Here is a 114,267-nt window from a genome sequence, read left to right on the forward strand (position 1 = left end):
AACATTTGCATACAAATGAAATTGGGCGAATTGGCGGCCTTCGTAAGGCGGCTTATTCCCGGCTGCGCCTGGCGGCATGGCCTTCGCGCGAACGCCGGCGCGGGGCGGCGTCGCCGGCGACGCCATCCTCGCTGACGGTCTTGCGTGGCGGCAATTTCACCGCCGCCGACAGTTTCGGGAACGGATCGACCTTGTTGGGAAGCGCCATGGCGTAGACGAAATGCTCCTGGAATTTCGGCTCCAGTGCGGTCTCGATCTTCTCGATGTGGCTGACCGTGTCCTCGATCTCACGGCGATAGCCGCGGTTGAGCAGCGCCATCCGCGCGCCGGCACCGGCGGCGTTGCCGACGGCCGAGACCTTGTCGAGGTCGCAGTCCGGGATCAGCCCAAGCACCATGGCGTATTTCGGATCGATGAACGAGCCGAAGGCGCCGGCGAAATGGATGCGGTCGACGTATTCGGTGTTCTGCTTTTCCATCAGAAGCTTGGTGCCGGCATAGAGCGCCGCCTTGGCAAGCTGGATGGCGCGCACGTCGGTCTGCGTGATGGTGATCTTGGGTTCGCCTTCCTTCAAGACATAAGAGAAGGTGCGGCCGTTGACCGTGACGCGCGGCGACCGCTCGGCCAGCGACCCGTCGATGACGCCATCCTCGGAGATGATGCCGGCGAGGTACATTTCGGCCACGATCTCGATGATGCCGGAGCCGCAAATGCCGGTGACGCCGGTCGCCTGCACGCTATCCAGGAAGCCGGGGTCGTCGGACCAGAGTTCAGAGCCGATGACGCGGTATTTCGGCTCCAGCGTATCGGGGTCGATGCGCACGCGCTCGATTGCGCCGGGGGCAGCGCGCTGGCCGCCGGAGATTTCCGCGCCCTCGAAGGCGGGACCGGTGGGCGAGGAGGCTGCGACCACCCGCTTGCGGTTGCCAAGCACGATCTCGGCATTGGTGCCGACGTCGACGATCAGCATCATCTCGTCCTGGCGATGCGGGCCTTCCGACAGCGTCACGGCTGCGGCGTCGGCGCCGACATGGCCGGCAATGCAAGGCAGCATATAGAGGCGGGCGCCCTGGTTGAGCTTCAGGCCGATATCGGAGGCCTTGATGCGCACCGCGCCCGAGACGGCGAGTGCGAAGGGCGCGCCGCCGAGTTCGGTCGGATCGATGCCGAGGAACAGATGGTGCATGATCGGATTGCCGACAAAGACGGAATCCAGGATGTCGTTGCGCTGGACATTGCCTTCCGCGCAGACCTTGTCGACCAGGCCCGAGATCGCCTCGCGCACGGCGACCGTCATGCCTTCGCGGCCGTCCGGGTTCATCATCACATAGGAGACGCGGCTCATCAGATCCTCGCCGAAGCGGATCTGCGGGTTGGAGGTGCCCGACGAAGCGGCGACGCGGCCCGACAGCAACGACACCAGATGCATGGCGATGGTGGTCGAGCCGATGTCGCAGGCCAGTCCATAGGCCTCGTTCTTGAGGCCGGGCCAGAGTGCTATGACGCGGGCGATGTCGCTTTCGGCATCCTTGTGGATGGCCGCGGTCGCGGTCCAGTTACCCTTGCGCAGTATGCCTTGCACCTGCGGCATCAGGTAGAAGTCGAATTCGAGGTTTTTAAAGCCCCAATCCTTCATCAAGGCGATCTTGAGGCGGTCGAGATCGCCCAGCGGCTTGTGCATGTCGGGCTCTTCGATCTCGACATAGCACATGCGGATCGCCGCATCGCGGGCGATGACGCGCGTGTCGGCATCCTTGCGGATGGTCTGGGCGTTGATGACCGTGTCCTGCGGCACGTCGATGACGAGGTCGCCGAGAATCTGCGCCGAGCAGGACAGGCGGCGCCGCTCGGGCAGGCCGCGGACGCGCTCATAGCGCTCTTCCTTGGCGCCCTTGGGCGAGATGTGGTCGTTGGACGAGACGATCTTGTGCTTGGCGAAATTGCCTTCCTGCACCTCGATCTGGCAGCGCCCACAGGTGGCGCGGCCGCCGCAGACGCTTTCGACATAGACACCGAGCTGGCGCGCGGCGTCGAGCACCGGCGTGCCGACAGGAAACCGCCCGCGCTTGCCTGACGGCATGAACAGCACGAGCGGATCGGTAATGTTTGCAGGCGAGTTCATATTTTCATTACTCGACTAAGCCGGCACTGGGAAAAGATTTCACATATGCGAGGCTTGCCAGATAGGAAGCGATGAGCGGCAGCGGATACCATCGCAGCCAAAACATGGAGAAATTGTCCAGTCTTTGCCGGTCCAATGTCCTTGCGGGAATTGCCCCGAGCAGAAGTGGAAATGCGATCAGGACAAACATTAGAAAGGCAGTGGCGTAGATACACAGAACAAAATACCGGAGGTATTCATGACTCAGATAGCCGAAGGCATAGGACCCGGCCAAAAGCATAAATACGCTGCAAAAAGCCACTCGCAGAATTACCTGCCAGTTCGGCATTTCAGGCCTTGTGCGGTCTTGATCTGTCAAGAAAACCGTGTCCTGTCTCGCTCTATCCCCTGGCCATGCGGGCTTCACGGCCGCCGCGACGGCGACCGCCATTGCCATTGCCGCCGCCTTCGCCCGGAGCGTTAACCGCGGTGGGCGCTGCGACCGCCTGACCGCCTTCGGCCGGCTTGTAGTCCTTGTAGGTCCTGATCCAGTTGGTGCAGTTCTCGTCGGTGCCGTTGAGCACATTGGCGCCGCGCACGGCTTCCATTTCCTGCGGGCGCACCGGGTTCATGATCGCCGAGGTCATGCCGGCGCCGATCACCATCGGGATGAAGGCGGCGTTGATGCCGTGGCGGTGCGGCAGGCCGAACGAGATGTTGGACAGGCCGCAGGTGGTGTTGACCTTGAGCTCTTCACGCAGGCGGCGCAACAGCGCGAAGACCTGGCGGCCGGCATCGCCGAGCGCGCCGATCGGCATCACCAGCGGGTCAACGACGACGTCATGCGCCGGAATGCCGAAATCGGCGCAGCGCTGCACGATCTTCTTGGCGACGGCGAAGCGCACATCCGGATCCATCGAAATGCCGGTCTCGTCGTTGGAGATGGCGACGACTGGAACATTGTACTTCTTGACCAGCGGCAGGATGGCTTCGAGCTTTTCCTCTTCGCCAGTCACGGAGTTGACCAGCGGCCGGCCCTTGGCGACCTTGAGCGCTGCCTCGATGGCGGCGGTCACCGACGAGTCGATCGACAGCGGCAGGTCGACCAGGCCCTGGACGATCTCCAGCGTCTGCACGAGCAGGCCGGGTTCGGTTTCGTTCGGATTAACGGAGGTGACGCCGGCATTGACGTCGAGCATGGTGGCGCCGCAGGCGGCCTGTTCCAGCGCATCCTTGATGACGGTCTCGAAATTGCCGGCGATCATCTCGGCGGCCAGCTTCTTGCGGCCGGTCGGGTTGATGCGCTCGCCGATGACGCAGAAAGGCTGGTCGAAGCCGATGATGATCTCTCGTGTCGCCGAGGCGACGATGGTCCGGGTCATGAAGTTTCTCCGCCTGATATAAAGATTTCTTTATATCGTTGTCTGGTTTCATTCAAGCGAATGGCTGGCCGTCCGCGCTGTCAGTGCGCGGTCTTCACCATATCCACCTGCGTTTCGGTAATGTCGTCGTGCAGTATGCTCTCGAGCCGGTCGGCGACCATCTGATCGTCGTGGCGGATCTCACGTTTCCATGGCTGGCGGCCTTTCAGCACACCCGATTCATCGACGATCTCGGCGACATATTCCTCCTGGCGGTAGGCCATCACATGGATGCCGGAGACACCAGGAATTTCCTTCACCTCGTTGATGATGTCGGTGCAGAGCTGCTTGCCTTCCTTCTTCTGGTCCTGCGCGCCTTCCAGCCGCTTGATGATGGTATCGGGAATATGAATGCCCGGCACGTTGGAGCGGATCCATTTGGCCGTCTTGGCCGAAGCCAGCGGGCCGACGCCGCACAGGATGAAAACTTTTTCCGTATGCCCCAAGTCCCGCGCCCTCTGCATGAAGGTTCTGAACATCGGCACGTCGAAGCAATACTGCGTCTGCACGAACTGCGCGCCGGCGGCGATCTTCTTGCCGAGATGGATCGGGCGGAAATCGAAGGGTGGCGCGAAGGGGTTGACGGCGGCGCCGAGGAAAATTTGCGGCGGCGTCGTCAACTTGCGGCCGGATAGGAACTTGCCGTTGTCGCGCATGATGCGGCAGGTTTCCAGCAATGACATGGAATCGAGGTCGAAGACAGGCTTGGCGCCGGGCTGGTCGCCGGCCTGGACGCCGTCGCCGGTGAGGCACAGCATGTTGGCGACGCCCATCGCCGCACCGCCCAGCACGTCGCCCTGGATGGCGATCCGGTTCCTGTCACGGCAGGCAATCTGCATGATCGGGGCATAGCCCATGCGGGTCAAAAGCGCGCAGATGCCGACCGACGACATGTGGCAGTTGGCGCCGGAGGCATCGACGGCATTGATGGCGTCGACCCAGCCGTCGAAGATTTTCGCCCTGTTGTAGACGTCTTCGGGATCGGCGCTGTCGGGCGGGTTGAGCTCGGTGGTGACGGCGAATTCGCCGCGTCGCAGCACGCGCTCCAGTCGGCCACGCGAGGAGTGGCCGGGCAGGGGATCTAGCGGCAGATGGATGCCGGCCGGGTTTTCATCGCGCTGACGGCCGATCACGCGCCCGCTCCGGTATTGGCTTTGGCAGCGGCTTCACGGGCCGCTGCCGACTGCGCCGTCACCCGCAGCCAGGCCGAGGTTTCGCGCAGCGACTGGTCGACCGGCTTCTGAACGGTCAGGATCCTGTCGCCATGCTCCATGTTCCGCGAACCTTCCCAGGCCTTGACCCAGACGCAAGGCATGTCGGGCTCGACCTCGCAATTGCCGTTGGCGCGCACGCCGCCACACGGGCCGTTGCGCAGCTGCTTGGGGCAGTTCATCGGGCACGACATGCCGGTCGAGGACAATATGCACTGACCGCACATGCGGCAGTCGAACATGAAGCCTTTTACGCGTTTTTCAACGAACTTGATCGGCGCTTCGACGCGGCCGTAGCCAAGGCCTTTCCATAGCGGATGGAGCAGCAGGAACATGTCTGCGAATCTGGAGTAGAACCATTCGAGCAATCGCGAATGGCGGATCGACCACAGCCTGATCGCAAACGAGCGCTGCACGCGCCGCTGCGGCGATACGTCGGCCGGCTTGTAGTCGGATTTCGGCGCTGCCTTCTTGACCTGCGTGGCCTGGGTCACCGCCGGGCCCCCTTTGCCGGGAGTCGTGTCAGACATTTTCTTTCCCGCCCGCCTTGACCAGAGCGACCAGCCGCTCGCGGTCGTATTTCGCGTCGATGTCGCTGAATGCCTTCTCGACCTCGGCTTCGAGGTCGTCGCCGACCGGGATCGGATCGGCCTTGCGCCATTCGGCGAGGTAATCGTCGGTGCCGCCGGCGCCGGTGCGCATGGCGCACATATCGATCGCCTCGGTGAAGCGCAGCGGCAGTTCGCGCTTGGCGTTCTGCCGGCCCTTCTTGACGATGACCTGGGCGGGGATGTCGCGCCAATAGACGACGATCAGATCGGCCATGAATTCTCTCACTCCCTGTAGAGCGCCGTGCGTCCATGAGGGAAACGACGCTCCACCACTTTGTCCAGCAGGTGCGAGCATTGCCGGATGCGCAGTGGGGCTGCTTGTTATGGGACGACGCGCGCGCATTCAAAAGCGACGCTATTGGACGTCGCAAAAAGAAAGGCGAGATTCCGAGGGAAGGCTGGCTACCAAACCCGCTTGGTCAGGCCGGTCCAGAGATAGAACCAGATCGTCGGATGGTACCATTGTTTCGACGGCAGGCCGGGGTCGATCGTGACAAGCTTGCCGTCCAAGGCACCGCGGACCGCCTCGACGCAGATGTCACGCGAGAACGCCGCCTGGCGCAACGCATAGCTCGAAATAGTGTCGCCGGGCTCCGGCTTGCCGCGCGCCTGTTTCAACACGCCGCCGGTGTCGACGCCGGCGTCGACCAGATGCACGGTGGTGCCGAAATTCTGGAGATCGCCGCAGGCCAGCGCCCAGTAGCCGCCATTCATGCCGCGGTATTTCGGCGCGATGCCGGCGTGGTAGTTGAGCACCGGGCAGGGCATTTGCGCCAGCGTCTGCCGGGACAAGAGCCGGCAGCCGGCGAGCAGCACCACGCCCGGGCGGATGTCGGCGATCGCCTGCAGGCAATCGGCTGCGTTGGCGGAGGAGACGTGGATGATCTTTTGTCCCGGCTTCGGCTCTGTCTGCAGTTTTTGCGCTGCGATCAGCCGCTCCGCGTGCCCGGCGAAGAAGCGCTTGCCGAGCCTCGTCAACACCATCGTGCCGAGTTGACCGATGGCCGAAAACCAGCCCTGGCGGCGCGCGCGGCCGAGCAGCAAATGCTTTTTGGATTCAGGGCTTTCGAGGATGACGCTGACAGGGTCGAGCTGGTCGGCGATGGCGTTGACGATGGCCCAGATGTGCGGCCCGCCTTCGGTGACGATGACGATCGCAGCACTTTTTTCAACCGCTGATGCCATGGCGCGCTTTCTTGCCGGCGCGCAACCATTTGCCGTGCGCTGCCCGGCTCAATTCTGTGCCGGGCGAGGTTAAATCTTGATGACCGACCGGCCAGCGAGAGACCAACGGATCAGCGCTTGAACTCGATGATGTCGAGTTTCGATTCGTAGTAGGGCGCCGGGAATTCGATGCGCCATTCATTGGCGCTGGTGCGGAAGGCATAGCCGACCTGGTCGCTTTCCGGGCCGCTGCCATAGGGTTTTGGCTTGTTGTCATTGACATAGCCGGAGCCGAGATAGATCGCGCGTTTTTCGCTATCGTCGAAGAAACGGCCCTTGGTGCGTTGCGAGCCGCTGACCTTTTCCAGCTGCCAGCCGGAGCCATCGTCCGTGACCTTGCACTTGAACCAGCCATAGATGACCAGCGGGCCGGTCAGGCCCACCTTGATGGTTCGGCATTGCCAGTTGCCGCTCAGGTCCTTGTCGGAAAAGGCCACTATCGGCTTTGCCAGCAGCGCGTCGAGTTGGCTGACCTCAGCCGGGTCTCCCGCTTTTGCCTCGGCCAGCGCCGCCTTGCGGGTCTCGCCATAGTTGTGGAGCCGCACCTTGTCGGCAGGCGTGATGATCTTCTGCACCTCGCCGTCGGCGCGAGCGGGCAAGACGAGGCAGAGGAGGCCAAGGGCGGAGAGCAGGACGCGAGGGGTCATCGGTGGTATCCATGTTGGCGCGGCTGGAGCAGCCGATTCTATCTTCCAGTGCACACTTACCCATTCGCGGCGGCCTGTCATCCGTGCTTAAACAGCGGTATGTTCCGCGGGAGGTGCGCGTGGGGGTTACAATCCATTTTGAGGGACAACTGCGCGGAGAGGAACAATATGTTGCGCTGTTGCAGGAAGTTGAAGCGCTTGCCATCGCTCGAGACTGGCGATTTCGGCCGATAGACGAGGCCGAAATGGTTCTCAACCGGGTCATCGACGAACGCAGCGTTGACTATATCGGCCCGGTCTTGGGGATAGAATGCCAGCCGCATCCCAAGTCGGATCGCCTAAGGTTCGAGTTCGACAGGGACCTCTTCATGCAGCAATATTGCAAGACCCAGTTTGCGGGGTCGGAGGCGCATATCGAGATCATCGAGTTGCTTCGCAAAGTTGCTCCTTTTTTCGACAAGTTCGACGTCTTCGATGAAGGCGAGTACTGGGAACTGGGCGACCGCACAATTCTGCAGGTCAATCTCGACACAGTCGACGCTCTGCTTGCAGAGGCTTTGCGCAAGGATCCAACTGCAAGAGGGCCGATCCGGTTAGACAACGGCCGCGTTGTCGATTTCGTGTCGGATCCGCAACCGGAGAGCAAATAATCCGAAGTCGGGCGCCTAACGCAATTCTTCTGGATGTGCCGCCACCCGCGCCAATTCAGCCGTCAGGTCGCCATAGCCGGTCGAGCGGCGCTCATAGGCGAGGCCAAGCATCTTCGCGGCCTTCTCGGCGACCTTGTCGAGTTCCGGATCGTCGGTCTGGGCGATGTAGATCAGCTTCTGGTAGTTGCCGAAATAGTCCTTGATCAGCTCCGGGTGCTTGTCGAGGCCGAGCGGCTTCATGAAGAAGGCGTCGAACTGGCGGCACAGGAAATCGGTCATGTAGAACGACATCATGTCGTCGTCGGCGACCTTCGCATAGGCGTCCATGCCCTGGTAGAAGGCAAAGCAGTGCGGCCCGGCCATGCGCTCGACGCCGTGCTTCTCCAGGACCCGGTCGAGCATGCCGCCGGTACCGCAATCGGCATAGCCGACGAAGATGTTGCTATAGCCTTCCGCCTTGGCCTTTTCGATCGCCTTGTCCATCGCCGGTGCGATGCGGTCGGGGTAGAAATGGAACTCCGCCGGCAGGCAGGTCAGGTCGAGATGGTCGAGCTTGAGCTGCTCCTTGACGGCCAAAACTTCGCGCGCAATCATTCCGCAGGCGATGACCAGCAGCCTGTCGTCCTGATTCGGTTTCGTTTTTTGCATTCTGGCCATGGAACCTGGTCGAATCGGCCTTCGTTGCTGTGGGGCGAATCTATCGAGAGAGGGATAAACCGTCCATGAAACTGTTACGCGTTGCGCCGATTGCAATCCTTGCCTGCATCCTGGCGCTTACGGCCTGTGCCAACACCGTCCGTGGTGTCGGCCGGGATATCAAATCGACTGCGAAAGCCGTCGACGACACCGTCACCAAACCCTGACGCAGCCATCCGTTCCAATAGCTGGAACAAAAAAGCCGCGCTGCAAGGCGCGGCTTTCGATTGTGGCCCAGACGCCTTGCGTAACAGATCAGGCTGAAGCGCGCACGTTATGCTTGCGCTTCATGAAGTCCTTGGCGGTCTCGACCGCCACAGCCGCGTCGCGGCAATAGGCATCGGCGCCGACGGCCTTGCCGAATTCCTCGTTTAGCGGCGCGCCGCCGACCAGGACGACATAGTCGTCGCGGATGCCCTTTTCCTTCATCGTGTCGATGACGACCTTCATGTAAGGCATGGTCGTGGTCAAAAGCGCCGACATGCCGATAATGTCGGGCTGGTGCTGCTCGATGGCGTCGAGGTATTTTTCCACCGCATTGTTGATGCCGAGATCGATGACGTCGAAGCCGGCACCTTCCATCATCATGCCGACGAGGTTCTTGCCGATGTCGTGGATGTCGCCCTTGACGGTGCCGATCACCATCTTGCCCTGCTTCGGCGCGCCGGTGGCGGCCAGCAGCGGGCGCAGGATGAACATGCCGGCTTTCATCGCGTTGGCCGACAGCAGCACCTCGGGAACGAACAGGATGCCGTCGCGAAAGTCCTCGCCGACGATGCGCATGCCTTCGACCAGAGCTTCGGTCAGCACCTTGTAGGGCACCCAGCCGCGCTCGAGCAGGATGTTGGTGCCTTCCTCGATCTCTTCCTTCAGTCCGTCATAGAGATCGTCGTGCATCTGCTGCACCAACTCGTCGTCGGAAAGCTCGGAGAGGATGATCTCGTCGTCGGCCATTTTTCTCGGGCTCCTTGCCGCGCGGATGCGATCACGGCGGCTTAAAATAATCGCGTCAATACCTAACCCGGCGGGGGCAGGTATCCATAGCTGATTTGCGACTTCCCGCAAAAGGAAAGCGACCGCAAATCTATTGGAATTCTTGTCGATTTTGCGACAGGCGTTGGCGCTGGCGGGCCGTTTCGAATAGGGTGCATGACTACGATCCGGGCGAGAAGCCGCCTACGCGGCCGCAAACGGTTTTTAGGGAAAAACGATCATGAGTGAAAACGCGTCAGTCGACCAGGAAGCGTCCAATGCGCGACGTGGACGTGCTGCCAGCGGCGGCGCGGCTGCAAGGCGGGCGGCGCGCTCGGGCGGCGGACCGGGCACCCAGCTCACCTATATCAAGCGCAAGATCAACATCTATGAGGTCCTCAACGAGGAAGGCCTGGCGATTATCGAAAACAACACCGATACGGTGCTGGAAGAGATCGGCATCATCTTTCGCGACGACGCCGAGGCGCTGCAGCTTTGGAAAGAGGCGGGCGCCGACGTCAAGGGCGAGCGCGTGCATTTTCCCAAGGGCCTCTGCCGCTCGCTGCTGAAGACCGCGCCGCCCATCTACACCCAGCATGCGCGCAACGCCGAACGTTCGGTGCAGATCGGCGGCAACGCCACGGTCTTCGCGCCGGTCTATGGTCCGCCCTTCGTGCGCGATCTCGACGGTGTCAGGCGCTACGCGACGATCGAGGATTTCCGGAATTTCGTGAAGCTCGCCTATATGGCGCCGTCGATTCACCATTCGGGCGGCACGGTTTGCGAGCCGGTCGACGTGCCGGTCAACAAACGCCATCTCGACATGATCTACAGCCACATCAAATATTCGGACAAACCGTTCATGGGTTCGGTGACGGCGCCAGAGCGGGCCGAAGACACCGTCGCCATGGCCAAGATCGTGTTCGGCGACGATTTCGTCGAAAACAACACCGTGCTGACCAGCCTGATCAACGCCAATTCGCCGATGGTGTTCGACGAAACCATGCTGGGCGCGCTGAAGGTTTATTCGCGTCACAACCAGGCTTGCATCGTCACGCCGTTCATCCTTGCCGGCGCGATGAGCCCGGTCACGGTGGCCGGCACGCTGACGCAGGTTCTGGCAGAGGTGCTGGCCGGCGCCTCTTTCACGCAGTTGATCCGTCCCGGCGCGCCGGTGCTGTTCGGCACCTTCGCCTCGTCGATCTCCATGCAGTCTGGTGCGCCGACCTTCGGCACGCCGGAGCCGTCGCTGGTTTCCTACGGCGCCGCACAGCTTGCCCGCCGGCTCGGTCTGCCGTTCCGCACCGGCGGCTCGCTCTGCGCCTCCAAGGTTCCGGACGCGCAGGCCGCCTATGAGAGCGCCAACACGCTCAACTCGACCATTCTTGCCGGCACCAATTTCGTCCTGCATTCGGCCGGCTGGCTCGAGGGCGGACTGGCCTCCTGCTACGAAAAATTCATGATGGACATCGACCAGCTCGGCATGACGCAAAAGTTTTCCGAAGGCGTCGACCTCTCGGAAAACGGCCAGGCGATGGACGCCATTCGCCAGGTCGGCCCGGGCAGCCACTATCTCGGCTGCGACCACACCCAAGCCAATTTCCAGACCGCCTTCTACCGCTCCAGCATCGCCGACAACAATTCCTACGAGCAGTGGCTGGCCGAGGGCGAGAAGACAGCGCCGCAGCGCGCCAACGAACTCGCCCGCCGCTGGCTGGAGACCTACGAGGCGCCTTATCTCGATCCGGGCATCGACGACGGCCTGAAGGACTACATTGCGACGAAGAAGGCGTCGATGGCTGACGCCTTCACCTGAAAGGAGCCCGAGTCAGGCGGGGCTAAAGTCGCCAACATCATCCACAAGGAAGTCTGGCGGAGCGCTTTCTCCGACCCGGACAAGAAGGGATGATTGCGTGGCGCCGGGCTGACGAGATAGCGGCCGCGCTTTCCGCCGACGGCCTCATCCTGCGCGGTGGCTTCAATTTCGCAACAAGCGAAACGCCGCCGCATGGCCCTTCAGTTGCCCCCGCCAAATCCGTGCTGTTGGTGGGGCAGGCGGGAGCGGCACCCTGGCCGCATTTCCTGCGCTGGCGCGACCGGCAACCGCAAACCATTGCTAATCCGCTCGACACATGGTCGCGCGCAGTGATCGGTGCGGTGGCGGAGAAATTCGGCGCGCGCGCCGTTTCGCCTTCGGACAGACCTTATCTGCCGTTCCAGCAATGGGCGATGCGAGCGGAGGGGCTGAGACCGTCGCCGCTGGGCATCCTGATGCATCCGCAGTACGGGCTCTGGCATGCCTATCGCGGCGCGTTGCTGTTCGAGGATGAGATCGCGCTTCCTGAACGTCGCGAAGCGATTCACCTTTGCGACGCCTGTGTCGCAAAACCTTGCCTGAAATCCTGTCCGGTTGACGCCTATTCCGCGGATGGTTTCGCTCATCAGGCTTGCCTGGCGCATGTGCGGGGATCGAAGGGCGAACCATGCCGCGGCGGCGGCTGCCTCGACCGCAACGCCTGTCCGTATGGCACGGCCCATCGCTATCCGCCTGAGGTTCAGGCCTTTCACATGACGGCGTTTGCCGGCCTGTAGCCGGGTCGAAAGCCCGCACAAAGTGTTGAACGGGATTGTCAGGGAACGGCTTGCCCTGACGGTGCCTGCTTATATGTATCGCACGACATTTAACGGAGCGGGCCATGGCGAAGCAGGACATTGAGATCAAGACCGGGGACGGCGTGGCGAAAGCCGGGCTGTTCCGCTCGGCGACCGCTTCCTCGTCCAGGGCCGGCATCATTCTCTATATGGACGCTTTCGGTCCGCGACCGGCGCTCGACGCAATGGCGGAACGGCTGGCAGGCGAGGGCTATGCCGTGCTGGTGCCGGATCTTTTCTATCGCAAAGCACCCTACGGGCCGTTCGAGCCCAAGACCGCTTTCGTCGTCGAGGAGACCAAGGTCGCGCTGACGGCGTTGGTCCACGGCACGACACAGGACATGACCATCCGCGACAGCAGGGCGTTCCTCGACACGCTTACCGCTGAAGGTGTCACCGGACCGGTCGGTGTCGTCGGTTACTGCATGGGCGGGGCGCGGGCTTTGAATGCGGCTGCAACCTATCCCGATCGCATCGTGGCGGCGGCGAGCTTCCATGGCGGCAATCTGGCCAGCGATGCCGCCGACAGCCCGCACCGCAAGGCCGCAATGATCAAGGCGCGCGTCTATGTCGGGACATCGGGCGTCGACCGCAGCTTTCCGCCGGAGCAGTCGGCGCGGCTGGTCGAGGCGCTGCGCGTGGCGGAGGTCGACCACGCCATCGAAAACTATACCGGCATGGCGCATGGCTGGTGCGTGTCGGACCACAGCGTCTTCAACGCGGCCGGCGCCGAACGTCATTGGAAGCGACTGACGACGCTGTTCGCCGAGACGCTGATCTAACGAGGCGTTGCCTGAAGTCGCAACGAACGGGTAGAGACTGCACGATTGGCGCGGCCTGTTAAAACAGCGCCAGTCGAGCGGGAACGAACAGCCTGATGCAATCCTATGATGTCGTGGTGATCGGCGCCGGTGCGGCCGGAATGATGTGCGCCATCGAGGCGGGCAAGCGCGGCCGCTCGGTCCTGGTGCTCGATCACGCGGCAAAGCCCGGCGAGAAGATCCGCATCTCCGGCGGTGGCCGCTGCAATTTCACCAACATCCACACCAGCCCGAAGAATTTCATCTCCGGCAATCCGCATTTCTGCATTTCGGCGCTCAGCCGCTACACGCAAGGCGACTTCATCGCGCTCGTCGAACGCCATGGCATTGCCTATCACGAGAAGACGCTGGGACAGCTGTTTTGCGACGGCTCGGCGCGCCAGGTCATCGACATGCTGGTTTCCGACATGCAGGATTGGGGTGTGGAACTGGCGTTGTCGACCGAGGTGAGGAACGTCAGCAAGACCGCGGACGGGTTTGTGCTGACGCTCTCCGCTGGCAGCGTCGCTTGCAGCTCGTTAGTCGTGGCTTGCGGGGGCAAGTCGATCCCCAAAATGGGCGCGTCCGGTTTCGGCTACGAGCTTGCGGCGCAATTCGGCCTTGCGGTGGTGGAAACACGGCCGGCGCTGGTGCCGCTTACCTTCGACGCAAGAACGCTGGAGCGGCTGGCGCCTTTGGCCGGCAATGCCGTCGATGCCGAAGTCGCCTGCGGCAAGACGCGGTTTTCAGAAGCGATGCTGTTTACGCATCGCGGCTTGAGCGGGCCTTCCATCCTGCAAATATCGTCCTATTGGCGCGAGGGCGACGAGATCCGCATCGCCATGCTGCCGGGGAGGGATGTGGCGGAACTGCTTCGCGCCGCCCGGCGCGTCAACGGCAGGCAAGCGGTGCAGACGGTGCTTGCAAACCATTTGCCGAAGCGCCTTGCGCAAGCAGTCGCCGAGCGCAGTGGGATCGATGGCAATCTCGCTGATTTGACAGACCTGCAAATGAAAACCGTCGAAGCCGCCGTCAACGACTGGCGCATCAAGCCGGCCGGCTCCGAGGGTTACCGCACGGCGGAAGTGACGCTTGGCGGTGTCGATACCAACGGGCTCGATCAGAAGACGATGCAGGCGAAATCCGTGCCGGGGCTGTTTTTCATCGGCGAAGTCGTCGATGTCACGGGCTGGCTGGGCGGCTATAATTTTCAGTGGGCTTGGTCGTCCGGCTGGGCCTCGGGCCAGGTGTGCTGATATTCAGGTGAGGCCGGCCTGCAAACGACGGCTTTCAGTGCTTCCGGTGCTCGCGTACCAAAAGTACGCTCCACTCCGGTTCTCGAAATCCATCGTTTTCGGCTCGGCCTCACCTGAATCTCAGCGCACCTGTTGCGCGTGCATCCGTCGCCTCGGAAAAAAATCTTTCCATAACCCCAAGGATTGGCCATTAGCCTTCGTCCAACAGGCAAATGATGGCGATGATGCTGGATGAAAGCGAAGCCTCCGACGCCGAATTGATCGGGCGGGCGAAAGGCGGAGACAGGGGTGCCTTCGGCAAATTGCTGGAGCGGCACTACGACTTCGTCTATCGCGCCGCCTATCGCTGGTGCGGAAAGAAGGCCGATGCCGAAGACATCGCCCAGGAGGTCTGTGTCCGTCTCGGCAAGGCGATCCGCGACTATCGCGGCGGCGGCGCGTTTACGACATGGCTCTATTCCGTGACGCTGAACGCGGCGCGCGACATGATGCGCAAGACGACGCGCGAAAACGTCAAGACCGAGGCTTTCGGCGCCTACAGCATGATTTCGGGAGAGGCATCCGCCGAGCCTGAAGATCCCACTGAGGCGCTCTGGGCAGCGGTGCGGCAATTGCCGGACAAGCAGCGCGACGCAGTACTTCTTGTCTATGGCGAAGGTTTGAGCCATGCGGCCGCCGCCGAGGCGATGGCAATCTCGGAGACGACGGTTTCCTGGCACATCCATGAAGCGAAGAAACGGCTGAAGACGTTCATGCGTTCAGCCGGGGAAGTGTGACCATGGTCGACGACAACGAACTCAACAGGCTGCGCGACGCAGCAGTACCGGCGCCCGGCGAGAGCGCGAAGGCACGCGCCTTCGAAGCCGCCATGCGCGCCTATGATCAGGAAAATATTTCGGCCGTCACCCAAGGATCGGTCGGCGGGCTTCGTCTCACAGAGCGAGCACAAAAGCTCTGGAGCGAGATCATGCAAAAGAAACTCATCGCCACGCCAGCCATTGCCGGGCTCGTCGCCCTGCCGATCGCCGGATACGCCACCTTCCACATGCTGAGGGAACAGCCGTTGCCGTTCGGTAGCGACGAGAAGATCACTGAGACGCTGGCCGACAAGCCGGCAACCAATGGGCCGGCGATCAACGCGCCGGTAAAAGAAAAGCAGGCGCCTGAAGGCGACAAGAAGGCCGACGCCGATGTGCGAAGCCGCGACACCACTACGCCGCTTACGCCACCCGCGCCGCCGAAGCCCGAATCGACCGTTGCTGTTGCCCCGGCGCAGCAGGATGCGCTGGGACGCGGCGTGTTGGCCGAGCCTGCGCCAGTTGAGAGCCGCGAGTTTTCGCTTGACGGCACCGCTGCTCCGGCCGGCGGCGCGCGGGTCGACCGCATGGCCGGCGCGACCGAATCCAAGTACCTGGCACAGCCTTCGACGATGCCGGCCGACCAGATAGCGCCTCAGGAGCCAAACCGCGACCGCGTCGAGGATTTCAAGACAAATCCGGTGCATGCAGCGCTTCAGGATCCGGTCTCGACCTTCTCGATCGACGTCGACACCGCTTCCTATTCATTCGTCCGCGGCTCGCTGAAGCAGGGCTACCTGCCGCAGGCCGACACGGTGCGCGTCGAGGAGATGGTCAATTACTTCCCCTATGACTGGAAGGGTCCGGACTCGGCTTCGACGCCGTTCAACTCGACCGTCAGCGTCATGCCGACGCCGTGGAACGGGCACACCAAGCTGATGCACGTCGCCATCAAGGGCTTCGACATCAAGCCGGTCGAGCAGCCCAAGGCCAATCTGGTGTTCCTGATCGACGTCTCGGGTTCGATGGATGAGCCGGACAAGCTGCCGCTGCTCAAGTCGGCTTTCCGGCTGCTGGTCAGCAAGCTCAAGGCGGACGACACCATCTCGATCGTCACCTATGCCGGTGACGCCGGCACCGTGTTGATGCCGACCAAGGTCACCGAGAAGGACAAGATCCTCAACGCCATCGACAATCTGCAGCCGGGCGGCTCGACGGCCGGCGAGGCGGGTATCAAGGAAGCCTACAAGCTTGCCCAGCAGTCCTTCGTCAAGGACGGCATCAACCGTGTGATGCTGGCCACGGACGGCGACTTCAATGTCGGCCAGACCGATGACGACGATCTGAAGCGACTGATCGAGCAGGAGCGCAAGACCGGCGTCTTCCTGTCGGTATTCGGCTTTGGACGCGGCAATCTGAACGACCAGATGATGCAGACCATCGCCCAGAACGGCAACGGCACCGCCGCCTATATCGACACGCTGGCCGAGGCCGAGAAGGTTCTGGTCGAGGATGCCTCCTCGACGCTGTTCACCATCGCCAAGGACGTCAAGATCCAGGTCGAGTTCAATCCGGACAAGGTCTCGGAGTACCGGCTGATCGGCTATGAAACCCGCGCCTTGAACCGCGAGGACTTCAACAATGACCGCGTCGATGCCGGCGATATCGGCTCCGGTCATTCGGTGACCGCCATCTACGAGATCACGCCGAAGGGCAGTGGCGGCGAGCAGATGGATCCGCTGCGCTACGGCCAGGCCGCGGTCGACAATGGCGGCGTCGCCAACGCCGACGAATATGCCTTCGTGAAAATCCGCTACAAGCTGCCGAACGAAGACGTCTCGAAGCTGATCACCACGCCGGTGACGTCGGCCAACGAGGTCGCGTCCTTCGACCAGGCCAGCACCGACCAGCGTTTCTCCGTCGCTGTCGCCGCCTTCGGCCAGAAGCTGCGCGACGAGGATGCGACCGCGAAGTTCGGCTACGACAAGATCATGGAGATTGCCACCGCCGCCCGAGGAGCCGACCCGTTTGGGTACAGGTCCGAGTTCCTTTCGCTTGTGCGCCTTGCCTCGGCGCTCGGCGGTAACCGGTAGTGGCAATAACGCCGGTTCCTTTCAGACGGGGGTCGTTCTGATACGGGGAACCGGCTACGGGCGGGGTGAGGCAGGCCGGCGGGGGAAACCCTGCCGGCCTTTTTTCGGATCGATTGATCCGAAGTGCACAGATGATCCGCCTGATCGTTAAATTGCGCGGCTTTTCCGGAACGTCATCGCAATGCCCTGCTATTATTGCATGGGGTCGGGACTGGGCTTGGGGAGCCGGGAATTGCAGATCATGAACATTGGAAACACGACGCCGGCGGTGAGACACACGCAGGCGTCGGGAACGCTGTCGCCAGAATCCAGGCGCATCATGGATGACGTCGACGCAGCCCGGAATACCGCAAAGTCGGCGCTGACCAATGACCGCTTTCGCGTCATGCTGGAGCAGATCGGCAATCCGCAGTCGTCGGGTGACCTGGTGACGATGAGTGGCAACGCCAACGGCACCGCCCTGGATTTCAAGACGGCGCTATCGCGTTACGCTGAAAACAGCGAATAAGTTCGATATCAGGCGCGGCTGCGGCGGCGTTCGCGGCGGGCTTCGCTGGTCTCGGCGGTGTTTTCCGTCGCCACCTTGTTGCGCATCGGACCGATGCGCTCGACGATCGCCGCGACGGTCGGGCGTTCGGATTTGGTGTGCGCGTCGAGCGCCTTGCGCATGGCGGCAAGGTGCTGGAACGACGTGCCGCAGCAGCCGCCGATGATCTTCGCGCCGCCATCCACCGCCAGCCGGACATAGTCGGCCATCAGCTCCGGCGTGCCGGAATAATGGATCTCGGTGCCACGAAATTCGGGAATGCCGCAATTGCCCTTGACGATCACCGTCGCTTCCGGCTTCGCCTCGGTCATGTCGAGCAGCGAGGCCAGGATGTCGGAGGCGCCGACACCGCAATTGGCGCCGACACCGAGCGGTGTCTCTGAAAGTCCGTCGACGACGCCGTGGATATCCCTGGGCAGCAGGCCCATCATGGTGCGGCCGGCAGTGTCGAACGAACCGGTATAGGTGTAGGGCAGGCCGACGCGGATGGCGGCCTCCGCCGCGGCGCGGATTTCGTCCGGCGCAGACATGGTCTCGATCCAGGCGACTTCGGCGCCGCCTTCCTTGAGACCCTCGATCTGCTCGGCAAAAGCCTCGACTGCTTCGTCATAGGTCATTGCGCCGAGCGGCACCAGCAACTCGCCGGTCGGACCGACCGAGCCGGCGACGATGACTTTCCTGCCGGCCTTGTCGGCGACCGCGCGGGCAATCTCGGCGGCGCGCTTGTTCAGCGCATGCACGCGGTCCTGCGCATGGTGCAGCTTCAGCCGGTGGCGCGTGCCGCCGAACGAGTTGGTGAGAATGATATCGGCGCCAGCGTCGACGAAATTCTGGTGCAGGCTGGTGATGGTGTCGGGCGCTGCCTCGTTCAGCAACTCCGGCGCTTCGCCGGCCTCCAGACCCATGGCGAACAGATTGGTGCCGGTGGCGCCATCGGCGAGCAGCACGCCCTTTTCGGCCAGCAGAGCATCGATGGGATTGTTCGCGGTCATCGGATCGACTTTCAGATATTTGAATGGAATAAGGATATAAAGAAGTCTTTATGTCCAGTCAATGTGTTTGCGACCGGCAATTGCCGCGCGGCGCACCTTTCCGGGGCGTTGGGGATCAGGCAGAACCCGATGGAAATGACGCGCCGGCCAGATTGCGCGCGTAGGCGGCGGCCTCATGCGGGTTGATGTCGGCGGCCCGGATCAGATTGTCGAAATGCTGGGTCAGCGCTTGGACCGGCTGGGTGGCGTTCAGCACGACATACATGTCGCCGACATAGATGGCGGCGCGATAAGGGCCGAAGATGGTCAGCGGGATGGAATAGCGCATGCGGCCGTCATAGAGGAACAGGCGGAAGGTGGGGTAGAGATCGTCAAGCAGCGTCGCCATATGGGCAAGCTGCTGCCGGCGGTCAGCCTCGGGAAAGCGGTCCCAGACGCCCAGGCCGCGGGCAAAGATCTCAAGCGTATGGCGCGGCATGCAGACCTCCATGTCGGTCTCAGGGCGCCGGTTGTACTCGATGCGGTACTGCGTCTCGCTGGCCTGCGCCAGACGGCTGCGGTTGGTGATGTTGGCTTCGTAGTCGACCAGCTGGCGTGTGCGCAGGAGATCGGGAATGCCGGCCGGCACATAGCGGATCTTGGTGCCTGCGGCCTCGGCGAACCATTTGGCGAGCAGCGTGCGGTCGAAGCCGTCGGGCGCCTCTTCGATCTCCAGGCTTTCGCGGATTTCGCCGGTGACGCCTTCATCCTGGGAGAGGCCGAGCAGCCAGTCCAGCGAGATCTTGAATTCGGCGGCGATGTTAAGCAGCGTTTCGGCACGTGGCAGGCGCGTCGAGGCGCCGGACATCAGTTGCGACAGCGCCGACCGGTCGATGCCGACTGCTGACGCGAAAGCTGACTGGTTGAGATCGGACCGTGTCAGGAGCAGCTTCAGGCGCTCCCGGAAGATTGCCGAAAGGTCCCGTTTGTCCACTGTTCGTTCTCCGCACTCTCTTAGGAAAAATTTGCGCCCGAGCCGTCGAATCAGCACTTCCAGCGTAAATGAATCCGTAGGGTTGTTTACAATGCATAACATCTGCGGTCAAAAATGCGCAATCGCAACATTTTGTACACTTTGTCTCGTTGAGCGGAATCGCTTCTCCTGACACTATGCTGTCAGGAACAATTCCGGCGACTGAGGGACAGTGGTCGATAGCATGACAGGCAAGCGCATCAAGCGACGCGACGCAGCGGCCATCGAGTGGCCGACCGTGGTCCTCGCTTTCTTCTGTTACGGAATGTGGCTCGCTGCCGGGCTCCTGCTCTGGCCCTCTTATCCGACCCCGGCACTTCTTCTCCTCGGCTTCATCCTGGCCTTGCAGTCGTCGATCATGCACGAAGTGCTGCATGGCCATCCGACGCGCAGCGCGCTCATCAACGAAGCCTTCGTCTTCCTGCCGATCGGCCTGGTCTGGCCGTTCCGTCGCTTCAAGACGCTCCATTTGCGCCACCACGCCGACGAGCGCCTGACCGATCCGCTCGACGATCCCGAGAGCTATTACCAGGCGTTGTGGATGCATGACGATCTGCCGCCGACGATGAAATTCCTGCTCAAGATCAACAACACCATGGCCGGCCGTTTCTTTCTCGGCCCCTGGCTGTCCTGCATCGGTTTCTTCGTCGACGACGCCAGGCATGTGATTGCCGGCGACAAGGTGATCGGCAAGGCATGGCTGCTGCATGCGATCGGCCTCGCCATCGTGGTGCCGATCGTGCAGTTCGGCTTCGGCATTCCGGTATGGCTCTACATTCTGGTGCCGGTCTGGCTCGGCCAGTCGCTGATCGCGGTCCGGACTTTCGCCGAACATCAGTGGTCCGAGCACCCTGAAGGACGCACGGTGATCATCGAGCGCTCGCCGCTGTCGTTCCTGTTCCTCAACAACAATCTGCACTTCGTTCACCACAAGACCCCGACCGTTGCCTGGTACAGGCTGCCAAAACTGTTTGCCGACCGCCGCGACGAGTGGCTGCGGATGAACAATGGCTACGCCTATCCGAACTATTTCGCACTGATCAAAGCCTACGCCTTCAAGGCCAAGGAGCCGATCGTGCACCCGGTGCTGCGCCGCCAGCCCGAGCCGGGCAGGGCGTTCAAGCCGCGCATCAGGGCGCGCAGCATCAGCGGGCTTGGCAGCGCGCCGGTTCCGGCCGAGCCGCCGAAGGAATAATCCCCGGACTTCCCGAACCCGTGTCGGCCAATTCTGATTGGACGCCGCGTTTTTGCGATCCTTTCCCGAGCCATGATGATTGAGTGTCGGCATGAGTGATTTGGTTGCGGCATTGCCGATGTATGACTGGCCCGAAGTGCGCGGCGAGGTCGACGCGCAATGGGCAGCGTTGCGCGATGCTTTTCGGCACAAGGGCGTCGATGGGCCGCAGACAATCGTGCGCCGCAATGGCGACCTGCCGCCGGTGCCGGGCGGTATCCACGACGCCGAGGGCAGACTGATCGCGCCCGATCCGGCGATACTGCCGCCGGACGAACTCGACCATCACCAGCTTTGGCTGCATCCGGCGCTGCTGTTCGCGCAGACCTGCTGGGGGCCGATGGAACTCGGCCTGAGCAAGCATGTGCAGGTGGTCGGCCAGCCGAGCTACGACGCTTACGAGGGCGGCGAAGGCGAACTCTATTCGAGCGCGCTGGTGATGCGGACGGGCGAGGGACCGGAGGTTCGCTCGCCCGCGGATGGCAAAGCCTTGCTGCCGCTCGATCTGATGCGTGACAAGTGTTTTACCTACAACAGCCTCGATTCGATGTCGGGCATCATCGCGCTGACTCGCGACCTGCAGGCCGCCGGCGAGAGCATGGATATGTTTCCCTCGCGCAGCGAGAGCGGTGGCCATCGCGGCTCGATCGTCGCGGTCGCCGAGGGCAAGGCGGATATAGCTGCCATCGACTGTGAGAGCTGGGCGCTGGCGCAGCGTTTCGAGCCTGCGGCAAACGCCGTGAAGGTCGTCGGCTGGACGGCAAGGCGCAAAGGCCTGCCCTACATCACCGCCAGGACGACGCCGGAAAAGACGCTCAAGGCTCTGCGCGAGGCGCTTGCCGGATCAGCCGAGCAGCCTCGCATCCAACGGGTAGGTTGAAAGCTGCTCGTTACCGGTCTCGGTGATCAGGATCTGTTCCTCGATCTTGACGCCCTCATGGTCGCCGAGACGGCCGATATAGCTTTCCACGCACAGGACCATTCCCGGCTCCAGCACGCCATCGGGCGTGTCCGGCGTCCAGTCGCTGGCATGTGGCAGGGTTGGATACTCGTCGGCGAGGCCGACGCCGTGATAGAGCACGCCGTAGCGCGCCGGGAAGCAATCTCCCGGCGGCACCACGGAGCGTTCGACCAGGTCGCGAAAGGACATGCCGGGCTGCATCAATTGCGTGTTGTGGGCGATCTGGTCGGCGGCAATGCGGAACAGGTCGCGCTGCTCGTTCGACGGCCTGGCGTCACCGCAGAGCCAGGTGCGCGAGAGATCGGCGCAGAAGCCGTAGGGGCCGATCAGGTCGGTGTCGAAGGCGACGAGGTCGCCTTCCTCGATCACGCGCGACGAGCATTCCTGGAACCACGGATTGGTGCGCGGCCCCGAGGCCAGCAGCCGGGTCTCGATCCATTCGCCGCCGCGCGCAATGTTGCCGCGGTGGAGTTCGGCCCACAATTCGTTTTCGGAAATGCCCGGCGTCAGCGCCTTCTCCATTTCACCCATCGCCGCTTCGCAAGCGACGATTGCGCGGCGCATGGCGAGGATCTCGTCCGGCGATTTGATCAGCCGCGCATTTTCCATCACCGCTTCGCCATTGCCGATCGAAATGCCGAGCCGGGCGAGTTCCTCGACGCCTTCCGGGTTGATGTGGTCGACCGCAATGCGGCTGTTGCCGCCGCCATGCTCCTTGACCAGATCGGCGATGCCGGCCGCCCAGCGGCGGACTTTGTGCTCGGTCAGCTCGCCGCCATAGAGATACATCCACGACACTGCCGGCCGCACCTCGTCGACGACGCCGGAATGATCGGACAGATGCTCGCAGGAGAAATAGTCGAACAGCACCACGGGTCCCTCAGTGGCGACGAAGCAGTGGCGGGTCGGATTGTGCGCGACCCACAGCTGCATGTTGGTCGAATCGGTGGCGTAGCGGATGTTGACGGGGTCGTAGAGCAGCGCGCCGGCGTAGTTTCGGCGCCTCAGTTCGGCGCGGAGGCGCTCGAGCCGGTATTTGCGCATCGCGGCAAGATCGGGCGCGGCGATGCCTGCCGCTTGCCATTCGGCTTCAGCCAGCGCGCCATAGCCCAGCACATGCTGGTTCAGCGACGCCGCCTTCTGGCGCGATGTTTCGCGCAAGGCTTCGACGGAGCCGGGCTCGAACGGCATGATCTTGCGATGACGACCGAACCCTTGTTTCTCCACCCGACGCCTCCCTGCCGACTTACTGTGGCGCTGCGCCCGCGGCCGCTTTCTTCAGCCGCGTGACCGTCAGCGTGCGGGTGGGCGGCTCGCTGTCGAACAGCATCGGAACGACCAACTGCTGCGGCGAGCCGTCAGCGACATAGCCGGCCTCGCTCAAGGCCCGCAGGATGCCCTCGGGAGGTTCCTTGTCATTGGCCATCACGAGCACCGCCGGCTCGATCAGCAAATGGCCGAAGTCCGGCATCTCGTCGTCGAGCACGACCAGATCGGGATCGACAAGACGCAGATTTCCCACCCAGTGCCAGCTCGATATCGCCGTGCGAACCGGACCGTTTGCCGTCAGCTGGCCATAGAGCGACTGGTAGTCGACACGCACGATGCTGCCGCGGCTGTCGCCGCCATTGAGGTGCGTGTACCAGGTCACCGGCAGCACGAGGATGGCAAGCGTTGCGCCGACAAAGACGACGACGTCCTGCACCTTCCTTCCCTTGTCGCCTCTGGCATCCATCCGCAAGGCCAGCGCGACCGGCAGCAACACAAGAATGGGAAGCATCCAGCGATCGCGAAATTGCGTCGTCCCGCTCGCCAGGACGAGCACGATGGTCATCGCCAGGGCAAAAGCGATGGTGCGCCACACCAGTTTCTCGGTCCATGGCGCCGGTTGCAGAGCCGGCGCCGGCTTTTTCCATGCGATGAGCAAAGCCGCGACGAATATGCCGGCCGGCAACACGGCGAAATACAGGATAGCCTTGCCCAGTCCGCGCATTCCGTAGAATGCGGTTTGTATGGCGCTTTCTCCTCTGCCCATGCCGAAGCCGCCGCTGTGCGACAGCAGCTGGTCGGTGTAGGTCAGGTTCCAGTAGAGCGTCGGCAGGCAAAGCAGCACCGCCACGACAAGGCTGATCGAAAACCGGCGGTTGAGGATGACGCCGCGCGTTTCGCGCAGCGACAGGGTGGACAGGATCAGCGCGCCGAGAAAGATCGCGTTGTTGTATTTCGACAGGATGGCGGCGGCCATCGCCACGCCAAACAGCACATAGGTGGCCAGGGAACGCCGCTGCACCAGTTCAACGAGCGCAAGAAACAGCACCACTGAAAAACAGAAAGCGGCGATCGAGTGGGTGAGGGCGTGCTGCATCTCCCACACCATCTGCGGAAACAACAGCAGGCCGAACAATGCGGCGGCGCCAGCGCGGCTGGAATAGCCCAGGCGGCGGACAGCGATGAAAACCGACGCCAGCGCCGCTCCGATCAGTAGGTACTTCACGATCTTGAGCGCGAGGATGTTCGTTCCGACCACGGCGGCGACGAGGCGGGCGAGCCAGGTGTAGAGCGGCGGCTGCGAGCCGCCATAGCCAGCCCAGAGGTAGCGCATGTACATCAGCTGTTCGGAATCGTCGACGCCGACACCGGTTCCCACGACATGGGACAGCAGCGCCATCACCACGATCTGGACGACGCAATAGACCGCGACGCAGACCAGTGCGGCGTTGAAGGGACCGACCTTGCCTTCGCCGAGCCAGTCCGTCCATTTCTCTAGATACTGCAAGGGGATCGTCTTCTCATCGAGGGAAATGCCTGCGGCCAACTGCCGAAGGCCCCTTACACGATCTCACGCTCCCTGTCGCCTTTTCAGGTCCGCATCTTCTCGCCGCTGGGGTCGAAGGGCGCCTCGACATTGATACGCGCCGGACGCCGGTGGCCGAGGATCTCGATCTCGAACAGTCCGGCACTTTCGTCCTCGGCGAGTGCCGCCGGCACATAGCCCTGCGCCATCGACTTCTGCACATAGTGCGCATAACCGCCCGAGGTGACCCAGCCGACCACGCGCCAGTCGCCGTCGACGATGCCGCGCACGGCGGAAGCGCCTTCGGCAGCCTTTGAGCCACGCACTTCCTTGCCTGCCGTATCGAAGCGCGGCGCGCCATAGCCATGCGGCTTTTCCACCGTGCCATAGTCCTTGCCGACCTTGGCCCAGATCGGCTCGTCGCCCATGACATCGGCGTCGGCCGCATCGACAATGAAGGAGACACGGCGCAGTTTCGGCCCTTCCGCCTGTTCTTTGGCGGCGGCTTCGCGGCCGATGAAGTCGTTCTTCTCCAGCTTGATGAAACGGTCCATCGCGCCTTCGAACGGGCCGTAGATCGGGCGCAGCTCGCGGTACCACGTCGGGAAGTTCTTCTCCAGGCGCATGGAGAGCAAAGCGCGCATGCCGAAATCGACGAGGCCAAACTCCTCGCCGGCGTCCTTGATGGCCTTGTAGACCAGGCGCTCATAGGCCGGCGCCATCCAGATCTCGTAGCCGAGATCGCCGGTATAGGTGATGCGGTTGACCATGCAGGGCGCGCCGCCGACCGCCATTTCGCGGAAATCCATGAAGCGAAACGCCTTGGTCGAGATGTCGACATCGACCAGCTTCTGCAAGAGGTCGCGCGATTTCGGACCGGCGATCGACAGGCCGACGAGCGTCTGATCGAAGCGGTGGATGCGCACCGAACCATCCTTCGGCAGATGCTTCTCGAACCAGCGCATGTGGTACTTCTGCGCGGCGGACGAACCCCAGATCATAAATCTGTCTTCGCCTGCCTTGGCGATGGTGAAGTCGCCGATCAGCTTGCCGAACTCGTTGATCATCGGCGTCAGCACGATGCGGCCGATCTTCGGCATGCGGTTGGTCATCAGCCGGTTGAGGAAATCCTCAGCCGCAGGTCCCGACACTTCGTATTTGGCGAAGTTGGCGATTTCGGTGACGCCGACGCGTTCGCGCGTGGCGCTCACTTCCTCGCCGATAGGACCGAAATCGTTTGAGCGGTGGAAGGAGACGACGTCCTTCGGCTCCTTGCCCTTCGGCGCGAACCACAGCGGGGTCTCCAGGCCCCAGCTATCGCCCATGACGGCGTTGTTGGCGAGCATCGTGTCATAGAGCGGCGTCGTCTGCGCCGGACGCGCAGCCGGCAGCTCTTCATTGGGGAAGCGGATGGAGAAGCGGCGCGAATAGTTTTCGCGCACCTTTGCGTTGGTGTAGCGCAGGCCGGCCCACTCGCCGAAGCGGGCGACATCCATGCCCCAGACGTCGAAGCCGGGATCGCCATGCACCATCCAGTTGGACAGCGCGAGGCCGACGCCGCCGCCCTGGCTGAAGCCGGCCATGACGGCGCAGGCGCACCAGAAATTGGTCAGGCCCTGCACCGGCCCGACCAGCGGGTTGCCGTCAAGCGCGAAGGTGAAGGGGCCGTTGATGATCTGCTTGATGCCGGCTTTCTCGATGCCGGGGAAATGCTTGAAGCCGATCTCCAGCGACGGCGCGATGCGGTCGAGGTCGGGCGGCAGCAGTTCATGGCCGAAATCCCACGGCGTGTTGACCGGCGACCATGGCTTGCAGGCCTTTTCATAGGTGCCGAGCAGGATGCCGTTGCGCTCTTGTCGGGTGTAGATCTCGCCCTTGAAGTCGAGCACGCCGATCATCTCGCGGCCGGTCGATTTGTTGAACTCTTCGACCTCGGGCATCGGCTCGGTGAGCAGGTACATGTGCTCCATGGCCAGCACCGGCAGTTCGACCCCGACCATGCGGCCGATCTCGCGCGCCCACAGGCCGCCGCAGTTGACGACATGCTCGGCGTGGACGGTGCCCTGTTCAGTGACGACGTTCCAGGTGCCGTCAACTTCCTGCGTCAGTTCGACGACGCGGTTGCGCAGCACGATCTCGGCGCCCAGCTTCTTGGCCGCTTTGGAGTAGGCGATCGTCGTGCCGGAGGGATCGAGATGGCCTTCGACCGGATCCCACATGGCGCCGACGAAATTGGTCTCGTCCATCAGCGGGAACATCGCCTTGGCTTCGGAGGGCGTGATCAGCTCGGTGTCCATGCCGAGATAGCGGCCCTTGGCGTGGGCCAGGCGCAGAAAATCCATGCGCTCGGGCGTATCGGCCATCATCACGCCGCCGGTCAGATGCAGCGAGCAGGACTGGCCGGAGATTTCCTCGATCTCCTTGTAGAGCTGCACCGTATAGGCCTGCAGCTTGGCGACGTTGGGATCGCCGTTCAGCGTGTGGAAGCCGCCGGCTGCGTGCCAGGACGAGCCGGAGGTGAGCTCGGACCGCTCGATCAGCATGATGTCGGTCCAGCCGGCCTTGGCCAGGTGATAGAGCACCGAGCAGCCAACGACGCCGCCGCCAATGACAACCGCTTTTACATGAGATTTCATGAGAGATAGGTCCGTTTTTTAAGAGATTGAATCGAATGGGCGGGGCGTGAAAACAAAGCGGAGATCGGCCGCAGCGACGTTCTCGGCCAACCTGCCATCAAGCGCGGCAAGGATGGTTTCGCAGACGGAAGTGCGATGGTTCAGGACGTCATGGTTCCAAACACGCAGGATCGAATAGCCTTGCGCGCGCATGAAATCGTCACGGCGACAGTCATAGGAGCTGCCGGCGTGTTGATGGCCGTCGATTTCCACGACAAGCCATTTTTCGCGGCAGGCGAAGTCTGCAAAGTATGGTCGGATAGAGAACTGTCGCGTGAATTTGTAGCCGCCAAGTTTGCGGGCTTTCAACTCAGGCCAAAGCAGAGCTTCGGCCTGATTGTCACCTTGTCTAAGTTTTCTGGCTCGCAGGGTAGTGCCATTCTTGCGGCGACTGCGGGTTTGACCAGCGCCTTCCCCCACTCCGTCGCCGCTTCCCGGCGCCACCTCTCCCCCCTCCGGAGGGAGAGGAAGGGAGCCAGCCCGCATAACTTCGCGCCTTTCCTCTCCCCCGTCGATCGGGGGAGAGGTGTCGAGCGCAGCTCGACGGAGTGGGGGTCGACTGTTCATCAGATCCATACGAATGATCAGTTCATCAACAACATTGATCAAAAATCGGTCGGCGCGCCGCCTTCGGACGTGCGCTTTTCGACGAAGTCGTTGAGCTCTTCGCGGATCGCCGGGTCCATATAAGGTTCCTCGTAGGATGCCAGCCGCTCCTTCCAGACCTTGTTGGCCTTTTCCAGCGCGGTCGGCGATCCGGCTTCGGCCCAGGTCTCGAAATTGCGCCAGTCGGAGAGGATGGGCGAGTAGAAGGCTGTCTTGTAGCGGTCCTGCGTGTGCTGGGTGCCGAAGAAATGGCCGCCGGGGCCGACCGACTGGATGGCGTCGAAGCCGAGCGCTTCGTCGGACAGGTCGAGCGGGGTGAGGAACTCGGCCACCATCTGCAACAGGTCGATGTCCAGGATGGTCTTCTCGTAGGAACAGCGCAGGCCGCCTTCGAGCCAGCCGGCGCCGTGCATCATCAGATTGCCGCCGCCCTGGATGGCGCCCCACAGCGAGAACACGCTTTCATAGGCTGCCTGCGCGTCGACGGTGTTGGCGGCGCAGGTATTGGAGGTGCGGTAGGGGATCTTGTAACGGCGGGCAAGCTGGCCGCCGACAAGCTGCGCCTTCATATATTCAGGCGTGCCGAAGGCCGGCGAGCCTGACTTCATGTCGACATTCGAGGTGAAGCCGCCATAGCCAACCGGCGCGCCCTTTCTCACCATCTGGGCAAAGGCGATGCCGGACAGCGCCTCGGCATTTTGCTGCACTAGCGCACCGGCGATGGTCACCGGCGCCATCGCGCCGGACAGGGTGAAGGGCGTGATGACGACGACCTGACCCTTGCTCGACATCTGGATGATGCCTTCCATCATCGGCACATCCAGTTTCAGCGGCGAATTGGTGTTGATGATGGTGAAGACGGACGGCTCTTCGAGCATCTGCTCATGGCTGATGCCGCGGGCGATCCTGGCGATCTCGATGCCGTCGACATTGCGCTCCTTGCCGAGCGAATAGATGTGGAACACCTTGTCGGTCAGCGTGGCGAGGTCGCGGATGCATTCGAGGTGGCGCACCGACGGGTGGATGTCGGTCGGCTCGACCGGGTAGCCGCCGGTGCAGTTCAGGATGTTGTGCATCTGCGCCAGGCGCAGGAAGTTGCGGTAGTCCTGCTGGTTGCCCGGACGGCGGCCGCGATCGAGGTCGGAGCAGTTCGGTGCCGACGCCATCATCGACAGGATCACATTGTTGCCGCCGAAGCGCACATTGTGTGCCGGGTTGCGGGCATGGAGCGTGAATTCCGACGGGCAGTTGGAGATGAGATCGAGGATCATGTCGCTGTCGAAGCGCACGCGCTCGCTGCCCTCGCGGACATCAGCGCCATTTTCCTTCATGATGCGGCGCGCTTCGTCATGCAGTACGTCGACGCCTATTTCCCTCAAGACGCGCAGCGAGGCGAGGTGGATCGATTCCAGCTCGTCGTCAGAGACCAGCTTGGTCGGCGTTAGCGGATTTCTCAGTTGCCGAAAAGCCGGCTGTTCGAAGGCGGCCGAGCCGCCGGCGCGCTTGCTCGCACGGCCACCGCGACGGGCACGGTCGGTTGCCAAAGTCGGTTCGGCTGGATGCAGGGCGGCGGTCATGATGGTCCTCGTACGATGCTGGTAGCGGGCGGCATAATGGACCGGCGGCTGTCCGACCATTGCGGAGGCGGCGACCACTAGGACGAGGGAAGCGACATGCCCGAACGGCAGTCCGATAGTTGACAACCTTGCCGGGGATTGGCGGACAGGACGCGCCCACTGCGGCTCTTGGCGCAAGGGGATTTCAGGCGCGGCCCTTCCTTTCCCTAAATCGAACCGCTAGCTCAGTGGTTTGCCGCTGGATGGGCCGGCAATTCATGTGGAAGGCATCATGGCTGCGACCGGTTCGAGCGATGGCGAAGCGGGGACGCAATGGGCGGCGCTTGCCGGCGTAACTGCCGCCCTCGCGATGTTCGGTGCGGCGCAAGGGCTGAGCTCGCCGCTGTTTACGCTGCTGATGCAGAAGCAAGGCATGTCGCCGGCGCTGATCGGCTTGTCGGCAGCGATGATGCCGCTTGGCCTGATCCTTTCGGCCTCGTTCGTGCCGGCAGCCATTCGGCTGGTCGGCGCGCGCAACCTGGCTGTGGGTTGCTCATTGATTGGGGCGCTGTGCTTCCTCGGCATCGGCTACCTGCAGGACTGGGTGGGCTGGTTCGTCATCCGCTTCATCATCGGTATCGTCATCAACCCGCTCTATATACTGGGCGAAGTATGGGCGCTGTCGCTGGCGCCGCCGTCGCGCCGCGGCAGGGTGATGGGGGCATTCAACACCGTGCTGGGCGCTGGCTATGCTGCGGGGCCTTTGGTCCTGACCGCGGTAGGGATATCGGGCTGGGTTCCTTTCCTGGTCGGCATGGCCGGCTTCATCCTGTGCGCCGCGATCCTTCGTGCTGTTTCCTCAAGCCTCGCCGGCTTCGAGGATGACGGCCAATTGCCCGGCGGCTTTTTCGGTTTCGCCAGGCTGGCGCCGGCGCTGTTATTTGCCGTGCTGGTTTCGGCGGCGGTCCAGCAGGGCACCTACGCTTTGATGCCGGTCTTCGGTGCTGCCTATGGCTTGGCCGAAAGGACGCTGGCGGCCCTGGTGATGGCACTGTCGCTGGGAAACATCTTCCTGCAAATCCCGCTCGGCCTGCTGGCCGAGCGTTTCGGCGGGCGGGCGATGATCATCTTCTGTGCGTTGGCGACAACGACCTGCGCGGTTTTGCTGCCGTTGCTGATCACGACGCCGGCGATCTGGCTCGTCCTTCTCGTCATGGGCGCGGTCGGCTATGGCGTCTACACCATGGCGCTGGTGGAGCTCGGCAGCCGCTTCAGGGGAACCGTGCTGGTCGCCGGCAACGCCGCCTTCGCATTGATGTGGGGCGCCGGCGGCATTGTCGGCCCGCCTGGCGCCGGTGCCTTGATGCAGACCATCGGTCCGCTCGGTCTGCCGGTGGTGATCGCCGGCCTCGACGCGCTGCTGGTGAGCTTCGCGCTCTATCGATCGTTCAAGCGCCAAAACTCCTGACGGCCCAAAAACTCCTGACAGGCCCAAACTCATGACAGGCCTTGTCTGGAGCAAACGGTTTTTACCGGGGCGGGGCTTACCCGCGTCGGACAGAAAAGCTAGTCCTGAGCCTGGTTTAGGTGCCAATGATGAACCTGGCGGAAGCTGACAACGAGAAGATGCAGTGGGCGGCGATCAGCGGCGTGATCGCGACCGTCTCGGTGTTCGCCATCGCGCAAGGCCTGTCCTATCCGCTGCTGAGCTTCATCCTGCAACGCCAAGGCGTTTCGCCGGCCATCATCGGGCTCTCGGCGGCAATGACGCCGATCGGCTTCATTGTCTCGTCGCCGCTGATCCCGGCACTGGCGCGCCGGTTCGGGGCAGGGCGCACCGCGCTTACCTGCGCGGCGCTTTCGGCTATTGTGCTTGCGCTGATCGGCTGGACCCAGAATGTCTATCTGTGGTTTCCGCTGCGCTTCTTGATCGGGGTGGTGACCAACCCGCTCTATGTCTTGAGCGAAATCTGGGTCATTGCACTGGCGCCGCCATCGCGCCGCGGTCGCGTCATGGGTGTCTATTCAACCATCATCTCGGCCGGCTTCGCTGCCGGGCCGCTCTGCCTGCTCGTTGTCGGCACCGTGGGATGGCCGCCATTCCTGGTGGGGATCGCCGCCTTCATCTTCTGCGGCGCCTGCCTGGCGCTGGTGCTGCCGCAACTGCCGAAGGTCGACGAAGCCGGGCGCAGGGTTTCGGTCATGGGCTTCATGCCACTGGCATGGCTATTGCTGTCGGCGGTGGTCGTTGCCGCCGGTTTCGAACAGGGCGTGCTGGCGCTGCTGCCGGTCTACGGCACGCACTATGGCATCGCGGAAGCGCGCATGTCGGCGCTGCTGTCGGTGATGATCGCAGGCAACATCGCCATGCAGGTGCCGCTCGGCTTGCTGGCGGAACGGCTGACGGCGCGTCTGGTGCGATTCATCTGCGTCGTGGTGACGGTGCTGGGCTGCGCCCTGTTGCCGCTGCTCATCGAGACGCTGCTGATCTGGCCTTGCGTCTTTATCTGGGGCGCGGTCTCCTATGGCATCTACACCATGTCGATCATCGAGCTCGGCGAGCGCTTTACCGGCTCGGCGCTGGTCGCCGGCAATGCCGCCTTCTCCCTGATGTGGGGCATCGGCGGCATCGTGGTGCCGCCGCTGGCGGGTGGCGTCATGGATGTGATCGGCGCCTCCGGTCTGCCGATCACGCTGGGCGCGATTTGTCTGGCACTGGCTGTGGCCACGGTCCTGCGCCGGCGGATGGTTTGAGGCCGCATTCCCCCGATGACCTGACGTACCATCTTGAATAAAACCGCTTGCAACGCGATGTAGGCAGGGCTGCCCGCCACTAGCCTGGAGACCATGCGTGACCCAATCGACGACAAAACGCCAGACGGATGCCACCGCGGAGGACAAGTTCCTCTGGCTGGAGGACCGGACCAGCAACGAATCGCTCGACTGGGTGCATCGCCAGAACCAGATCACCGTGGCCGAACTACAGGGCGATCCGTCCTACCAGGCGGCCTTCGAGACGGCGCTCGACCTGATGACGGCCGAGGACAACATTGCGGTCGGTGCCGCGCTCAACGGCCAAGTCTATAATTTCTGGCAGGACAAGACCAATGTGCTCGGCCTCTGGCGCCGCACGACGGTTGCTTCCTACAAGACCGAGAAGCCTGTGTGGGAGACGATCATCGACTTCGACGTGCTGTCGGCCAAGGAGGGGGTGAAGTGGGTGTTCAGCGGCGCCAGCCGCCTTTACCCCGATTTCAACCTTTGCCTGGTGGCGATGTCGCCGGATGGCGGCGATGCGAGCGAGATGCGCGAATTCGACATCGAGACCAAATCATTCATCGAGGGCGGCTTCCGCGCTCCCGCCTCGAAATCCGGCTTTTCCTGGCTGGACAGGGACACGGTCATTGTCTCGGCTGCCTTCGATGAAGACGACAAGACCCAGTCCGGTTATCCGCGCGTCGTCAAGCTGTGGAAGCGCGGCACCCGGTTGGAGGAGGCGACGCCGATCTTCGAGGCCGAGAAGCAGGATCTCGCGGCCGGCGCGGGGGTCGAGCATGATGGCGACAGGCAGTATTTGTTTCTGGCCCGCACGATCGCCTTCTTCTCCTCGCACAGTTTTCTGCGCCTGCCGTCGGGCGAAAACCGGCGCATCCCGCTGCCGGACGATGTCACCGACACCGCGCTGTTCAAGGGCCGGTTCGTGTTCGGGGTGCGCAGCCCATGGACGGCGCCGGGCGGCACTGAGTGCTTGCCGGACGGCCTCTATTCCTTCGATTTCGAACACTGGATGGACACCGGCGACCTGGGCCCTGTTGAAACCATGCTCGCGCCAGCGCACCGTGTTTCGGTCGCCGGCATTGCCCGCACTCAGGACCGGCTGTTCATCAATCTGATGGACAATGTGCGCGGCAAGGTCGTTGTCGCCGAGCGCAGCGGCGACCGCTGGTCGCTGAAGCCGGTGGCGCTGCCCGAGAACGGCAATGTCGGCATCGCGCATGCCGAGCATTTCGGTTCCAGCGTCTCCTTCTCCTTCACCGATTTCCTGACGCCGAGTTCGATCATCTGGTCGGACGATGACGGGGTGACGCTGGCCACCGTGAAATCGCAGCCGGCGCGGTTCGACGCCGCGCCGCTGGTCTCGGAACAGTTCGAGGCGCGCTCGAAGGACGGCACCATGATCCCGTATTTCGTCGTCAGGCGGCGCGACCAGAAGGGTCCGGTACCGACGCTTCTCTATGGTTATGGCGGCTTCGAAATACCGCTGCTGCCCGGCTATGCCGGCGTGCGCGGCAGGCTGTGGCTGGAGAAGGGCAATGCCTATGTGCAGGCCTGCATCCGCGGTGGCGGTGAGTTTGGGCCGGCCTGGCACCAGGCGGCGCTGAAGGGCAATCGCCAGACTGCCTTCGACGATTTCGCCGCGGTGGCGCAGGACGTCGTCAGGCGCGGCATCGCCACGGCTGCTTCCCTCGGCATCCAGGGCGGCTCGAATGGCGGCCTGCTTACCGGCGTTTCCCTGACGCAGCATCCCGAACTGTTCGGCGCCGTCATCATCGAGGTGCCGCTGCTCGACATGCTGCGCTACACCGAACTGCCGCCAGGCGCCTCGTGGATCGGCGAATATGGCGATCCGGCAAAACCGGAAGAAGCCAAGTGGCTCGCCGCCTATTCGCCGTACCATCATGTCTCGGCCGATGCCGTCTATCCCCCGGTGCTGCTCACGACATCGACCGCCGACGACCGCGTCCATCCCGGCCATGCCCGCAAGATGGCGGCGAAGCTGCAGGAAGCAGGTCACGGCAAGACGTTGTTCTTCGAGGAGACGGAAGGCGGCCATGGCGGGCGCGGCGACCGCCGGCCGCAAGCGGCGCAAACCGCCATGAAATACGTGTTCCTGCAAAGGGTATTGAGCGGCACCGCTTGAATTTCGGGCCTCGGGCGGCATAGACTGCCGCCATGGTCTACATGAGCACATCCGGCGCCTTCGGGGTCGCGGTGACACCGTCGCCGCGCACGCTGCGCGCCGAACTGCTCAGGCTGTGCGCTCGCATCGGCTATTCGCCGCCCGCCGTCCTCTGACGAAGTCGCCCCGGCAGCTTGCCGGTTTGATTCCAGAGGAAAGAGCAAACCCATGACTTACCAGAACTATTCGCTGAAGCAGCTTCAGCAGATTGACGCCGCGCATCATCTGCATCCCTTCACCGACCACAAGGAATTGCGCGAGACCGGCTCGCGCATCATCACCCACGCCAACGGCCCGTTCATCTACGATGCCGACGGCACCGAAATACTCGACGGCATGGCCGGGCTGTGGTGCGTCAATGTCGGCTATGGCCGCGACGAGCTGGCCGACGCCGCTTACGCGCAGATGAAGGAATTGCCCTACTACAATTCCTTCTTCAAATGCTCGACGCCGACCCCCGTGCTGCTGTCGAAGAAGCTGGCCGAGCTGGCGCCCAAGGGCATCAGCCAGGTTTTCTACGGCTCCTCCGGCTCGGAGGCCAACGACACGGCGCTGCGGCTCGTGCGCCACTATTGGGTGCTGGAAGGCAAGCCGGAGAAGAACCGCATCATCTCGCGCAAGTCGGCCTATCACGGCTCGACCGTCGCCGGGACGTCGCTGGGCGGGATGGATTTGATGCACAAGCAGCTCGGCGGGGCGGTTCCCAACATCGTCCATGTCATGATGCCCTATGCTTATGAGTTGGCGCTGCCTGGCGAAAGCGACCATGATTTCGGCCTGCGCGCGGCCAAGGCCGTCGAGGACGCCATCCTCGAAGCCGGTGCCGACAAGGTGGCGGCCTTCATCGGCGAGCCGGTGATGGGCGCGGGCGGGGTGAAAATACCGCCGATGAGCTATTGGCCGGAAGTGCAGCGCATCTGCCGCAAATACGATGTGCTTTTGATGCTGGACGAGGTCATCACCGGCTATGGCCGCACCGGCGAATGGTTTGCGGCGCAGACCTTCGGCGTCGAGGCCGACACCATCACCACGGCCAAGGCACTGACCTCGGGCTATCAGCCGCTGTCGGCGCTGCTGGTCGGCGACCGTATCGCGGCGACGCTGGTCGAAAAGGGCGGCGAATTCTACCACGGCTATACCTATTCGGGTCACCCGGTGGCCTGCGCGGTGGCGCTGAAGAATCTCGAGATCATGGAGCGAGAAGGCCTAGTCGACAGGGTCAGGAACGACACTGGACCTTACTTCGCCCAGGCGCTGCAGGAGCGCATTGCCGGCCACGAACTGGTCGGCGAGGTGCGATCGATCGGGCTGATGGGCGCGGTCGAGATCGTCAAGGACAAGGCGACCAAGGAGCGCTTCCTGCCGGCGGGCAGTGCCGCCGTCACCGTCCGCGACCACGCCATCGCGCAAGGCCTGATGCTGCGCGCCACCGCCGACACGATGATCCTGTCGCCGCCGCTGATCTGGACCCGCGCGACGATCGACATGGCTTGCGATCGCATCGCCAAAGCGCTGGATCTGGCGCAAGCGGATTTGCGCAAGAAGTAGATGGAACGACAGCCGGACGCCTTGCAATCAGGGCGCCCGGACTGTGCGCCTGCTTATCGTCAGGGTCGAAGGGGTCAGCGCACCGATCGTGCTGGTCAATGAAGACCATCAGGCAATTCCGAACGCTGCAATCGGAATATAATTCAGACCGAACAGTATAGGACTGCAAAACGCAAAAACCGCGCTCCATGGGAACGCGGCTTTGCCAGATACGCATGGCATTTCGCCAACAATACACTTGCGAAACTTACGGGCTCCGGTACGCGAGACCTGATCCGGAGCGCCGGGCGGATGCGATATGTCCGCCTCGCCATCCGTTATATAGGCACATCGTTACCGCCGGGTTATCGAGAGCTTAAGCAAATCTAAATTTGCAATTTTTCCGCGCAATAAAAAATCGAGAAAAGCGCTGCCAAATTCGAAACTTATAGAGAACTGCCGCGAAGGAAATTTATGATGCCGGAAAAATCGTCGCCGCCATTTCCCTGGGCGTTGAACAGCGCATAAAGCTGGGCCGCTTCGGCCCCCATCGGCGTCACCGCGCCGGCGCTTTGGGCGGCTTCCTGCGCCAGTTTCAGGTCCTTCAGCATGAGTGCCGCGGCAAAGCCCGGTTTGTAGTCGCGGTTGGCGGGTGAGGCCGGCACGGGACCCGGCACCGGGCAGTAGGTGGTCAGCGACCAGCACTGGCCCGACGAGGTCGAGGCAACGTCGAACAGGGCCTGATGCGAGAGGCCGAGCTTTTCGGCCAGCACGAAGGCCTCTGCGACGCCGATCATCGAAATGCCGAGCATCATGTTGTTGCAGATTTTGGCTGCCTGACCGGCGCCGTCGTCACCGCAATGGACGATGCGGCCTGCCATCGGCTTCAGGACCGGTTCGGCCTTGGCGAAGGCATCCTTGGCGCCGCCGGCCATGAAGGTCAGCGTTCCCGCAGCAGCACCGCCGGTGCCGCCGGAGACGGGGGCGTCGATCGAATGCAGCCCGTGCTTCCTTGCTACGGCATGCGCCTTGCGGGCCGACTCGACATCGATGGTCGAGGAATCAATGAACAGGGCGCCTGGTTTGGCCTTGGGTGCGATGTCCTCGTAGACCGAGAGCACGTGCTTGCCGGCGGGAAGCATGGTGATCACGACATCGGCGTCCTTCACCGCCGCCACGGCATTCGCCATGACAATGACGCCATGCTCGCGGGCGACGGTGAGGTTTTCCGGCATCAGGTCAAAGCCGTGCACCGCGTGCCCCGCCTTGACGAGATTGGCAGCCATCGGATTGCCCATATTACCCAAGCCGATGAAGGCGACAGTGGTCATAGCGGTGCTCCATGATGAGTAGGCAGTAGGCAGTAGGCAGTAGGCAGTAGGCAGTAGGCAGTAGGGCGACCTATTCGGGTGCGAGTTTGAGAATAAGTTGGCGAAGCATCTTTCCGATGGCCTCGGCCGCCAGAAGCAGGTGCTCAGCTTGCCCATGCGTGGCAACGCCAATGCGTTGAGCGATTTGGAGGTGTGTCTCGAACTCCTTCAGCGAGCCTTGGGCTATCCTGAGAAATTGCTGATAGGAGCCTCGGTTGTCTCGGCCATAGCCTTCCGCGATGTTTGCAGGGATAGAGGTTGCTGAACGGCGGATTTGGCTGGTCAGCCCATACAATTCCTCTTTGGGCCATGTCTTGGTCAATGAGTAGGTGCTGACAGCCAGATCCATCGCCTGCTGCCATACGATAAGATCCTTGTACGAGTTGATCTTGGCGGTCATCCTTTGCCTACTGCCTACTGCCTACTGCCTACTGCCTACTGCCTACTGCCGACTGCCTACTGCCGTCCGATCAACGCCCGCGCGATGATCACGCGCATGATCTCGTTGGTGCCTTCGAGGATCTGGTGGACGCGCAGGTCGCGCACCAGTTTTTCGATGCCGTAATCATGGAGATAGCCGTAGCCGCCATGCAGTTGCAGCGCCTCGTTGGCGACGTTGAAGCCGATGTCGGTGACGAAGCGCTTGGCCATGGCCGACCATTTGCCGGCGTCCGGCGCCTTGCGGTCTAGCTTCGAGGCGGCAGCATAGAGGAAAATGCGTGCCGCCTGCAGTTCGGTTTCCATGTCGGCCAGCCGGAACTGCAGCGCCTGGAACTGGTTGATCTTCGAGCCGAAGGCTTTGCGTTCGCCCGTATAGGCCAAAGCCTTGTCGAGCGCCGATTGCGCGCCGCCGAGCGAGCATGCCGCAATGTTGAGGCGGCCGCCGTCAAGGCCGGCCATGGCGATGCCGAAACCTGCGCCTTCCCCCGACAGCAGGTTTGCAGCCGGCACCTTGCAGTCCTCGAAGATCACCTGGCGGGTCGACTGCATGTGCCAGCCCATCTTGTGCTCGTTGGCGCCGAAGGACAGGCCGGGCGCATCCTTCGGCACGACGAAGGTGGAAATGCCCTTCGGCCCGTCGGCGCCGGTGCGCGCCATGACGACATAGAGGTCGCTGTCGCCGGCCCCGGAGATGAACTGCTTGGCGCCGTTAAGCACATAGTCGTCGCCGCTCTTCACCGCGCGCGTCTTCAGCGCCGCGGCATCCGAGCCTGAACCCGGCTCGGTCAGGCAGTAGCTCGCCAGCCATTCCATCGAGGTCAGCTTCGGCAGGAAGCGTTGGCGCTGCTCGTCGTCGCCGAAGCGGTCGATCATCGACGCCGCCATATTGTGGATAGAGATGAAGGAGGAAAACGCCGGATCGGCGTGCGACAGTGCCTCGAAGATCAGCACGGCGTCGAGCCGGCCGAGGGCCGAGCCGCCGACATCGTCCCTGACATAGATGCCGCCAAGGCCAAGCGGGCCGGTCTCGCGGATTACATCGGCGGGAAAGTGTCTTGCCCGGTCCCATTCGAGCGCATTGGGCGCAACGCGATCGGCGGCGAAGGCCTGTGCCATCTCCTGGATGGCGCGCTGCTCCTCATTGAGTTCGAACTGGCTGGTGCTCGCATCGACCGCGGCGTCCATGGCGTGCTCCCTGTGTTCCCCAGCTGGGGTTGGCTTGCTGGCCTGTTGTTTTTGGCTTTGCGCGCCGCTCAATCTAGACCAATGATGCCGCCGCGCAACCCGGCTCGCCGCGCAGCCGCTGTGCATGAATGGATCAACGGAGCATTGCGTGCCGACATATTTCGACGAATTGCTCGACCGCTTCCATGCCTATCTCCGGGGCGTGGACAACGCGCTGGTGCGGGACGCCGTGACCCGGATCGGCTGGAATATGACGGCGCGCGTGCTCGAAGCGCATCCGCTGCCTTGCCTTGGTCTGCTCGACCGCATTGTCGAACTGGCGCCGCCGGACCCGCAGCCTCTGGTGCAACTGCTGGCGGAGCGTCGTGACGATCTGTGCTGGGGGCAGACCTACAACGCGAGCGATTTTGGTGAAGCGTTCTTGCAGAAATACGGCTGGCTGGAGGTGTTTGGCACGCGCGGCCATTTCGCCAATGAAGAGGTCGCGGCCGGATTGCTGATCCTGGGGCCCGGCATCACCTATCCCGACCATCATCACATTGCCGAGGAGATCTACATTCCGCTGACCGGCGGCACCGAGTGGCGCATGGGCGAAGGCGGCTTTCACACCCGCCAGGCGGGCGAAATTATCCATCACGCCTCCAATGTCAGCCATGCCATGCGCACCGGCAGCGAACCGTTGCTGGCGCTCTACATCTGGCGCGGCGGGCCGCTGTCGCAGAAGTCGACCGTTTCCGGCGCGCAGGGCAGGGGCTGAGCATGGCCAAGGCNAGGCGATCATGCTGCAAGGCACGGGTTCGGATGTCGGCAAGACGGTGCTGGTGGCGGGGCTCTGCCGCGCGGCCAGGAATCGCGGGCTGAAAGTCAGGCCGTTCAAGCCGCAGAACATGTCGAACAATGCCGCCGTCGCCGACATTCCGGGCGACGACCGCCCCGGCGGCGGCGAGATTGGCCGTGGGCAATGGCTGCAAGCGCTGGCGTGTGGTGTTCAGCCGACCGTGCATATGAATCCGGTGCTGCTCAAACCCCAGAGCGACATCGGTTCGCAGGTGATCGTGCAGGGCAAGGTGTTCGGCGAGGCGCGAGCGCGCGACTACCAGACAATGAAAGCGGGGCTGATGGACGCCGTGCTGGAGTCCTGGACGAAGGTCGGTGAGGGCGCCGATCTGGTCATCGTCGAAGGCGCCGGATCGCCGGCCGAAATCAACCTGCGCAGCCGCGACATCGCCAATATGGGCTTTGCCACACGCGCCGACGTGCCGGTGATTCTGGTCGGCGACATCGACCGCGGTGGCGTCATCGCTTCGGTCGCCGGCACGCATCTGATCCTGCCGGAGGAAGACAGGCGCATGATCGTCGGCTACCTCATCAATAAGTTCCGCGGCGATGTCTCGCTGTTCGACGACGGCATCCGGTCGATCGAAAGCTTCACCGGCTGGCGCTGCTTTGGCGTCGTGCCGTGGCTGAAGGCGGCGGCGCGATTGCCGTCCGAGGATTCGGTCGTGCTCGAACGCCTGACGTCGGGCGAGAAGCGGGCGTTGAAGGTCGCCGTGCCGATGCTGTCGCGCATCGCCAATTTCGACGATCTCGATCCGCTCAAGGCCGAACCGCAGGTCGAAGTGGTGTTCGTGCCGCCGGGGCAGCGCTTGCCGGAGAATGCCGGCCTGGTGGTCATTCCCGGTTCCAAATCGACGATCGGCGATCTCATGAAGTTCCGCGAGAATGGCTGGGATCGCGATCTCCTCGCGCACCGCAAACGCGGCGGCCATGTCGTCGGTATCTGCGGCGGTTTCCAGATGCTCGGCCGCCTGGTGCGCGATCCCGATGGCATCGAGGGCAGTGTCACCGAGGCCGAGGGACTCGGCCTGCTCGACATCGAGACGGTAATGGAACCGGAAAAGACGGTGCGCAATGTCAGCGCCCGCTCAGTGCCGTTCGGCCTGGCGCTCGAGGGCTACGAAATTCATCTCGGCCGCACCACCGGGCCGGACATGGCGCGGCCGTCGGCTGTGATCAACGGCATCGACGACGGTGCCATTTCCGCCGATGGCAAGGTTTTTGGCACCTATCTGCACGGCCTGTTTTCCGCCGACGCTTTCCGGGCGAGATTCTTGGAGAGCCTCGGCGTCAAAGGCGGCGGTGTCGACTATCGAGCGGAGGTGGAAAACGCTCTGGACGAGATCGCAACCGAACTGGAGCGCCATCTCGATTGCGATGCGATTTTTGGGTTAGCGAGGTAGGGCCGCCCATCGTTTCGTCATCCTCGGGTCTGCGCGTCCGCTTTGCTTCATGGTCATCCTTCCGCGCGGAAGAGCCTAACAGACCATGCATCCAAAGCAAAAGCGCCCGGCTTTGACCGGGCGCTTCGAATGCAGAAGTCGCGGGTGCCTAGGCGCCGCGCATCAGGCAGGCGGCGGCAAGCACGATGTATGCGATGAGGACAATCCACACCGCAGCCAGAGGAATGAACGCAAGAACGCCAAGCGCAGCGAGCACGCCGATGATGGCGATAACTAGGGATATGATGAAAACAAGCTGAGTGGGTGCACTAAGATTCATGTGTGGTCCCTCCAACATGATTCGTACAACGGCACTCTATCAGGCGTGAGGCTTATACACCAATCAGCTGGCGCAATGGGTTCGCCGGGTCGGCCAGCAGCTTCACCGCCAGCGACAGGCAGATGATCACCAGCAGCGGCTTGATCAGCCGGGCGCCGATGCGGATGGCAAGGCTGGCGCCGAGCCGGGCGCCGAGGAACTGGGCGACGCCCATCATCAGCCCGATCTTCCAGTAGACGACGCCGGCGACGGCAAAGACGATGAAGCCGCCAATGTTGGAGGCGAAATTGAGCAGCTTGGTGTGTGCCGTCGCCTTGAGCACGCCGAAGCCGGCAAGGCTGACGAAGGCCAGCATATAGAAGGAGCCGGCTCCCGGCCCGAACAGCCCGTCATAGAAGCCGACCAAAGGGGCGATGACCAGCCCGAACAGGAAGGGCGACAGGCGCTCGGCGCGGTCGACATCGTTCATGTTGGGTTTCACGGCGAAGTAGATCGCGATGGCGATCAAAAGCAGCGGCAGCAGCGCTCGCAGGAGATCACCCGGCACGAATGCCGCCAGCAAGGCGCCGACGGCACTGCCGGCAAGGGCCAGAAGCGCCGATGGCAGCTGTCGGCGCAGATCGACATGGCCCTTCATGGCGTAGTGGATGGTCGCCGAAGCGGTGCCGAAAATGCCCTGCAGCTTGTTGGTTCCAAGTGCTGCGACCGGCGGGAAGCCGGCAAGCAGCAGGGCCGGGATGGTGATCAGCCCGCCGCCGCCGGCTATCGAATCGACAAAGCCGGCTGCAAAAGCGGCCAAGGCAAGCATGATGACGGTCTGGGTGGCGAGGTCGAGCATCGGGATTTTCTGAACATTCCGGCGGGAAAGGTGGTGCCGCGCCTTCTCATGGCCATCCGGTTTGCGCAAGGCCGATTCCGCGCTACGTCCATCCAAGCGCGTTGCGCTTGGATTTCCTGTGGTGCATGTCATTATCCCAATACCGCTGGGCAGTTTTGGGTTTGCACTGGGCGGGCTCGGAAAAAAGGGACACTGTTGGCGATGGCATTGCTCGACCAGATACGCTCGATCTTCGATGGTGACCCCGGCGTGCGCAAGGTTGCCGACGACCCCGTGCTGTCGGCGGAACTCTTGATGCTGTTTCGCATGATCCTGGCCGACGGCTCGGTTTCGGAGAGCGAAATGGTCGCCTTCCGGCGTATCTGCAAGGACGCCTTCGGCATCCCGGAAACCAGCATCGACGCGGTCATCGAATATCTCAATGATTTCGGCTACGAGACCAACGGTTCGCAAGCCATTGCGCTGTTCCGCGATCTCGATGTCGAACGGCGCAAGTTGCTGGCGCTCCACATGGCGGAGATCGCCAAAGCCGATTCCAAGCTGGCCGAGAGCGAAGTGCGGCTGCTGCGCCGCACGCTCGATTTGCTCGACATCAGCCCGGTCGATGTGGTGAAGCCGGAGGAGTGAGGCAGACCAGGGGCAACGGCCGCCCAGCCGGGTCCCCGCTGCTTCGCAGCGTCCCAGCGTTCGTGACCTTTCATCGTGCCACTGGCACGATAAATTCGCTCCGCGAACCGGTCACTCAGCCCTGTTCCTGCATACGGCGAGCGATCGCCCGATGCAGATCGGGCGCAGCCGCGACCAGCGCCCTGGCCGCCTCCGACTGCGGATGATCGAGCACGTCGCCGGTCTTGCCGCGCTCGACGATCCTGCCGTCATGCATGACCAGCACCTCATCGGTGATGGCGCGGGCGACGGTCAAATCGTGAGTGATGAAGAGATAGCCGATGCCGAGCTTCTGGTTGAGCTCTGCGAACAGATCGAGGATCTGGGCGCGGATCGACACGTCGAGCGCCGAGACCGGCTCGTCGGCGACGACCAGCTTCGGCCTTGTGATGATGGCGCGGGCGATCGACAGGCGCTGGCGCTGGCCGCCGGAAAACTCATGCGGATATTTGTCCATGTCGCTGACGCCGAGGCCGACCTCGTGCAGCGCATGCGCCACCATCTCGCGCCGCTCGGCCGGTGTCGGCTTCGTCTCCAGTACATGCAGCGGCTCGGCGACCAGTTTCTCGACCTTCTGGCGCGGGTCGAAAGAGCCGTAGGGATCCTGGAACACCACCTGCATGTCGCGCCGCGCGGCTTTGAGCTCCGCCTCGCTTTTGCCGGTGATGGTCTCGCCGCGAAAGCGGATCGTTCCCGATGTCGATTTGTCGAGCGCCAGGATCATGCGGGCAAGCGTTGACTTGCCGCAGCCGGAGCGGCCGACCAGCGCCACCGATTGGCCCGGCGCCAGCGACAAGGACACGTCGTCGACGGCGCGGATTGGAGCCGCTGACTTGAACAGGGAGGTGCGCCGGCCCGGATAGTCCCGTGTCACGCCTTCGACCTCAAGCAGCGGTTTGCCCTGGCCGGTGGCGTGAACCTTGGCGCGCGCGGGCACGTGCATGGAGGCCAGCGCCAGCTGGCGCGTGTAGGGATGCAGCTGTTCCGATAGCGTGCGTGCGGTGTCGCCGGCTTCCATCACCTCGCCATGACGCAGGATGGTGATGCGGTCGGCCATTTCGGTGACGACGGCGAGATCGTGCGAGATCAGAAGCAGGCCCATGCGGTTTTCGCTGACAAAGCCGCGCAAGAGGTCGAGGATCTGCGCCTGCAGCACCACGTCGAGCGCCGTGGTCGGCTCGTCGGCGATGAGCAGCTTGGGTTTCAATGCGCAGGCAATGGCGATGACGACGCGCTGGCGCTGGCCGCCCGACAGTTCGTGCGGATAGCGCGACAGCGGGAATTTGGCCTCCGGCAGGCCAACGCGGTCGAGCATTTTGCGCGCGCGGTCTTCGGCGTCGGCACGGCTTGCCCTGGTGTGCCAGCGTATGCCTTCGGCGACCTGCTCGCCGATGGTCTTGACGGGGTTGAGCGCCGTCATCGGCTCCTGGAACACCATGCCGATGTCGTCCCCACGCAGCGCGCACATCTGGTCCTCGGTTGCGGCCAGAATATCGATGCCGTCGAAGGTCACGCGGCCGGTGGCGCGCGCCGCATGCGGCAGAAGCTGCGTGATGGTCAGCGCCGTCATCGATTTGCCGGAACCGGATTCACCGACCAGGCCCATCACCTCGCCGGGCGCGACGGAGAGCTCGACCCCTTTCAGGATCGGCGTGTCGCCGACGGCCAGCGACAGGTTCTCGATCTGCAGCAGGCTCATCGCTGCCGCCGCGATTTCGGGTCGAGTATGTCGGCGATGCCGTCACCGAGCAGATTGAGCCCAAGCACGGTGATGACGATGGCCATGCCGGGGAAGATCGCCATCCAAGGCGCCACCACCATGCGCGTCTGCGCGTCGAACAGCGTGCGGCCCCAGCTCGGCATTGGCGGCTGGGCGCCGAGGCCGACATAGGAGAGACCGGCTTCGGCCAAAATGCCGAGCGCGAACTGGATGGTGCCTTGCACCAGAAGCAGCGTGGCGATGTTGGGCAGCACGTGCTCGATTGTAATCTGCGTCTTGCTCTTGCCGGCGGCGCGCGCGGCGAGAATGAACTCGCGTGGCCAGATCGCCAGCGCGCCGGCGCGGGCGACGCGCGCAAACACCGGGATGTTGAAGATGCCGATGGCGATGATGGCGTTGATGGCGCCCGGTCCGAAGATGGCGGTGATCATGATCGCCGACAAAAGCGCCGGGAAGGCGAAGACAAGGTCGTTCAGCCGCATCAGCGCCTCGTCGACAAACCCGCCGCGCGCCGCGGCGAAGGCGCCGAGCGGCACGCCGACGCCCATGCCGATGCCGACCGCGACCAGCGCCACGGCAATCGAGTTGCGGGCGCCGACCATGATCATCGACAGGATGTCGCGGCCGAAATGATCGGTGCCGAACCAGTGCGCCGCAGAGGGCGCCAGCGTCTTGTCCGAGATCACCAGCTTGGTCACGTCGTAGGGCGTCCAGACGTAGGAGATGACCGCTATTGCAGCCACCAGCACCGTGATGGCGAAGCCGATGAGGAAGGAGCGGTTGCGGAAGGCCTTGGCCAGAATGCTGCCCAACGTCTCCTGCGGGATGTCGATGTGCAGCGTCATTGCCGGCCTCGAAGGCGCGGATCGACGATGGCGTAGGAGACGTCGACGACGAGGTTAACGGCAATGACGGCGACGACCAGCAGCATGACGATGCTTTCCACCACGATCAGGTCGCGCTGAGTGATCGCCTGGAACACCAGCCGTCCGAGGCCGGGGAGATAAAAGACGTTCTCGATGATGATGGTGCCGGCGAGCAGGAAGGCGAATTGCAGCCCCAGAATGGTCAGAACCGGGATCATCGCGTTGCGCAGCGCGTGCCGCCATAGTACGGCACGATAGGGCAGGCCCTTGGCGCGGGCGGTGCGGATATAATCCTCGTTCAGCACCTCGAGCAGCGCGGAGCGGGCAACGCGCGCCAGGATCGCGGCCTGCGGCAGCGCAAGTGCTACGGCCGGCAGCAGCAGCGATTTCAGGGCCGGCCACGCGCCGGCGCTCCAGCCGGGAAAGCCGCCGGCCGGCACCAGCCGCAGCCACACGGCAAATAGGTAGATCAGCATCAGCGCGAACCAGAAGTTCGGGATGGCGACGCCGAGTTGGGCGGCGCCCATGGCGATCGTGTCACCGGCCCGGCCGCGCCGGCTGGCGGAATAGAGCCCGACCGGGATGGCAATGATGGTGGACAGCGCCAGCGCGATCAGCGCCAGCGGCAGGGAAACCGCCATGCGCTCGCGGACAAGGTCGATGACCGGCACCGAATAAGTGTAGGAGCGGCCGAAATCGAGGCTGAGCAGACCGCCGACCCAGTGGAGGTAGCGCAGGAGAAGCGGCGCGTTGAGGCCCATCTGGTTGCGCAGGAGTTCGACCTGCTCGGCGCTGGCGTTGAGGCCAAGCATCAGCCGCGCCGGATCGCCGGGCAGGATTTCGAGCATGGCGAAGACGACCATCGAGGCCAGGATCAAGGTTGCGATGGCGATGGCGAGGCGTTTGAGGAGGTAGGCGGTCATGGTGGCGGGAATGGTGCGTTGCCAAGTGCGATGACTGAGCAAAGGCAGCGTTCTGTCACACCCCCCTCTGTCCTGCCGGACCCGGCCCTTCGCTGTCGCTTCGGGCGTTCGTTGTTCGGAAAGCCAAGCAGTTGGCTTTCCGTCCGCTGCGCGGACCACTCCTCACCCCCCGCAAGGGGGGAGATCAGCAGTTTCAGCGCCGGGCTTTCCTTTGCGGCGCTGGCAATTGGCGAAAGCGGAGACGAGAGCCCAATCTCCCCCCTTGCGGGGGAGATGCCCGGCAGGGCAGAGGGGGGTGTGACGGAGCGCAAACGCCGCCCTTTGGCCCGCCGCCTCAATCCGCCCACTTCACCTTGGTCAGGTCATTCGCCTGGATCGGCGCGTTTTCCCACAGGCCCTGCAGCTTGGCGTCCCAGACGCCGACCTTCGGCAGTTCATAGAGGAAGCCGACCACGGCGTCGTCGGCCAGGATCTTCTGTGCTTCGCCGAGCAGCGTGTTGCGCTTGGCGTCGTCGGAGGTGAGGTTCAGCTCGGCGATGATCTTGTCGAAGGCGGGGTTGTCGTAGTTGAAGTAGTAGTCCTTGCGCGAGTAGATATCGATGTCGTTGGGCTCGGTGTGGGAGACGATGGTCAGGTCGTAATCCTTCTTGGTGAACACCTGATCCAGCCACTGCGCCCATTCGACCGGAATGATTTCCAGGTCGATGCCGACATCGCGCAGCTGCGAGGCGATGATCTCGCCGCCAAGCCGTGCATAGGAAGGCGGCGGCAGTTTCAGCGTCGCCTTGATGCCGTTTTCGAAGCCGGCTTGCTTCAGCAGCTCCTTGGCCTTGTCGACATTGTGCGGGTAGAGGCCGGTGAGGTCGACATAGGCCTTGCTGGCGGGCGACATGTGCGAGCCGATCGGCACGCCGAGGCCGGCCGAGGCGCCGTCGATGATCGCCTTGCGGTCGAGCGCGAAGGCAATCGCCTGCCGCACCTCGAGCTTGTCGAAAGGCGGCTTCTTGTTGTTGATCGCCAGAATGGTCTCACCCTCGGTCGAGCCGATCACCACCTTGAAGCGCGGATCGTCCTTGACCTGCGCGACGCTGTCGGGATCGAAGAAAGGGAAAGCCTGGATGTCGCCCGAGAGCAGCGCCGGCACGGCGGCGGCGGCGTCGGGAACGATGCGGAACTCGGCTTTGTCGAGGGATACCGGAGCGCCCCAGTAGTTGTCGGATTTGACCAGCGTGATCGACGAGCCCTTGGCCCAGCTCTGGAATTTGAACGGGCCGGTGCCGATGGGCTTTTCCTTGTTGGTGTCGGCGCTCTCCGGCGCCACGATCACCGCGTCGCCCCAGCCCAGATTGTAGAGGAACGACCCCTGCGGGTTCTTCAGCGTCACCTTGACCGTTGTCGGATCGACGACTTCGACCGTATCGATGGCGGCGAACAGGGCCTTTTGCGCGTTTACGGAATTGTCGGCACGGGCGCGGTCGAGCGAGAACTTCACGTCGCCGGCATCGAAATCGCTGCCGTCATGGAATTTGACGCCGGTGCGCAGCTTGAAGGTGTAGACCTTGCCGTCGTCGGAAATGGCCCAGCTCTCGGCGAGGTCGGGCAGCACTTCGCCATTCGGGCCGATGCGGGTCAGGCCCTCGAAGACGTTGGCGTAGAGCACTTCGTCGATCGCCGCGGCAGCACCGGCGGTCGGATCGAGATGTGGCGGCTCGAGCGGAATGCCGATCACCAGGTCGGTGCGTGCGGCAAATGCCTGACTGCCGGCCAGTGCCAGCACCGCGGCGGCAAGAATGGTTTTCCACAATTTCATCGTGCAACTCCCAAATGCTCGAACCCTAGTGCGATAGAAGCGTGATTTCGAGGTGGAGTAAATTGCGTTTCGTGCTCTGCAGCGGCGCGGGGAGGAATGTTTTTTCAGCGAAGTCGATGGTTCAGCCCGCGGCCGTGCCCCTGAGCAGCACATTCAGCCCGATCGCCATCACCTTGGCCGACTCCACCATATCAGAGATACCGACCCATTCGTCGGGCCGGTGGGCGAGGTCCAAAATGCCCGGGCCATAGGCGATGCAATCATAGATGTGGCCGATGCGGGCGATGTGCTTCTGGTCGTAAGTGCCTGGTGAAATGACATAATCCGGCTCGCGGTCGAAGATCGCCATGATGCCTTGCGCCACCGCCTTGACCACCGGCGCGTCGCGCTCGGTCATCAGCGGCAGCACCTCCATCAGGTCGCGAATCTCGTAGTCGAACTTTTTGCGCTCGCGCTTCAGCCGGTCGAGGATATCGGTCACCTCGCTCTTGACCGTGGCAAGGTCCTCCTCGAGCAGGAAGCGGCGGTCGATGGTCAGCCGGCAGGCGTCGGGCACGTTGGGTGAGGGCAGGCCGGGGCGGAAATCCTCGGTCTGGCCGCCATGGATCGAGTTGATGTTCATGGTCGAGCGCTTTGCGCCTTCGGGCACGACAGGCATGCGCGTCACCTTGCGATCGAGCGCCGGAAACAGTTCATCCTCGAAGGCCTGCAGCACGGCGCCCATGTGGCGCACGGCATTGTCGCCGAGGAACGGCATCGAGCCATGCGCGATCTCGCCCTTGGTCTCGATCTCCGCCCACCAGACGCCGCGATGGCCAAGACAGATGCGGTCCTTGTTCAGCGGCTCGGGGATGATGACGTGGTCGACCTTGGGTTTCGAGAAATAGCCAAGCTTCGCCAGATGGGCGACGCCGCCGAAGCCGCCGGACTCTTCATCGACGGTGCCGGAGATTTCGATGGCGCCAGGAAAGTCGGGGAATACCTGCATGAAGGCTTCCGCCGCGATGATCGAGGCGGCCATGCCCCCTTTCATGTCGCAGGCGCCGCGCCCGTAGACCTTGCCGTCCTTCACCACGCCGGCAAAGGGATCGACGCTCCAGCCTTCGCCGGCTTCGACCACATCGATGTGCGAGTTGAAATGGACACAGGCCCCAGGCGAGCGGCCGTCGAAGCGGGCGACGACATTGACGCGGGGATAGCGGTCGGTGTCGCCGGGCGTGCCTTCGGCGCGGATGAATTCGGTTTCGAAGCCAAGCCTGCCTAGGCGCGCCCCGATATATTCGGCGCAGGGGCGATAGGCTTCGCCAGGCGGGTTGATGGTCGGGAAGCCGATCAGGTCGACGGTCAGTGCGACCAGGTCATCAACACGGGCGTCTATCGCTTTGAAGAGTCGTTCGTTCATTCCCGGATTTGAGCAGGCAAGGGGGTGGTTTTGCAAGCATCGCGGCACTGGCGCCGAAACTTCGTGTCGCAGCGGCAACTATGGCGGGAAAATCGTTCAAATTCGCTGCTTTAGATTGGCGAATTTATCAAGGAGTGTGTGTTAGATCACTCACCTGTCGTTAAAAAGATGAAAAACCGCGTGATGACAGAGCAGGCAAGGGGCATCAAAGGGGTTTGATCTCATGACTAAAATCGTTCTCATGGCAGCTGCTTTTGCTGCGATGCTGTTCGGCACGTCCATCGAAAGCAGGGCTGCCTCGCTGGTGGCCAGCATCGACGTCTCGTCGCAGACCATGACCGTCAGCCAATACGGCCAGGTGCTTTATCGCTGGAGCGTGTCGACCGCCCGCAGTGGCTATTTCACGCCGCGTGGCACCTATCGGCCGCAACGCACGGCGCGGATGTGGTATTCGAAGAAATACCACATGTCGCCAATGCCTTACTCGGTGTTCTTCCATGGCGGCTACGCCATCCACGGCACCGGCGCGGTCAGGCAGCTAGGGCGTCCGGCATCGCATGGCTGCGTGCGGCTGCACACCGCCAATGCCGCGATGTTCTATGCGATGGTGCGCGAAGTCGGCTTCGGCAATACGCGGATCGTTGTGACGAACTGAGGCTTTCGACGACTTAAGATTGACGCTGCCCCTGGCCGGTGGCGTTGGCCTGTCCGCGCCGGCGGCGACGCCGGCCTGAGATTTCCCACCTTTTGTGGAACCACATCCACTGTCCCGGATCCTCGCGCACCCAGCGCTCGACCACGTTGGCGAGCAGTTGGGTGGTGGCCGCGACATCGACGCTGCCGCTTTCATTGCGCGGCAAGGTCAGCTTGTCCTCGATCTCGAGGCGGAAGCGGTTGCCAGGCAGCCGCACACATCGCGCCGGATAGACGTCGCAATCATAGTGACGGGCGAGCATGCCCAGAACCGGATTGCTCTGGCATGGGCGATTAAAGAAGATCGTCTCCAGTCCGCTGGAGAATTTCTGGTCGACCAAAACGCCGATATTGCCGCCTTTCTCCAGAATCGACGCCAACGCGAAGGAGGCGCCGGTCGAAGACGGCAGCAAGGCGCCCATGCTCGAACGCCGCGTCGAATGGATATAATCGGCGAGGTAGGGATTGTTCGGCGGACGAAACAGCGCCGTGATCTTCATGCCGAACGTCGCGGCTGCCACCGGCAGCAGCTCGAAATTGCCGAGATGGCCGGTGAACAGGATATGCGGTTTGTCCTCGCCAGCTATCTGATGGAAATGATCAGCGCCACCGACTTCGACGCGGCCGGGCGTCGCTGCGTTCGGATCATAGTCGAAGAGCGCATCGAGAAAGATGTATTCGGCGGCGAGCCGGGCCATGTTGCCCCACATGTCGGAGGCGATGGCCTCGATCTCGGCATCGCTCTTTTCGGGATAGGCAAGGCGCAGATTGTTGACGGCGACGCGGTGGCGCCCGACACGGGGGCCGATGCGGCGGGCCGCGCGGTCGGCGAAATTGAGCGCCTTGTCGGCGGGCAAGAGGCGCAGCAGCGAGATGATCGTCATCGCCGCGCGCGCCACCAGCCAGTGCTCCATCTGGCGCAGTCTTCGGCCATAGCGGAACATGAAGTCCCGGCGGGCTTTCTTGAACACCTTGCCGGCCATTGTCCTAGGAAACGCGCAGGATGATCTTGCCGAACACGTCGCGGCCTTCCATGCGCTTCAACGCGGCGTCGATGCCGTCGAAGCCGACTTCGGTGTCGATGACAGGTGCGACCTGTCCCGCCGCCATCTTCTGCATGGCGTTGGCCATGTTCTCCATGCGGCAGCCGAAGGACCCAAGCAGCTTCAGCTGCTGCTGGAACAGCTGCATCAGATTGATCTGCGTCGACACGCCGGAGGTCGAGCCGCAGGTGACCAGGCGGCCGCCGCGCTTGAGGCACAGCATCGAGGCGGCAAAGGTGTCGGCGCCGACATGTTCGAAGACGACGTCGACGCCCTTCTTCCTGGTGAGCTTGCGCACGACGCCTTCGAAACGATCGTCGCGGTAGTTGATGACATGGTCGGCGCCGAGCGCCTTGGCCTTGTCGATCTTGTCGTTGGAACCGACCGTGGTGATGATGGTGCAACCCATGCGCTTGGCCAGCTGGATCGCCGCCGAGCCGATGCCGGAGCCGCCGGCATGGATGAGGATGGTTTCGCCGGGCTGCAGCTTGGCATTGTCGAACAGCATGTGCTCGACGGTGCCGAAGGTGACGGGGGCGACGGCAGCGCCGACATCGGTCACGCCTGGAGGGGCCGGGACCAGCAGGCGCGCCGGCAGGTTGATCTTCTCCTGCGCAAAGCCGTCGAGATGGAAGCCGTGGACGCCCGAGACATGTTCGCAGAGATTGTCACGGCCTTCGCGGCAGGCGCGGCAAAGGCCGCAGGTGCGCGCGCCGTAGATCGACACCAATTGTCCGGGCAGCAGGCTGGAGACGCCGGGGCCGACAGCTTCGACCTCGCCGGAGGCTTCGGCGCCGACGACCAGCGGCAGCTTACGCTTGGCGAAGGCCATGCCACGCCAGCCCCAGACGTCGATATGGTTCAGCGCCACCGCCTTGATGCGCAGCGTGACTTCGCCCAATGCGGGGGGCGGCGGGGGCGGCAGGTCCACCGTTTCAAGACGGCGGTCCTCGATAAGTTGCAGTGCGCGCATGGAGCCTGTCAGTTCAGTCTGGCTGAAAAAGGTCGCTTAGACCGGTTCCCGCGCCATGACAAGGCAAGTGTTCTGGCCGCCGAAGCCGAACGAGTTCGAGAGCACGGTGCCGACTTCGGCATTGCGCTTCTTGTTGGGCACCACGTCGAGCACGATTGCCGGGTCGGGATTGTCGTAGTTGATGGTCGGCGGAATGACGCTTTCGCGCATGGTCATCAGCGAAAACGCCGCTTCGACAGCACCCGCCGCCGACAGCGTGTGGCCGATCATCGACTTGTTGGACGAGACCGGCATCGAGCCGATGCGATCGCCGAACACGGTCGACAGCGACAGATGCTCCATCTTGTCGTTTTCCGGCGTCGAGGTGCCGTGAGCGTTGACGTAGTCGATCTCGTCCTTGCTCAGGCCGGCATCCGCAAGGGCGGCGCGGACTGCTGCGATCGCCGGGGAACCGTCGGGCTTGGAACGGGTGCGATGGAAATCGTCGGCCTTTTCACCGCAGCCGCGCAGGATGCCGAGAACGCTGGCGCCCCGGGCAAGGGCTGCCTCAAGCGATTCCAGCACCAGAGCGCCGGAGCCTTCGGCCAGCACAAAGCCGTCGCGGTCCTTGGAGAAGGGTTTTGACGCCTTTTCAGGGATGTCATTGTGGGTCGACAGCGCCGAGAGCAACGAAAAGCGGATCAGCGCCTCGGCGGTTGCCGAACCGTCGGCGCCGATGGACAGCGCCCGGTCGCATTCGCCGCGGCGGATCGCTTCGACGCCGAGCTGGATGGCGGTGGCGCCCGAAGCGCAGGCCGTCGACAGCGTGATCGGCAGGCCGCGCGTGCCAAAGCGGTCGGCCAGCCGGTCGGCGATCGCGCCGAACTGCGTGCTAGCGAACGTATCTGTTTCCTTCAGCCCGCGCGCCACCCTGAGCAGCCTTTCGGCGCCGGCGCCTTGGCCGTCGGAATTGTAGAGCGCGAAGCGATCCTGCCAGTCGAGCTCGACCGGCGGCGAGGCGAGGAAGAGCGGGCCACCGAAGTCAGAGGAATCGAGGCCGGATTCGGCCACCGCCTCCTTCGCTGCGGTTTCGGCCAGTTCGTAGGTCAGCAGGCTGGCGCCTTTCGAGCTTGAGTCGAGGAAATCGACCATGCCGGAGATGCGGGTGTTGAGGTGGTCGACGGGAAAGCGGGTGATCGGGTGGATGCCCGATTTGCCGGAGGTCAGTGCCGCCCAGTTATCGGCCTTGCCGATGCCGAGCGAGGTTACCACGCCGATGCCGGTGACGGCGACGATCGGCCTGCCCATGTGATCTCTGAGATTGGCCATCCGGAACCTCTTAACTTTGCAGCATGATCGCGCAGCGCTGCTTCAAGCAGCGTTGACCAGCGCCATGCCCTCGAATTGGTGATAGCCGATCGCCGTTGCGAGCACGGTTTCGGGAATGCCTTCGAACGGCTTCTCGGCCGCGGCGTCGAAAACGGGGTAGGCGGCCTTGCGGTCGACGGCCAGGGCGGCGAGGGCGACCGCGAATGGAAACTGCGCTTCCTTCATATGCCCGGTCAGCGTCGCGAAGCCGCGCGCCGATATCGCCGGATTGGCATCCAGCGCTGACTTTTCGGCTGACGTTGCGGTATGCGCCCCGGATGCGCCCGACAGGGCAAGCAGCTTGCCGCTGGGGAGAGTTGCCTGTTTGAGCAGTGTCGCGATCTCGGCGTCAAGCTCGCCGCGCGAGCGCCGGGCGCGGCCTGAGACGACCGGTCCGAGCTCGGCATAGATTTTCCGCCCACGCCTTTGCGCGTGTTCGCGCTGCTCCAGCACCAGGAAGGCGCCACCGGAGCCGGAGACCAGGCCGCCGCCCTCGGCGCCCTGTCTCTGCCAGACCGGCTTCCATGGGCCGCGATGCAGATAACCGGCCAGCTCATAACCGAGCAGCATGTCGGAATGTTCGGTCTGGAAGGCGCCGCCGACCAGTATGTGCGTCGACTGTCCGGAGCGGATGCGCGCGGCGGCGGTCTCGACGGCGGCGACGCCGGCACCTTCCTCGCCCATGAAGGTCCTCGACGATCCCGTCACCTTGTGGACGATGGAGATGTTGCCGGCGAGCAGATTGGAGAGCTGGGCCAGGAAAAGCGTCGGCCGCAATTCGGTGGTCAGTTTCTCGTTGAGCAGCACGTCGCGGTCGTTGCGGCTCTCGGACGCGGCGAGGATGGCGGCATCGACCGCCTCGTCTCGCTCGCCGCCGCCGGCAGCGACAACCATGTCCATGGTCGTGCAGAGCTCGTCATTGCCCTTGATGCCGGCGTCGTCCAGCGCCATGCCGGCCGCATAGGTGCCGAGCCGCTGCCATGTTTCCATCTGCCGCTGGTCGCCTCGCTTGGCGATCTGCAGGTTCCAGTCGATCTCCGGCAGTGGATGCACGGTGTAGGGCGCAAAGCGCGCGGATTCGAGCACCGGCTGCAGGCCGGGCTGCGCCAGCTTCTGCCAGTGGGTATCCGGACCCTCTCCCAGCGAGGAGACAAGGCCGATACCGGTGATGACGACGTCGCGAGGGCTGCTCATGAGCGGCTTTGTGGGTCAGGCGGCGCAGCCCGTCAAGGCCGCGCGCCAGCCGATATCAGGCGGTCTTGGCGGCGACCAGCGCGTCGATCTTGGCGCACAGGTTCTTCATGACGAAGTAATCGTCGGTCGAAGCCTTGCCGTCATTGACTTCCTGGGTCCACTTTTCCAGCGGCACCTTGATGCCGAATTCCTTGTCGATGGCAAAGACGATATCGAGGAAATCGAGACTGTCGATGCCGAGATCGTCGATCGTGTGGCTCTCGGGAGTGATGGTGTCGATATCGATCTCGCTGGTGTCGGCAATGATCTTGGCGACTTTGTCGAACGTGGTGGACAAGGGCTCTTCCTTCGGTTGCGGGCGGAATCTGTCCGCATCTGGTTTGGGCGCTGTCTAATCGGTTTTTCCCGGCAGGAAAAGGCCTGATGCGCGGGGCGCAGATGGGATGGCCCTCCCGTGAAGACAAGAAGGGCCGCCCGACAAGCCGGTGGCCCTTCCAGTTGACGTTACGTCAGCTAAGTTTTCACGGAGCTTGACCACTGGCTCTCTCAGAACGTGACGCGGCCGAGCACGCGCAAGCCATCGCCCTGCGGCTCGACCACCACCGCTTCGCCCTCGCGCGGCGAGACGCCGGTCAGCGCGACGATGTTTTCGAGATGCGTGACCATGACCAGATTGTCGGAACCGGTGTAGGCGCGGATTTCCTTCATCACCGCGTCGAGCTGCGCGGCCTTCTCGGTCGGATCGCTCCTCAGGAGGTCGAGCGGCGCAAAAAGCTCCGGCTCCGCTTCGAAGGCGATGCGGGCAGTGTCGAGGCAGCGGCAATAGCGGCTGGACAGCACCCGCTCGATGGGGGCGGCGCGGGCGCCGAACAGCGCGCCGATCTTGCTCGCCTGCTGCTTGCCGCGCGCCGATAGATTGACCTGGGTGGCACAGTTGTCGATGACGAAATTGGCGGGGTCGGTGGTGCCGGTGACCAGTGCGTGGCGAAGCAGCACGACATGGCCGCCGTCACGCAGCAGCGCCCAGCCGGCGTCGGTCGCGTGGGCGACGGCGGGAACAGCAAGCAGGAACAGCGACAGCACAAATCGAATCATCGAAACCTTTCCGGGAGCCGGATGCCGGCTCCGGTCATTCTGATATAGGGATCGGAAAGCCGGCACAAAGACAAGCGAAAGGCGAACCCTCGGTTCGCTTCACATTTTCGCCATTTGCTTCTTCGCCAGCTCGATCTTCTGATCGGTGAGCGGGATAGGGATCGTGTAGCCGGCTTCGGTGAAGCCCTGCTTGGCGTTCTCGAAGAATTCGATCGCCTTGAGATATTCCGGCTTGCCCGCGCCATAGCTGGCGCGGTTCCAGTGGACGTCGCCGATATTGTTCTGCTCGAAGGCCCACTGCAGCGGCTGACTTTCGCGCGTAAACACCTTCAGCGCCGCCGTGAACGCCGCTTCGGCGTCGTTGAGATATTTGTCGGTCCGCTGGAGATTGCCGAGATTGAGCAGGCTCATACCGATGCCATTTTGAGCGTTGGCCCAGTCGACCGGCGCGGCCTCGATGGTGAGTATTTCGAGCGCTGCCCGCCGCGCCGCAATCGAATCCTGCAGGGTCTTGGCATCGCCATTGCTCATGCTCAACCAGTGCAGCGTCGAGCCCAGGCCGGCCTGGGCCATTGCCCATTGCCGCGGGTTCGTCTCGCGCTTGTACTCGCGCAACGCATTGCCGTAGGCGTCGACCGCCTCGCTGTAATGCTCGGGTTTGTCGGTGACGCCGCCGAGAAGCTGCAGCGTGTTGCCGAGATTGTAGTAGCTCATCGCCCAGTCCTGCGGGAACTTCCGCCTGACATAGACCTGCCGTGCCGCCTGGAAGGCTGCCGCCGACTGTTCCAGCTTGGCCGCATCACGCGTGCGCTGGCCCAGCGTCTGATAGATCGAGCCGAGATTGTTCTGGGCTGACGCCCAGTCCATCGGGAAGCGCTTGCGGGTAAACACCGTCAGAGCGTCGTCATAGGCAGCAGCAGCTTCTTCGAGCGTAGCCGTGCCCATATCGAAGCGGGCGATACCGCTCAGCGCATTGCCCAGGTTGAGGCGGCTGGTCGCCCAGGACACCGGGAAAGTTTCGCGGGTTCGCACTTCCAGCGCGGCGCGAAACGCGTCGGCCGCCTCGTTGATCTTCGCCTTGTCGTTGAGCTGGATGCCAAGCGTTACAAGCGTGTTGCCGAGATTGTTCTCGACCATCGCCCATTCCACGGGTGCTTTCTCGCGTGTGTATTCCTCAAGCGCCAGCCGGTAGGCTGCTTCGGCCTGGGTGAGATGCTCGCCGGCAGGCTCACGCTCGGAGAGTGCATAGAGCGCGAGGCCTAGATTGTTCTGCGAACCGGCCCAGTCCAACGGCAGCTTGTCGCGCGGACGCTTCTCAAGGGTGGCGCGCGTCGCCGCCACCGCTTCATTGAGACGCTTCGGGTCGCTCTCGCGTTCGCCGATCTTCAGAAGCACGTTGGCCAGGTTGTTCTGCGCCGCGGCCCAGTTGCGGTCGTCCTTCTCGCGCTCGAACACCACCAGCGAATCGCGGAAAATCACCGCTGCTTCTTCGAGATGCGCGGTCTCGGTTTCGCGCTCTCCAATGGTCTGCAGCACCACCGCCATGTTGTTGCGGGTGATTGCCCAGTCGCGATTCTGTTCGCCGTTGGGGATGAAGTTCAAGATGGTGCGATAGGCCTCGATGGAGTGCTGCAGCGCATCGAGGTCGCCGGTGGCGTAGCCATGAGCGTTCAACGCCTCGGCCTCCTGGTTCTTGTAGTTCCAGCGCAGCTTTTCGTCCCACTTCTCGACCAACGAATACGCCTTGGCATAGTCGTTGGCGGCGGATTTGTAGTCGAAGACCAGCGCGGCGGCGTCGGCGCGTTTGGCATAGATGGCGGCGTCGGCGATGCGCTTTTGCCGGAGCAGGTCCTCGGCCTCGTCGACCGCACCGCTGTTTTCCTCGATCCGGCCGACCGCGTCGTCGAGGAATTTGCGCGCCGTCACCATGGCGCCCTGGCCTATGGCCTTGTCGGCGGATGCGACCAGGCGACTGATCTCGGGATCGTCGGTGCGTAATGCGGCGCGCTCGGCCATCATCTTCTTCAGACGCTCGGCCTGGCTGTCCAGCACCTTCTGCAGGTCGTTGGGATCCTCAGGGATCTTTTCCGTGCCGAGCGCCTTGAGCACGCCGTAGAGCGCGTCAAGGGGCACGCCGTCCTGCAGAGAAGCCAACTCCACCTGAGCCCGTTTGGGATCGGGCAGGTCGGAAATGGTCAGCAGCAATTGCCGCCGCTCACCGGTGATCAGCCCGTCGTCGCCGGTCGGTTCCGGCGGCGCGACGCCGAAATAGAGCAGGCGACGCAGACTCTCGCTGACCCAGGGGCGCTGCTTTGCCTTGGTGTCGAGATAGACCTCCTCGGTGACCATGCGCATGACCGAGCCGAATTCCGTGCCTTTCATCGCGGTGAGGTGGCGCAGCAGGGCGGCGGCGTAGGGGCTGTTTTCGCCGGCGGCGCCATCAAGTGCGGGTCGGCCCGGCTCAGCGGCGAAGCCGACCACGGTTCCCAGGCTGGCATTATCCAATGAGGCATCGGCGAGGGCTTTTGCGCCGCGCACCGGTTCCAGCCCGCCGGCGCCGACAGGCTCGGCGGAAGCCGTCGGCCCGCGTCGCACGACCGCGTCCGGCGGAAACGGGTTGGTGCGGCAGGCGTCAAGCAGCACGATCGTCACCGGCACGGTCTTTTTCAGCTCGTCCATGACGGCTGAAATCGGCACCAGCGCCTCACCAGCATTTTTCAACGACGAGACGTCGGCATCGACCGGCACCAGATAATTCTCGCCGCCCGCCTCGATGCCGTGGCCGGAATAATAGATGAAGGCGACGTCGGCGCCTTCGGCGTCCTCGACAAACCGATCGAGATCGCGCTTCAGCTTGGCGGCATCGCGATCGGTGACGTTGCGGGCGTCGAAGCCGAGGTCGGTCAGCATCTTGGCCATGTCGCGGGCGTCGTTGGCCGGGTTGGCAAGGGCTGCGATGTGTTTGTATTTCGACTGGCCGATGATCAGCGCCACGCCCTTGAGACTTTTGGTCTCGGCGGCCTGGGCCTCAGATACGCCAAGGCAAAGCAGTATAGCGACGAAACCCGCCAGCCACCCCTGTCTGAAATGACGCTGTTTCGGCGTCGCAACCATTCGCTGTGTGTCCGCCCTGATGATCCCAAGCCTGTATAGCGCTGCCACCCGACCATGATCAAATTCAGGCGCCGGGCGGATCGAGGATCAGTTTCTGAAGATCATGGCGATTGCGCTGGAATCCGGGCTCGCCTATCCCTGAAAAATGTCTCCGCTTACCGAAACCGTTCTTTTCGTCTTCAGCCTCGTTGCGCTCGGCTATGTCACCGGGCTCACCGGCTATCTGAAACCGGCCAGCGGGGACGGCATCTCCGAATTCGCCATCAACGTGGCGATGCCGCTGCTGCTGTTTCGGACGATGGTGAATTCCGATTTCCACGGCGTGGCGCCCTGGTCGCTGTGGGGTGCTTATTTCGCGGCGGTTGCAATGACATGGGCCGCCGGCCATCTGGTGACGACACGGATCTTCGGGCGGGACGCGCGCACCGGCATCGTCGGTGGAGTGTCGTCATCCTTCTCGAATGTGGTGTTGCTGGGCATTCCCTTCGTTCTCGGCGTATTCGGGTCCAGCGGATTCGAAGTGCTGTCGCTGCTCGTTTCCGTGCACCTGCCGACCATGATGATGGCTTCGATCATCATGTTCGAGATATTTGGCCGCGGCGGCAGCGAGCCCGTACACCCGCTGCGCATCATCCAGAGCTTTCTGAGAAGACTGTTCACGAACCCGCTGATCATCGGCATCCTGGCCGGGCTGGCATGGCGCCTCACCGGCGCGCCGCTGCCGAACCTTGCGACGCGGCTGGTCGATGCGCTGGCTAACACCGCCGGGCCGGTGGCGCTGTTCGCCATGGGGCTCAGCCTGCGCCGTTTCGGCATTTCCGGTAACATCCGACCGGCGCTGGCGCTGTCGACGCTGAAACTGTTCCTGATGCCGGCGCTGGTGCTCGGCCTGGTCTGGCTGTTTGGCCTGCCGCCCTTGACGGCCAAAGTGGCGGTCGTGGTGGCGGCGCTGCCGTCCGGCATCAATTCCTATCTCATCGCCGTTCAGTTCAACACCGGCCAGGCGCTGGCGTCGAACCAGATGACCATCGCCACGGCAAGCGCGGTTGTTACAACCGCCTTTTGGCTGACGGTGGTGGTTCATGTCTTTGGGTAGGCTTGGTCTTCGGCAAGGCTGGGGCCCAAACTAATTTACATGTGAATTTTCTCTGGCGTTTGGCTGGCCCAAAGCCTATATGCCATCTTGCATTGCTTGCCGAGCTTGCCCTAGGTAAAGAGCAGTGGCTCAGCGTGTCGGGCATCCAGGCCATTGCGCGCGCTCATCGAAGACATCCACAGACCGGCCCGTCAGTGCGCCGAACGGAGGCTAGACCATGCTGCAGAAAACCAGCCATTTCATGCGCCAGGCCAATCTCATCAATGGCGAATGGGTGCAGGCCGACAGCGGCCAAGCGGTCGACGTCAACAACCCGGCCACCGGTCTCAAGATCGGCACCGTGCCGAAGTCGGGCAAGGCGGAAACCCGCCGCGCCATCGAAGCCGCAAGCGAAGCCTTCAAGACCTGGCGCAAGACGACCGCGCTGGAGCGCTCGAAGCTGCTGCGCAAGCTGCATGACGCGATGATGGATAATCAGGATGTGCTGGCCGAACTGCTCACCATCGAGCAGGGCAAGTCGCTCGCCGAATCCAAGGGCGAGATCGGTTCGGCCGCCGCCTACATCATGTGGTTTGCCGAGGAAGGCCGCCGCACCTATGGCGATGTCGTGCCATCGCCGTGGGGCGATCGCCGCATCCTGGTGACCAAGGAGCCGGTCGGCGTCATTGCCGCCATCACGCCGTGGAATTTCCCCTCCTCGATGCTTGCCCGCAAGCTCGGCCCCGCGCTTGCCGCCGGCTGCACCGCCGTGGTCAAGCCCGCCTCGCAGACGCCGTATTCCGGCCTTGCATGGGGCGCGCTCGCCGAGGAAGTCGGCTTCCCAAAGGGCGTCATCAACATCCTCACGGGTGCTGCCGGCGAAATCGGCGACGAGATCTGCGCCAATCCGCTGGTGTCGAAGATCACCTTCACCGGCTCGACCGAGATCGGCAAGCTGCTGATCCAGAAGTCGTCCGTCACCGTCAAGAAGGTCTCGATGGAACTCGGCGGCAATGCGCCGTTCGTGGTCTTCGACGATGCCGACCTCGATCGCGCCGTCGCCGGCGCCATCACCGCCAAATACCGCAATTCAGGCCAGACCTGCGTGTGCACCAACCGCTTCCTGGTGCAGGCCGGCATCTACGACAAGTTTGTCGAGAAGCTGGCCGCTGCCAGCAATGCGCTGAAGGTTGGCTCGGGCCTGGAAGAGGGCGTGCAGCAGGGACCGCTGATCGACGTGAAGGCGGTCGAGAAGGTCGAGGAATTCATCGCCGACGCCACGTCGAAGGGCGGCAAGGTCGTTGCCGGCGGCAAGCGCCACGCGCTTGGCGGCTCATTCTTCCAGCCGACCGTCATCGCCGATGCGAAGCCTGACATGCGCTTCATGAAGGAAGAGATTTTTGGCCCGATCGCCCCGGTGTTCAAGTTCGAGACCGAGGAGGAAGCCATTGCGCTTGCCAACGACACCGAGTTCGGCCTTGCCGCCTATTTCTACACCGGCGACCTCGGCCGCGCCTTCCGGGTCATGGAAGGCCTGAAATACGGCATGGTCGGCGTCAATGAAGGCCTGATCACCACGCCGGAAGCGCCGTTCGGCGGCGTCAAGGAATCGGGCCTCGGCAAGGAAGGCGGACATCAGGGCATCGAGGACTATCTCGACACCAAATATGTCTGCATCGGGGGTCTCGGCCTCTAAATCATTGACGGGCAGGGCAGGCCGCGGGCCGGCCCTTGCCAGACGACATTCAGCCGGCCTGGAGCGGTTCAGCGTTTCACGGAAACGCCGAACCGCTCCAGTTCTTTGTTTTTTGCAATTCCGGACGGAAAACCGTTTCACACTTTTCCTGGAATTGCTCTAAGTCGATAGATCGACGAATTAGCATTTGGACATAGCGATGAAGGACGGCGAAGTCTTCGGCACGACGCAGGCGGGCGAACCCGTTCGCCGTTTCACCATCCGGGGCGGCGGCATCAGCGCCAACATCATCGGGCTCGGCGCAATCATCCAGGATCTGCGCCTCGCCGGCCACGATGCGCCGCTGGTGCTGGGCTACGACCGCTTCGAGCCTTACGAGACCGACCGGGCCTTCTTCGGCGCGGTCGTCGGCCGTTACGCCAACCGCATCCGCGACGGCCGCTTCACCATTGCCGGCCAGCGCTACCAGACCGAGCGCAATTTCCTCGGCAAGCACACGCTGCATGGCGGTTCGGAGGGCTTCTTCCAGCGGCCGTGGACGGTTTCGCTGCATGGCCGGGATTTCGTCACCCTGACCCTGCACGATCCCGAGGGCACGATGGGCTTTCCCGGCGCGCTCGACGTCACCTGCACCTACCGGCTGAAGATTCCCGGCACGCTCTCGATGGAGCTGACCGCCACCTGCGAGGAGCCGACGCTGTGCAATCTGGCGCAGCATTCCTATTTCAATCTCGACGATGGCGGCACCGGTGACATTCTCGACCACCGGCTGATGCTGAATGCCGGCGCCTATACGCCGGTCGATGGCGAGATGATCCCGACCGGCGTCGTCAAACCTGTCGACGGCACGCCCTTCGACTTCCGCCAGGCGCGGCCGCTGCGCATGGAAACGGAAGGCGAGCAGCTTCCTTACGACGTCAATTTCTGCCTGGCGTCAGCCCGGGGCCCGCTTCACCAGGTGGCGTGGGCGCAAGGCGCCAATTCCGGCGTCGAGATGGAAGTCTGGACCACCGAGCCGGGCCTGCAGCTTTACACCGGCCAGTATGTCGCGCCGACCTCGGGCGGCCTGGACGGACGGCGCTACAAGGCGTTTTCCGGCTTTTGCCTGGAAGCGCAGACCTGGCCCGACGCGCCGAACCGGCCCTATTTCCCGCAGGCCACGCTGTGGCCGGGCCAGATCTATCATCAGGTGACGGAATATCGTTTCAGGCTTCCCTAAGGTCTTAGCCCTCGAAAGCGGTTCTTAGAACCTCGAACGGCGCCAGCGCGCCTCGCACCTGCACGACAGCGGCGGCGACGCGATGCGCGCGCTGCACGGCATCCGCCGGGGCATGGCCGGCAAGCCGGGCGGCGAGATAGCCGCCATTGAAGGAATCGCCGGCGCCGGTGGTGTCGACCGGGGTGGCGACATGCTGGGCCGGAACCGGCTGCAGGGCTCCGCCAGTGGCGATCAGCGCGGGTTCCTCGCCATTCTTGACGACGACTTCGCCGACCAGTTTTCCGAACCGCTCGGCGGTCGCTTGCGATGCCGTGTCGCCAAACAGCATCTGCTCGTCGGGAAAGGTCGGCAGCGCGATGTCGGTGACGGCAAGCGCGTCGAGGATCGCGGCTTGCGCCTCCTCGCGGCTCTGCCACAGGCGCGGCCGGTAGTTGGGGTCGAAGGCGACGAGCGAACCGGCAGCCCGCGCCTTGGACACTTCCGCCAGCAACGTCTTGCGCGCGGCGGCATCCAGAATTGCCAAAGTGATTCCGGAAAAATACACAAGAGCCTGGTTTTCAAGGCTTTTTGCCAAGGCGGCCGGGTCCGAGGCGAGCCGCCTGGCCGCCGCGTCGCTGCGCCAGTAGGTGAAGGCGCGTTCGGCGCCGGTCAAGGTGATGGCGTAGAGGCCGGGCCGCGCGCCTGGGATGACCGGGCTGGCGCCGATGTCGATGCCGTTTTCGGCGAAGAACGAAATCTGGCCCTGCGAGAAGGGATCGTCGCCGAAGGCCGAGACATAGGTCGCCGGCCGCTCGCCGCTCAGCGCATGCAGCGCCCACAGCGTGTTGAACGTGTCGCCGGCAAAGCCCATGCGCCAGTTCGGCCCGGCCTGGCCGGACAGCTCGAGCATGCATTCACCGATCGAAGCGACGCCGTCTGCTGCCATGTATCTGTCTCCGGATCAGTTCGCTGCTGTAGCTTTTTGCGGCCGGCAGCGCCATGCTTGGCGGCGGCGGTTTTTTGCGCCAGAAGCGTTTTCCCACAGAAGCGGCGGGACGCGAATTGCTTCCCGAGACGTTATGCCCAGAAGAGGAACCGGTTTGGCATCGATATGGCGTTATCTTCTTGCGGGCGTTGGTCTGGCCGGCTTGCTGGCTGGCATATTGGCGATCGTCTATCTGACCGCGCCGCAGTCGGCGCCGAGCCCCGATGTTTCGCGCTCGAAGAAGACGGCGAACGGCTTGTTTGTCGCCAGCATTCAGCCGGAACGCGGCGTTATCCGGCAAGGCGAACTGCAATCCTGGTTGCTGACCCTGAAGACGGTCAAGGGCGATTCCGTGGAAGGTGCGGCGATCTCGGTGTCCGGCGGCATGCCGCAGCACAATCACGGCTTGCCGACCAGTCCGCAGGCGACCGATTATCTTGGCGAGGGGCGTTACCGCATCGAGGGGCTGAAATTCACCATGAGCGGCGTGTGGCAGTTGCGCTTCGCCATTTCGGCGGCGGCCGGTTCCGACACGGTCGTCTTCAACGTGGTGCTGTGAGCGGATGAACGGCCTGTTGCGCCTTCTGGCATTGGCGGCGGTCGTGCTCGTTGCCGGCTGCGGCAAACCGGATTTTTCCGATGCCGAGAAGAAGACCATCGCTTCGCTGGCGCTGAACACCTTGCCGGCGCTCAAACCCGACACCACCAACCGCTTCGCCGACGTGCCAGCCGCCGCCGCCCTGGGCTCCACTCTGTTCTTCGACCAGGGCATGAGCCGTGACGGTAACGTATCCTGCTCGACCTGCCACAAGATCGACCGGCAGTTCCAGGATGACCTGCCGCAATCCGTCGGTGTCGGCCGCACCAACAGGCGCTCGATGCCGCTGGCCGGCATTGCCCGCAATCCGTGGTTCTTCTGGGATGGGCGGCGCGACAGCCTGTGGGCGCAGGCGCTGACGCCGCTGGAAAATCCGCTCGAGCAGGCGGGAAACCGCGCCGCCTTCGCCCATTACATCCAGAAGCGCTTTGGTGCGCGCTACGAGCGCATCTTCGGGCCACTGCCGGATCTTTCCGCCGTGCCGGCCCACGCCAGCCCGCTTGGCAACGAGGCCGAGCAGGCGGCCTGGAAGGCGATGACCCCAACTCAGGCTGAGGGCGTCAACCGCGTCTTTTCCAATATCGGCAAGGCGATCGCCGCCTTCGAACGGTCGATCGAACCGGCACAGACGCGCTTTGACCGCTTTGCCATCGATCTTGCGTCAGGCGCCAAGCCGAAAGCCGACGATGCCTTTTCGCAGGAGGAGATGCTCGGGCTGAAACTGTTCATCGGCAAGGCCAATTGCGTCACCTGCCATAACGGCCCGCGCTTCACCGACAACGCTTTCCACAACACCGGCGTGCGGCCGGTCAGGGATTTGCCATTGGATCGCGGCCGTTTCGATGCGGTGGCCCAGGTTCAGGCCGACCCATTCAACTGCTTCGGCGCCTTCCGCGATGGCGACGCCGGCGCCTGCGGAGAACTGCGCTTCATCGTCAAGGCAGCACCCGAACTGATGCGTGCCTACAAGACGCCGTCGCTGCGGGGCGCGGCGACACGGCCGCCCTATATGCATGCCGGACAGTTCTCCACGCTGGAGGAGGTGGTGGCGCACTACGCGAAGGCGGAGGCGGCCGTTGAAGGCACCTCCGAAGTGCACCCGTTGCAACTGTCGGACCGCGAACGCGCGGCGCTGGTGGCATTTTTGAAGACGCTGTCGGAGTGAGCTAGCGATCCTTCACCGTCTCCATGGCCACGAAGGTCGAGGTCTGCGCAACATGCGGCAGTGCCGAGATGCGCTCGCCGAGCACGCGGCGATAGGCGGCGATGTCGGTGGTACGGACTTTCAGGAGATAATCGAAGCTCGACGCCATCATGTGGCACTGCTCGATCTCCGGCACGGTCTGCACCGCACGGTTGAAAGCATCGAGCGCGGCCGAGCGCGTGTCCGACAGTTTGACCTGGACGAAGGCGACATGGCCTTCGCCCATGCGCTCGCGATCGATGATCGCCTGATAGCCCCTGATATAGCCGTCCTTCTCCAGGCGCTTCACCCGCGCCTGCACCGGCGTCTTCGACAGGCCGACCTTGCCGGCCAGTTCCGACATGGACAGCCGCCCGTCGCGCGCCAGCGCCGACAGGATGTTTCTGTCGATGCGGTCCAATTGGTCTTCTGTCACGGATATCACAGCCCATCTGATAACAATTGAGCCGCAATGATAGATCATTCGGCCTGCCATGTCGATTTCTTTGGACCGGCCGAAAATGCGGCTCTGTGCTAGCTTGCGCCATTCGGTCCGGCGACCGCCGGCCCGCTCCCAGATGCTTGCTCCGCAGGACCGCCATGCCGCTCGACACCATCCGCCAGCAGATCCGCGCCAACTACCTGCCCGACGAAGACGCGGCTGTGAAGCGCCTGGCTGCCGCGACAGAACTTTCGGCCGATGACCGCAAAGCCGTCTCGGCCCGTGCCGCGGATCTGGTGCGCGCGGTGCGCGGCTCGTCCGACCCGCGGCTGATGGAGGTTTTTCTCTCCGCCTACGGCCTCTCCACCAAGGAAGGCGTGGCGCTCATGTGCCTGGCCGAGGCACTGCTGCGCGTGCCTGACACCGAGACCATGGACGACCTGATCGCCGACAAGATCGCACCGCATGACTGGTCGGCGCATTCGGGCGGTTCGAGCTCGATCTTCGTCAACGCCTCGACCTGGGCGCTGATGCTGACCGGCCGTGTGCTCGACGAAGGCGAGGGCGGCATTGAAGGCACGCTGCGCTCGATGGTTCGCCGGCTGGGCGAACCGGTGATCCGCAAGGCGGTCGCCGCCGCCATGCGCGAAATGGGCGAGCAGTTCGTGCTCGGCCGCACCATTGCGGAAGCCGTCAAGCGCGGCAAGTCGATGATCCAGAAAGGTTATCTCTATTCCTTCGACATGCTGGGCGAGGCGGCCCGCACCGAGGCCGACGCGCTGCGCTACCTCAAGGCCTATGCCGACGCGATCTCCTCGCTCGATTCAGGCTCCAACGGTCCCGATATCCGCCAGAACCACGGCATCTCGGTCAAACTGTCGGCGCTGCATCCGCGCTACGAAGAGGCACAGAAGGAAAAGATGCTGCCGGTGATGGCCGAGCGGCTGCTGTCGCTGGCGCTGGCCGCACGCCATTCGCGCATGGGCCTCAACATCGACGCCGAGGAGGCCGACCGGCTCGACCTGTCGCTCGACATCATCGAGCGTGTGTTGTCCGAGCCGGAGCTTGCCGGCTGGAATGGCTTTGGCGTCGTCGTCCAGGCCTACGGCCCGCGCGCGGCCTTCACCATCGACTGGCTCTATGCGCTGGCGGAAAAGTACGACCGCAACATCATGGTGCGGCTGGTCAAGGGCGCCTATTGGGACACCGAGATCAAGCGGGCACAGACGCTCGGGCTTTCCGGCTACCCCGTCTTCACCCGCAAGGCCAACACCGATGTTTCCTACATGGCCTGCGCCAGGAAGTTGCTGTCGATGACCGACCGCATCTATCCGCAATTCGCCACGCACAATGCCCATACCGTCGCCGCCATCCTGTCGATGGCTGACAACCGAGACGCTTTCGAATTCCAGCGCCTGCACGGCATGGGCGAAGCGCTGCATGAGACGGTGCGCCGGGCCGAAGGCACGCGCTGCCGCATCTATGCGCCGGTCGGCGCGCACTCCGACCTCTTGGCCTATCTGGTTCGCCGCCTGCTGGAGAATGGCGCCAACTCCTCCTTCGTCCATCAGCTCACCGACGAGGACGTCGAGCCGGAGGATATTGCGCGCGATCCGCTCGAGACGGTCGAGAGCCAGGGCCCCGCCGCCAATCCGGCAATCGCTCGTCCTGCGACGATCTTCGGCGCTGGTCGGCGCAACTCGAAGGGGTTCGACATCACCGATCCGGTGACGCTGGCGGCGATCGACAAGGCCAAGGCGGCCTTTGCCGGGCCCGAGCGCTGGCATGCCAAGCCGATGACGCGCGCCGCCGGCTACGGCAAGCAGCGCCCGGTGGTCAATCCGGCAAAGCCTGCCGAGATCGTCGGCACGGTCGCCGAAGCCGCTGCCAAGCAGGTCGCGACCGCGGTGCGCTTTGCTGTGGAAGCGCAGCCGGCCTGGGCAAAACGCCCCGTCGCCGAGCGCGCCGCCATCATCAACCGCGCGGCCGACCTCTATGAGGCCAATGCGGTCGAGTTTTTCGCGCTGGCTACAAGGGAAGCCGGCAAGTCGCTGGCCGACGGCGTGGCTGAACTGCGCGAAGCCGTCGACTTCCTGCGCTACTACGCTGCCGAAGCGGCCAACAACGAAGCGGGCAGCGAGGCGCGCGGCGCGATCGTGTGCATTTCGCCGTGGAATTTCCCGCTCGCCATCTTCACCGGCCAGATCGCGGCAGCGCTCGTCACCGGCAATTCGGTCATCGCCAAGCCAGCCGAACAGACGCCGCTGATCGCCTTCCACGCCGTCGAGCTGCTGCGCGAGGCCGGCGTTCCGGAAGATGTCATCCAGCTTCTGCCGGGCGACGGTCCGGCGGTCGGCGGACCGCTAACTGCGGATCCGCGCATTGCCGGCGTCTGCTTCACCGGCTCGACCGAGGTTGCAAAGCTGATCGAGAAGCAACTGGCCGAGACGGCCGCGCCGGACGCCATGCTGATCGCCGAGACCGGCGGTCTCAATGCCATGATCGTCGATTCCACAGCACTGCCCGAACAGGCGGTGCGCGACATACTGGCATCGGCTTTCCAGAGTGCAGGCCAGCGCTGTTCGGCGCTTCGCGTGCTCTACGTGCAAAAGGATGTCGAGAAGAAGATGCTGGAGATGCTGAAGGGCGCCATGGAAGCGCTCACCATCGGCGATCCCTGGCAGATTTCGACCGATGTCGGGCCGGTCATCGATGACGAGGCGCAGGAATCGATCCGCGAGTATTGCACCAAGATGGGGCTGCAGGGCCGGTTGATTGCCAAGCTCGAAGCACCGAAGGACGGCCGCTTCGTTGCGCCGCATGTGTTCCGGGTCAAGGGCATCGAGGAGATGGAGCGCGAAGTGTTCGGTCCGGTGCTGCATGTCGCCAGCTTCGACGCCGACGGGATCGACGCCGTCATCGCCGCCATCAACCGCAAGGGCTATGGCCTGACCTTCGGCCTGCACACCCGCATCGAAGGCCGCGTCCAGCATTTCGTCGACGGCATCCATGCCGGCAACATCTATGTCAACCGCAACCAGATCGGCGCCGTCGTCGGCTCGCAGCCCTTTGGCGGCGAGGGGCTTTCGGGCACCGGGCCGAAGGCCGGCGGGCCGCATTATCTCCGGCGGTTCCGCAAAGGGCCGGAGGCGGGCACGGAGATTGCCGAGGGCCACAAGGTGACGGCGACCGAACTGGCCGACAATCTGCCCGATCCGACGCTTGGCGGCTGGTCGACGCGGCCGGACCGCATCGCCATCTTGAGAAAGCATCTGCGCGGCAAGGGCGCTGCAGCGATCGGCGCTGCAGCCGCCATCGATTTCGGCCAGGTCGACCTGCCCGGACCGACCGGCGAGGCCAACACGCTGTCGCTGTCGCCGCGCGGCCGGGTGCTGTGCCTCGGTCCGGACGCCGAAACGCTGCTTGGCCAGACGATCCAGGCGCTGGCCGCCGGCAATGCGGTGCTGGCCGTGGCGCCGGGCGCGCCGGCAGCACTGTCGGCGCTGACCGGCAAGGGGTTGCCGCTGGCGGCCATAGACGGTCGGCCAGACCCAGTCGAAGCGCGTTCGCTGCGCGTCGATGTCGTCGCCTTCTCGGGCAGGCCCGAGGCGGCGCGGATCGTGCGCAAGGTCATTGCCGACCGCAGCGGGCCGATCGTGCCGCTGGTCAGCGAGGTGCTCAACCCGGCGGCCTATGCGCATGAACGCGCTGTCTGCGTCGACACCACGGCTGCCGGCGGCAATGCCAGCCTGCTCGCGGCGGCCTAGGGGGCTTTTCGCGGCTCGCTTGCCTGCGTCGGGTTGCAAGGGTATGCGCAAGGGACAGAGAGCAACTCGAGCGGGGCAGCCGAACAGATGGAAGACACGTCCCGACCGTTTGAGCTGCCGCGCGTGGCGGTGGTCATCACCTGCTTCAACTATCGGCCGTACGTCGAACAGGCGATCCGCTCGGTGCTTGCGCAGACCTACCGGAATTGGGCATGCGTCATCGTCGACGATGCCTCGACGGACGGCTCGGCCGGCTTTGTCCGACAGCTTCTAAGGGATATAGAAGACCCGCGCCTGCGCCTGTTGGCGCGCAAGGAGAATGGCGGGCAGACCGCGGGATTCCGCGACGGCTTTGCCGCAACCGACGCGCCCTTCGTCGCGTTTCTCGACGCCGATGACGTGTGGCTGCCGGATTTTCTCCTCGCGCATCTGTCCGCCCACCTCAACACGACGCATTCGGCCGCACTGTCGAGTTCCGATGTGTTCCTTGTCGATGGCGACGGCACCTTGCTGGGCGGTACCTTCCTTGCCTTGCGCAAACCGCGGTCCGGAGCGGATCGCAGTGGCGTCGCCATCGCGCCCGGTGGCCGGCTTGCCGGCATGGCGCCCGGGATCGCCTACGCATCGGAGCATCCGGTAACCTATTTCGCACCTGCGGTGACGGGCTGGCTGTGGTCGCAATGCTCGGCGATCATGTACCGGCGTGGCGCGCTGGAACCGGTATTGTCCTTCCCGTTCAAGGCCAAGGTCGGGACGGATTATCTGACGGCGACACTCGCGCACCAAGCCGGCGGCAGCCTCATCCTGTCAGAAGGTCTCGGCCTCTATCGCCTGCATGGCTCCAACCTGTCCACCGGAACTGCCTTTGCCGGCGGCAATGTGCGGCAAACGCCTGCATACAGGAGCTACAGGAGCGTGTTGGCGGCGGATGCCGCAGACTATTTGCTGGCGAATTCTGCCTGGCTCAGCGATCTCAACGGGCGCAATTTCATACCTGCATTCCTGACGCAGCATGTGCGCCAGTTCCCGGAGCTGGCCGGTGATCCGCGGTTGGCGCGCTACCTGACACGCGGACAGCCCTGGCGGCGGCTGCGCCTGCACATTGCCCAGCGGCTTCGGCGACTGGGCGGCCGGAATTCAACCGGAACATGAGGGCATCTGCCCGTCGTCAGATCTCGTCGACGGGTGAAATCTCAATCAGGCCCCTTCGACGACCGAAAAGCCTTCGAACTGCGGATGGCCGAGATAATGCACCTTCGAGGTGCCGGTGTTGCGGTGGGCGGCGCGAAAATTCTCGGATTTGGTCCAGGCGACGAAATCCTCATGGCTTGCCCACACCGTGTGCGAGGCAAACAGCGTGTAACCCTCGGCCTCGTTGACCGGGCCGCGCAGCAAGTGGAACTCTCTGAAGCCTTCCATCTTCGAAAGGCTGGAATCGCGGTTCTTCCAGACATCCTCGAAGGCGGTCTCGGAGCCGTTCTGGACCTTGAAGCGGTTCATGGCGATGTACATTGGGCTTCCTCTTGAATTGATGGACGATTTGGCGAAGGTCTACGAGCTGGTTAAAACGGACCGATCCGCGCCCTGAACACCCAACTTGATAATCCGGTCTCGGGTGGAATGGGCGGGAACGGCGCTTGCTGGCGCACCAGTTTCAAAGCGAATTGGTCTAGCTCTGCAGACCCTGAACTTTCGACAAGCTGCAAGTCGCTGACGCTGCCGTCGGCCATGACGACGAAATAGACCCTGGCATTGTTGCGAGCCTTGGCTTGAACCGCCTTCGAAACGTGGCGGTTGGCGCGGACAAGCTTGTTCTGAACTTCAACGCTGTAGCCGGATTCCATCGAATTGCCCGCCGCGCTCTGTTTTCCGCCTTTGCTGGCAACCGCCGTTGCCTCGCGCTCCTCGCCATCTGCCGTGCCGCCAGTCTCTCCCGATATTGGTGCGCCTGATATTGATGTACTTGGCCTCGGGCTTGGGACTGGTCGCCTCGCGGTAGGCAATTCAACGGCAGGCTCATTGGCGGGAGACGCCTCCGAACTCTGCGTTTGAACCGGTGACGGTGCAGGCGTCTCAGCCTCTGGGGCGACACTTTGATCATCCGGGATGGCGGCCGTTGGTGCATCCGGAGCGACGACTGCCTGCTTGGCAGCTTCCGGCGCAGATTTGGGCGCCGCCGGCTCCTCTACGGCTTGAGGCGCCTCGGTTTGCGGCGTGGGTTGGACGGGGTTGGCCGGCTGCGGATCGGTTACCAGGGTAACATCCACCGCGTCGGGTACCGGGTTTTGCAAAGCGGTGCCGAGGACGTCGGCGCCTGATCGATCGGCGCCTTCGGCCTGTATTGCCTTCCCGGTATCGAATGTCCCGGCGGGTGCGACCATGAACGCCGCTGCGGCAGCGGCATGGAGCAGGCAGGACGCGACGATCGCCACAGTCCATTTGCGCGCCGGCTGTACGAGCTCGTCCATCGTAATCGCCGGTTCGTTGCCGGCGTCGGGGAGGGGGGTGATGTCCTGCATGGTTCGCGGCGAGACCTGCCGCGAGCGGGGTGGGATTGTCAAATCAAGATCGGTTGCCGGCCATGACGGAGGGCCGGAGACAGGCCGCGCCGGAATATCTTGCAGGAAGGCCGGATGCAGTCCCACCTCAGACGCCGAATGCGATACCGGTCTTGGTCTGCGTCTTCAGGCCGCGCATGCAGGCGCCCGGTTCGACGCCGGCGCATTCGGTGGCGCTGTTGATCAGCACGCGGCTGAGTTTGGTGCAGTCGGTGCCGGCGAGGTCGAAGCGGGTCACCTTGGTCTTGCCGGCCGGCAGGTCCTTGAAGTCGAGCACGCTCAGGCGGTCGACCACGCCGGCCTCGTTGAACAGCGCGATTTCGAAAGCCGCCTTGGACAGATCGGCGCCGAGCGCATTGTTGACGACGAAGGTCAGCCGGCAACCCTTGTCCGAGGGCTGCACGGCATTGAGCTCGAGGCTGAGTTGCGGAGCCGGCGCGGACTGAGCCCACGCCGGCGCCAAGCCAAGCGACATCGCCAGCGTCGAGGTCAGGAGGCGAAGCGATGTGACCAAGCTTGTCATGGGTGTCAGCCTCCAAAGCGCATGGTTGCGGCCAGCTTCAGCGTGATGCCGGGTTCATAGATGACGGCGGTGGTGCCGCCGTTCAGCGGGTTGGTGTATTTGACGTCGAACAAATTGTCGGCGCGGAAGTCCACCTTCAGATTGTCGGTGGCCTGGTAACTGGCGAAGGCGTTGACCAGAGTATAATCCTTGGCCACGGGGTTGCCCTTCGGCTTGCCGTTGTACTGCACCTCGCCGCCGACGGTCAGCTTGTCCTGAAGGAAGCGGAAGCCGAGCTGCCCGGTGACCTGCGAGGACGGGATGGTGGCAAGGTCGGCCCGCTCGCCTTCATCGGAGATGGTGTGGCCGTTGATGATCGAGGCTGAGAGGCCAGCATAGCCCCAGCCGGCATCGTAGACGCTTTCCAGTTCGAAGCCGTTGATCTTGGCCTGGGCGACGTTCTGGTACTGGAAGCAGATCGGGATGCCGGGGCCGAACGGGCAACCGCTGGTCGGGTCGAATGCCGACAACGTGACGCCTTCGATGTAGTCGTCGACATCGTTGTGGAAGTAGCCGGCCTTGAGCCGGAACGCGTCGCCGGCCTCGATAAGGTCGTTCAGCTTGTAGTTGACGCCGAATTCAGTGGTCTTGCCGGTTTCTGGCCGCAGGTTCGGATTGGGCAGGAACGGGAAGGTGACGCCCGCCGGATGGTTGCCGCTGATCAGCGTTTCGGTCAGCGACGGCGAGCGGTAGCCTTCCGCGTAGGTGCCATAGAACTGCAGGCCCGCCAGGCTGGCGCTTTCGAAGGGCGTGACACCAACGGTGATGCGCGGCGACAGACGATCACCTGACGTTTCGTGGGTGCTGTCTTCGAGGCTGTAATTGTCGTAACGCAGCCCGGCAATGACCTCGAGCCAGTCCCAGGTGAGCTTGTCCTGGATGTAGGCGCCCGAAACACTACGCTTGCCCGATGGGGTGTAGAAGCTGTCGCCGCCGGCGGTGCCGCCGGTCTCGACATCGTCACCCACCCAGTCGCCGCCATAGGTCAATTCGTGCGCAACACCGGCTGTTTCGAAGCGCGACGTGTTCCAGATGTCGACGCCGGCCGTGCCAACGTCGAAGGTCGAGGTCGAACCGACGGGCAGCAGCACGGGAAGGCCGGTCGACGGATCGAAGCGGTTCTGCGGGACCAGCGTGGTGAGGTCGAGATTGGTCTTGTTGTAGGAGGCGTTGATGTGGAGGTCGAGCCAGCTCTTGGCGTCGTCAGTGATGTTGTAGCGGGCGGTGAAGGTGTTCGACTTCAGGTCGACGTCGTTGGCCGGCACGCCGCCGCTGGTTTCCGTCCAGCCGTCGCTCGAGCCGACCCAGCCGAGCTTCAATTCGCTGTTCTCGCTGGGGCGGATTGTGGTCTTGAGCAGGCCGCTCAGCACGTCGAAACCGGTACCGGCGACGGTGTCGCCGCTGCCATTCTTGTAGTCGCCGTAGTCGCGGTAGACGATGTTGCCCAGCACATCCAAATCGTCGTTGAATTTGTAGGCGCCGCTGGCGCTGGCGGTCCAGCCCTTGCCGTTGCTTTCATAGCGCCCGGTGACGGAGCCGGCCCAGGTTTCGCCCGGTCTGAGGAAATCCACCGCATCCTTGGTGTCGAAGAAGACGACGCCGCCAATGGCGCCGGAGCCGTAGGTGTTGGCGGTCGGTCCGCGAATGACCTCAACGGATTTGATGAGCTCGGGATCGACATAGAAGGTCGACTGCGTGCCGTGGTCTGAGCGCTGGAAATTCTGCCTGGCACCGTCGACGATGACCGCGACGCGACCGAAATCCTGCAGGCCGCGGATGTTGATGCTGGAGCTGACGCGTCGCGCATCGGCCTGCACCGCGACACCAGGCACACCGAGCAGCATTTCGTTCGGCGTCGTCGCCATGCGGCGGTCGAGCTGTTCCTGGTCAACATGGCTGGCCGAGGCCAGCGATTCGATTGCCGTCTCGCCGGTGCGGCTGATGACGAGGATCTTGTCCAGCAGGGTCGCGCCGGCGGGCGCCGGCTTGGTGTCCTCGGTTTTCCTGGTCTGGTCGGCCTGGTCAGCGGCCGGCTGAGCGGCCTGCTGAGCGCTGGCCGGCGATGTCAGCAGCGCGATCGTCGCTGCCCCCGCAAGCAAGGCCACCTTTGCCATAGACCGATGCACCGGACCGGTGCTCGCCAGACCCAGTCGTCCAGAATTTCCCAAGCCCATGCCCCAACTCCAAATTCCAGGTTCGACGCTGGCTGGCTTGGCGCTCGCTGGCTTTTTTCATTCCGTCCGGCGTCTTAAATATTGACTCATTTAGTCCGGTATTGCACTGACTAATAAACATGATGATTCAAGTCAAGAAATGAATCGGCATTTGCAACGCCTAGCCAGTTGCCCGGCACAGGAAAGGGATCGAAAGAGATGAACACCCACAATCCCAACGACTTCCGTTACCGCGTCCGCCGTTCCGAGGAGACGCCGACCCGCTTCGACCGGGTGCCGCTGGCGGTGCGGACGCTGTCCTCCAACACGCTGTTCCAGGGCGAGCACGAGATTGGCATCGAGCACCATGGCGCGCTCTATCGGCTGAAGATCACCCGCCAGGGCAAGCTCATCCTCAACAAGTGATGAAACAGCCAGGCAGGCCAAAACGCCAGGCAGGACAGGTAAGCAGGACATGGACCAGCGCGTAAAACCCGCACCGCATGAAATCCGGCGAGCGCGGGCAGACAATCCGAAAGCGCGCGAGCGCGATCTTGCCGCCGAGCTCGGTATTTCCGAAGCCGAACTGGTCGCCGCGCATTGCGGCGACGGTGTCGTGCGCGTCGAGCCCAGGGTCAACGATCTGCTGACCGGCCTCGACGCCGTCGGCGAGGTGATGGCGCTGACCCGCAACGAAAGCGCGGTGCACGAGAAGATCGGCGTCTACGACAAGGTTGTCACAGGCGCGCACAATGCCATGGTGCTGGGCGAAAACATCGACCTGCGTATCTTTCCAAAGGTCTGGGCGCATGGCTTTGCCGTGGAAAAGCGCGACGGTGGCGACATCCGCCGCAGCCTGCAATTCTTCGACACGGCCGGCGATGCGGTGCACAAGGTGCATCTGCGGCCGGCGTCCAATCTCTATGCCTACCAGAAGCTCGTGGCCGCACTCGAATCGCCGAACCAGGAGGCGACCGTGTCTATCGCAGGCTTGGCCGACGACGACGCGGAGACGTCGGGCATTGCCGCAGACATCGATGATCTGCGCGACCGCTGGAGCCGGCTGACCGACGTCCACCAGTTCTTTGGCATGTTGAAAACGCTGAAGCTCACCCGCCGCCAGGCCGTGCGCATGGTCGGCCAGGACTATGCCTGGCTGCTCGACAATGACGCCATCGTCGCTATGTTCCACCATGCCGCCGCCGACGGCATGCCGATCATGTGTTTTGTCGGAAACCGAGGCTGCATCCAGATCCATTCCGGTCCCGTCAAGTCGATCAAGCCGATGGGGCCGTGGATCAACGTCATGGACGAGACGTTCCACCTGCATCTGCGCACCGACCACATCCAGGAGGTGTGGGCGGTGCGCAAACCGACCAAGGACGGTCATGTCACCTCGCTCGAAGCCTATGACGCCGACGGCAAGATGATCATCCAGTTCTTCGGCAAGCGCCATGAAGGCGAGGGCGAGCGCGACGACTGGCGGTTCCTTGCCGAGAACCTGCCGCGCATTCCAAGCCCGACCGCAGCCTGAGGAAACGACGATGATTTCACTGTTCAGGACGCTTGCCGCGGCCATGGGCCTGTCGCTGTTTATTGCCGCCCCAGTGCCGGCCAGCGAGAACGTGGCCGTGTTGGCCGACACGTCGCGGATCGTGGCGATCGGCGGTTCGATCACCGAGATCGTCTACGCGCTTGGCGAGGAAGGTCATCTCGTCGCCCGCGATTCGACCAGCCGCTACCCCGCCGCCGCGGTCGCGCTGCCCGACGTCGGCTATATGCGCCAGCTGTCGCCGGAAGGCGTGTTGTCGGTCAATCCTTCGGGCATTCTGGCGCTGCATGGCAGTGGGCCGAAGGAAGCGGTCGATGTGCTGAAAAAGTCGAGCGTTCCGTTCATCGACGTGCCCGAGCATTACAGCCATGACGGCATCCTGGAAAAGATCCGCATCGTCGGCAAGGCGCTCGGCGTCGACGCCAAGGCCGAGACGCTGGTGGCTGAGACCGATGCCAAGCTGAAGGCGGCCGAGAAGCAGACGGCGTCGATCAAGCAGCGCAAGCGCATCCTGTTCGTGCTGTCGATCCAGGGCGGCAAGATCCTGGCCGCCGGCACCGACACCGCCGGCGACGGCATCATCAAGCTCGCCGGTGCGGTCAACGCCGTCGAAGGTTTTTCCGGCTACAAGCAGATGTCCGACGAGGCCATCGTAACCGCCAGGCCGGACGTGATCCTGGCGATGAAAAATGCCGGACCGCCGATTGCGGAGGCCGAGCTGTTCGCCATCCCGTCGATCACCTCGACGCCGGCGGGTGAAGGCCGCAAACTGATCCTGATGGATGGCAGCTATCTGCTCGGCTTCGGGCCGCGCACGGCCGATGCCATCCACGATCTGGCCGCCTCGCTCTATGGCAGCCAGGTCACGGACTGAGCCGATGGTGGATCAGTCGATCGCCGGCGCGGCGGGCAAGGTGGCCGAGGGCGATCGTTCCGGGCGCGCTCGCATGGTTATTGTGCTCCTGTGTGTGGCGCTTGCCCTTTCGATGTTCCTGTCGCTGAGGTCGGGCGCTTCCGATGCATCGGCCGTTGGTGTCATTCGTGACTGGCTGACCGGCGCCATGCCGGACGACGCCGCGCTTGGTGCCCGCGACCGGTTGATCGTCTACGATATCCGCATGCCGCGCGTACTGTTCGGTGTGCTCATCGGGGCGGCACTGGCCGTATCGGGTGCGGTCATGCAAGGCCTGTTTCGCAACCCGCTCGCCGATCCCGGCCTGATCGGCGTTTCCGCCGGGTCGAGCCTCGGCGCGGTCGCCGTCATCGTGCTCGGCACGACGTGGCTGGNCTGGCCTTGCCGCTCGCCGCTTTCTGCGGCGGCCTTGCGGTCACGCTGGTGCTCTACCGCGTCGCCACGCGGCAGGGGCGCACATCGGTCGCCACCATGCTGCTTGCCGGCATTGCGCTCGCAGCCCTCGCCATGGCGCTGACCGGTATCCTGATTTTCATGGCCGACGACCGGCAGTTGCGCGATCTGACCTTCTGGCAACTGGGCTCGCTGGGCGGCGCGACCTGGCCGAAGATCGCTTCCGTCGGTCCGATCATCATCCTGGCGCTTGCGGCAATGCCGTTCCTGGCCAAAGGCCTCAACGCCCTGGCGCTCGGCGAGGCGACGGCCGGACATCTCGGCATCCCGGTACAGCGGCTGAAATACACCGCGATCGTCGGCGTCTCGGCAGCGGTCGGCGCCTCTGTCGCAGTCAGCGGAGGCATCGGTTTTGTCGGCATCGTCGTGCCGCATCTGCTGAGGCTGCTGATCGGTCCGGACAATCGCTATCTCTTGCCGGCTTCGGCGCTGCTCGGCGCCTCGATGCTGCTGATTGCCGATGCCGTCGCCCGCGTCATCGTGGCGCCGGCCGAACTGCCGATCGGCATCGTCACGGCGATCGCCGGCGCACCGTTCTTCCTCTGGATCCTGCTGCGCAAGCGCGGGGTAATCGACTTGTTAGATTTGAAACTATGAGGCCGGCATGATCGAAGCACGCGATGTCTCGGTAGCGATCGGCGGCAGGCGCATTGTTGCCAATGTCGATTTCGTCGCGCGGCCGGGCGAAATTGCGGCAATCGTCGGACCCAACGGCTCGGGCAAGACGACGTTTTTGAAGGCGTTGTCGGGCGATCTGGCGTTTGCGGGGACAGTGGCCGTCAACGGGCGCGATCTCACGGCGATGAAGCCGGTGGAGGCCGCCACCGTGCGTGCCGTGCTGCCGCAGGCCGCGACGCTGTCCTTTCCCTTCACCGTGCACGAAGTGGTCAGGCTCGGCCTTATCGGCGGCCGTTCCGGCGTTCTGCCGGGCGAAGATGATCGTCTGCCCGAGCGGGCGCTGGCGCGGGTCGACCTCGACGGCTTTGCCGGCCGGTTCTATCAGGAGCTTTCGGGCGGCGAACAACAGCGTGTGCAGCTGGCGCGCGTGCTGTGCCAGGTCTGGGCGCCGGTGCTGGACGGCAAGCCGCGCTATCTCTATCTCGACGAGCCGGTCTCCAGCCTCGATATCAAGCACCAGCTGATCATCATGAACATCGCCCGCGATTTCGCCCGGCGCGGCGGCGGTGTGATCGCCATCCTGCACGACCTCAATCTGACGGCCATGTATGCCGACCGGATTTTCGTGATGCATCGCGGCCGGCTCGCCGCCGACGGTTCACCGCAGGAGGTGCTGAGCGACGATCTGATCGAAAAGGTGTTCGATTGTCGGCTAAGGGTCGGTGTGTTGCCGGCGGCGAACATGCCGTTCGTCTTGCCGCAGTCAGCCGCCTAAAAGCGGGTCGCGTTTGAACGGACTCAGGCGACGCGCTTTAGGTCTTTGTTTTTATGCATGTCGTTGTCTCAAAGCCGGGGCCACTTTTGAGCGACATGCACTAGAAAACTCAGGCGGCCGGAGCTCGCTGGACCAGCATGTCGATGCCGAGCAAATGACGCACATTCGGGCGCGCCGCTACCATATCGGCGATAGTGTAGCGGGAGAGTACGGCAAAGAAGGCGTTGAGCGCCTCGCGCAGCGCCGAATTCAGCTGGCAGCTGTCGACCAGCGGGCATTCGGCGGCGTCGTTCTCGAAGCATTCGGCCATGGCGAAGCTCTCTTCGGTCACCCGTACGACGTCGAACAGGCTGATCTGCTCGGCGGGGCGGCCGATCCTCACGCCGCCATTCCTGCCGCGCACCGTCTCGACCAGGCCATGCTCGACCAGCGGCTGCAGGATCTTGAACAGGAAAAGCTCCGACACCGAATAGGCGGCCGCAATCTCGGGGATGCGGCTCAGGCGATCGTTGTTGGCGGCGCAATACATCAGGATGCGCATGGCGTAGTTGGTCTGGCGCGTCAGCCGCATTTCATTCCTCACCCGAGTGCTGGCGCGTTGGAACTGCACCAGATTTTAGATTGTGCTGGTGCGGCTTTCTCACCCGGAGTTTCGGATTCGCCCACACTGGCCTGATCGGAATATGGCCTATACCTTGGAACAATTCCAGACTGGGATTGCATGATAGATGAACATTCTTGTCAACTTTGCGTGCGAAACCGGCAATTCCCGGACGAAATCGGCCCATCCGATCATGCTACGGGCCCAAACACCCCCTAAATAGCCCATGCCAGATAGCCAAGAGATCGATGAGGAGCGGCGTATCATGTCCCAATCGGCTTCGTCCCTGGCGCCTGGCGGTTTTGATGCCGAGACGGGCGCCAAGTTTTTCGCGTTGCGGCGGACAAAGTTCCTCGCCACGGCTGCGCTGGTGCTTTGCGTCGTGGTTTTTGCCGTGGCCAAATCGTCCGAGGCCAAGTATCCGTGGCTGGGCTTCGTGGCGGCCTTCGCCGAGGCGGCGACCATTGGCGGCCTGGCCGACTGGTACGCGGTGGTGGCGCTGTTCAAGCGGCCGCTGGGCCTGCCGATCCCGCACACCGCCATCATCCCAGCGAACCAGAACCGCATCGCCGATAATCTGGGCAGCTTCATCGAGGTCAATTTTCTGGCGCCGGAGCCGGTGCGGGAAAAGCTGGCCGAGGTCGATTTTGCTGCACTCGTCGCCGACTGGCTGACTGACGCCGAACGCTCTGCCGGCCTGTCACGCTTCGTCGTACGGCTGGTCCCGCAGACGCTTGCGGCGATCGAGCAATCCGGCCTGCGCGGCTTCGTCACCAGCCGCATGCTGGAGCAGATCGACAAGGTGCCGCTGGCGCCGCTCGCGGCCGAATTGCTGTCGGCACTGACCGACGACCGCCGCCACCAGAAACTCTTCGACGAATTCACCAGGGTGATCGGCCGGTTCCTGAACGATGAAGAGGCGCTGGCGACCATGCGCGAGAAAATCCGCGAGGAATTGCCGTCGCTGTTCAACCTGTTCAGAGCCGACGCCTATCTGCTGAAGAAGATCGTCGCTTCCGCCGGTTCGCTGCTTGACGAGGTGCGGGCCGACCCCGACCATCCCATGCGCGCCGAATTCGACCGTTTCGCGCACAGCTTCATCGAGCGGCTCAGAACCTCGAAGCAATACGCCAAACGGGCCGAGAAGCTGAAGCGCGATTTCCTGGCGCGGCCGGAAGTGAAGTCGCTCGCCGGCGACATGTGGCAGAGCCTCAGCGTGTTCATCGAACAGGACGCCAAGGCGGAGAATTCGATTGTTCGCGCGCATCTCGCCAACATGTTCGTCGAGGTCGGCCGCCATCTCTCAGGCGATCCGCAGATCAGGGCCGACATGAACCAGGGCTTTGTCGTGGCGCTGTCGTCATTCGTCGAGCGCCAGAAGAGCGGTGTGTCGACGTTCATCGCCGACCAGGTCAAGCGCTGGGACCTTGCCCAGCTGACGAGGCTGATCGAGATGAACATCGGCAGGGACCTGCAATATATCCGCTTCAATGGCATGATTATTGGCGGCCTGGCCGGTCTCGTGCTCTACACGGCGGAGAGGCTGTTTCTCGCTGGCTGATGCTGCATTGCCGCTGAATTGCTTGGGCGTCCGAATGGACACACGGCGCGCGAGTGCTATTGTCCAGAACAGGGTTCAGCATTTGCGACACTGGGGAGCACGAGCAATGGCCAAACAACCCGACTCCGATTCGTTCCTTGACATGTTCAGCCGGTTCGGCCGTGACCTGAAGGTGCCGAATGTCGAGGCGATCCTCGCGCATCATCGCAAGAACCTCGAGGCCCTGGAAAGATCGGCGCGGGCGGGAGCTGCCGGCGCGACCTCATTGTTGTCCAGACAGCGCGAGATGCTGCAGGACACGCTGCGTGAAGTCAGCGACATGGCGCAGAGCTACAAGGCGCCGGGCAATCCCCAGGAACTGATGACAAAACAGGCGGAGTTCGCCAGGAAATCCTTCGAAGCCGCCCTGAAAAATGCCGGCGAAGTGGCCGAGCTGGTCAAGAAATCCGGCACCGAATCGATCGAAATCCTGCGCAGCCGCATCAAGGAAGCGATGGAGGAAATCCGCTCGGGCTATGACAAGAAGTGACTCTCAACGCAACCATGAGAGGAGTGGGCCGGTTGCGGCGCATGAGCATGGACGAGGGACGCTGTTTGGCGGAAAATCGCGGAACGGAATCGCAACGGGCGAATTGACAGGAGCCGTCCGTTCGTGGTCCGAGGCACTGGGAGCCACCGGGAAAGCAGGAATGACGGAACTACGGCCGAAAACGCCGCCGACCTTCGAGCAGTTAAGGGCGATGGCCGGGCAGGAGCTCGGCGTGTCGGAATGGACGACCGTCGACCAGAACCGCATCAACCAGTTTGCCGAATGCACAGGCGACCATCAGTGGATCCACGTCGATCCGGAGCGGGCGAAGCGGCAGAGCCCATTTCGCACCACGATCGCGCATGGCTATCTGACGCTGTCGATCATCGGCGCGCTGGCGCTGGGCATGGGCATCGTACCCGAAAACACGCAAGCCGCCTTCAATTACGGCTTCGACAAGGTGCGGTTCCTGGCGCCCGTCAGGGTCGGCGCACGCATCCGGCTGCGCACGACGCTGTTGTCGGTGGAGGACAAGGGGCCGGGCCAGTATCTGATGAAGGCCGCCAATACGGTCGAGATCGAGGGCGAACAGAGGCCGGCGCTGACCGCCGAAACGCTGGTCATGCTTTATGAGCGGCGCAAGCGGGCGGGAGCGTAAGCTCCCTATCTTCGGTCATGATGGCTGTTGCCGCACCGACAGCCTGCCGCCGGCGCGGGTCGAGAGCAGTGCCAGCAACAGCGCAGCCACCGCCAGGGCCGTTGCCGTCTGAAAGGTAACCTGCATGCCGTGCGCGGCTGCCGCTGAGGTCAGCATGTCCTGGCTTTGCCGTTCTGCCGTCGAGGCAGCTGCAAAAATGGCCCCCATAAGCGATGCGCCGGTGATCAGGCCGAGATTGCGCGACAGATTGAGCAGGCCGGACACCATGCCGCGCTCGCCGGCAGCGACACCGCTCATGACGGCGGCATTGTTGGATGTCTGGAACAAGGCGTACCCGAAGCAGGTGACGGCGATCGGCACGATATAGCTGGCAATGCCGAGTTTTGTTGCGGCGAGCGACAACAATGAGGTTCCGACGGCAAGACTGAACAGTCCGACGACCATCATCCTGTGCGCGCCGAAGCGATCGGTGAGGCGGCCGGCGACGAGCGCCGAGAGCGCGGAGACCAGCGGACCTGTCGACAGGACCACGCCGACCATCGCAGCATTGAGCCCCAGCCCTCGCGACAGATAGAACGGAGCGACCACCAGGGTCGCCATCATTACGGTGGCGACGACGAGGTTCGTGGCGAGGCTGGCGCTAAGCCGGATGTCATACAACCGGGCAAGCGGGATCAAGGGATTCTTCGCCCTCTTCTGCGCGACGCCGAACAGAACGACGCCGATGCCGGCGGCAACCAGCAGGCCGATGTTGAGGGCGCCGAAATGGCCGCGGCCGAGCGTCATGGCTAATGCATAGGCGGCGAGCGTCAGGGCCAGCAAGACCGTCCCGATAGCGTCGAAGCTGTCTTGAGCGACGTCTGCGGCCTTGCCGCTGGCGGGCAGGGCCAGCCAGGCGAGCGCGAAGGTCGCGACGCCGAGCGGCACATTGACGAGGAAGATCGCCCGCCAGCCAAAGCCGGCAATCAGAAAGCCGCCGAGCGAGGGGCCGAGCGTGGTGCCGATTGCCGACATGGCGCCGAGCAGGCCCATGGCGCTGCCGGTTCTCTCCCTGGTCACGGTCTCCGCGACAAAGGCCAGCGTCAACGCCATCATCAGCGCGGCACCCAGTCCTTGTACGGCGCGCGCCGCAATCAGCAGCCAGAGCGTCGGCGCCAGGCCGCAGAGCACCGAGGCCAGCGTGAACAGCGCGATGCCGCCGAGCAGCAACGGCCGGCGGCCGACCATATCGGCCAGCCGGCCGGCGCTGACGATCAGGGCCGTGATGGCGAGCAGATAGGCGAGAACCACCCATTGCACGGACTGGAACGGCGCACCGAACGCTTGCATGAGGGAAGGCAGCCCGACGCTGGCAATGCTGGTTCCAAGCGAGGACAGCAGCGTGGCGAGCGATAGGCTGGCCAATGCCAAGACAGGAGAGTGGGCCAGGCCTGCGGACTGGGTGTTCTGCGGCGCCGATGCGCGCTCGTTCTGCTCGGCAATTGCCATGGTGATCTCCTTGTTGTCGGTCCCGGAAACGGACCTGTCGGAGATCTAGTCGCCAGGGTGGCATGACGGAAGGCGCAGCATTTGCATCTTATTCGTGCACCAAACGCCATGGCATGTGCTACTATCCGCCGATGGCATCGCCCGATCTCAATCTACTGTTCGCGCTCGACGTTTTGCTCGCCGAAGGCAGCGTGGCGCGCGCCGCCAGCAGGCTACGGCTCAGCCCGTCGGCGATGAGCCGTACCCTGGCGCGACTGCGCGAAGCGACCGGCGACCCGCTGCTGGTTCGGGCCGGTCGAGGCCTTGTGCCGACGCCGCGCGCGGAGGCATTGCGGCAGCAGGCCGGCCGTGTTGTCCAGGAAGCGGAAATGCTGCTGCGTCCCGCCAGGCTGCTCGATCTCGCAAAGCTGGGCCAGATCTTCACGCTGCGCACCAATGAGGGGTTCGTCGAGGAGTTCGGGCCGCGTCTCGTCGCCCGCATACAGGCCGAGGCGCCGGGCGTGCGGCTGCGCTTTGCGCCGAAAGCCGACAAGGATGTCGCCTCGTTGCGCGACGCAGCGATCGATCTGGAAATCGGCGTTGCCGGCGAGGCCGGACCTGAAGTGCTGATACAGGCGCTGTTTCGCGACCGCTTCGTCGGTGCTGTGCGAGCCGGCCACCCTTTGAGTGAAGGCGCGGTAACGCCTGAACGCTACGCGGCCGGCCGCCACATCAGCGTTTCACGGCGGGGTCGGGAAAGAGGGCCGATCGATCAGACTTTGGCGCAGCTCGGCCTGCAGCGAACCGTGGTGTGCATGGTCTCCGGCTTTTCGGCTGCACTCGCCATGGCGCGCGCTTCGGACCTTATCGCCAGCGTGCCCGAACGGCACACGCAAGGCGCACGCGCGGGCATGGTCAGCTTTCCGCTGCCGGTCGCCACGGTGGAGGTCACCATCTCGATGCTCTGGCATCCACGGCTCGATGCCGATCCGGCGCAACGCTGGCTGCGAGATTGCGTTCGGAAGGTCTGCGCGGCCTCCCGCTGAGCGCTCAGCGCGCCATTGCCGCCTTGAGCACCCTGAAAATCCGCTCGTCCTGGCACTGGGCAACGTTGAAGCGCAGGAACCGGCTGGCGGTTCCCGACAGGCTGAATGCATTGCCGGGCGCCAGCACGATGTTGTCGGCCAATGCACGGCGAGCAATTTCAGCCGCATCCACGCCATCCGGCAGGCTGCACCACAGGAACAAGCCGGCCGGTTGGTCGATCCAGGGCGTGATGCCGATCGCCTTCAGGCGCGCGCCCGTCTCACCCATGGCGCGGGAAAGCCGCGCGCGCAGCAATTCCATGTGCTTGCGGTAGCTGCCGTCCCTAAGCAGCGTCAGCACCAGTTCGGCCGCCAGCCGGCCGCCGCCGAAGGTGGTGGCAATCTTGAGGTCGGTGAGTTGCTCGATCCAGTCGCGCGGTGCCGCGATGAAGCCGCAGCGAACCGACGCCGATAGCGTCTTGGAGAAGCTGCCGATATGGACGACGCGGTTGAGGCCGTCGAACGCCGCCAGCCGAGGCGCTGGGCTGTGCTCGAAATCGGCGAAGATGTCGTCCTCGACGATGGTCAGGTCCGACTGGTCGGCGAGCTTCAGCAGCCGGTGCGCGGTGACCGGCGACAGGATCGCGCCGGTCGGGTTGTGGATGGCGGAATTGGTGATGTAGAGGCGCGGCCTGTGCTCGGCGAGCGCCTGCGCGAACAGCTCGATATCAGGCCCCGATGGCGTGTAGGGCACGCTGACGACCTTGGCGCGGTGGGCGCGCAGCAGCGCGTGAAAATTGAAATAGCAGGGGTCGTCGACTAGCACGGTATCGCCCGGTTCGATCAGGAAGCGGCACAGAAGATCGATGGCCTGCGTGCCCGATTCGGTCAGCATGATCTGTTCGGGCGAGACCTCGATGCCATGGCCAGCCATGCGCCGCGCGAGCAATTGCCTGAGCGGCGGCAGGCCGAGCGGCGTGCCGTAATCGGCTAGGTCGACATCGTCGGCGCGCGCCACGGTGCGCAGCGCCCGGCGCAAGGCCCCCTGCGGCATCCATGAGGCCGGCATCCAGCCGCAGCCGGGTTTCAGCATCTCGTCGCCGGCTTCCAGCGACTGGCGCGAGACCCACAGCGGATCGACAGCGCGGTCGAGCCGCGGGCCTATCTCGGCCAGCGACAGTGGCGCCAGCGATCCGGCGGCATAGAAACCCGAGCCCGGCCGTGAGCGTATCGCGCCTTCGGCAGCGAGCCGCTCATAGGCTTCGACCACGGTCGACTTGGACACCTGCATGGCCTTGGCAAAGGCGCGGATCGAAGGTAGCCGCGCGCCTGGCGTCAGGCTGCGCGCCGATATCCGCTGGCGGATGGTCGCCATGACAGTTTCCACAAGCGTGGTCGCGACAGGAGGGTGCGCATTGCCGGTTTCCAAAATGAGTTCGGTCATCTGTATTGCTCTGATAGCCATTACAGTTTTGCGGAATTGTACTGCATTGTCTCTGGCTGCACCATAGGCACTTGCCCGATAGAGGGCGAAAGCAATGGAGCCTGGAATGGACAAAACCGCGAGCGGCTGGATGAACGGATTCATCGGCGTGCTGATCTTCTCAGGCTCGCTGCCGGCAACGCGCGTGGCCGTGGCCGATTTCGATCCGATATTCCTGACTTCGGCCCGCGCCGCGATTGCCGGACTTCTCGGTCTCGCCATGCTGATGCTGTTTCGGCAGAAACGCCCGGAGCGCGGCGATTTTCTGTCGCTGGTGATCGTCGCCCTTGGCGTGGTTGTCGGCTTTCCCTTGCTCACCGCGCTGGCGCTGAAGCACGTCACCTCCGCCCATTCCATCATCTTCGTCGGCCTGCTGCCGCTGGCCACCGCGATCTTCGGCGTGCTGCGCGGTGGCGAGCGTCCGCGCCCGGCCTTCTGGCTGTTTTCCTGCATCGGCAGCGCGCTGGTCGCCGGTTTTGCCCTGATGCAAGGCGTGACGGCCTCACCTGTCGGCGACGGCCTGATGCTGGCCGCCATCATCGTCTGCGGCCTGGGCTATGCCGAGGGGGCGGCATTGTCGCGCAGGCTGGGCGGCTGGCAGGTGATCTGCTGGGCGCTGGCGATCTCGCTTCCGATCATGCTGGTGCTGACGTTCGCGACGCTGCCGTCGTCCTTCGCCGGCGTCGGCTCCGGCGCCTGGATGGGTCTCGCCTATGTCTCGCTGTTCAGCATGCTGATCGGCTTCGTGTTCTGGTACCGCGGCCTCGCCCAAGGCGGCATCGCTGCCGTCGGGCAGTTGCAGCTACTGCAGCCCTTTTTCGGCCTGGCGCTGGCAGCGTCTCTGCTGCACGAGCAGGTCAGCCCGCTGATGATTGTTGTCACGCTCGGCGTGGTGGCCTGCGTGTTCGGGGCGAAGAAATTTGCACGCTAGGAGTTTGGTGGTGGAGGGCGACTCCGCCCTAGAACTTCGTCACCACCCCAATGCCAATCCCCTCGAACCCGCCCATCGCCATCAGCGCCGCCGGCGCCTCATCAAGGCTGATCTTGTTGCCGACCAGCAGTTCGGGCTTGAGCTTGCCGGTGCGGATCATCTCCATCATGGCGGGGTAGCGGTAGGCCTGCATGCCGTGGCTGCCGAGGATTTCCAGCTCGAAGGCGATCACCTTGTCCATCGGCACTTGCGGGCGGGCATGTTCGCCCAGCATCAGGCCGACCTGCACGTGGCGGCCGCGCCGGCGCAGATTGGCAATCGAGTTGAAGGATGTCGTGGGGTGGCCGAGCGCGTCCATAGACATATGCGCCCCGCCATTGGTGATCTGCTTGACCGCCTTGACCACGTTCGGCGTGGTCGAGGCGTTGATGGTCGCCACGGCGCCGATCTTTTTGGCGAAGTCCAGTTTCTCGTCGGTGAGGTCGATGGCGATGACATTGGCGCCCATGGAACTGGCGATCATGATCGCCGACAGGCCGACGCCGCCGCAGCCATGCACCGCCACCCATTCCCCCGGCGTCACCCGGCCCTGGTCGACAATGGCGCGAAACGAGGTGACGAAGCGGCAGCCGAGGCTGGCGGCGGTGGCGAACTCCATCTCCTCGGGCAGGCGCACGAGATTGGTGTCGGCATGCTCGATGGCGACATATTCGGCAAACGATCCCCAGGCGGTGAAGCCGGGCTGCGTCTGGTGTTCGCAGACCTGATGATTGCCCGAATTGCATTCGAAGCAGCGGCCGCAGCCGACGCAGAACGGCACGGTGACGCGCTCGCCGGCCTTCCAGCGGGTCACCCGCTTGCCGACGGCGACGACGATGCCGGCCAGTTCATGGCCCGGCACATGCGGCAGCGTGATGCCGTCATCATGACCCATCCAGCCATGCCAGTCGCTGCGGCAGAGCCCGGTCGCCTCGACCTTGATGACCACACCGTCCGCGGCCGGTTTCGGATCCGGCACGGTCTGGATTCTCGGCGCCTCGCCGAATCTTTCGAAGACGACGGCTTTCATCGGCAACTCTCCGTGCTCTGCTCCGGCATTGTGAGCCTATTCGGCATCTATCTGATTCTCCGGCGCCGCCTTCTGAAAGGCCGGCAGCGCCATGCAGGCGGCGTGGATGCGCGAGATCTCGGGGTAGGGTGTCAGGTCGACGCCGAAGCGGGCGTTGCTGGCGATCTGGGCGACCAGGCAGATGTCGGCGAGGCCCGGTGCGTCGCCATGGCAAAATGTGCCGGTCTCATCCGATGAAGCCAGAATCTTTTCAAGCGGCTGGAACCCTTCGTTCACCCAGTGGCGAAACCAGTGGATGACATCCTGGTCGCCGGCGCCGAACAAAGTGCGCAGCGAGGTCAGCACGCGCAGATTGTTCACCGGGTGGATGTCGCAGGCGATCATCTGCGCTAGCATTCGCACGCGCGCCCGGCCGAGCGCGTCCTTCGGCAGCAGCGACGGTTCGGGGTGGGTCTCGTCGAGATATTCGATGATTGCCAGCGACTGCGTCAAAAGCGTGCCGTCGCCCAGGATCAGCGCCGGCACCAGCCCCTGCGGATTGACCGCGCGATAGGCCGGCTCCAGATGGTCGCCATGCCGCAGATGATGCGGCACGTAGTCGTAGCCCAGCCCCTTCATCTCGAGCGCGATGCGCACGCGGTAGGAGGTGGAGGAGCGGTAGTAGTTGTGGAGGACGAGGTCGCTCATTGGATCACGGCTTGTCGGTGGAATTTTGGCCGATCGAATCTTGGCCGACAGTGATCTCGATGGTGCCGATGCCGTCGACACCGCCGGTCATCGTCTGACCAGGCGCCACCGCGCCGACGCCGGCCGGCGTGCCGGTGAAGATCAGGTCGCCCGGTTGTAGTACAACCGCACCGCTGCAGATCGAAACGATATCGGCGATCGGCCAGATCAGTTCGGCGAGGTCGCCCTCCTGTTTCACCGTGCCGTCGACGGCGAGCCAGATGCGGCCCTTTTGCGGGTGGCCGGATTTGGCGGCTGATACCAACGGGCCGCAGGGCGCCGATCGGTCGAAGGCCTTCGACCAGTCCCAGGGCCGCGCCGCTTTCTTGGCCTCGTCCTGCAGGTCGCGGCGGGTGAGGTCGATGCCGACGCCGTAGCCCCAGACATGCTCGAGGGCTTCAGCGCGGGGGATGCGGAAGCCGGCCTTGCCGATCGCCGCCACCAGCTCGATCTCATGGTGCAGGTTTTGGGTCAAAGGCGGGTAGGGGACCGTGGTGCCGCTATCGACCACCGCATCGGCCGGCTTGGTGAAGAAGAAGGGCGGGTCGCGCTCGTCATTGCCGAGTTCGCGGGCGTGGGCGGCGTAGTTGCGGCCGACGCAGAAGATGCGGCGCACCGCAAAACGCTCGGCCGAGCCGGCGACGGCGACCGATGGTGTTGCGGGCAGGGGAAGGACGAAGTCTGTCATGCGCGGGTCTCTGCTTGGGATCTTGACGGCACATTTGACCGATTTGAACCCCCGGGCAAGGCATCAGCGTCCGCAAAAGCACGAGCTGCGCCTTGATTGTCGGATAAAGTCGGCTTCGCCTCCGGGGGTTAAGATGGCGATAGACTATTTGCCAATAAGCTGGCCATACCAGCGGGAGTATCGTGCCCACGGAGAACTGAAACGAACACCATGACCGCAATCAACGATCGCGCCCGGTTTCTGATCATCGACGACCATCCGCTGTTTCGCGAGGCGCTGCACAGCGCCGTGCAGATGGCGTACCCGGAAGTCGACACGGTGGAGGCGCGCTCGATTGCCGAAGCGCTCGATCTCCTGGGTGGGATAAAACCGTTCGATCTGGCGCTGCTCGATCTCAACATGCCCGATGTGCATGGCTTTGACGGGTTGCTGCAGCTGAGGACCCGCCATCCGCGGCTGCCGGTGGTCGTCGTCTCGGGCTATGAGGAGCCGAAGATCATCTCCGAGGCGCTTTCCTATGGTGCAGCCGGCTTCATCCCGAAATCGGCGCGCAAGAGCGATCTCGCCGCCGCCATCCGCTCGGTGATGGAGGGCGCGATCTATGTGCCGGAGACATATGAGGGACAGCCGCCCGACGCCGACAGCGCCGACCGCGCCGACATGGTGCAGCGGCTGGCCAAACTGACGCCGCAGCAGCTGCGCGTGCTGCAGATGCTGCGCCAAGGCCTGCTCAACAAGCAGATCGCCTACGAGCTGCAGGTCGGCGAGACCACGGTCAAGGCGCATGTCTCGGAGATCCTGCGCAAGCTCAACGTCTACAGCCGCACGCAAGCGGTGATCGAGGTGTCGAAGCTCGACAATGCGGAGCTGTTTCGCGATCAGGCCGGGTTTTGATCTTTACCCTCCCCCTTGTTGGGAGGGTCGATCCGCGAAGCGGAGCGGGGTGGGGGACCTTGGCGCTGCACCCCGCCCCGGCGTTGCGCGCCGACCCTCCCCATCAAGGGGAGGGTATGGGGCTCAAGCCAGCAGATGCGCCAGCAGCGCCCTTAGCTGCGCCGGTTTCAGCGGCTTGCGCATCAGTTCGATGCCGGCGGCGCGGGCGGCTTTGGCGACGGCCTCCGATCCGTCGGCGGTGACGATCAGCGCCGGCACGGCGCGGCCGAGATAATCGCGCACTTCGGCTATTGTTGCGGTGCCGAGGTCGCCGTCGTCGAGATGCTGGTCGGCAATGACGATGTCGGGCACCCAGTCGGTGTCGCCGAGCAGGCTGAGCGCATCCTCGGTCGAGGTCGCGGCACGCACCAGGCACTGCCAGCGCTCGAGCAGGAAGGTCATCGCCTGCAACACATCGGCGTCGTTTTCGACCAGCAGCACCTTGGTGCCGAACAGGCCGTAGCCGCGCGGCCGCTCCATCTCGGCAAGGCTGGCGATGGCGTCGGCGCTGGCGCCGATGCCGACCGGCACATCGATGTGGAAGATGGTGCCGCGCCCGACTTTCGACGAAAACGTCACGGGGTGGCCGAGCGCGGCGGCCATGCGCCGCACGATGGCAAGGCCCAGCCCCAGCCCGCCGCCGGAAATTCCGGTATCGGCCGGAATGGCGGAGCCGCGATGGAATTCCTCGAACACCGCCTCGCGCTGGTCGTCGGGAATGCCGCAGCCGGTGTCGGCGACATCGATGCGGATGGTGTCGCCGCGATGCCTGGTGCCGACCAGCACGCCGCCCGAGCGGGTATAGCGCAGCGCATTGGACAGGATGTTCTGCAGGATGCGGCGCAAAAGCGTGCGGTCCGAACGCACCACGGCGCTGACCGGGCGGAATTTAAGTGTCAGCCCCTTCAGCTTGGCAACCGGCTTGAAATCCGAGCGCAGCGACGAAAACAACGTCTCCAGATTGACGTCGCCAATGTCGGGCTGGACCACGCCGGCGTCGAGCTTGGAAATGTCGAGCAGCGTGCGCAACAGGTCTTCCATCGTCTCCAGCGAGCGCTCGACCTGACGGACGAGTTTCTTGCCCTCGTCGCTGGTCTGCACTTCGGCCAGTGCCGAGACCGAGAGGTGGGCGGCGTTCAGCGGCTGCAGCACGTCATGGCTGGCGGCGGCCAGGAACCTGGTCTTGGACAGGTTCGCCAGCTCGGCGTTTTCCTTGGCGGCGCTGAGGTCGATGTTCGACTGTTCCAGCCGGCGCAAGGTCGAGTGCAGTTCCTCGGTGCGCATGCGCACCCGGTTTTCCAGTGAAATTGCAGTCTGGAACAGCGAGAAGGCATTGCCCTGCTGGTCCATCGAGCGCTCGACGCGGCTGACCAGAGCGGCGTTGATCTTCTTCAGCCTGTCGACGTCGTCGATGTCCCTGAGCGGCATGGGCTATTCCGCCGCCTGGCATTCGCCGAAGGCGATGCCGGTGAAAGTCTGGTTGAGGTGCATCGAACGATACTGTTCGCCATAGGTGCCGAAGCCGATGACATTGTTGACCCGGTAAAGCTCCGAAATGTCGCGGAACACCTGGCGGTTGCGGGCGTCGAGCCGGCGCAGCACGCAATCGAAGCCGAGGATCATGTCGATGCCGCCGAGCCGCTCCTCGACGTCGCGCAGTGCGGCGCGCGTCGATTCCACCATGTCCTTGGGCTGGGCGATGGACAGCACGACGCCGTCGTCGATGGCGCAGAAGAACGACAGCGAGCCGTCGGGATGCATCTTCTGGATCGAGCGGCAGTAGTATTCGCCGCCCACCTTCACCACAACGGGGTGAGAGGCGAAGCTCAGCGGCGTCAGGTTCTGCGCAACGATGCCGACCGAGGCTGCATATTCCTCGGCCGCATTGGTGGCGTTGAACTCGCGCACGGTGCGGTGGTCCGGGTCGGATGCCGTCACCACCAGCTTTTCGTCGGTGGGGATGAAATTGTCGGTCTTGAAGACGTGGAAGGGAATTTCGGTAGCAATCAACACGATGATGGCGCTGTCTGACGCCACCTTGCCGTTCGAAATCAGACTGGTGGTTTCGAATTTGAGGTCGTCGCCCGCCGAACCGCCGAGCAGCGGGATGTCGTCCAGCCCCCAATGGATGGCCGAGGTCACCGCTTCCTCGGCAAAGGACAGGCCGTCGATGAAGCAGAGCGCGAAGGTGCTTTTGGTATGGCAACAGCCGAGGCGCCCGCGCAGTAGGCGCCGCAGGGCCTCGACTTCATCAGTGATCCTGTCCATGCCCGACGAGGAGAGATTGTCGACCATGGTGCTGACCGCCGAAAACGACGCGGAGGGAAAGAGCAGCGCCAGCACATGGCCTTCCTCCAGGCCCTGGGGGGTAATCTCGCCGGCGGTCGAGCAGGCGGCGTAGGCCAGCGTCGGCGCGTGGGTCTTCAGCCCTTGCGAAAGGACGCTCGCGTCAAACAGGCTCTGGGAGAAGAACAGCAGGGCAAAGCCGGCATCGATGGCTGCGGCCTCGACGGCGACCGCCAGGGCGAATGCATCGGCGTCGGGCTCGTCGGTGGTGAGCGCCGACAGACCGGATGCATAGCTCGTCCGTGAACTGGCCAGAGGCTTCCTCCCGATATCCTCCGACGCTTCCTGCGCGCGCCCGTTTTATGTCTCTCGGCGCGCTGGCGTCGAGGGCATTGTTGCCCCCTATTCGCTCTTTGGCAATGGGGCGGACAGGCCCATGATTTTCGTTTTCTCCATGACCGAAAGTACAATGAGCGCCGTGTGTTTTTTGCGCTTTGTGCAGTGTACCAATAGCGCATGGCCGAGCGCCAAAGCCGCATCGGCAGCATGACTACCAAGGTCATACCCAGGGAGGATGCATGTCGGACGTTTCGTTTGTCGTGAACGGAAAACGGATCAGCGGCGCTGCCGAGGACCGAACGCTTCTGGTTCATTTCCTGCGCGAAAATCTTGGTCTCACCGGAACGCATGTCGGTTGTGACACCTCTCAATGCGGCGCCTGCGTCGTGCATGTCGACGGCAAGGCGGTGAAGTCCTGTTCGATGCTGGCCGTGCAGGCCTCCGGGTCGACCGTGGTGACGATCGAAGGGCTTGCCAATGGCGGCGACCTGCATCCGATGCAGGCCGCGTTCAAGGAACATCATGGGCTGCAATGTGGCTTCTGCACGCCGGGCATGATCATGACCGCGACCGACATGGTCGCGCGCCATCCCGAAGGCCTCGATGAGGCGACGGTGCGCGCCGAGCTCGAAGGCAACATCTGCCGCTGCACCGGCTACCACAACATCGTCAAGGCGATCCTCGCCGCATCGCAGACTATGGCGAAGGTGCCGAAGGGCAGGGCGAAACAGGCAGCGTAAGAAAGAAGCGAGTAGCGAATAGGGAGTAGCGAGTAGTCGGTTTAGCCGAACCGCTCCGAGCACAATTCCCTACTCACTAATCACTATTCGCCACTCACTATTCGCTATTCCGGAGGAATTCCTATGGGCATTGAAGGCATCGGCGCTCGGGTCGTGCGCAAGGAAGACAAACGCTTCATCACCGGCGCCGGCCGCTATGTCGACGACATGGTGGTTTCCGGCATGAAGCATGCCGCTTTCGTGCGCAGCCCGCACGCGCATGCTCAGATCAAGAAGATCGACGTCAGACGAGCGCAGGCGATGCCCGGCGTCATCGGCGTCTTGACCGGCAAGGAGCTCAAGGCCGACGGCATCGGCAACCTGATCTGCGGCTGGATGATCCATTCCAAGGACGGCTCGCCGATGAAGATGGGCGCGTGGTCGCCGCTGGCCGTCGACAAGGTGCGCTATGTCGGCGACGCGGTCGTCATCGTGGTGGCGGAAACCAAGGGCCAGGCCCGCGACGCGGCCGAAGCGGTCGAGATCACCTACAAGGAATTGAAGGCGGTGGTCGATGCCACTAAGGCGCTGCAAAAAGGTGCGCCGCAGGTCCATGCCGAAGCCGAGGACAATCTTATCTTCGACTGGGAGATCGGCGATGCCAAGGCGACCGACGCGGCGATCCAGGCGGCGGCCCATGTCACCCGCATGAAGATCGTCAACAACCGGCTGGTTCCCAACGCCATGGAGCCGCGCGCTGCGCTTGGCCATTACGACAAGGCCGAGGACCATTTTACCTGCTGGACGACGTCGCAGAACCCGCATGTCGCGCGGCTAGTGATGAGCGCCTTCTACAATGTCGCGCCGGAAAACAAGCTGCGCGTCATTGCGCCCGATGTCGGCGGCGGCTTCGGCTCGAAGATCTACATCTATCCCGAAGAGATCGTCTGCCTGTGGGCGTCGAAGAAGACCGGCGTGCCGGTCAAATGGGTTGCCGACCGTACCGAAAGCTTTCTCACCGACGCACATGGCCGCGACCATGTCTCGACGGTCGAAATGGCGTTCGACAAGAACAACAAGATCACCGGCTTCAAAGTCGACACCATCGCCAATCTCGGCGCCTACATGTCGCTGTTCTCGTCTTGCGTGCCGACCTATCTCTACGCGACGCTGCTGTCGGGCCAGTACAACATCCCGACGATCCACGCCAATGTGCGCACCGTCTACACCAACACGGCACCCGTCGATGCCTATCGTGGGGCAGGGCGGCCGGAAGCGACCTATTTGCTCGAACGCACAATGGAGACCGCCGCACGCGAACTCGGCGTGTCTCCGGCGGAGCTTCGGCGCGCCAATTTCATCACCGAGTTTCCGCATCAGACGCCGGTCATCATGAACTATGACGCCGGCGACTATGGAGCTTCACTCGATGCGGCGACACAGGCGTCCGACTATGCCGGCTTCGCCAAGCGCAAAGCGGCGGCCGCCAGCCAGGGCAGGCTGCGCGGCATCGGCATGAGCTGCTATATCGAGGCCTGCGGCATCGCGCCGTCGGCGGCGGTCGGTTCGCTCGGCGCCGGCGTCGGTCTGTGGGAATCGGCCGAGGTGCGGGTCAATGCCGTCGGCACGATCGAGGTGCTGACCGGCTCGCACAGCCACGGCCAGGGCCATGAGACGACCTTCGCGCAACTGGTCACCCAGCGCTTCGGCGTGCCGCTCGACTCGGTGTCGATCGTCCATGGAGATACCGACAAGGTGCAGATGGGTATGGGCACCTACGGCTCGCGCTCGGGCGCGGTCGGCATGTCGGCAATTGCCAAGGCGCTCGACAAGGTCGAGGCCAAGGCCAAGAAAATCGCCGCCCATCTGCTCGAGGCCGACGAGGGCGACATCGTCATCGAGAATGGCGAGGTCAAGGTTGCCGGCACCGACAAGAGCCTGCCCTGGTTCCAGGTGGCGCTTGCCGCCTACACCGCTCACAATCTGCCGGCAGGCATGGAGCCGGGACTGAAGGAAACAGCCTTCTACGATCCGGCGAACTTCACTTTCCCGGCGGGCTGCTACATCTGCGAGGTCGAGATCGATCCGGAAACCGGCACGACCGAGATCGTCCAGTTCGTCGCGGCGGACGATTTCGGCAACATCATCAACCCGATGATCGTCGAGGGTCAGGTGCATGGCGGCATCGCCCAGGGTATCGGCCAGGCGCTGCTGGAAGGCGCGCACTATGACGATAGTGGGCAGCTGCTGACGGCGAGCTACATGGACTACACCATGCCGCGCGCGGACGACTTGCCGTCATTCAAGGTGTCGACCTCGAACACGCCGTGTCCGAGCAATCCGCTCGGCATCAAGGGCTGTGGCGAGGCCGGCGCCATCGGCTCGCCGCCGGCGGTCATCAACGCCATCACCGACGCTTTGGGGATTGTGGACATCGCCATGCCGGCCTCGCCGTCGACGGTGTGGGCGGCGATTAGGGCGAAGAAATGAGTGAGTAGGGAGTAGTGAGTAGGGAATGGGCATTACCGGAGATGACAGCGTCCCTACTCCCTACTCCCTACTCACTACTGCCTAACCACTTCAGGGGAGGATCCCATGTACGCAGTCAACTACCACCGCGCCGCCTCGGTCGCCGACGCCGCCAAGCTGGTGAAGAGCGGCGACGCCAGGCTTTTGTCAGGCGGCATGACGCTGATCCCGGCGATGAAGACGCGGCTCGCCGCACCCTCCGACCTGATCGACCTGTCGCGGATCAAGGAACTGCAAGGCGTCAAGGTGTCGGGCAAGACCGTCACCATCGGCGCCGCCACAACCCATTACGACGTCGCCAATGACGAGAAGCTGCGGAAGGCCTGTCCGGCGCTTGCGCACCTTGCGTCGCTGATTGGCGATCCGGCGGTGCGCCACAAGGGCACGATCGGCGGCTCGGCCGCCAACAACGACCCAGCCGCCGATTATCCGGCGGCGCTCTTGGCGCTGGGCGCCACCATCGTCACCAACAAGCGCGAGATTTCAGCCGCGAAATTCTTCACCGGCCTGTTCGAAACGGCGCTGAAAGAAGGCGAGATCATCACCGCGGTGAGTTTTACCGCGCCGGCCAAGGCTGCTTACGAAAAATTCCGCAACCCGGCCTCGCGCTATGCGATCGTCGGCGTGTTCGTGGCAAAGGGCAAGGACGGGGTCAGCGTTGCCGTTACCGGCGCCGGCGATGACGGTGTGTTCCGCTCGAAGGAGATCGAAGCAGCACTGGCGAAGAATTTTGCCGCATCGGCGCTCGACGGCGTGAAAGTGCCGGCGAAGAATTTGATGACCGACCTCCACGCTTCGGCCGAATACCGCGCCAATTTGATCGCCGTGATGGCCAAGCGCGCGGTGAACGCCGCCAACGGTTGAACAGTGCCAATTCGAGACGGGAAGGGGCCATTGCGGCCCCTTTCTTTTTTGCGATCACAAACGTTGGCGCCAACACGCGCCAATCTCAAAGCTTCGCACTTGCACAAAGTTATCCCGCACTGCAATATAAACCGGGCGGGAATACGAGGCGAATCCGTGGCGCAGCGATGCGCGCTGCATCGGTTCTTGAGTGCGAAGGACGGGCATGGCCGACATCTCCGCAGCGTCTGTTGCCCTGCCGCGGGCCACAGCCGACAAAGCAGCTAGAGCAAGACTGGCCTATCTCGATGGCTGGCGCGGGCTTTCGATCGCACTGGTGCTGATCGGCCATTTCTTCCCCGTTCCCGGGATCAATCTCGGCGTGCTCGGCGTCGAGTTCTTCTTCGTGCTCTCAGGCCGGCTGATGGGCGAGATACTGTTCATCGAACGCTTCCCGCTGAAAAAATTCTTCAAGCGCCGCTTTTCGCGCATCTATCCCGCGCTTTTGGTGTTCGTGATATCAGCCATGATCGGGCTCTCCGGCACCTTTATCGCCTTCAAATGGAAGGCGGCGCTGACCGCGCTGACATTCACCTACAACTATGCCGGAATTCTCATCACCCGCGCCGGCGCGCTCGACCACATCTGGTCGCTATGCGTGGAAGAGCATGCCTACATCATCCTGGCGCTGATCAGCGTGGTGGTGACCGGGCGGGGTAATGTCGTTCGGCTGCTGGTGACGCTGTCGCTGCTGGCGATGGCCAATGGCGCCATTTCGTACTGGGTACTCGGCATGGATTACGAGCACAGCTATTGGCGCACCGATGTGCATATCGCCTCGATCCTGCTGTCGGCATCGATCTGCCTGCTCAAGCACGATGATCGGCTGCCGGCATTCCTGAAGAGCCCCTATGTCAGCCTCGTGTCGGCGGCGGCGGCTATATTGCTGTTCCTCGATCCGGTGCCGACGCCGATCCATTACCTACTGGCGGTGCCGTTGCTGGCGCTTGCCGTGAATACGCTGGACACCAGCAACTGGCATCTTACCGGCCTGCTTTCATCCAGGCCGATGGTGATGATCGGGCTATGGTCGTACTCGCTCTATCTCTGGCAACAGCCCTTCTACAAATTCGTCGCCGAGCAGGGCAGTGCGCCGATCCCGATGCTGGCGGCTGTCTTCGCCTGTGCACTATGCAGCTACTATCTGGTCGAGAAGCCCGCGCGGGCCTGGCTGAACCGGAATTGGTGAGGGCTACGGACTCCTAATCTTATGCTGCCGCGACGATCTGCTTGCCGATCATCAGCCAGCGACCCATCAGCCGGCGATCTCCTTGAGGTAGTAGCGCACCGCCTTCTTGCCGCCATGGATCACCGCGTCGCCGACCTCGGCGAAGCCAAGCGCGGCATGGAAGGCGTCCGAAGCCGGATTGGGAGGTTCGGCATTCACCTCGCAGGTGACGATGCTGTGGCCCGCGCGGGCGACTTCCCCGAACAGATCCTCGTAGAGCCGGCGGGCATGGCCGCGGCCGCGCGCTTGCGCCGCGACGACGACGCGGTCGACATAGACGAAGCGTGGATAGCGCTCGCGGAACCAGAGGAAATTCGGGCTGTCGTAGGCCGCATTCTGGTCGAAGGTCATGATGAAGGCTTCGAGCGTGCCGATGCGCCTGACGTAAAACGCTTCGCCAAGCAGGAAGGACAGCCGTTCCAGCTCGAGCCATGACAGTTCGGCGGCGTGCTCATTGTTGAGTGCGAGGATGGCCGCTTCGTCCTGAGGCGAGACACGGCTGATCGGCGACGGCCCAGTCACGGCTTCGCTCATCATGCTCTGGCCGCCGCAATCGTCGCGGCAACCAGCGCCCCATCGGTGACTGTGGTGCGGTATTCGCGGTCGAGATCGCCGCCGCCCATGCCGACTTGCGGGTTGCGGTAGGCCATGGCGCTCGGTACATCCTTGAGCGCGGCGAAGTGCATTTCCGTCAGCCCGGTTGATGCCAGCACCCCGGCGATGTTTTCGGGGTCCAGCGCGCCGCAGCCGAGGATGATGATGCGGCCGTCGGCCTGGCGGACGAGATCCGCCAACAGGCCGGCGCCTTCCACCGCGGTGTCCCTCTGGCCGCTGGTCAGCACGCGGCCGACCTTGCAGCGGATCAGCGCTTCCAGCGCCTCGGCCGGGTCGCGGGTCATGTCGAAGGCGCGGTGGCAGGTGACGGCGAGCGGACCGGCGGCATGGACCAGCGCGCCCATGCGGGTTTCATCGATGGTGCCGTCGGCATCGAGGCAACCGACAACGACGCCGGCGACGCCGAGGTCACGAAGCGCTGCGACATCGGCGAGCATCGAGCTGTATTCGGCCTCGCTGTAGAGGAAATCGCCGCCGCGCGGCCGCACGATGACATGGAAGGGAATTGTCGCGCTCTCGAGTGCGGCGCGCACCGTGCCGAGGCTGGGCGTGATGCCGCCTTCGACCAGGCTGGCGCAGAGCTCGACCCGGTCGGCGCCGGCGGCCTGCGCAGCCAGCAGTCCATCGATGCCTTCGACGCAGATTTCGATCAGGGGGCGAGCATTTCCGACCAAGGGGCGATCCTTTATGATTGCATGACGGCCAGCCCTAGCATCGGCTCGGTTGGTGGGGAAGCCGGAACAGCCAGTCGCTGCTTGGGCCAGCCCGGCAACCCGGCCGATCCGCAATTACTGGCGCAGCACCGTGTTCTTGGCGCCTTGTTCGACCTGGTCGATGACCAGCAGCTTGACCGGGCCGTCGCCGATGTTGGTGGCCTGGTGCCACTGGCCGATCATCTCGATGATGAAATCGCCCGTCTTGTAGGTGTTGCTGTTGCCGGTCTCGACATTCGTCACTTTGAGTGTCCCGGCCTCGACATAGGCGTAGCGGGCAAACGGGTGCTTGTGCACCGGCAGAGTGGCACCGACCGCAATGTCATAGGTTGAAACCAGGACCTGGACATTTTTCTGCGGCAGCACGATCGGCTGGCCGGACGCCGTCTGGCTGCGATCGGCAAGCGGTGTGACGACAACCGGCGGGATGGTACTGTCCAGCGCCCGAGCGGGGTTTGCAGATAGCGCTGCCGCGAACAGCAGCATCGATGCCAGGATCTTTCGCATGGTTCCTCCAGGTTTTACCGCCACCGCGCGGCGCGACGCCAAAGTTCTAACTCTCGTCAGTTACTGGAGACACAACGTCATCCGCCGGTGCCGTCGTCCATCATCGTATTCGTGAGCGCTTCATAGATGTTGCTGCATACCTGAGACCGCGGACAGTGTTTTACGATGAATGCCGGCACGACAGTCAGTGCGGCGGCGATCAGGATTTGCAGGAAGTGAGGAGCAGGCTCGAAGCGTTTGCCAAGCAAGGCTCGGCAAGCGAAGTAGAGACTTTGAGCCAGGCATGCCCAGACAAGGACATGCAACAGCGTGCTCGTTGCTCGGGCATAGGGCGTTATGTAACCGTCGGGAAAGCCGACCATGCCGAGGTCGACGAGCCACTGCAGAGCCAGAACGCAGGACAGGCATGCCCACAGGAAGAGCGCCACGCGGATGGCCAGGATTTTGCTGTGATCAACGCTCATATGCAATCGAAGCACAACTGCGCTCGGCCTTCCAGAGCGGCTGCTGCGTGGCTTGGAGTATCGCCTATTTAAAAGTGCGCAGCGTGATCGAATAGCGGTGCCCGGCGACCGGCGGAATGCTGTGCTCCCACTCGTGGCGCGCCGGACCGTCCATGAGATAGAGGGACCTCGGTTCGACCTCGATCGTCTCGCGATCCCATTTCGAGCCGTTTTTGCGGCGCAGCCGAAAGCTGCAGGGCGCCAGCAGCGAGACGCCGGCGACGAGATCGAAATGCGGCTTGTCGCGATGCCAACCTATGCCCGCGCCCGGCCGATACTCGTTGATGAGCACTTGGGCGAATTCCGTGGCCTGCCTGCCGGCAAAATCCGCGACCTTGTCGCGAAGCGGCAGCAGGAATTTCGGGATGGGCGGCGCTTCGACGACCTGTCGCCGGTCGTAGTCGTAGCGCCAGCCGAAGCCGGCGACCAGCCGGTTGGCAATATGGCCATGGAAATCGAACGGCTTGAAGGACAGTTCATTGAGGTGACGGACCAGTTCCGCCTCTTCGTCCGTTGTGATCAGGCTAGGCCGGTAAGAAAATCCTTCCGGCAACGCGTCGGCCACGCCGAAGAGATTGCCTTGGCTGGCATATGCTGTTGTGCTGGATTTCGTCTGCGCCATCTGACGGAGAGATAGGAAGCCTCGCGGCCCGGGCAAGATTTTCGGCGTTGTGGTGCGCCTCCCTGACGGAACCTCCGCATCGTTGCGGCATTACGCATGTTCGAAGCAGGATTTGGGGCGAAAGATTTGGGGACGAAGCAGGATTTTCGACATGCCGTCCACTGCCATTCGCAACACCCACTACGACCCGTCGACGAAAATCCTCTCGGTCTGGTTCGTCCCGAGCGGAGCCCGCTACGACTATGAAGAGGTCGAGCCCGAGACCTATGCGGCGTTCCGCGCCGCCTTCTCGAAAGGGCAATTTTTCAACGAGTTCATACGCGATCGCTACCGGTTTCACTTGGTTGAAGAAGGGCGTCCGCGAGCAACCGGGTTCTGAAGGTGCGGTGATCCGTATAAGGTCGCGAACCCCAATTGCTTTTCGAATTGACTTGTTTCAACCTGCTTTGTGGGGACGGACAATGCCGTGGTCGAGATGGCCATAACATTGGGGGAGGCAGCTTTTGAAATGCATATTGATTATACTCGGCGTGGTAGGTGTCCTGTCTTCCGCTGCGTCTGCAAAAGATAATCGACAACACATCGACCCTGCCTATCAAAAAAACATCAACTATCTGGCCGGGCTGTCCGACGCCCAGTTGAAATTGGTCGTAACATGGTCAGCTAACGTCATCGCCGTTACGACGCGATGCCCGGCGCTGCAGCTGACTCCAGACGGAAAATCCAAAATAACGGCGATATACATCTTGTACGATGTGCAAGATAAACACCTGATGCCCAATCCCCCCAAATTCAAGAGAGCCATCAGGTTTTATGAAGGCGCTTTCCGCACGGCGGCGCAACGCACGGACAGCTGTCGGGCGGAGAAAGCCAAGGACCCGGGAAGCTACCGGTAAATAATTGTCGGCATGATCGACTAGAAGTGATTTGGCTCGCCGGAACCCCGGCGAAACGCTCTCTATAGCCCTTCGCCAAATCGCCGCGAGAACTCACGGCCCGAAAACGCGACCGGACCGCGCGGACGCGCTTCGCCTTGCTGGTGGCCCCCCACCGTCACCTCGCGACCGAGCCCCCGCAAAAATGGACCTGGAGGCTTCTAACGCGGGCATCGAACGTCTGGAAAGGCAACGGCGCTCTGGCTTGGTTGAATTCTCGGCCGCCACCGCGGAAATCGTGCGGACGGAAGCCAAACGGCGACTGCATAGCCGCTCATCAAAGCCCTGTTCAACTCCTCAATTCGTGGTAAGGTGATCATACCAGTTGATAACGTGACGATCGGCGCGGCCGTCGTTTGAATCGGGAGTAGGGATTACATGACGACGATTGCGCTACTCGGTGCCGGCGGCAAAATGGGTTACCGCCTGTCGACCAATTTTCGCGGATCGCTCTACACGGTACGCCATGTCGAGGTGAGCGAGGCCGGCCGCGAGCGGCTGAAGACCGGACTGGGCTTTGACGCGGTCAGTGCCGATGCGGCGCTGGACGGGGCGGACATCGTCATCCTGGCCGTTCCCGACACGCATATCGGCAAGGTGGCGGCTGATATCGAGAGCAAACTGGCGCCGGGCACAATGGTGATAGTGCTCGATGCGGCCGCACCCTTTGCCGGCCATCTGCCCAACCGGCCGGACCTGACCTATTTCGTCACCCATCCCTGTCATCCGCCGATCTTCAACGACGAGACCGACATGGCGGCCAAGAAGGACTATTTTGGCGGCGTCAAGGCCAAGCAGCATATGGTCAGCGCGCTGATGCAGGGACCGGAAGCGGATTACGCCAAGGGCGAGGCGGTCGCGAAAATCATCTGGGCGCCGGTCATGCGCTCGCACCGTGTCACTGTCGAACAGATGGCGCTGCTGGAGCCCGGTCTATCGGAGACGGTGTGCGCGTCACTGCTTGTCGTCATGAAGGAAGCCGTCGACGAGGTCGTCGCGCGTGGCGTCGACCAACAGGCGGCGCTCGACTTCCTGCTCGGCCACATGAACGTGCTCGGCGCCGTGATTTTCGGCGAGACCAAGGGCGTATTCTCGGATGCCTGCAACAAGGCGATCGAATTCGGCAAGCCGGTGCTGATGCGCGACGACTGGAAGCGAGTGTTCGAGCCGGAAGAGATCGCCGCGAGCATTCGGCGCATTACCTGAGACAGGCCGAGTCGGGCGCTTGCCGGAGCGCCTCGATGGCTCGACACACCCGCCATGACGAACAGATGTTTTGCTCAGTGGGAACATGTCACCTCAATTAGTGATTGACTCATCATACCAGTTGGCTTAGCTGTTAATGGCTTGGGCAAGGGTTCGCGGGAAGTACGAAGCCTGGGCGAGTGGAGGGACGGCGGGGGAGCAGCGATCGTTTGGGAAGCCGGCACCGGCATTCAGCCTGAACCGATCGGCGGCCCGCGTTGCGCGATGAATTCGAATGCAGAGGCCTTGATTTATCAAGGCAATTTTTCAAACGGGAGGACATCATGAAACTCACACGCAGAATGACACTTGCGGCGTTCGCCGGCATGCTGGCGCTTGGCACGGCGGTACCCGCCTATGCGGCCGACCTCATTGCCATCATCACGCCCTCGCACGACAATCCGTTCTTCAAGGCGGAAGCCGTCGGCGCCGAAGCCAAGGCCAAGGAACTCGGCTACGAAGCGCTTGTGCTCGTCCATGATGACGACGCCAACAAGCAATCCGAATTGATCGATACGGCGATCGGTCGCGGCGCCAAGGCGATCATCCTCGACAATGCCGGCGCCGACGCCACTGTCGCTGCCGTGCAGAAGGCCAAGGACGCGGGCGTGCCGTCGTTCCTGATCGATCGCGAGATCAACGCCACCGGCGTCGCCGTGGCTCAGATCGTCTCCAACAACTACCAGGGCGCCCAGCTCGGCGCGCAGGAGTTCGTCAAGCTGATGGGCGAGAAGGGCAATTTCGTCGAGCTGGTCGGCAAGGAATCCGACACCAATGCCGGCATTCGCTCGAAGGGCTATCATGACGTCATCGACGATTATCCGGATTTGAAGATGGTCGCCCAGCAATCGGCCAACTGGAGCCAGACGGAAGCCTATTCCAAGATGGAATCGATCCTGCAGGCCAACCCGGATATCAAGGGCGTCATCTCCGGCAACGACACCATGGCGATGGGCGCGTATGCGGCGCTGGTTGCGGCGAACCGCAAGGACGTCATCGTCGTTGGCTTCGACGGATCCAACGACGTGCGCGACTCCATCACCGCGGGCGGCATCAAGGCAACCGTCCTGCAGCCGGCCTATGCGCAGGCGCAGATGGCGGTCGAGCAGGCCAACGACTTCATCAAGAACAAGAAGTCGCCGGCCAAGGAAAAGCAGCTGATGGACTGCGTCTTGGTCAATGGTGACAATGCTGCCAAGCTGGAAACGTTTGCGCTGACCAACTGAGCCGGCGTGACATGAACAGCGAGGGGCGACCCAAGGGTCGTCCCTCGTCGCCATTTTCCGTGGGTGCCGACCACCATGCTGAACAACAAACCATCATGCTGAACAACAAGCCGAACTGGCCGATCCTTGTCGTTGCAGTCGGCATCAGCCTGACCGCCTGCAAGATCCTGCCGACGCCCTCGGGGGACAGCGGCAGCGCCGCCGCCTTCAATCCGGACAAGATGGTCGAGGAGATCTGGGCCGCGAAGGTCGTGCCATATCTCCAAAAAAAGGCCGGACCGTTTGCGCAAGTCCACGCTCTGGCGAAAACCGATCCTGCTTCCGCCGGCGCCAAATATGGCAATCCGAACAAGCAGGCGAATTCGCCCTGGACCTTCGCGGTTCGCGTCGAGGGCAAGATCATCGCCGCCAACACGCAGTCGCGGGCAGCGACCATGGATGTCGATGTCGACGGCGACGGCAAGGCCGATGCGCGGGTCCAGATCGGGCCGGCGATGCGCGGAACCGCGCTGCGCGACAGCCTCGATTTCATCCAGTTCAACGATTTTACCAATCAGATCGACTTTGCCCAGTTGGGCAAGGCGTTCAACGCCTATGCCGTCAAGGCCGTGCTTGCCAAACTGCCGCGTGACGCGCTGGAAGGTCGGACCGCCAAGGTTCTCGGCGCCTATACGCTCGAGAGCGGCCAGGACCTGCCGCTGGTGACGCCGGCGGAGGCAGAAATCGGGCCGAAGCCATGAGCGCTGCGGTTGCTCACGATGTCGTCTTGAAGCTGGAGGACGTCTCCAAGGTCTATTCCGGCACCGTCGCGGTCAAGCGCGCGAATTTCGAGGTGCGCAAGGGCGCCGTCAATGTGCTGGTCGGCGAAAACGGCGCCGGCAAATCGACGCTGATGAAGATCATCGCCGGCGTCGAACAGCCGACGCTCGGCCGGATCCTCCTGGAAGGGGAGGAGGTCTCCTTCTCGTCATCGGGCGACGCGGTGAACCGCGGCATCGGCATGGTGTTCCAGGAGCTGAACCTGTTTGGCAATATGACCGTCGCCGAGAACATCTTCGCCACGCGCGAGATCACCAACCGGTTCCGCAAGATCGACCGCAAGGAGCAGGAGCGCCGTGCGGCGCAATTTCTCGAACGCCTGCAGGCCGGGATAAGGCCCGACATGCTGGTCGAGGATCTGCGCATCGGCCAGCAGCAGCTGGTCGAGATCGCCAAGGCGGTTTCGCTCGATGCGCGCATCCTGATCATGGACGAGCCGACCTCGGCGCTCAGTGCGGCCGAAGTCGAGATCCTGTTCAAGGTGATCGCCGACCTCAAGGCGCGCGGCGTGGCGATCGTCTACATCTCGCACCGGCTGGAAGAGCTGATCCGCATTGGCGACTACATCACGGTGCTGCGCGATGGACACATCACCGGCCAGGAAGAGATGAAAAACGTCGACACGCGGTGGATCGTGCGGCAGATGATCGGCTCCGACGCCAAGGATTTCGCCAAGGCCGACGGCCATGTTCCCGGCGAAGAAATATTCCGCGCCGAGGACATCTGCCTGCCGCGCGCCACCGGCGGGCTGGCGGTCGATCACGTCTCGCTGTCGCTGCGCGCCGGCGAGATCCTCGGCATATACGGCCTGATGGGCGCCGGGCGGAGCGAGCTGTTCGACTGCATCATGGGCCGCCATGGCCAGGCTACCGGCGCGATCTTCATCGCCGGCAAAAAGGTCAAGGAGCGCGACACGACGCGGCGTATCCGGCGCGGGCTGGCGCTGATCCCCGAAGACCGCCAACGCGAAGGGCTGGTGTCGATCCTCTCCGTCGCCAGCAATCTGACGCTGGCCAGCCTGTCGCGCTTTGTCCGCCTGTTCCACATCCGCGGCGGCCACGAGAAGCAGGCGGTGATGCAGATGGTGCGGGAACTGGCGATCAAGGTCGCCCACCCGGCGCAGGAGGTGTCGTCGCTGTCGGGCGGCAACCAGCAAAAGGTGGTGATCGGCAAGGCGCTGCTCACCGGGCCGAAGGTGCTGCTGATGGATGAGCCCAGCCGCGGCATCGATGTCGGCGCCAAGGCCGACGTCTTCCGCACCATGCGCAAACTGTCGCGCGACGGGTTGGGCATTCTGTTCGCCACCTCGGATCTCGATGAGGTGATGGCGCTGTCCGACCGCATCGCGGTGATGAGCAATGGAAAACTGACGGGCATGTTCGATCGCTCCGAGGCGACGGAGGCAGCCCTTGTCGCCGCCTCGGCACTTGGCCACGGACCGACCCCGCACACGGAGAAAAGCGCCCATGACTGACATCCCGGCCAAGGCGGCTGTCTCCTCCGTCTCGAGCGGCTCGCTGCTGCTGACGCTGATGAAGGCGAGGACGTTCATCGCGCTGATCGCCGTCTTGATCTTCTTTTCGATCGCGGCGCCGAATTTCCTGTCGACCGCCAACCTGATCCTGATGTCGAAACATGTGGCGCTGAACGCCTTCCTCGCCATGGGCATGACCTTCGTCATCATCACCGGCGGCATCGACCTGTCGGTCGGCTCGATCGTCGGCCTGTGTGGCATGGTCGCCGGCTACCTCGTGCTGAACGGCATCGACCTGCAATTCGGCTACACCGTCTATTTCAACGTCGTCGAGATCGCGCTGATCACGCTGGCGGTCGGCATATTGATCGGCGCCGTCAACGGACTGCTGATCACCAGGCTGAACGTCGCGCCGTTCATCGCCACGCTCGGCGTGCTCTATGTCGCGCGCGGCCTGGCGTTGCTGTCGTCGGACGGCCGCACCTTCCCCAACCTGGTCGGCAAGCCGGAGCTCGGCACCACCGGGTTTGGTTTCCTCGGCGCCGGGCGGCTGCTTGGCCTGCCTGTGGCGATCTGGATCCTGATCGTCGTCGCGCTGGCTGCGGCCTATCTCGCCAAATACACGCCGCTCGGCCGCCACATCTTCGCCGTCGGCGGCAATGAGCGGGCGTCGCGAATTTCGGGCGTTCGTGTCAACATGGTGAAAATGTTCGTCTACATGTTCTCCGGCTTCTGCGCGGCGATCGTCGGCCTGATCATCTCGTCGGAACTGATGGCCTCGCACCCGGCAACGGGCGAAAGTTTCGAGCTCAACGCCATCGCGGCGGCAGTGCTCGGCGGCACCTCGATGTCGGGTGGGCGCGGCACGATCGGCGGCACCATTGTCGGCGCCTTCGTCATCGGCATTCTTTCGGACGGGTTGGTGATGATGGGCGTGAGTTCCTTCTGGCAGATGGTGATCAAGGGCCTTGTCATCATCGTCGCCGTCGTCGTCGACCAAGCGCAGCGCCGGCTGCAGAGCCGGGTGACGCTGATGCAGATGGCAAAGGCAGGCTGAGCATGGCGGAGTTGCGGGGAGGGCTCATCGGCTGCGGCTTCTTTGCCATCAACCAGATGCATGCCTGGCGCGACATTGAAGGCGCCGCGATGGTCGCCATTTGCGACCGCGACCCGGAGCGGCTGCGCATCATCGGCGACCAGTTCGGTATTGCGAAGCGCTACACCGACGCGGCAGAGATGTTTGCAAGCGAAAGCCTCGACTTCGTCGATATCGCCACCACCGTTCCCAGCCATCGTCCGCTGGTCGAGATGGCGGCGCTGCACCGTGTGCCGGTGATTTGCCAAAAGCCGTTCGCGCCGACGCTTGCCGACGCCAAGGCGATGGTGAGGGCCTGCGTGGAAGCCGGCGTACCGCTGATGGTGCATGAGAATTTTCGTTGGCAGTCGGCGATCCAGGCGGTGCGTGCCGTGCTCGACAGCGGCGAGATCGGCACGCCGTTCTTCGGGCGCATCTCCTTCCGCTCTGCCTATGACGTGTTTTCCGGCCAGCCCTATCTCGCCGAGGGAAAGCGCTTCATCATCGAGGATCTCGGTATCCACAGTCTCGACATCGCCCGTTTTCTACTGGGCGACGTGTCGACGATCACGACGCGAACCGCGCGCATCAACCCCGGCATCGCGGGCGAAGATGTCGCGACGATGCTGATGGACCACAAGAGCGGGGCGACGTCAGTGGTCGACTGTAGCTACGCGACGAAGCTCGCCACCGAACCGTTTCCCGAAACGCTGATCGAGATCGACGGCAGCGACGGCACGATCCGCTTGGCGCAGGGATATCGGCTCACCGTCACCGGCAGGAGCGGCACGAAGATCACCGACGTTTCGCCGCCCTTACTCGCCTGGGCATCGCGCCCATGGCACAACATCCAGGAGAGCGTCGTCGCCATCCAGCAGCACTGGGTCGACTGCCTGGCAAAGGGAACCGAGCCGGCGACCTCGGGCGCCGACAACCTCAAGACATTCGCGCTGGTCGAGGCGGCCTATCTGGGCGCCGCGAGCCACGAACCTGTCCACCTGGATGGCTTGCTGACATGACAGCCGACGCCTTCCTCCTCTACGGTACGCATGCCGTCGAGGCGGAGCCGGTCAGGCTGAATGCCGGTCTGCTCAGCGCCGACTTTGTCAACGGCAACCTGCGCACCATCCGTTACGGTGGCATCGAAGTGTTGCGCGCCATCGCCTACATCGTGCGCGACCGCGACTGGGGCACCTATGAACCGGCGCTGACGGACCTTGCCGTCGATCAGGACGCCGACAGCTTCTCCGTCAGCTACTCCGCAACTTGCTTAGCACCGGGCGGAAGCCGGCTCGACTTTCGCGCTACGATCAAGGGCTCCGCCAACGGTCACCTAGTGTTCGACGTCAGCGCGGTCCCTGAAAGCGATTTCGAGACCAATCGCTGCGGTTTTTGCGTCCTGCATCCGATCGCCGGCCTCGCCGGCAGCCCGGTCACGGTCGAGCATACCGACGGCAGCGTGGTGGCGACGAAACTGCCGCTGTTGATCGATCCCTGGCAGCCTTTCAAGGATTTGCGCGCGATCACCCACGAGGTCCGGCCGGGCATCACTGCCGAATGCCGGATGGAGGGCGACACTTTCGAGATGGAGGACCAGCGCAACTGGTCGGACGCGTCCTACAAGACCTATGTGCGGCCACTGGCGCTGCCTTGGCCCTATGTGCTGCCGGCCGGCCAAACTGTAAGCCAGACGGTCAGCCTGCGCATCACCGGCGAGGGGGGAATGCCGGCCGCAGCATCTGCCGCCGAACCGGTCAGCGTCGAACTCGGCGAGACCGGGCAGAGGCTGCCGGATCTCGGCGTGATCATCTACCCGGATGAGGTCGAAGCAGCGCTCGCAAATCTTTCGACATTGACCGAGCTCGGCCCGCAGCAACTTGTCTTCCACTACGATCCGACGCGCGGCCACGGTCTCGAAGCATTGCAGTCTTATGCAAGGCTCACCGCCGCCTATCCGGTGCAGACGACGCTGGAATGCGTCGTTGCCTGCGCGGGCGACCTCGATGCCGAGCTGTCAGGCGTTGCCAACATGGTGCGTCAAGCCGGGTTGAAGCTTTCGGCCATTGCCGTCTCGCCTTCGGTTGACCGGCAGTCGACACCGCCGGGCAGCGCGTGGCCGGACTGTCCGCCGCTCGAAGACGTCTATGCCGCGGCCCGTCGCGCCTTTCCCGATATCCGGCTCGGCGGCGGCATGTTCAGCTATTTCACCGAGCTCAACCGCAAGCGCGTGCCGGCGGGCCAACTCGATTTCGTCACCCACTGCACGTGCCCGATCGTGCACGCCGCCGACGATCTCAGCGTCATGCAGTCGCTGGAGGCGCTGCCCTTCATCACCGCGTCGGCGCGGGCGATCTTCGGGGAAAAGCCTTACCGCATCGGTCCATCGACGATCGCCATGCGCCAGAACCCCTATGGCGGCGCGACCAAGGGCAATCCCGGGGGCCAGCGCATCGCCATGGCCGATCGCGACCCTCGCCATGCCGGCCTGTTCGCAGCCGCATGGGCGATCGGCTATGCCGCGCGTGTCGCGCCGGCCGGGCTGGAACTGCTCACGCTGTCCGGCTTCGCCGGGCCTTTCGGCGTGCTCGCAGCATCCGGCGAACCCGTCGCGGAAGGATCGCCTCGGCCGATCTTCGATGCCATCAAGGGGCTTTGCGAACTGGCCGGCCTTACGTATGTGGCGACGAAAACGAGCGACGAGACCAAGGTGCTGGCGCTGGCCGGCCGCTCCGCTTCGGGCAAGACCGTGGCGTGGCTGGCGAACCTGACGGCGGACGACGTGACGGTCGACATCTCAGCGTTTGGCCGAGGCCAACTGGTGATGACCCCTTACGCGATCACGCGGATCGGCTGAAATCAGTTGCCGGAGTTCATCACATAAAGCGCGCGCGAGCGCTCGAGGTGCTTGATCATCGCCTTCTCGGCGCCGTCGGCATCCTTCTTCTCGATGCGGCCGATGATCTCTTCATGCTCGGTCAGCGTGAACTGTTCCTTGCCGGTCCAGATCAGCATTTCGGTGTGATATTCCTTCAGCCAACCGAGCATCGCCTCGCTGACGGCGATATAGATCGGGTTGCCTGAAATGGCCGCGATCTGGGTGTGAAACTTCATGTCGGCTGAAATGAAAGCCTCGGAATCGCCGCGAAAGCCACGCTGTTCGGCAATTGTGGCCCGCAGCTGCTCAACGTCCTCGGCAGTGGCATTTTCGGCGGCTTCCCTGACCATGCCGCGCTCGAAGAAGATGCGCGCCGTTTTCAGGTGCTCCAGCGTGTCCTTCGACGACGACAGGATGATCTTGGCTGCGCCGTCGACCTGCTTGATGATCGACTTGGCGGTCAGCTGCAGCACCTTGGCGCGTTCCCCATGCGAGATCGCGACGAGGCCCATATTGCTCAGCGCCTGCATCGCCTCGCGGATCGCGGGACGGCCGACCTCGAAGCGCTCCATCAACTCGCGCTCCGACGGCATGTCGTCGCCCGGCGTCAATTCTCCGCTGGTGATCAGGCGCTTCAGCCGCAAAAACACTTCGTCGGAAAGTTTGCGCCGGACGATCGGCTCCGAACGGTTCATCGTCGCGAATCACTCCCTTGACCTGTGTCTATCTAGCACTGCCGCAGCTGTTCCCGGAATGGCTGTCGCCCCGATCGCCCATAGCCGCCAGACAGGATATTGCTTGCAAAGCTTATGTACTCATTATACCAGATTCCGACGATCAAGGAACTCTTTTCGAACCCCCTGCGGCCTCAGACAACGAACCATGATCACGCTCACCTACCGCATCGAGACATCAGGCAGCATCGAGACGCTGGCAGCCAAGATCGCCAGCGACCAGTCGACTGGAACCTTCGTCGCGCTGCCCGGCGAGACCGAGGAACTGAAAGCCCGGGTGGCCGCGCGTGTCCTGGCCATTCGGCACCTGCCGGACGCACTTCGCCCCTCCATTCCCGAGGCCGGTAACGGGCCGTTCAAGCGCGCGGATGTCGACATCGCCTTTCCATTCGATGCCATCGGCCACGACCTGTCGGCTCTGATGACCATTGCCATCGGCGGCGCCTATTCGATCAAGGGCCTAACCGGCATTCGCGTTGTCGACATGAAGCTGCCGGAGCAATTCCGCGGCGCGCATCCAGGTCCGCAATTCGGCGTCGCCGGCAGCCGCAGGCTGACAGGTGTCACGGATCGGCCGATCATCGGCACCATCGTCAAGCCGGCGCTGGGGCTGCGGCCCCCCGAGACCGCCGCGATGGTGGGCGAGCTGATCGCCGCCGGTGTCGATTTCATCAAGGACGATGAGAAGCTGATGAGCCCAGCCTATTCGCCGCTGGCGGAGCGGGTAAAGGCAATCATGCCGCTGATCCTCGACCACGAGCAGAGGACCGGCAAGAAGGTGATGTACGCCTTCGGCATCTCGCATGCCGACCCGGACGAGATGATGCGCAATCACGATCTGGTGGCCAAGGCCGGCGGAAATTGCGCGGTGGTCAACATCAACTCCGTCGGTTTCGGTGGCCTGGCCTTCTTGAGAAAACGCTCCAGCCTGGTGCTTCACGCTCATCGCAACGGCTGGGACATCCTCACCCGCCATCCCGGCCTCGGTATGAACTTCAAGGTCTGGCAACAGTTCTGGCGGCTGCTCGGCGTCGACCAGTTCCAGATCAACGGCATCCAATCGAAATACTGGGAGCCGGACGCGTCTTTCGTCGAGTCCTTCAAGGCGGTGACGACGCCGATTTTTGCCCCTGAGGATTGCGCCTTGCCTGTGGCGGGCTCCGGCCAATGGGGCGGGCAAGCGCCCGAGACCTATGAACGGACCGGCCGGACGGTCGATCTGCTCTATCTGTGCGGCGGCGGCATCGTCAGCCATCCGGATGGACCGGGCGCCGGGGTGCGTGCCGTGCAGCAAGCCTGGCAGGCGGCGGTCGACGGCATTCCGCTGGCGGATTTCGCCTTGAGCCATCCGGAGCTGGCGCGGTCGATCGAAAAATTCGGCGACGGCAAAACGGCCTGAAGCAATGCAAGACCTGCTTCTCAGCTATTATGGCGACGACCTCACCGGCTCGACCGACGTCATGGAAGCGCTCGAACTCGGCGGCGTC

106 protein-coding genes and 1 pseudogene (1 of these 107 cut by a window edge) are annotated in these 114,267 nt (G+C 63.4%); 53 read left to right on the plus strand and 54 right to left on the minus strand.

Annotated features, from left to right (window positions below; translation table 11 throughout):
* Positions 1–52 precede the first annotated feature (52 nt).
* From X751_RS151570 to X751_RS151540, 8 genes are all read right to left on the minus strand, one after another.
* On the minus strand, positions 53–2,122 hold the full coding sequence (locus tag X751_RS151570) for an ASKHA domain-containing protein (RefSeq protein ID WP_023744707.1): 2,070 nt from the start codon (positions 2,120–2,122) through the stop codon (positions 53–55).
* A 7-nt stretch (positions 2,123–2,129) separates the two neighbouring features.
* Positions 2,130–2,480 (minus strand): hypothetical protein, encoded by a 351-nt coding sequence (locus X751_RS0133305; RefSeq protein WP_156929758.1) that lies wholly within the window; start codon positions 2,478–2,480, stop codon positions 2,130–2,132.
* 22 nt (positions 2,481–2,502) lie between these two features.
* A complete protein-coding gene (locus X751_RS151565; protein ID WP_023688111.1) occupies positions 2,503–3,483 on the minus strand; it encodes a methyltetrahydrofolate cobalamin methyltransferase in 981 nt (326 codons plus the stop codon).
* An 80-nt stretch (positions 3,484–3,563) separates the two neighbouring features.
* Positions 3,564–4,655 (minus strand): methylenetetrahydrofolate reductase, encoded by a 1,092-nt coding sequence (locus X751_RS151560; protein WP_023744709.1) that lies wholly within the window; start codon positions 4,653–4,655, stop codon positions 3,564–3,566.
* Complete coding sequence (locus tag X751_RS151555; protein ID WP_023706088.1) at positions 4,652–5,263, minus strand: methylenetetrahydrofolate reductase C-terminal domain-containing protein; 612 nt, start codon at positions 5,261–5,263, stop codon at positions 4,652–4,654. Before X751_RS151555 ends, X751_RS151560 begins: the two co-directional genes overlap by 4 nt.
* Entirely contained in the window at positions 5,256–5,558 is a 303-nt protein-coding gene (locus tag X751_RS151550; RefSeq protein ID WP_023670397.1) for a virulence factor, read from the minus strand. Before X751_RS151550 ends, X751_RS151555 begins: the two co-directional genes overlap by 8 nt.
* A 188-nt stretch (positions 5,559–5,746) precedes the next feature.
* Positions 5,747–6,529: a formyl transferase gene (locus X751_RS151545; RefSeq protein ID WP_023744710.1), complete on the minus strand. Its 783-nt coding sequence runs from the start codon at positions 6,527–6,529 to the stop codon at positions 5,747–5,749.
* 110 nt (positions 6,530–6,639) lie between these two features.
* A complete protein-coding gene (locus X751_RS151540) occupies positions 6,640–7,215 on the minus strand; it encodes a DUF4893 domain-containing protein (protein WP_023744711.1) in 576 nt (191 codons plus the stop codon).
* Positions 7,216–7,226: 11 nt separating this feature from the next.
* Here X751_RS151540 and X751_RS151535 point away from each other — a divergent pair, with 11 nt between their 5' ends.
* Positions 7,227–7,865 carry a hypothetical protein gene (locus X751_RS151535; protein ID WP_023733764.1) on the plus strand — a complete coding sequence of 213 codons (639 nt, stop codon included), beginning with the start codon at positions 7,227–7,229 and terminating at the stop codon, positions 7,863–7,865.
* A 15-nt stretch (positions 7,866–7,880) separates the two neighbouring features.
* Here X751_RS151535 and X751_RS151530 read toward each other — a convergent pair whose 3' ends face one another.
* Positions 7,881–8,522 carry a DUF1638 domain-containing protein gene (locus X751_RS151530; protein WP_023733763.1) on the minus strand — a complete coding sequence of 214 codons (642 nt, stop codon included), beginning with the start codon at positions 8,520–8,522 and terminating at the stop codon, positions 7,881–7,883.
* Positions 8,523–8,587: 65 nt separating this feature from the next.
* Between X751_RS151530 and X751_RS16755 the strand changes: the two genes are divergently transcribed.
* A complete protein-coding gene (locus X751_RS16755; RefSeq protein ID WP_023688117.1) occupies positions 8,588–8,728 on the plus strand; it encodes an entericidin A/B family lipoprotein in 141 nt (46 codons plus the stop codon).
* Between the two features lie 88 nt (positions 8,729–8,816).
* Here the strand turns inward: X751_RS16755 and X751_RS151525 are convergent, their stop codons facing one another.
* Positions 8,817–9,515 carry a B12-binding domain-containing protein gene (locus tag X751_RS151525; protein ID WP_023688118.1) on the minus strand — a complete coding sequence of 233 codons (699 nt, stop codon included), beginning with the start codon at positions 9,513–9,515 and terminating at the stop codon, positions 8,817–8,819.
* 259 nt (positions 9,516–9,774) lie between these two features.
* Here X751_RS151525 and X751_RS151520 point away from each other — a divergent pair, with 259 nt between their 5' ends.
* The 7 genes from X751_RS151520 to X751_RS151490 all read left to right on the plus strand — a co-directional run bounded on the left by X751_RS151520 (position 9,775) and on the right by X751_RS151490 (position 17,639).
* Entirely contained in the window at positions 9,775–11,349 is a 1,575-nt protein-coding gene (locus tag X751_RS151520; protein WP_023670403.1) for a trimethylamine methyltransferase family protein, read from the plus strand.
* Between the two features lie 89 nt (positions 11,350–11,438).
* Positions 11,439–12,125, plus strand: a complete 687-nt coding sequence (locus X751_RS151515; RefSeq protein ID WP_023744712.1) for a hypothetical protein — start codon at positions 11,439–11,441, stop codon at positions 12,123–12,125.
* A gap of 104 nt (positions 12,126–12,229) precedes the next feature.
* Positions 12,230–12,967, plus strand: a complete 738-nt coding sequence (locus tag X751_RS151510; RefSeq protein ID WP_023744713.1) for a dienelactone hydrolase family protein — start codon at positions 12,230–12,232, stop codon at positions 12,965–12,967.
* A gap of 95 nt (positions 12,968–13,062) precedes the next feature.
* Positions 13,063–14,241: an NAD(P)/FAD-dependent oxidoreductase gene (locus X751_RS151505; protein WP_023700323.1), complete on the plus strand. Its 1,179-nt coding sequence runs from the start codon at positions 13,063–13,065 to the stop codon at positions 14,239–14,241.
* 215 nt (positions 14,242–14,456) lie between these two features.
* Complete coding sequence (locus X751_RS151500) at positions 14,457–15,017, plus strand: RNA polymerase sigma factor (RefSeq protein ID WP_023744714.1); 561 nt, start codon at positions 14,457–14,459, stop codon at positions 15,015–15,017.
* Positions 15,018–15,019: 2 nt separating this feature from the next.
* Positions 15,020–17,131, plus strand: coding sequence for a VWA domain-containing protein (locus X751_RS151495; protein ID WP_023744715.1), 2,112 nt, complete (start codon positions 15,020–15,022; stop codon positions 17,129–17,131).
* A 241-nt stretch (positions 17,132–17,372) separates the two neighbouring features.
* The gene (locus X751_RS151490) at positions 17,373–17,639 is read left to right on the plus strand and encodes a hypothetical protein (protein ID WP_031202677.1); all 267 of its coding nucleotides are present in this window, start codon (positions 17,373–17,375) and stop codon (positions 17,637–17,639) included.
* Between the two features lie 8 nt (positions 17,640–17,647).
* On the opposite strand, the gene bmt is transcribed toward X751_RS151490, so the two are convergent.
* Both bmt and X751_RS151480 read right to left on the minus strand, forming a co-directional pair.
* A complete protein-coding gene (gene bmt / locus X751_RS151485; protein ID WP_023744716.1) occupies positions 17,648–18,670 on the minus strand; it encodes a betaine--homocysteine S-methyltransferase in 1,023 nt (340 codons plus the stop codon).
* Positions 18,671–18,785: 115 nt separating this feature from the next.
* Entirely contained in the window at positions 18,786–19,643 is an 858-nt protein-coding gene (locus X751_RS151480; protein ID WP_023681768.1) for a helix-turn-helix transcriptional regulator, read from the minus strand.
* A 223-nt stretch (positions 19,644–19,866) separates the two neighbouring features.
* On the opposite strand from X751_RS151480, the gene X751_RS151475 reads away from it, so the two are divergent.
* Complete coding sequence (locus X751_RS151475) at positions 19,867–20,877, plus strand: fatty acid desaturase (protein ID WP_031197693.1); 1,011 nt, start codon at positions 19,867–19,869, stop codon at positions 20,875–20,877.
* A 91-nt stretch (positions 20,878–20,968) separates the two neighbouring features.
* On the plus strand, positions 20,969–21,796 hold the full coding sequence (locus X751_RS151470) for a PhnD/SsuA/transferrin family substrate-binding protein (RefSeq protein ID WP_023744717.1): 828 nt from the start codon (positions 20,969–20,971) through the stop codon (positions 21,794–21,796).
* On the opposite strand, the gene X751_RS151465 is transcribed toward X751_RS151470, so the two are convergent.
* The 5 genes from X751_RS151465 to X751_RS151445 all read right to left on the minus strand — a co-directional run bounded on the left by X751_RS151465 (position 21,761) and on the right by X751_RS151445 (position 29,529).
* A complete protein-coding gene (locus tag X751_RS151465) occupies positions 21,761–23,068 on the minus strand; it encodes a Xaa-Pro peptidase family protein (RefSeq protein WP_023744718.1) in 1,308 nt (435 codons plus the stop codon). The genes X751_RS151470 and X751_RS151465 overlap by 36 nt on opposite strands.
* A 55-nt stretch (positions 23,069–23,123) precedes the next feature.
* Positions 23,124–24,692, minus strand: a complete 1,569-nt coding sequence (locus X751_RS151460; protein WP_023744719.1) for a glycosyltransferase family 39 protein — start codon at positions 24,690–24,692, stop codon at positions 23,124–23,126.
* Between the two features lie 44 nt (positions 24,693–24,736).
* On the minus strand, positions 24,737–27,307 hold the full coding sequence (locus X751_RS151455; protein ID WP_023744720.1) for an FAD-dependent oxidoreductase: 2,571 nt from the start codon (positions 27,305–27,307) through the stop codon (positions 24,737–24,739).
* Positions 27,308–27,325: 18 nt separating this feature from the next.
* Positions 27,326–27,790, minus strand: coding sequence for a DUF559 domain-containing protein (locus tag X751_RS151450; RefSeq protein WP_023744721.1), 465 nt, complete (start codon positions 27,788–27,790; stop codon positions 27,326–27,328).
* Between the two features lie 161 nt (positions 27,791–27,951).
* On the minus strand, positions 27,952–29,529 hold the full coding sequence (locus tag X751_RS151445) for a trimethylamine methyltransferase family protein (protein WP_023744722.1): 1,578 nt from the start codon (positions 29,527–29,529) through the stop codon (positions 27,952–27,954).
* 271 nt (positions 29,530–29,800) lie between these two features.
* Between X751_RS151445 and X751_RS151440 the strand changes: the two genes are divergently transcribed.
* The 5 genes from X751_RS151440 (at position 29,801) to X751_RS151420 (ending at position 36,016) form a co-directional block, all read left to right on the plus strand.
* Positions 29,801–30,976: an MFS transporter gene (locus X751_RS151440; RefSeq protein WP_023730702.1), complete on the plus strand. Its 1,176-nt coding sequence runs from the start codon at positions 29,801–29,803 to the stop codon at positions 30,974–30,976.
* 128 nt (positions 30,977–31,104) lie between these two features.
* On the plus strand, positions 31,105–32,262 hold the full coding sequence (locus X751_RS151435; RefSeq protein ID WP_023744723.1) for an MFS transporter: 1,158 nt from the start codon (positions 31,105–31,107) through the stop codon (positions 32,260–32,262).
* Positions 32,263–32,359: 97 nt separating this feature from the next.
* Positions 32,360–34,429: a prolyl oligopeptidase family protein gene (locus X751_RS151430; RefSeq protein WP_023730704.1), complete on the plus strand. Its 2,070-nt coding sequence runs from the start codon at positions 32,360–32,362 to the stop codon at positions 34,427–34,429.
* A 41-nt stretch (positions 34,430–34,470) separates the two neighbouring features.
* Positions 34,471–34,584 (plus strand): capsid protein, encoded by a 114-nt coding sequence (locus X751_RS151425; RefSeq protein WP_245265757.1) that lies wholly within the window; start codon positions 34,471–34,473, stop codon positions 34,582–34,584.
* 52 nt (positions 34,585–34,636) lie between these two features.
* The gene (locus tag X751_RS151420; protein ID WP_023744724.1) at positions 34,637–36,016 is read left to right on the plus strand and encodes an aspartate aminotransferase family protein; all 1,380 of its coding nucleotides are present in this window, start codon (positions 34,637–34,639) and stop codon (positions 36,014–36,016) included.
* A gap of 425 nt (positions 36,017–36,441) precedes the next feature.
* Here X751_RS151420 and mmsB read toward each other — a convergent pair whose 3' ends face one another.
* The 3 genes from mmsB to X751_RS151405 form a co-directional block, all read right to left on the minus strand.
* Positions 36,442–37,326 (minus strand): 3-hydroxyisobutyrate dehydrogenase, encoded by an 885-nt coding sequence (mmsB, locus tag X751_RS151415; RefSeq protein WP_023744725.1) that lies wholly within the window; start codon positions 37,324–37,326, stop codon positions 36,442–36,444.
* A gap of 70 nt (positions 37,327–37,396) precedes the next feature.
* Positions 37,397–37,765, minus strand: coding sequence for a four helix bundle protein (locus X751_RS151410; RefSeq protein WP_023744726.1), 369 nt, complete (start codon positions 37,763–37,765; stop codon positions 37,397–37,399).
* A gap of 56 nt (positions 37,766–37,821) precedes the next feature.
* On the minus strand, positions 37,822–38,991 hold the full coding sequence (locus X751_RS151405) for an isobutyryl-CoA dehydrogenase (RefSeq protein ID WP_023744727.1): 1,170 nt from the start codon (positions 38,989–38,991) through the stop codon (positions 37,822–37,824).
* 148 nt (positions 38,992–39,139) lie between these two features.
* Between X751_RS151405 and X751_RS151400 the strand changes: the two genes are divergently transcribed.
* Positions 39,140–39,748 (plus strand): dimethylsulfonioproprionate lyase family protein, encoded by a 609-nt coding sequence (locus X751_RS151400; protein WP_023744728.1) that lies wholly within the window; start codon positions 39,140–39,142, stop codon positions 39,746–39,748.
* 22 nt (positions 39,749–39,770) lie between these two features.
* Positions 39,771–41,231: a cobyric acid synthase gene (locus X751_RS151395; RefSeq protein WP_023723379.1), complete on the plus strand. Its 1,461-nt coding sequence runs from the start codon at positions 39,771–39,773 to the stop codon at positions 41,229–41,231.
* A gap of 148 nt (positions 41,232–41,379) precedes the next feature.
* Here X751_RS151395 and X751_RS16615 read toward each other — a convergent pair whose 3' ends face one another.
* Positions 41,380–41,550, minus strand: coding sequence for a hypothetical protein (locus X751_RS16615; protein WP_023670429.1), 171 nt, complete (start codon positions 41,548–41,550; stop codon positions 41,380–41,382).
* Positions 41,551–41,602: 52 nt separating this feature from the next.
* Positions 41,603–42,388: a TSUP family transporter gene (locus X751_RS151390; RefSeq protein ID WP_023744730.1), complete on the minus strand. Its 786-nt coding sequence runs from the start codon at positions 42,386–42,388 to the stop codon at positions 41,603–41,605.
* A gap of 195 nt (positions 42,389–42,583) precedes the next feature.
* Between X751_RS151390 and X751_RS151385 the strand changes: the two genes are divergently transcribed.
* On the plus strand, positions 42,584–43,015 hold the full coding sequence (locus tag X751_RS151385) for a TerB family tellurite resistance protein (protein ID WP_023688142.1): 432 nt from the start codon (positions 42,584–42,586) through the stop codon (positions 43,013–43,015).
* A 115-nt stretch (positions 43,016–43,130) separates the two neighbouring features.
* Here X751_RS151385 and X751_RS151380 read toward each other — a convergent pair whose 3' ends face one another.
* The 5 genes from X751_RS151380 to X751_RS151360 form a co-directional block, all read right to left on the minus strand.
* The gene (locus X751_RS151380; protein ID WP_023744731.1) at positions 43,131–44,753 is read right to left on the minus strand and encodes a dipeptide ABC transporter ATP-binding protein; all 1,623 of its coding nucleotides are present in this window, start codon (positions 44,751–44,753) and stop codon (positions 43,131–43,133) included.
* Positions 44,750–45,619 (minus strand): ABC transporter permease, encoded by an 870-nt coding sequence (locus X751_RS151375; protein WP_023744732.1) that lies wholly within the window; start codon positions 45,617–45,619, stop codon positions 44,750–44,752. The genes X751_RS151380 and X751_RS151375 overlap by 4 nt, the downstream gene beginning before the upstream one ends.
* Positions 45,616–46,563, minus strand: a complete 948-nt coding sequence (locus X751_RS151370) for an ABC transporter permease (protein WP_023744733.1) — start codon at positions 46,561–46,563, stop codon at positions 45,616–45,618. Before X751_RS151370 ends, X751_RS151375 begins: the two co-directional genes overlap by 4 nt.
* Positions 46,564–46,897: 334 nt before the next feature.
* A complete protein-coding gene (locus tag X751_RS151365) occupies positions 46,898–48,373 on the minus strand; it encodes an ABC transporter substrate-binding protein (protein WP_023744734.1) in 1,476 nt (491 codons plus the stop codon).
* A 121-nt stretch (positions 48,374–48,494) separates the two neighbouring features.
* Positions 48,495–49,775: an acetylornithine deacetylase/succinyl-diaminopimelate desuccinylase family protein gene (locus tag X751_RS151360; protein WP_023744735.1), complete on the minus strand. Its 1,281-nt coding sequence runs from the start codon at positions 49,773–49,775 to the stop codon at positions 48,495–48,497.
* A gap of 223 nt (positions 49,776–49,998) precedes the next feature.
* On the opposite strand from X751_RS151360, the gene X751_RS151355 reads away from it, so the two are divergent.
* Positions 49,999–50,430, plus strand: coding sequence for a L,D-transpeptidase (locus X751_RS151355; RefSeq protein ID WP_023681747.1), 432 nt, complete (start codon positions 49,999–50,001; stop codon positions 50,428–50,430).
* Between the two features lie 13 nt (positions 50,431–50,443).
* Here X751_RS151355 and X751_RS151350 read toward each other — a convergent pair whose 3' ends face one another.
* From X751_RS151350 to X751_RS151320, 7 genes are all read right to left on the minus strand, one after another.
* The gene (locus X751_RS151350) at positions 50,444–51,451 is read right to left on the minus strand and encodes a lipid A biosynthesis lauroyl acyltransferase (RefSeq protein WP_031247079.1); all 1,008 of its coding nucleotides are present in this window, start codon (positions 51,449–51,451) and stop codon (positions 50,444–50,446) included.
* A gap of 4 nt (positions 51,452–51,455) precedes the next feature.
* A complete protein-coding gene (locus tag X751_RS151345) occupies positions 51,456–52,484 on the minus strand; it encodes a zinc-binding dehydrogenase (protein WP_023733737.1) in 1,029 nt (342 codons plus the stop codon).
* A gap of 36 nt (positions 52,485–52,520) precedes the next feature.
* Entirely contained in the window at positions 52,521–53,792 is a 1,272-nt protein-coding gene (locus tag X751_RS151340) for a beta-ketoacyl-ACP synthase (protein WP_023744737.1), read from the minus strand.
* A gap of 42 nt (positions 53,793–53,834) precedes the next feature.
* Positions 53,835–55,025, minus strand: a complete 1,191-nt coding sequence (locus X751_RS151335; protein ID WP_023744738.1) for a beta-ketoacyl-ACP synthase — start codon at positions 55,023–55,025, stop codon at positions 53,835–53,837.
* Positions 55,026–55,080: 55 nt separating this feature from the next.
* A complete protein-coding gene (locus X751_RS151330) occupies positions 55,081–55,362 on the minus strand; it encodes an acyl carrier protein (RefSeq protein ID WP_010909964.1) in 282 nt (93 codons plus the stop codon).
* Between the two features lie 209 nt (positions 55,363–55,571).
* Positions 55,572–56,120 (minus strand): histidine phosphatase family protein, encoded by a 549-nt coding sequence (locus X751_RS151325; RefSeq protein ID WP_023670442.1) that lies wholly within the window; start codon positions 56,118–56,120, stop codon positions 55,572–55,574.
* A gap of 99 nt (positions 56,121–56,219) precedes the next feature.
* Positions 56,220–59,234: a caspase domain-containing protein gene (locus tag X751_RS151320; protein WP_023744739.1), complete on the minus strand. Its 3,015-nt coding sequence runs from the start codon at positions 59,232–59,234 to the stop codon at positions 56,220–56,222.
* Between the two features lie 145 nt (positions 59,235–59,379).
* Here X751_RS151320 and X751_RS151315 point away from each other — a divergent pair, with 145 nt between their 5' ends.
* The 3 genes from X751_RS151315 to X751_RS151305 all read left to right on the plus strand — a co-directional run bounded on the left by X751_RS151315 (position 59,380) and on the right by X751_RS151305 (position 63,224).
* Positions 59,380–60,330, plus strand: a complete 951-nt coding sequence (locus X751_RS151315; RefSeq protein ID WP_023670444.1) for an AEC family transporter — start codon at positions 59,380–59,382, stop codon at positions 60,328–60,330.
* A gap of 217 nt (positions 60,331–60,547) precedes the next feature.
* Positions 60,548–62,005 carry an NAD-dependent succinate-semialdehyde dehydrogenase gene (locus X751_RS151310; RefSeq protein ID WP_023714372.1) on the plus strand — a complete coding sequence of 486 codons (1,458 nt, stop codon included), beginning with the start codon at positions 60,548–60,550 and terminating at the stop codon, positions 62,003–62,005.
* Between the two features lie 193 nt (positions 62,006–62,198).
* Positions 62,199–63,224, plus strand: a complete 1,026-nt coding sequence (locus tag X751_RS151305; protein ID WP_023714373.1) for an aldose epimerase family protein — start codon at positions 62,199–62,201, stop codon at positions 63,222–63,224.
* A 4-nt stretch (positions 63,225–63,228) separates the two neighbouring features.
* On the opposite strand, the gene X751_RS151300 is transcribed toward X751_RS151305, so the two are convergent.
* Positions 63,229–64,149, minus strand: coding sequence for a sugar kinase (locus tag X751_RS151300; RefSeq protein ID WP_023725631.1), 921 nt, complete (start codon positions 64,147–64,149; stop codon positions 63,229–63,231).
* A gap of 154 nt (positions 64,150–64,303) precedes the next feature.
* Between X751_RS151300 and X751_RS151295 the strand changes: the two genes are divergently transcribed.
* A complete protein-coding gene (locus tag X751_RS151295; RefSeq protein WP_023744740.1) occupies positions 64,304–64,747 on the plus strand; it encodes a FixH family protein in 444 nt (147 codons plus the stop codon).
* Positions 64,748–64,751: 4 nt separating this feature from the next.
* Positions 64,752–65,951 (plus strand): cytochrome c peroxidase, encoded by a 1,200-nt coding sequence (locus X751_RS151290; RefSeq protein ID WP_023744741.1) that lies wholly within the window; start codon positions 64,752–64,754, stop codon positions 65,949–65,951.
* 1 nt (position 65,952) lies between these two features.
* On the opposite strand, the gene X751_RS151285 is transcribed toward X751_RS151290, so the two are convergent.
* Positions 65,953–66,405, minus strand: coding sequence for an Lrp/AsnC ligand binding domain-containing protein (locus X751_RS151285; RefSeq protein WP_023696487.1), 453 nt, complete (start codon positions 66,403–66,405; stop codon positions 65,953–65,955).
* 164 nt (positions 66,406–66,569) lie between these two features.
* Here X751_RS151285 and putA point away from each other — a divergent pair, with 164 nt between their 5' ends.
* Positions 66,570–70,178: a bifunctional proline dehydrogenase/L-glutamate gamma-semialdehyde dehydrogenase PutA gene (gene putA, locus X751_RS151280; RefSeq protein WP_023744742.1), complete on the plus strand. Its 3,609-nt coding sequence runs from the start codon at positions 66,570–66,572 to the stop codon at positions 70,176–70,178.
* Positions 70,179–70,265: 87 nt separating this feature from the next.
* Positions 70,266–71,330, plus strand: a complete 1,065-nt coding sequence (locus X751_RS151275) for a glycosyltransferase (RefSeq protein WP_023744743.1) — start codon at positions 70,266–70,268, stop codon at positions 71,328–71,330.
* A gap of 45 nt (positions 71,331–71,375) precedes the next feature.
* Here X751_RS151275 and X751_RS151270 read toward each other — a convergent pair whose 3' ends face one another.
* From X751_RS151270 to X751_RS151255, 4 genes are all read right to left on the minus strand, one after another.
* Entirely contained in the window at positions 71,376–71,690 is a 315-nt protein-coding gene (locus X751_RS151270) for an antibiotic biosynthesis monooxygenase (protein ID WP_023688161.1), read from the minus strand.
* Positions 71,691–71,740: 50 nt separating this feature from the next.
* A complete protein-coding gene (locus X751_RS151265; RefSeq protein WP_245265758.1) occupies positions 71,741–72,559 on the minus strand; it encodes a TonB family protein in 819 nt (272 codons plus the stop codon).
* Positions 72,560–72,824: 265 nt separating this feature from the next.
* Entirely contained in the window at positions 72,825–73,259 is a 435-nt protein-coding gene (locus tag X751_RS151260; RefSeq protein WP_023744745.1) for a hypothetical protein, read from the minus strand.
* Positions 73,260–73,264: 5 nt separating this feature from the next.
* Positions 73,265–75,412 (minus strand): TonB-dependent hemoglobin/transferrin/lactoferrin family receptor, encoded by a 2,148-nt coding sequence (locus X751_RS151255; RefSeq protein ID WP_084558268.1) that lies wholly within the window; start codon positions 75,410–75,412, stop codon positions 73,265–73,267.
* Positions 75,413–75,670: 258 nt separating this feature from the next.
* On the opposite strand from X751_RS151255, the gene hemP reads away from it, so the two are divergent.
* The 5 genes and pseudogenes from hemP to X751_RS151235 all read left to right on the plus strand — a co-directional run bounded on the left by hemP (position 75,671) and on the right by X751_RS151235 (position 79,762).
* Positions 75,671–75,877, plus strand: coding sequence for a hemin uptake protein HemP (gene hemP, locus X751_RS151250; protein ID WP_023673860.1), 207 nt, complete (start codon positions 75,671–75,673; stop codon positions 75,875–75,877).
* Between the two features lie 49 nt (positions 75,878–75,926).
* On the plus strand, positions 75,927–76,985 hold the full coding sequence (locus X751_RS151245; protein WP_023744747.1) for a hemin-degrading factor: 1,059 nt from the start codon (positions 75,927–75,929) through the stop codon (positions 76,983–76,985).
* A 10-nt stretch (positions 76,986–76,995) separates the two neighbouring features.
* Complete coding sequence (locus X751_RS151240; RefSeq protein ID WP_023673862.1) at positions 76,996–77,877, plus strand: hemin ABC transporter substrate-binding protein; 882 nt, start codon at positions 76,996–76,998, stop codon at positions 77,875–77,877.
* A gap of 4 nt (positions 77,878–77,881) precedes the next feature.
* A pseudogene (locus X751_RS01000000163785) lies at positions 77,882–78,966 on the plus strand (iron ABC transporter permease).
* A gap of 7 nt (positions 78,967–78,973) precedes the next feature.
* Positions 78,974–79,762 carry a heme ABC transporter ATP-binding protein gene (locus X751_RS151235; RefSeq protein ID WP_023744749.1) on the plus strand — a complete coding sequence of 263 codons (789 nt, stop codon included), beginning with the start codon at positions 78,974–78,976 and terminating at the stop codon, positions 79,760–79,762.
* A gap of 109 nt (positions 79,763–79,871) precedes the next feature.
* Here the strand turns inward: X751_RS151235 and rirA are convergent, their stop codons facing one another.
* Positions 79,872–80,333 carry an iron-responsive transcriptional regulator RirA gene (gene rirA / locus X751_RS151230; RefSeq protein ID WP_023672640.1) on the minus strand — a complete coding sequence of 154 codons (462 nt, stop codon included), beginning with the start codon at positions 80,331–80,333 and terminating at the stop codon, positions 79,872–79,874.
* A 295-nt stretch (positions 80,334–80,628) separates the two neighbouring features.
* Here rirA and X751_RS151225 point away from each other — a divergent pair, with 295 nt between their 5' ends.
* The 3 genes from X751_RS151225 (at position 80,629) to X751_RS151215 (ending at position 83,111) form a co-directional block, all read left to right on the plus strand.
* A complete protein-coding gene (locus X751_RS151225; RefSeq protein ID WP_023744750.1) occupies positions 80,629–81,924 on the plus strand; it encodes a DUF445 domain-containing protein in 1,296 nt (431 codons plus the stop codon).
* A gap of 106 nt (positions 81,925–82,030) precedes the next feature.
* Positions 82,031–82,453 carry a phasin family protein gene (locus tag X751_RS151220; RefSeq protein WP_023672638.1) on the plus strand — a complete coding sequence of 141 codons (423 nt, stop codon included), beginning with the start codon at positions 82,031–82,033 and terminating at the stop codon, positions 82,451–82,453.
* 160 nt (positions 82,454–82,613) lie between these two features.
* Positions 82,614–83,111 (plus strand): MaoC family dehydratase, encoded by a 498-nt coding sequence (locus tag X751_RS151215; RefSeq protein WP_023681725.1) that lies wholly within the window; start codon positions 82,614–82,616, stop codon positions 83,109–83,111.
* 15 nt (positions 83,112–83,126) lie between these two features.
* Here X751_RS151215 and X751_RS151210 read toward each other — a convergent pair whose 3' ends face one another.
* Positions 83,127–84,599, minus strand: a complete 1,473-nt coding sequence (locus X751_RS151210; RefSeq protein WP_023744751.1) for an MFS transporter — start codon at positions 84,597–84,599, stop codon at positions 83,127–83,129.
* A 131-nt stretch (positions 84,600–84,730) separates the two neighbouring features.
* Here X751_RS151210 and X751_RS151205 point away from each other — a divergent pair, with 131 nt between their 5' ends.
* Positions 84,731–85,624 (plus strand): LysR family transcriptional regulator, encoded by an 894-nt coding sequence (locus tag X751_RS151205; protein WP_023744752.1) that lies wholly within the window; start codon positions 84,731–84,733, stop codon positions 85,622–85,624.
* Positions 85,625–85,628: 4 nt separating this feature from the next.
* Here X751_RS151205 and X751_RS151200 read toward each other — a convergent pair whose 3' ends face one another.
* A complete protein-coding gene (locus tag X751_RS151200; RefSeq protein ID WP_023739060.1) occupies positions 85,629–87,047 on the minus strand; it encodes a PLP-dependent aminotransferase family protein in 1,419 nt (472 codons plus the stop codon).
* 106 nt (positions 87,048–87,153) lie between these two features.
* Here X751_RS151200 and X751_RS151195 point away from each other — a divergent pair, with 106 nt between their 5' ends.
* Positions 87,154–88,017 carry a DMT family transporter gene (locus X751_RS151195; RefSeq protein ID WP_023672632.1) on the plus strand — a complete coding sequence of 288 codons (864 nt, stop codon included), beginning with the start codon at positions 87,154–87,156 and terminating at the stop codon, positions 88,015–88,017.
* Between the two features lie 28 nt (positions 88,018–88,045).
* Here X751_RS151195 and X751_RS151190 read toward each other — a convergent pair whose 3' ends face one another.
* From X751_RS151190 to X751_RS151180, 3 genes are read right to left on the minus strand one after another with little or no spacing between them, the layout of a single operon-like run.
* On the minus strand, positions 88,046–89,086 hold the full coding sequence (locus tag X751_RS151190) for a zinc-dependent alcohol dehydrogenase family protein (protein ID WP_023744753.1): 1,041 nt from the start codon (positions 89,084–89,086) through the stop codon (positions 88,046–88,048).
* 36 nt (positions 89,087–89,122) lie between these two features.
* Positions 89,123–89,773 (minus strand): maleylacetoacetate isomerase, encoded by a 651-nt coding sequence (gene maiA / locus X751_RS151185; RefSeq protein WP_023672629.1) that lies wholly within the window; start codon positions 89,771–89,773, stop codon positions 89,123–89,125.
* Positions 89,774–89,777: 4 nt separating this feature from the next.
* Complete coding sequence (locus X751_RS151180; protein WP_023672628.1) at positions 89,778–90,500, minus strand: fumarylacetoacetate hydrolase family protein; 723 nt, start codon at positions 90,498–90,500, stop codon at positions 89,778–89,780.
* A 210-nt stretch (positions 90,501–90,710) separates the two neighbouring features.
* Between X751_RS151180 and X751_RS151175 the strand changes: the two genes are divergently transcribed.
* Complete coding sequence (locus X751_RS151175; RefSeq protein ID WP_023672627.1) at positions 90,711–91,394, plus strand: response regulator transcription factor; 684 nt, start codon at positions 90,711–90,713, stop codon at positions 91,392–91,394.
* 123 nt (positions 91,395–91,517) lie between these two features.
* On the opposite strand, the gene X751_RS151170 is transcribed toward X751_RS151175, so the two are convergent.
* Both X751_RS151170 and X751_RS151165 read right to left on the minus strand, forming a co-directional pair.
* The gene (locus tag X751_RS151170; RefSeq protein WP_023672626.1) at positions 91,518–92,861 is read right to left on the minus strand and encodes a hybrid sensor histidine kinase/response regulator; all 1,344 of its coding nucleotides are present in this window, start codon (positions 92,859–92,861) and stop codon (positions 91,518–91,520) included.
* Positions 92,862–92,864: 3 nt separating this feature from the next.
* Positions 92,865–94,049: an FIST signal transduction protein gene (locus tag X751_RS151165; protein WP_348524582.1), complete on the minus strand. Its 1,185-nt coding sequence runs from the start codon at positions 94,047–94,049 to the stop codon at positions 92,865–92,867.
* 248 nt (positions 94,050–94,297) lie between these two features.
* On the opposite strand from X751_RS151165, the gene X751_RS151160 reads away from it, so the two are divergent.
* The 4 genes from X751_RS151160 (at position 94,298) to X751_RS151145 (ending at position 99,398) form a co-directional block, all read left to right on the plus strand.
* A complete protein-coding gene (locus X751_RS151160) occupies positions 94,298–94,798 on the plus strand; it encodes a (2Fe-2S)-binding protein (protein WP_023706035.1) in 501 nt (166 codons plus the stop codon).
* A gap of 123 nt (positions 94,799–94,921) precedes the next feature.
* Positions 94,922–97,267 (plus strand): xanthine dehydrogenase family protein molybdopterin-binding subunit, encoded by a 2,346-nt coding sequence (locus X751_RS151155; protein WP_023707866.1) that lies wholly within the window; start codon positions 94,922–94,924, stop codon positions 97,265–97,267.
* A 105-nt stretch (positions 97,268–97,372) separates the two neighbouring features.
* Complete coding sequence (locus tag X751_RS151150) at positions 97,373–98,170, plus strand: xanthine dehydrogenase family protein subunit M (RefSeq protein WP_023697650.1); 798 nt, start codon at positions 97,373–97,375, stop codon at positions 98,168–98,170.
* 205 nt (positions 98,171–98,375) lie between these two features.
* Positions 98,376–99,398: an acyltransferase gene (locus X751_RS151145; protein WP_023688179.1), complete on the plus strand. Its 1,023-nt coding sequence runs from the start codon at positions 98,376–98,378 to the stop codon at positions 99,396–99,398.
* A 66-nt stretch (positions 99,399–99,464) separates the two neighbouring features.
* On the opposite strand, the gene X751_RS151140 is transcribed toward X751_RS151145, so the two are convergent.
* The 5 genes from X751_RS151140 to X751_RS151120 all read right to left on the minus strand — a co-directional run bounded on the left by X751_RS151140 (position 99,465) and on the right by X751_RS151120 (position 102,397).
* Positions 99,465–99,971 carry a GNAT family N-acetyltransferase gene (locus X751_RS151140; RefSeq protein ID WP_023697649.1) on the minus strand — a complete coding sequence of 169 codons (507 nt, stop codon included), beginning with the start codon at positions 99,969–99,971 and terminating at the stop codon, positions 99,465–99,467.
* Positions 99,971–100,726 (minus strand): copper homeostasis protein CutC, encoded by a 756-nt coding sequence (locus X751_RS151135; protein ID WP_023697648.1) that lies wholly within the window; start codon positions 100,724–100,726, stop codon positions 99,971–99,973. The genes X751_RS151140 and X751_RS151135 overlap by 1 nt, the downstream gene beginning before the upstream one ends.
* A 114-nt stretch (positions 100,727–100,840) precedes the next feature.
* Positions 100,841–101,272 carry a cupin domain-containing protein gene (locus tag X751_RS151130; RefSeq protein WP_023681708.1) on the minus strand — a complete coding sequence of 144 codons (432 nt, stop codon included), beginning with the start codon at positions 101,270–101,272 and terminating at the stop codon, positions 100,841–100,843.
* A gap of 77 nt (positions 101,273–101,349) precedes the next feature.
* Positions 101,350–101,736: a hypothetical protein gene (locus X751_RS151125; RefSeq protein ID WP_050592362.1), complete on the minus strand. Its 387-nt coding sequence runs from the start codon at positions 101,734–101,736 to the stop codon at positions 101,350–101,352.
* Positions 101,737–101,800: 64 nt separating this feature from the next.
* The gene (locus tag X751_RS151120) at positions 101,801–102,397 is read right to left on the minus strand and encodes an alpha-ketoglutarate-dependent dioxygenase AlkB (protein WP_023744755.1); all 597 of its coding nucleotides are present in this window, start codon (positions 102,395–102,397) and stop codon (positions 101,801–101,803) included.
* Between the two features lie 151 nt (positions 102,398–102,548).
* Here X751_RS151120 and X751_RS151115 point away from each other — a divergent pair, with 151 nt between their 5' ends.
* The 9 genes from X751_RS151115 to X751_RS151075 all read left to right on the plus strand — a co-directional run bounded on the left by X751_RS151115 (position 102,549) and on the right by X751_RS151075 (position 112,025).
* Positions 102,549–102,776, plus strand: coding sequence for a KTSC domain-containing protein (locus X751_RS151115; RefSeq protein ID WP_023744756.1), 228 nt, complete (start codon positions 102,549–102,551; stop codon positions 102,774–102,776).
* A gap of 136 nt (positions 102,777–102,912) precedes the next feature.
* Entirely contained in the window at positions 102,913–103,293 is a 381-nt protein-coding gene (locus X751_RS151110; protein WP_023805419.1) for a hypothetical protein, read from the plus strand.
* Between the two features lie 417 nt (positions 103,294–103,710).
* Complete coding sequence (locus X751_RS151105) at positions 103,711–104,538, plus strand: phosphogluconate dehydrogenase C-terminal domain-containing protein (protein WP_023706030.1); 828 nt, start codon at positions 103,711–103,713, stop codon at positions 104,536–104,538.
* Positions 104,539–104,861: 323 nt separating this feature from the next.
* Complete coding sequence (locus X751_RS151100) at positions 104,862–105,803, plus strand: D-ribose ABC transporter substrate-binding protein (RefSeq protein ID WP_023681704.1); 942 nt, start codon at positions 104,862–104,864, stop codon at positions 105,801–105,803.
* Between the two features lie 95 nt (positions 105,804–105,898).
* Complete coding sequence (locus X751_RS151095) at positions 105,899–106,543, plus strand: DUF2291 family protein (RefSeq protein WP_023744757.1); 645 nt, start codon at positions 105,899–105,901, stop codon at positions 106,541–106,543.
* The gene (locus tag X751_RS151090; protein ID WP_023744758.1) at positions 106,540–108,096 is read left to right on the plus strand and encodes a sugar ABC transporter ATP-binding protein; all 1,557 of its coding nucleotides are present in this window, start codon (positions 106,540–106,542) and stop codon (positions 108,094–108,096) included. Before X751_RS151095 ends, X751_RS151090 begins: the two co-directional genes overlap by 4 nt.
* Complete coding sequence (locus tag X751_RS151085; RefSeq protein WP_023688190.1) at positions 108,089–109,153, plus strand: ABC transporter permease; 1,065 nt, start codon at positions 108,089–108,091, stop codon at positions 109,151–109,153. Before X751_RS151090 ends, X751_RS151085 begins: the two co-directional genes overlap by 8 nt.
* Positions 109,154–109,155: 2 nt before the next feature.
* Positions 109,156–110,190 carry a Gfo/Idh/MocA family oxidoreductase gene (locus tag X751_RS151080; protein ID WP_023744759.1) on the plus strand — a complete coding sequence of 345 codons (1,035 nt, stop codon included), beginning with the start codon at positions 109,156–109,158 and terminating at the stop codon, positions 110,188–110,190.
* Positions 110,187–112,025, plus strand: a complete 1,839-nt coding sequence (locus X751_RS151075; protein ID WP_023744760.1) for a hypothetical protein — start codon at positions 110,187–110,189, stop codon at positions 112,023–112,025. The genes X751_RS151080 and X751_RS151075 overlap by 4 nt, the downstream gene beginning before the upstream one ends.
* Positions 112,026–112,027: 2 nt before the next feature.
* Here the strand turns inward: X751_RS151075 and X751_RS151070 are convergent, their stop codons facing one another.
* Positions 112,028–112,741 carry a transcriptional regulator NanR gene (locus X751_RS151070; RefSeq protein ID WP_023672607.1) on the minus strand — a complete coding sequence of 238 codons (714 nt, stop codon included), beginning with the start codon at positions 112,739–112,741 and terminating at the stop codon, positions 112,028–112,030.
* 187 nt (positions 112,742–112,928) lie between these two features.
* Between X751_RS151070 and oiaX the strand changes: the two genes are divergently transcribed.
* A complete protein-coding gene (gene oiaX, locus X751_RS151065; RefSeq protein ID WP_023744761.1) occupies positions 112,929–114,179 on the plus strand; it encodes a 3-oxo-isoapionate-4-phosphate decarboxylase OiaX in 1,251 nt (416 codons plus the stop codon).
* A 4-nt stretch (positions 114,180–114,183) separates the two neighbouring features.
* Positions 114,184–114,267, plus strand: partial view of a four-carbon acid sugar kinase family protein gene (locus X751_RS151060; RefSeq protein WP_023744762.1) — the start only. The gene runs 1,251 nt beyond the window's last position; the window shows 84 of its 1,335 coding nt (coding positions 1–84); its start codon is at positions 114,184–114,186; its stop codon lies off the right edge, out of view.

The organism is Mesorhizobium sp. LNJC394B00 (assembly GCF_000502555.1).
GTDB lineage: Bacteria > Pseudomonadota > Alphaproteobacteria > Rhizobiales > Rhizobiaceae > Mesorhizobium.

Excerpts from the sequence above, each read along its gene's own strand:
- X751_RS151355 (WP_023681747.1), top strand. The coding sequence starts at position 49,999 with ATGACTAAAATCGTTCTCATGGCAGCTGCTTTTGCTGCGATGCTGTTC.
- X751_RS151140 (WP_023697649.1), bottom strand. The coding sequence starts at position 99,971 with ATGAGCGAAGCCGTGACTGGGCCGTCGCCGATCAGCCGTGTCTCGCCT.
- X751_RS151180 (WP_023672628.1), bottom strand. The coding sequence starts at position 90,500 with ATGACAGACTTCGTCCTTCCCCTGCCCGCAACACCATCGGTCGCCGTC.
- X751_RS151445 (WP_023744722.1), bottom strand. The coding sequence starts at position 29,529 with ATGACCGCCGCCCTGCATCCAGCCGAACCGACTTTGGCAACCGACCGT.
- X751_RS151495 (WP_023744715.1), top strand. The coding sequence starts at position 15,020 with ATGGTCGACGACAACGAACTCAACAGGCTGCGCGACGCAGCAGTACCG.
- X751_RS151545 (WP_023744710.1), bottom strand. The coding sequence starts at position 6,529 with ATGGCATCAGCGGTTGAAAAAAGTGCTGCGATCGTCATCGTCACCGAA.
- X751_RS151195 (WP_023672632.1), top strand. The coding sequence starts at position 87,154 with ATGGACAAAACCGCGAGCGGCTGGATGAACGGATTCATCGGCGTGCTG.
- X751_RS151515 (WP_023744712.1), top strand. The coding sequence starts at position 11,439 with ATGATTGCGTGGCGCCGGGCTGACGAGATAGCGGCCGCGCTTTCCGCC.
- X751_RS151100 (WP_023681704.1), top strand. The coding sequence starts at position 104,862 with ATGAAACTCACACGCAGAATGACACTTGCGGCGTTCGCCGGCATGCTG.
- X751_RS151115 (WP_023744756.1), top strand. The coding sequence starts at position 102,549 with ATGCCGTCCACTGCCATTCGCAACACCCACTACGACCCGTCGACGAAA.
- X751_RS151525 (WP_023688118.1), bottom strand. The coding sequence starts at position 9,515 with ATGGCCGACGACGAGATCATCCTCTCCGAGCTTTCCGACGACGAGTTG.
- X751_RS151345 (WP_023733737.1), bottom strand. The coding sequence starts at position 52,484 with ATGCGCGCACTGCAACTTATCGAGGACCGCCGTCTTGAAACGGTGGAC.
- rirA (WP_023672640.1), bottom strand. The coding sequence starts at position 80,333 with ATGCGGCTGACGCGCCAGACCAACTACGCCATGCGCATCCTGATGTAT.
- X751_RS151315 (WP_023670444.1), top strand. The coding sequence starts at position 59,380 with ATGTCTCCGCTTACCGAAACCGTTCTTTTCGTCTTCAGCCTCGTTGCG.
- X751_RS151470 (WP_023744717.1), top strand. The coding sequence starts at position 20,969 with ATGAGTGATTTGGTTGCGGCATTGCCGATGTATGACTGGCCCGAAGTG.
- maiA (WP_023672629.1), bottom strand. The coding sequence starts at position 89,773 with ATGAGCGACCTCGTCCTCCACAACTACTACCGCTCCTCCACCTCCTAC.
- X751_RS151570 (WP_023744707.1), bottom strand. The coding sequence starts at position 2,122 with ATGAACTCGCCTGCAAACATTACCGATCCGCTCGTGCTGTTCATGCCG.
- X751_RS151190 (WP_023744753.1), bottom strand. The coding sequence starts at position 89,086 with ATGAAAGCCGTCGTCTTCGAAAGATTCGGCGAGGCGCCGAGAATCCAG.
- X751_RS151490 (WP_031202677.1), top strand. The coding sequence starts at position 17,373 with ATGAACATTGGAAACACGACGCCGGCGGTGAGACACACGCAGGCGTCG.
- X751_RS151540 (WP_023744711.1), bottom strand. The coding sequence starts at position 7,215 with ATGACCCCTCGCGTCCTGCTCTCCGCCCTTGGCCTCCTCTGCCTCGTC.
- X751_RS151500 (WP_023744714.1), top strand. The coding sequence starts at position 14,457 with ATGGCGATGATGCTGGATGAAAGCGAAGCCTCCGACGCCGAATTGATC.
- X751_RS151435 (WP_023744723.1), top strand. The coding sequence starts at position 31,105 with ATGAACCTGGCGGAAGCTGACAACGAGAAGATGCAGTGGGCGGCGATC.
- X751_RS151215 (WP_023681725.1), top strand. The coding sequence starts at position 82,614 with ATGACGGAACTACGGCCGAAAACGCCGCCGACCTTCGAGCAGTTAAGG.
- X751_RS151425 (WP_245265757.1), top strand. The coding sequence starts at position 34,471 with ATGAGCACATCCGGCGCCTTCGGGGTCGCGGTGACACCGTCGCCGCGC.
- X751_RS151325 (WP_023670442.1), bottom strand. The coding sequence starts at position 56,120 with ATGATTCGATTTGTGCTGTCGCTGTTCCTGCTTGCTGTTCCCGCCGTC.
- X751_RS151465 (WP_023744718.1), bottom strand. The coding sequence starts at position 23,068 with ATGCCGTTCGAGCCCGGCTCCGTCGAAGCCTTGCGCGAAACATCGCGC.
- X751_RS151410 (WP_023744726.1), bottom strand. The coding sequence starts at position 37,765 with ATGACCGCCAAGATCAACTCGTACAAGGATCTTATCGTATGGCAGCAG.
- X751_RS151155 (WP_023707866.1), top strand. The coding sequence starts at position 94,922 with ATGGGCATTGAAGGCATCGGCGCTCGGGTCGTGCGCAAGGAAGACAAA.
- X751_RS151170 (WP_023672626.1), bottom strand. The coding sequence starts at position 92,861 with ATGCCGCTCAGGGACATCGACGACGTCGACAGGCTGAAGAAGATCAAC.
- mmsB (WP_023744725.1), bottom strand. The coding sequence starts at position 37,326 with ATGACCACTGTCGCCTTCATCGGCTTGGGTAATATGGGCAATCCGATG.
- X751_RS151335 (WP_023744738.1), bottom strand. The coding sequence starts at position 55,025 with ATGAGCAGCCCTCGCGACGTCGTCATCACCGGTATCGGCCTTGTCTCC.
- X751_RS151405 (WP_023744727.1), bottom strand. The coding sequence starts at position 38,991 with ATGGACGCCGCGGTCGATGCGAGCACCAGCCAGTTCGAACTCAATGAG.
- X751_RS151310 (WP_023714372.1), top strand. The coding sequence starts at position 60,548 with ATGCTGCAGAAAACCAGCCATTTCATGCGCCAGGCCAATCTCATCAAT.
- X751_RS151390 (WP_023744730.1), bottom strand. The coding sequence starts at position 42,388 with ATGCTCGACCTCGCCACCCAGACCGTCATCATGCTTGCCTTGGCCGCT.
- X751_RS151210 (WP_023744751.1), bottom strand. The coding sequence starts at position 84,599 with ATGGCAATTGCCGAGCAGAACGAGCGCGCATCGGCGCCGCAGAACACC.
- X751_RS151290 (WP_023744741.1), top strand. The coding sequence starts at position 64,752 with ATGAACGGCCTGTTGCGCCTTCTGGCATTGGCGGCGGTCGTGCTCGTT.
- X751_RS151265 (WP_245265758.1), bottom strand. The coding sequence starts at position 72,559 with ATGGTCGCACCCGCCGGGACATTCGATACCGGGAAGGCAATACAGGCC.
- X751_RS151175 (WP_023672627.1), top strand. The coding sequence starts at position 90,711 with ATGACCGCAATCAACGATCGCGCCCGGTTTCTGATCATCGACGACCAT.
- X751_RS151535 (WP_023733764.1), top strand. The coding sequence starts at position 7,227 with ATGTTGGCGCGGCTGGAGCAGCCGATTCTATCTTCCAGTGCACACTTA.
- X751_RS151375 (WP_023744732.1), bottom strand. The coding sequence starts at position 45,619 with ATGACGCTGCACATCGACATCCCGCAGGAGACGTTGGGCAGCATTCTG.
- X751_RS16615 (WP_023670429.1), bottom strand. The coding sequence starts at position 41,550 with ATGAATCTTAGTGCACCCACTCAGCTTGTTTTCATCATATCCCTAGTT.
- X751_RS151340 (WP_023744737.1), bottom strand. The coding sequence starts at position 53,792 with ATGGCCAATCTCAGAGATCACATGGGCAGGCCGATCGTCGCCGTCACC.
- oiaX (WP_023744761.1), top strand. The coding sequence starts at position 112,929 with ATGATCACGCTCACCTACCGCATCGAGACATCAGGCAGCATCGAGACG.
- X751_RS151095 (WP_023744757.1), top strand. The coding sequence starts at position 105,899 with ATGCTGAACAACAAGCCGAACTGGCCGATCCTTGTCGTTGCAGTCGGC.
- X751_RS151220 (WP_023672638.1), top strand. The coding sequence starts at position 82,031 with ATGGCCAAACAACCCGACTCCGATTCGTTCCTTGACATGTTCAGCCGG.
- X751_RS151420 (WP_023744724.1), top strand. The coding sequence starts at position 34,637 with ATGACTTACCAGAACTATTCGCTGAAGCAGCTTCAGCAGATTGACGCC.
- X751_RS151240 (WP_023673862.1), top strand. The coding sequence starts at position 76,996 with ATGATTTCACTGTTCAGGACGCTTGCCGCGGCCATGGGCCTGTCGCTG.
- X751_RS151505 (WP_023700323.1), top strand. The coding sequence starts at position 13,063 with ATGCAATCCTATGATGTCGTGGTGATCGGCGCCGGTGCGGCCGGAATG.
- X751_RS151320 (WP_023744739.1), bottom strand. The coding sequence starts at position 59,234 with ATGGTTGCGACGCCGAAACAGCGTCATTTCAGACAGGGGTGGCTGGCG.
- X751_RS151475 (WP_031197693.1), top strand. The coding sequence starts at position 19,867 with ATGACAGGCAAGCGCATCAAGCGACGCGACGCAGCGGCCATCGAGTGG.
- X751_RS151565 (WP_023688111.1), bottom strand. The coding sequence starts at position 3,483 with ATGACCCGGACCATCGTCGCCTCGGCGACACGAGAGATCATCATCGGC.
- X751_RS151150 (WP_023697650.1), top strand. The coding sequence starts at position 97,373 with ATGTACGCAGTCAACTACCACCGCGCCGCCTCGGTCGCCGACGCCGCC.
- X751_RS151260 (WP_023744745.1), bottom strand. The coding sequence starts at position 73,259 with ATGACAAGCTTGGTCACATCGCTTCGCCTCCTGACCTCGACGCTGGCG.
- X751_RS151520 (WP_023670403.1), top strand. The coding sequence starts at position 9,775 with ATGAGTGAAAACGCGTCAGTCGACCAGGAAGCGTCCAATGCGCGACGT.
- X751_RS151455 (WP_023744720.1), bottom strand. The coding sequence starts at position 27,307 with ATGAAATCTCATGTAAAAGCGGTTGTCATTGGCGGCGGCGTCGTTGGC.
- X751_RS151270 (WP_023688161.1), bottom strand. The coding sequence starts at position 71,690 with ATGTACATCGCCATGAACCGCTTCAAGGTCCAGAACGGCTCCGAGACC.
- X751_RS151300 (WP_023725631.1), bottom strand. The coding sequence starts at position 64,149 with ATGGCAGCAGACGGCGTCGCTTCGATCGGTGAATGCATGCTCGAGCTG.
- X751_RS151130 (WP_023681708.1), bottom strand. The coding sequence starts at position 101,272 with ATGCGAAAGATCCTGGCATCGATGCTGCTGTTCGCGGCAGCGCTATCT.
- bmt (WP_023744716.1), bottom strand. The coding sequence starts at position 18,670 with ATGACCGCGAACAATCCCATCGATGCTCTGCTGGCCGAAAAGGGCGTG.
- X751_RS151200 (WP_023739060.1), bottom strand. The coding sequence starts at position 87,047 with ATGACCGAACTCATTTTGGAAACCGGCAATGCGCACCCTCCTGTCGCG.
- X751_RS16755 (WP_023688117.1), top strand. The coding sequence starts at position 8,588 with ATGAAACTGTTACGCGTTGCGCCGATTGCAATCCTTGCCTGCATCCTG.
- X751_RS151255 (WP_084558268.1), bottom strand. The coding sequence starts at position 75,412 with ATGGCAAAGGTGGCCTTGCTTGCGGGGGCAGCGACGATCGCGCTGCTG.
- X751_RS151075 (WP_023744760.1), top strand. The coding sequence starts at position 110,187 with ATGACAGCCGACGCCTTCCTCCTCTACGGTACGCATGCCGTCGAGGCG.
- X751_RS151510 (WP_023744713.1), top strand. The coding sequence starts at position 12,230 with ATGGCGAAGCAGGACATTGAGATCAAGACCGGGGACGGCGTGGCGAAA.
- X751_RS151275 (WP_023744743.1), top strand. The coding sequence starts at position 70,266 with ATGGAAGACACGTCCCGACCGTTTGAGCTGCCGCGCGTGGCGGTGGTC.
- X751_RS151105 (WP_023706030.1), top strand. The coding sequence starts at position 103,711 with ATGACGACGATTGCGCTACTCGGTGCCGGCGGCAAAATGGGTTACCGC.
- X751_RS151205 (WP_023744752.1), top strand. The coding sequence starts at position 84,731 with ATGGCATCGCCCGATCTCAATCTACTGTTCGCGCTCGACGTTTTGCTC.
- X751_RS151235 (WP_023744749.1), top strand. The coding sequence starts at position 78,974 with ATGATCGAAGCACGCGATGTCTCGGTAGCGATCGGCGGCAGGCGCATT.
- X751_RS151440 (WP_023730702.1), top strand. The coding sequence starts at position 29,801 with ATGGCTGCGACCGGTTCGAGCGATGGCGAAGCGGGGACGCAATGGGCG.
- X751_RS151395 (WP_023723379.1), top strand. The coding sequence starts at position 39,771 with ATGCTGCAAGGCACGGGTTCGGATGTCGGCAAGACGGTGCTGGTGGCG.
- X751_RS151090 (WP_023744758.1), top strand. The coding sequence starts at position 106,540 with ATGAGCGCTGCGGTTGCTCACGATGTCGTCTTGAAGCTGGAGGACGTC.
- putA (WP_023744742.1), top strand. The coding sequence starts at position 66,570 with ATGCCGCTCGACACCATCCGCCAGCAGATCCGCGCCAACTACCTGCCC.
- hemP (WP_023673860.1), top strand. The coding sequence starts at position 75,671 with ATGAACACCCACAATCCCAACGACTTCCGTTACCGCGTCCGCCGTTCC.
- X751_RS151120 (WP_023744755.1), bottom strand. The coding sequence starts at position 102,397 with ATGGCGCAGACGAAATCCAGCACAACAGCATATGCCAGCCAAGGCAAT.
- X751_RS151125 (WP_050592362.1), bottom strand. The coding sequence starts at position 101,736 with ATGAGCGTTGATCACAGCAAAATCCTGGCCATCCGCGTGGCGCTCTTC.
- X751_RS151145 (WP_023688179.1), top strand. The coding sequence starts at position 98,376 with ATGGCCGACATCTCCGCAGCGTCTGTTGCCCTGCCGCGGGCCACAGCC.
- X751_RS151360 (WP_023744735.1), bottom strand. The coding sequence starts at position 49,775 with ATGAACGAACGACTCTTCAAAGCGATAGACGCCCGTGTTGATGACCTG.
- X751_RS151070 (WP_023672607.1), bottom strand. The coding sequence starts at position 112,741 with ATGAACCGTTCGGAGCCGATCGTCCGGCGCAAACTTTCCGACGAAGTG.
- X751_RS151245 (WP_023744747.1), top strand. The coding sequence starts at position 75,927 with ATGGACCAGCGCGTAAAACCCGCACCGCATGAAATCCGGCGAGCGCGG.
- X751_RS151555 (WP_023706088.1), bottom strand. The coding sequence starts at position 5,263 with ATGTCTGACACGACTCCCGGCAAAGGGGGCCCGGCGGTGACCCAGGCC.
- X751_RS151080 (WP_023744759.1), top strand. The coding sequence starts at position 109,156 with ATGGCGGAGTTGCGGGGAGGGCTCATCGGCTGCGGCTTCTTTGCCATC.
- X751_RS151085 (WP_023688190.1), top strand. The coding sequence starts at position 108,089 with ATGACTGACATCCCGGCCAAGGCGGCTGTCTCCTCCGTCTCGAGCGGC.
- X751_RS151530 (WP_023733763.1), bottom strand. The coding sequence starts at position 8,522 with ATGGCCAGAATGCAAAAAACGAAACCGAATCAGGACGACAGGCTGCTG.
- X751_RS151380 (WP_023744731.1), bottom strand. The coding sequence starts at position 44,753 with ATGAGCCTGCTGCAGATCGAGAACCTGTCGCTGGCCGTCGGCGACACG.
- X751_RS151350 (WP_031247079.1), bottom strand. The coding sequence starts at position 51,451 with ATGGCCGGCAAGGTGTTCAAGAAAGCCCGCCGGGACTTCATGTTCCGC.
- X751_RS151160 (WP_023706035.1), top strand. The coding sequence starts at position 94,298 with ATGTCGGACGTTTCGTTTGTCGTGAACGGAAAACGGATCAGCGGCGCT.
- X751_RS151370 (WP_023744733.1), bottom strand. The coding sequence starts at position 46,563 with ATGACCGCCTACCTCCTCAAACGCCTCGCCATCGCCATCGCAACCTTG.
- X751_RS151225 (WP_023744750.1), top strand. The coding sequence starts at position 80,629 with ATGTCCCAATCGGCTTCGTCCCTGGCGCCTGGCGGTTTTGATGCCGAG.
- X751_RS151550 (WP_023670397.1), bottom strand. The coding sequence starts at position 5,558 with ATGGCCGATCTGATCGTCGTCTATTGGCGCGACATCCCCGCCCAGGTC.
- X751_RS151365 (WP_023744734.1), bottom strand. The coding sequence starts at position 48,373 with ATGAAATTGTGGAAAACCATTCTTGCCGCCGCGGTGCTGGCACTGGCC.